Source organism: Streptomyces rishiriensis (assembly GCF_003112535.1).
GTDB lineage: Bacteria > Actinomycetota > Actinomycetes > Streptomycetales > Streptomycetaceae > Streptomyces > Streptomyces rishiriensis.
In genome coordinates this window covers 622770-736631 of the sequence record NZ_BEWA01000012.1, presented here as the reverse complement: position 1 = coordinate 736631, position 113862 = coordinate 622770, and the positions used below count along the sequence as shown (strand labels likewise).

The window sequence follows — 113862 nt, the reverse complement described above, 5'->3', positions numbered from 1 at the left end:
CCGCTCAAGATCCACAACCTCCGTCCCGCCCCGGGCGCCAAGACCGCGAAGACCCGTGTGGGTCGCGGTGAGGCGTCGAAGGGTAAGACGGCCGGTCGTGGTACCAAGGGCACGAAGGCCCGTTACCAGGTTCCGGAGCGCTTCGAGGGTGGGCAGATGCCCCTCCACATGCGTCTCCCGAAGCTCAAGGGCTTCCGGAACCCGTTCAAGACCGAGTTCCAGGTCGTGAACCTCGACAAGCTGGGCGCGCTGTACCCGGAGGGTGGCGAGGTCACCGTCGAGGGGCTCGTCGCCAAGGGCGCCGTTCGCAAGAACAGCCTCGTCAAGGTCCTCGGCCAGGGCGAGATCTCCGTGGCGCTGCAGGTGACGGTCGACGCCGTCTCCGGCTCCGCCAAGGAGAAGATCACCGCCGCCGGCGGTACCGTCACCGAGCTCATCTGAACATCTCAGGTGTCTCGATGACTTGAGCGATCCCGACCGGGGATACCCCACAAATGGGGTATCCCCGGTTGGTCGTTCCTAGGGCAGGTGTGTCGCGGGTATGGTGACCAGCACTGCCCACTTTTCACAAGGTTCTCCCAAGGGGGCACCTTGAGCGGCAGTCGACCGTTACTCATGTCGTTGCTGTAAGTCGTTGTTCTTATTGGCCCCTCAAGACCGTCACCCTTGACGCAGATGCGCGGGGGTCGCAGGAGGCACCGTGCTCACCGCGTTCGCCCGGGCGTTCAGGACGCCCGACCTGCGCAAGAAGCTCCTCTTCACGCTCGGGATCATCGTGATCTACCGGGTCGGGACGCACATCCCGATCCCCGGTGTCGACTACACGTCCGTTCAGCGGTGTGTGGACGAGGCGTCCGGCAACCAGGGCCTCTTCGGTCTGGTGAACATGTTCAGCGGCGGCGCGCTGCTGCAGATCACCATCTTCGCGCTGGGCATCATGCCGTACATCACGGCGAGCATCATCCTTCAGCTGCTCACCGTGGTCATCCCGCGCCTGGAAGCCCTGAAGAAGGAGGGCCAGGCCGGTACGGCGAAGATCACCCAGTACACCCGCTACCTGACCGTGGCGCTCGCGATCCTGCAGGGCACCGGTCTGGTGGCCACGGCTCGCAGCGGCGCCCTGTTCTCCGGTTGCTCGGTCGCGTCCAGCATCGTCCCGGACCAGGCGATCTTCACGACCATCACCATGGTCATCTGCATGACCGCCGGCACGGCCATGGTCATGTGGCTCGGTGAGCTCATCACCGACCGCGGCATCGGCAACGGCATGTCGATCCTGATGTTCATCTCGATCGCCGCGACGTTCCCCTCCGCGCTGTGGGCCATCAAGAAGCAGGGCACGCTGGCGGACGGCTGGATCGAGTTCGGCACCGTCATCCTGGTCGGCCTCGTCATGGTCGGTCTGGTGGTCTTCGTCGAGCAGGCCCAGCGCCGGATCCCCGTGCAGTACGCGAAGCGCATGATCGGCCGCCGGTCCTACGGCGGCACCTCGACGTACATCCCGCTGAAGGTGAACCAGGCCGGTGTGATCCCGGTCATCTTCGCCTCGTCGCTGCTCTACATCCCGGCTCTGGTCGCCCAGTTCTCCAGCGGACAGTCCAGCTGGAAGACCTGGATCGAGACCAACCTGACCAAGGGCGACCACCCGATCTACATCAGCATGTACTTCTTGCTGATCGTTTTCTTCGCGTTCTTCTACGTGGCGATCTCCTTCAACCCCGAGGAAGTCGCCGACAACATGAAGAAGTATGGTGGCTTCATCCCGGGCATCCGGGCTGGCCGACCGACCGCTGAGTACCTGTCGTACGTGCTCAACCGGATCACCTGGCCGGGTTCGCTGTATCTGGGTCTTATCGCTCTTGTACCGACGATGGCGTTGGTTGGCTTCGGGGCAAGCCAGAACTTCCCGTTCGGTGGCACCAGCATCCTGATCATCGTGGGTGTCGGTCTCGAAACGGTGAAGCAGATCGAGAGCCAGCTCCAGCAGCGCAATTACGAAGGGTTCCTCCGCTGATGCGTATCGTCCTCGTCGGGCCGCCGGGCGCCGGAAAGGGAACGCAGGCCACACGTCTGGCCGAGAAGCTCCGCGTTCCTCACATCTCCACGGGCGACCTGTTCCGCGCCAACATCAGCCGGCAGACGGAACTCGGGAAGCTCGCGAAGTCCTACATGGACGCCGGCAACCTCGTCCCCGACGAGGTCACCATCGCCATGGCCAAGGACCGCATGGAGCAGCCGGACGCCGAGCGAGGCTTCCTGCTGGACGGCTTCCCGCGCAACGTCTCGCAGGCCGAGGCGCTCGACGAGCTCCTCACCACCGAGGGCATCGAGCTGGACGCGGTACTGGACCTGGAGGCTCCGGAGGAGGAGGTCGTCAAGCGGATCGCCGGCCGGCGCATCTGCCGCAACGACTCCGCGCACGTCTTCCACGTCTCGTACAAGAAGCCGGCCAAGGACGGGGTCTGCGACCTCTGCGGCGGCGAGCTGTACCAGCGCGACGACGACTCCGAGGAAACCGTGCGCACGCGGCTCGAGGTCTACCACACGCAGACCGAGCCGATCATCGACTACTACAAGGCGCAGGGCCTGGTCGTGACCATCGAGGCCATGGGCCCCGTGGACGAGGTCACCGCCCGTGCGCTGGCGGCGCTGAAGCGCGAGGGCGACGACCAGTAGTCGTCGGCCCGGATACGGCCGTGGAGTCCTCCGGGACCCCACGGCCGTACTGTTGTGTACGTACGTGACCGACCTGAGTGACGGAGAGCGCAGGCCCCCCATGGTGCAGATCAAGAGCCCCGAGCAGATCGCCAAGATGCGGGCGGCGGGGTTGGTCGTCGCCGCCATCCACGCGGCGACGCGGGAAGCCGCGGTGCCGGGTGCGACGACGATGGACCTCGACCTCGTCGCCCGCAAGGTCCTCGCGGAGCACGGCGCGAAGTCGAACTTCCTGGGCTACGGCGGCTTCCCCGCGACGATCTGCACCTCGGTGAACGACGTGGTCGTCCACGGCATCCCCTCCGCCGAGGTCGTCCTCAAGGACGGCGACGTCATCTCGATCGACTGCGGCGCGATCGTGGACGGCTGGCACGGCGACGCGGCGTACACCGCCTTCGTCGGCTCCGGCCACGCCCCGGAGCTGGTCGAGCTCTCCCGGGTGACGGAGGAGTCGATGTGGGCCGGCATCGCGGCCATGAAGCTCGGCAACCGTCTGGTGGACGTCTCGCGGGCCATCGAGACGTACATCCGCCGTCAGCCGAAGCCGGGCGGCGGCCGTTACGGCATCATCGAGGACTACGGCGGTCACGGCATCGGCACCGAGATGCACATGGACCCGCACCTGCTGAACTACGTCGACCGCCGGCGGGGCAAGGGACCCAAGCTGGTGCCCGGCTTCTGCCTCGCCATCGAGCCGATGGTCTCCCTCGGCACTCCCCGGACCGAGGTCCTGGAGGACGAGTGGACGGTCATCACGACCGACGGGACCTGGTCGTCGCACTGGGAGCACTCGGTGGCGCTGACGGAGCAGGGGCCGCTGGTGCTCACGTCTCCCGACGGCGGCAGGGCGAAGCTGGCCGAGCACGGCATCGAGGCGGCACCGGACCCGCTGGCCTGAGACGCTTTCCGGGGGTTCGGCCGTGGGCTGGGGCTGAGGTTCGCTCCGGCGTGGGCCTGGGGAAGGTCCCGTCCCCGGGGGCTGCCGCCCCCGGACCCCCGCTTCGGCCCCGAACAGGGCCTCGTCCTCACACCCCCCAGAGGGGGCACCCCCGGACGGGCCGTGCAGGCGCGCCCCGTTCTCGGAGCTCGGGCCTCGGTCGTTCCGGGGCGGGCTGCGGCGGTGTCTCGGTTAAGGATCTCTCCCGTGGGGCAGACTTCTCGATTCGTGTTTCAGCTAGGGCTGGCGTAGACTGACTCGTCGGCTCTCGTGCACCCGCATGTCCGCATGCGCCCGTAAGGGAAAAGGCGGGGGAGCCGATCAAGGTAGTCGATTCGAAGGGCGAAGCGTGGCCAAGAAGCAAGGTGCCATCGAGATCGAGGGCACTGTCGTCGAGTCTCTGCCGAACGCCATGTTCAAGGTCGAGCTCCAGAACGGCCACCAGGTCCTGGCGCACATCAGCGGCAAGATGCGTATGCACTACATCCGTATCCTCCCTGACGACCGGGTCGTGGTGGAGCTGTCTCCGTACGACCTGACGCGTGGCCGGATCGTCTACCGGTACAAGTAGATCTTGCCCATACCTTCGCGCGCCCTCCCGGGCGTTCGGGGCTGTTGGCAACTGACCCGGAGAACCTCACCCAATGAAGGTCAAGCCGAGCGTCAAGAAGATCTGCGACAAGTGCAGGGTGATCCGCCGTCATGGTCGGGTCATGGTCATTTGCGAGAACCCGCGCCACAAGCAGCGCCAGGGCTGACCGCACACGGATCACACCCTCTGCACCGATATCGCAGAGACTTCGCGCGACGCGAGCTGAATTTGTTCATACGCAGGGCCCGGACGGGATGTCCCGTCCGATACCCCCGGTTCGGAGGCCGGGGACCCAGTCCGTACCAAATCTTCTGTCCGACAGAAGAGGCCGGCGGCTGGGGGTCGGTTCTGCGGAAGACCTCCGAGGATCAACTGGAGCCATTGAATGGCACGCGTTTCCGGTGTCGACATCCCGCGCGAAAAGCGTGTGGAGGTCGCCCTCACCTACGTGTTCGGCATCGGCCGGACCCTTTCCCAGGAGACGCTGGCTGCGACCGGCGTCGACCCGAACACCCGCGTTCGCGACCTCTCCGAGGAGCAGCTCGTCGCGATCCGCGAGTACGTGGACGCCAACATCAAGACCGAGGGTGACCTTCGTCGCGAGATCCAGGCCGACATCCGCCGCAAGGTGGAGATCGGTTGCTACCAGGGTCTCCGTCACCGTCGTGGTCTGCCGGTCCGCGGTCAGCGCACCAGCACGAACGCTCGTACCCGCAAGGGCCCGCGTCGCGCCATCGCCGGCAAGAAGAAGCCGGGCAAGAAGTAGTCCTCAGCGGACAACGCTTCATCAGCGGTCTTCGCTGTAGGACCGACCACCTCCCCGTAGGAGTTTGTAGATGCCCCCCAAGGGTCGTCAGGGCGCTGCCAAGAAGGTGCGCCGCAAGGAAAAGAAGAACGTCGCGCACGGCCAGGCGCACATCAAGAGCACGTTCAACAACACGATCGTGTCCATCACGGACCCGGCCGGAAACGTGATCTCGTGGGCCTCCGCCGGCCACGTCGGTTTCAAGGGCTCGCGCAAGTCCACGCCGTTCGCCGCGCAGATGGCCGCCGAGTCGGCTGCCCGTCGCGCGCAGGAGCACGGCATGCGCAAGGTCGACGTCTTCGTCAAGGGCCCGGGCGCCGGTCGTGAGACCGCCATCCGTTCCCTGCAGGCCACCGGCCTCGAGGTCGGCTCGATCCAGGACGTCACGCCGACCCCGCACAACGGCTGCCGTCCGCCCAAGCGTCGCCGCGTCTGATCTGACGTACGGCTGCTTGGACTGAGGATTTCGGGCGGTACGGGCCTTCGGGGCCGTATCGCCCGTACCCTTGCACGTACCACCGTCAGGCTCCGCCTGGTGCATCAGGGCATCAAATAGTGGGTGCCCCTGACTGAAGGATCTCCACATGCTGATCGCTCAGCGTCCCTCGTTGACCGAAGAGGTCGTCGACGAGTTCCGCTCCCGGTTCGTCATCGAGCCGCTGGAGCCGGGCTTCGGCTACACCCTCGGCAACTCCCTCCGCCGCACCCTCCTGTCGTCGATCCCCGGCGCTGCTGTCACCAGCATCCGCATCGACGGCGTCCTGCACGAGTTCACCACCGTGCCGGGCGTCAAGGAGGACGTCACCGACCTCATCCTCAACATCAAGCAGCTGGTCGTCTCCTCGGAGCACGACGAGCCTGTCGTGATGTACCTGCGCAAGCAGGGCCCGGGTCTGGTCACCGCCGCCGACATCGCGCCCCCGGCCGGTGTCGAGGTGCACAACCCCGACCTCGTCCTCGCCACGCTGAACGGCAAGGGCAAGCTGGAGATGGAGCTGACCGTCGAGCGCGGTCGCGGTTACGTCTCCGCCGTGCAGAACAAGCAGGTGGGCCAGGAGATCGGCCGGATTCCGGTCGACTCCATCTACTCGCCGGTTCTGAAGGTCACGTACAAGGTCGAGGCCACGCGTGTCGAGCAGCGCACCGACTTCGACAAGCTGATCGTCGACGTCGAGACCAAGCAGGCGATGCGTCCGCGTGACGCCATGGCCTCCGCCGGTAAGACGCTGGTCGAGCTGTTCGGTCTCGCCCGCGAGCTGAACATCGACGCCGAGGGCATCGACATGGGCCCGTCCCCCACGGACGCCGCCCTGGCCGCCGATCTGGCGCTGCCGATCGAGGAGCTGGAGCTCACCGTTCGGTCGTACAACTGCCTCAAGCGCGAGGGCATCCACTCCGTGGGTGAGCTCGTGGCGCGTTCCGAGGCCGACCTGCTCGACATCCGCAACTTCGGTGCGAAGTCGATCGACGAGGTCAAGGCGAAGCTGGCCGGCATGGGCCTGGCCCTCAAGGACAGCCCGCCCGGATTCGACCCGACCGCCGCCGCCGACGCCTTCGGCGCCGACGACGACGCGGACGCGGGCTTCGTGGAGACCGAGCAGTACTGATCGGTCCCGACCTCCGGGGTCCGTGCGAGCGGACCCCGGATCTCCGACAGGCGACCGCCTGCTCGGATACTGACTCCGGTACCTGATACGGCCGGGGCAGACACCTAGGAGAAACACCATGCCGAGGCCCACCAAGGGCGCCCGTCTGGGCGGCAGCGCTGCGCACGAGAAGCTCCTCCTCGCGAACCTCGCGAAGTCGCTCTTCGAGCACGGCCGCATCACCACCACCGAGGCGAAGGCGCGCAAGCTGCGCCCGTACGCCGAGCGTCTGATCACCAAGGGCAAGAAGGGCGACCTGCACAACCGTCGCCAGGTGCTCCAGGTGATCACGGACAAGAGCATCGTGCACACGCTCTTCACCGAGATCGGCCCGCGCTACGAGAACCGCCCCGGTGGCTACACCCGCATCACCAAGATCGGTAACCGTCGTGGCGACAACGCGCCCATGGCCGTCATCGAGCTGGTCGAGGCGCTGACGGTCGCGCAGGAGGCGACCGGCGAGGCCGAGGCCGCGACGAAGCGTGCGGTCAAGGAGACCGAGGAGGCCAAGGTCGAGGAGACCAAGGCCGACGAGGCTCCCGCCGAGGAGTCGAAGGACGCGTAAGCGTTCTGCCGGGGGCTGTGCGTTCGCGGCCGCGTGATCGCGGTGGCCTGTCGCGCAGCTCTCCGCGCCCCCTTGGGGCGATGGCGGGTCCGTTCCCTTTCCGGGGACGGGCCCGCTTTTGTGTCGCTGAGAGGATCCAGGAGTGAGTGACGAAGTACAGCCCGGGTTCGTCCGGGTGCGGCTGGACCTGTCCTACGACGGGTCCGGGTTCTCCGGGTGGGCCAAGCAGGCCGGCGGGCGGCGGACCGTGCAGGGGGAGATCGAGGACGCGCTGCGGACCGTCACCCGGTCCGGGGGGACGACGTACGAGCTGACCGTGGCCGGGCGGACCGACGCCGGGGTGCACGCGCGCGGACAGGTCGCCCATGTCGACCTGCCGGAGGAGGTATGGCGCGAGCACCACGGGAAGCTGCTGAAGCGGCTCGCCGGGCGGCTGCCGCGCGATGTGCGGGTGTGGGCGCTGCGGGAGGCCCCCCACGGCTTCAACGCGCGGTTCTCGGCGGTCTGGCGGCGGTACGCCTACCGGGTCACCGACAACCCCGGCGGGGTCGACCCGCTGCTGCGGGGCCATGTCCTGTGGCACGACTGGCCGCTCGACGTGGACGCCATGAACGAGGCCGCGCAGCGGCTCCTCGGGGAGCACGACTTCGCGGCGTACTGCAAGAAGCGGGAGGGGGCGACCACCATCCGCACGCTTCAGCAGCTGAGCCTGGTCAAGGGGGCCGACGGGATCATCACCGCCACCGTCCGCGCCGACGCCTTCTGCCACAACATGGTGCGCTCGTTGATCGGGGCGCTGCTGTTCGTGGGGGACGGGCACCGCGGGGCCGAGTGGCCCGGGAAGGTGCTCGCCGCGGGCGTACGGGACTCGGCCGTGCACGTGGTGCGGCCGCACGGGCTGACGCTGGAGGAGGTCGGCTACCCGGCCGACGAGCTGCTCGCCGCGCGCAGCAAGGAGGCGCGCAACAGGCGGACGCTGCCCGGGGCCGGGTGCTGCTGATCCCGCCCGCCAGGCGCGGGGCCCGGGGCGGTCAGCCGGCGGCGGCCGACGCCTGGGCCTCGCCGCGGCGGCGGATCTGCTGGAACGCGAACTTGGACAGATCGTCGCCGGCGGTGAAGACGGCCGTGTCCTTCGTCGTGACGTCCTTGCCGTTGGTGAAGCCGGTGAGCGTGAAGTAGGCGTACCGGCCGTAGGAATTGGTCGTGGAGCGGCAGATCGCGCCGTCGCAGAACGACTTGACGGCCCCGCCGGAGAGGGCCTTGACGATGCTCTTGTTGTCGGCGGCCTGGCTCTTGACCTTGAGGGCCTGGGCCTCGGTGTCGAAGACGGCCACCCCGACCGTGACCGCGATGCCGTCCTTGGTGTAGGTGACGCGCATGACGCGGGTGCAGCCGTTCGCCGTGAGGATCTTGGGCAGGGTTCCCGCGGCGCCCGTGGTGCAGGTGGTGCTGTCGGCCTTGGGGCCCTTCTTGTACACGGTCGAGCCCATGGTGAGCTGGGTGCCGGGAAAGAGCAGGTCAGGGCCGTTGGGGGCGGTGTCCTTGGCCTTGCTGGAGATGAACTCCTTGGGGTCCAGCGGGGGCGGTGCGCTGGTCGGCGCGAAGGACGGGGTGCCGGACGCGCTCGGCAGTCCGGCGGTCCCGGGCAGCGAGGACGTCGGCTTGTTCGCCTCGCCGCTGCCGTTCGCCGACACCACGGCCATGGCCACGGCGGTGCCGACGGCGATCGTGGCGAGCGCGCCGCCGCCTATGAGGAGCACCCGGCGGCGCTTGTTGCGCGTCTCGGACGCCTCGGCGAGCGCGGCCCAGTCCGGGGTCCGCCCGTCATCGCCGGTGGCCCACGGCTGCTGGGAGTTCGGTTTCCACGGATCCCACTGGGACTGAGGTCCCCCCTGCCCATAGCTCATGGGGCGCATCTTAGACGGGCGGCGGGGGGTGCTGTTCCGCTTCAACGGGCGGGAGGGACAGCGGCCTTCGGGTGGTGAGTGCGGGCAAAGGCGACATCTCCGGGTGGTTGGTGCGGCGTTCTCCCAGGCCGACGGGCGGGGTGTGGCGCGGGACACTCCGGGGGGAGGTTTCCGGTCGTCTTCCCGCGGCGAGGCTGACATGTTCACGTGCGTGGGTCGGCCCCGTTTTGACCCGACCCCCAGGGCACGGGTATTCTGCTTCTTCGTTGTGTATTGGCTTGCTCTTCTCACGGGACGGGCCCTTACACCGGTCCACCGGGCCGATGACCAGCGACCAGCACGCGGTTTGCGTCACCGCAGTGCGGTCAGGGCTGTCGTGATCGTCTTCGGTGACCTTGTCAGGACCAATTCACTGAAGAAGCGAAGGCTACGAACCGTGCGTACGTACAGCCCCAAGCCCGGCGATGTGACGCGCCAGTGGCACGTCATCGACGCTCAGGACATCGTCCTGGGCCGTCTCGCCACCACTGCCGCGTCCCTTCTGCGGGGCAAGCACAAGCCGATCTACGCGCCCCACGTCGACACCGGTGACTTCGTCATCATCATCAACGCCGACAAGGTGCACCTCTCCGGCAACAAGCGGACCCAGAAGATGGCCTACCGCCACTCCGGGTACCCGGGCGGTCTGCGCTCCGTGCGCTACGACGACCTCCTCGCGAACAACCCGGAGAAGGCCGTCGAGAAGGCCGTCAAGGGCATGCTCCCCAAGAACACGCTCGGCCGTCAGATGCTCTCGAAGCTGAAGGTCTACAAGGGTGACGTGCACCCGCACGCGGCGCAGCAGCCCGTGCCGTTCGAAATCACCCAGGTCGCGCAGTAAGTCCGGCCACACCACCCCAAGCTGAAGAGAATCTGAGGAGAACCGTGGCCGAGACCACTGCCGAGCAGCCGCTCGAAGAGACCGAGCTCGTCGACATCGACAGCTACACCACCGAGTCCGAGGTCCCCGTCGAGGGTGAGTACACCTCGGAGTCCCTGGCGTCCCGCTTCGGCGAGGCCCAGCCCGCGGCCGGCCTGGGCCGTCGCAAGAACGCCATCGCCCGCGTCCGGATCGTTCCGGGCTCCGGGAAGTGGAAGATCAACGGTCGCACCCTCGAGGACTACTTCCCGAACAAGGTGCACCAGCAGGAAGTCAACGAGCCCTTCAAGGTGCTCGAGCTCGACAACCGCTACGACGTCATCGCCCGTATCTCGGGTGGCGGCGTCTCCGGTCAGGCCGGTGCGCTCCGTCTCGGTGTCGCCCGCGCGCTGAACGAGGCCGACGTCGACAACAACCGCGGCGCCCTCAAGAAGGCCGGCTTCCTCACGCGTGACGACCGCGCGGTCGAGCGCAAGAAGGCCGGTCTCAAGAAGGCCCGCAAGGCCCCGCAGTACAGCAAGCGCTAAGCTTCGCTGCCTGCTCGTACGTATTCCGGGTCGGGCCGGGTTCCGGTCCGCCCGCACGTACTCCGAACGCCCCGGCGGCACGCCACAGTGTCGCCGGGGCGTTCGTTTTCTCGCAGCTGTGGGCGTATAACGGCACAAGGTGCTCAAAGGCTTGTGTGATCGGATGTTCAGGGCATCGAATGCCTGAATGCAGCGCCGGAGTGCGGTGCTGGGCGCGGCGCCCGAACGCGGCGCCGGGATGCGGGAGCCGCCGCGGACCGGTCGTGCCGCCCGACGCGCCCGCAAGGCTTTTGAAACTGACGCTTCCTCAGGAGGACAAGTGGGACGACTCTTCGGCACGGACGGCGTGCGCGGTGTCGCCAACGCGGATCTGACGGCGGAGCTGGCGCTCGGCCTCTCGGTCGCGGCCGCGCACGTGCTGGCCGAGGCGGGGACGTTCGAGGGCCACCGGCCGGTGGCCGTCGTCGGACGGGACCCGCGTGCGTCCGGGGAGTTCCTGGAGGCCGCCGTGGTGGCCGGCCTGGCGAGTGCGGGTGTGGACGTGCTGAAGGTCGGCGTGCTGCCGACGCCCGCCGTCGCGTATCTCACCGGCGTGCTCGGCGCCGACCTCGGCGTGATGCTCTCCGCCAGCCACAACGCCATGCCCGACAACGGCGTCAAGTTCTTCGCCCGCGGCGGCCACAAGCTCGCCGACGAGCTGGAGGACCGGATCGAGTCCGTCTACGAGGAGCACCGCACCGGCGCTCCCTGGGACCGGCCGACCGGCAGCGGTGTCGGACGCGTGCGCTCGTACAGCGAGGGCTTCGACCGCTACGTCGCCCACCTCATCGCCGTCCTGCCGAACCGCCTCGACGGGCTGAAGATCGTCCTGGACGAGGCGCACGGCGCCGCGGCGCGGGTGTCGCCCGAGGCGTTCACGCGGGCCGGCGCGGAGATCGTGACCATCGGGGCCGAGCCGGACGGGCTCAACATCAACGACGGGTGCGGCTCGACCCACCTGGACAAGCTCAAGGCCGCGGTCATCGAGCACGGGGCCGACCTCGGCATCGCGCACGACGGGGACGCGGACCGCTGCCTCGCCGTGGACCACACGGGCGACGAGATCGACGGCGACCAGATCCTCGCGGTCCTGGCCCTGTCCATGCGGGAGCGGGGCGTGCTGCGCTCGGACACCGTTGTCGCGACCGTCATGTCCAACCTCGGCTTCAAGCTCGCCATGGAGCGCGAGGGCATCCAGCTGGTGCAGGCCGCCGTCGGCGACCGGTACGTGCTGGAGGAGATGAAGCAGCACGGCTACGCGCTCGGCGGTGAGCAGTCCGGGCACGTGATCATCCTCGACCACGCGACGACCGGTGACGGCACGCTGACCGGGCTGATGCTGGCGGCTCGCGTCGTCCAGAGCGGCCGGTCGCTGCGGGAGCTGGCCTCCGTGATGGAGCGGCTGCCGCAGGTGCTGATCAATGTGCCGGACGTCGACCGGTCCCGGGTCGGGGACTCGGCCGAGCTGGCGACTGCCGTCGGCGAGGCGGAGCGGGAGCTCGGGTCCACCGGGCGGGTGCTGCTCCGGCCTTCCGGGACCGAGCCGTTGGTGCGGGTGATGGTGGAGGCGGCCGACATCGACCAGGCCCGCGCTGTCGCCGGGCGGCTGGCGGACGCGGTGAAGTCGGCGCTGGGTTAGCCGACTGCGGCCGGTACGGTCCGGTCGGGTCCGATCAGATCAGATCAGATCCGATCGGGTCCTACCCGGTCCGGGGCGGGGGCCCTGCGCGGTGTGCGGGCTGCGGCTGCGGCCTCGGCCTGCGGTGCCGGCGCGGCGGAGCCGCGGCTCCGCCGCGCCGGCGCGGCCCCTGGACTGAGCGGCTCGCGCTACCCGGCGTGCACCCGTTGCCGTTGCCTCGACCAGAACCACTTCTGGGCCAGCAGGGTCAGGGTGCCCGCCAGGACGATGCCCAGCAGGTTCAGCAGGAGCTGTTCCGTGGAGCCCCAGGTCTGGCGGGTGTCGCCGTAACTGAGGGCCACGGCTGCGTTCGCGGCCGCCGGGACCGTCGTCACCGAGATGGCCACGCCGACCAGGGCGCCGGACTTCGCCGACGTCAGGGAGAGGGTGCCGGCGACTCCCGCCAGCAGGGCGACGATGAAGGAGAAGGCGTCGGGGGCGTAGACGAAGCCGGTCTGGGGGCGGTCGCCGTCCAGCTGCTCCCTGCTGAACTGACCGATGGCGTCCATGAAGAGGCTGAAGCCGACGGTCACCGCCATCGCCGCGGCGAAGCCGACCAGCAGGGCGATCAGGGAGCGCAGGGCGAGGCGGGGCGCCCGCTGCACGATCGACGTGGAGATGCCGGCCAGCGGGCCGAACTCCGGGCCCACCGCCATCGCCCCCACGATGAGGACCGCGTTGTCGAGGACCACGCCGCAGGCCGCGATCATCGTGGCCAGGGTGATGAACATGAGGTAGGTGACGGAGAGCGTCGACTCCTCGTGGGTGGCGTCGGTCAGGTGCTCCCACAGCACCGCGTCCGCGCCCTCGCCCGGCGCCTCCTCCTCGGCCTTGTCGGCGCGCAGGGAGAGCGACAGGTCGATGTTCTCCACGGCGATCGACCCGGTCTTGTCCAGGCCCAACTCCTGGAGGCCGGTGAGGAGTTCGTCCCCCGCCTCGCGTGCCACGTCGCACAGGACGACGTCGCCTGCCGGGTTGCGGGCGGCTCCCGGCAGGACGACGAGGTGTGCGGTGCCGACGGTCTTCTCGATCAGCCGGACCGCGGACTCGGTGGTGTCCGACGGGGTGATCAGGCGCAGGTGAAGCATGGGGGCAGGGTAGCCGTCAGAGTTTGCGCAGGCTCAGGCGTCGTACCTTGTGGTCCTGGCCCTTGCGGACCACGAGGGTGGCGCGGCCCCGGGTCGGGGCGATGTTCTCGACCAGGTTGGGCTTGTTGATGGTGCGCCAGAGACCGCGGGCGTAGTCGACGGCCTCCTCCTCGGAGACCTGGGTGTACTTCCTGAAGTACGAGTCCGGGTTCTGGAAGGCGGTCCGGCGCAGTTTCCGGAACCGGTTGAGGTACCAGCGCTCGATGTCCTCGGCGCTCGCGTCGACGTACACGCTGAAGTCGAAGTAGTCGGCGAGACCGACCCGGGTGCGGCCGTCCTTGCCGGGGAGCGCGGGCTGCAGCACGTTCAGGCCCTCGACGATGAGGATGTCGGGGCGGCGGACGGTGAGCTTGCGGTCCGGCACGATGTCGTAGATCAGGTGGGAGTAGACGGGGGCCGTGACCTCGCCCTTGCCCGCCTTGATGTCGGCCACGAAGCGGGTCAGGGCGCGTCGGTCGTAGGACTCGGGGAAGCCCTTGCGGGACATCAGCCCGCGGGCTTCCAGCTCCCTGGTCGGGAGCAGGAAGCCGTCCGTGGTGACCAGCTCGACACGGGGGTGCTCGGGCCAGCGGGAGAGCAGCGCCTGCAGGAGGCGGGCGACCGTCGACTTGCCCACCGCCACGGAGCCCGCGACGCCTATCACGAACGGGGTGCCGGACTGCGAGCCCTGTTCGCCGAGGAAGGTGTTGAGCGCGCCGCGCAGACCGTCCGTCGCGCCGACGTAGAGGTTGAGCAGACGGGACAGCGGGAGGTAGATGTCACGCACCTCGTCGAGGTCGATGACGTCGCCCAGACCGCGCAGCTTCTCGACCTCCTCGGCCGTCAGCGGCAGCGGGGTCTTCTCGCGCAGCGCACTCCACTCGCTGCGGGTGAGGTCGACGTAGGGAGTCGCCTCCGGCCTGTGCCGGTGGGCGCTCCGGGGCATCGGGGAGACCGGGGAGATCACACTCCATTGTTAACGGAGTTTGAACGGGACGGCAGGTGGGTTCCGTCACGCTCTTCCCGATCCGGCCGCCCGCGGACCTGGAGGGGGGCAGGGGTAACGCCGGGGGTGGCGACGGTTTCTCTGTTCTCGGTCTTCGTTCGCCGTGGGAATTTCCGAAATCGGGCACGTGGAGCCTCTTTCGGGAGGGGGTTTCGCCGTACGCTGCCGATCATGTGCGGAATCGTGGGATACGTGGGGTCTCAGTCGGCGCTCGACGTCGTCATGGCCGGACTGAAGCGGCTGGAGTACCGGGGGTACGACTCGGCGGGCGTCGCCGTGCCGGCCGACGGAGGGCTCGCCGCGGCGAAGAAGGCGGGCAAACTCCTCAACCTGGAGAAGGAACTGACGGAACGGCCGTTGCCGGCCGGGACGACGGGCATCGGGCACACCCGGTGGGCCACGCACGGCGCGCCGACGGACGGCAACGCCCACCCTCATCTCGACAACGCCGGCCGCGTCGCCGTCGTGCATAACGGGATCATCGAGAACTTCGCCGTGCTGCGGGCCGAACTCGCCGAGCGCGGACACGAGTTGCTCTCCGAGACCGACACCGAGGTGGTGGCGCATCTGCTCGCCGAGGAGTTCTCGGTCACCGCCGACCTCGCGGAGGCCATGCGGCTGGTGTGCCGACGCCTGGAGGGAGCGTTCACGCTGGTCGCGGTGCACGCCGACGAGCCGGACGTGGTGGTCGGCGCGCGCCGCAACTCGCCGCTGGTGGTGGGCGTGGGCGAGGGCGAGGCGTTCCTCGCCTCGGACGTGTCCGCGTTCATCGCCCACACGCGCTCGGCGATCGAGCTGGGGCAGGACCAGGTCGTCGAGCTGCGCCGGGACGGTGTGACGGTCACCGGCTTCGACGGATCCGCGGCCGACGTGCGCTCGTACCACATCGACTGGGACGCCTCGGCCGCGGAGAAGGGCGGCTACGACTACTTCATGCTCAAGGAGATCGCCGAGCAGCCGAAGGCCGTCGCCGACACGCTGCTGGGCCGCATCGACGCCTCCGGCGCGCTGAGCCTCGACGAGGTGCGGATCCCGGCCGCCGAGCTGCGGGAGGTGGACAAGGTCGTCATCGTCGCCTGCGGCACGGCCTTCCACGCGGGGCTCATCGCCAAGTACGCCATCGAGCACTGGACGCGCATCCCGTGCGAGGTGGAGCTGGCGAGCGAGTTCCGCTACCGGGATCCCATCCTCGGCTCACGGTCGCTCGTCATCGCCGTCTCGCAGTCCGGCGAGACCATGGACACCCTGATGGCGCTGCGGCACGCCCGCGAGCAGGGCTCCAAGGTGCTCGCCATCTGCAACACCAACGGGTCGACGATCCCCCGCGAGTCGGACGCCGTGCTCTACACGCACGCCGGGCCGGAGGTGGCCGTCGCGTCCACCAAGGCGTTCCTGACCCAGCTGGTGGCCTGCTACCTGGTCGCCCTCTATCTGGCGCAGGTCCGCGGCGCCAAGTGGGGGGACGAGATCCGGGCCGTCGTGAAGGATCTCGCGCGGATGCCCGGCGAGGTCGAGCGGGTGCTGGAGACGATGGAGCCGGTGCGGGAGCTGGCGCGGTCGCTCGCCGGGAAGGACACGGTGCTGTTCCTCGGGCGGCACGTGGGCTATCCCGTCGCGCTGGAAGGGGCGCTGAAGCTGAAGGAGCTCGCCTACATGCACGCGGAGGGGTTCGCGGCGGGGGAGCTGAAGCACGGGCCCATCGCGCTCATCGAGGACGACCTGCCGGTCGTCGTGGTGGTGCCCTCGCCGCGCGGACGGTCCGTCCTGCACGACAAGATCGTGTCCAACATCCAGGAGATCCGGGCGCGCGGGGCGCGGACCATCGTGATCGCCGAGGAGGGCGACGAGGCGGTCGTGCCGTACGCCGACCATCTCGTGCGCGTCCCTGTCACGCCGGTGCTGCTGCAGCCGCTGGTCGCGACGGTGCCGTTGCAGGTGTTCGCGTGCGAGCTGGCGACAGCCCGGGGCAACGAGGTCGATCAGCCGCGGAACCTGGCGAAGTCCGTCACCGTGGAGTAGCCCGCCGGGGAGGGGCCTGTGGGGAGGGGCCCGTGGGGGAGTGGCCCGTGGGGGAGCGGCGGCCCGTCCGCCGGGCCGCTCCTGGATCGCCTCGGCCTTCCAGGAGCGGCCCCGGGGCGGGCGGGTCAGCTCCGCCTGCGCGTCAGCTCCGCCTGCGCGTCCTGCGTGCCGCGAACACCTTCCAGGTCGCGAAGACGAGCGGGAGCTCCATGATCCAGACGCCCGCGACCGCGTCCCACTCCGGGGCGGCGGCCGAGGCCTCGTCGGCCGTGATCACCGCGCAGAGCAGGCCCCAGACCACCGCGAGCAGGCCCACGAGCCACAGCGCGGCGGTCCAGCCCCAGGTGGAGCGGCCGCCGCCGGACGCCGGCGCGGAAGCCCGCTCGCGCGGCCGGGGGATGCGGTCGGGTTCGCGGGCCGGCATCGGCACCGTCGCCTGCCGGGGCACGGCCGCGTCGATCGCCGCGATGCGGTCCGGCGTCACGCCCCGGAAGAGGGTGGGCTCCACGTTCACCGAGAAGCCGTCGTGGCCGGTGAGGGCGCGGGAGCCGTCCGGCCGGGTGGTCATCGCCGCGCAGGCGTCGTAGCGGACGGTGATCGGGCCCCCCGGGGTCAGCAGGCTCACGCCCTCGTCGCCGACGACCAGGGTGACGTTCTCGTCCTCCAGGGACTGGTGGCGGGTGCCGGTGACCGTGGTCGTCGAGCGCTGTGGGGCGAGCGTCAGCCCCGCCCAGTCGACGCCCCGGCCGGGTACCTGCAGGAGCGCGTTCTCCCATGCCTCACCGGCCACCTCGCGCAGGTCCTGGGTGGTCACCGCGTTCAGCTCCGCCTTGTGCTGCTCGGGGCTGAGGACGGGGTGGCCGAGCAGCAGGCTCAGCGCGTACGAGGGCAGGGTGGCGGCGCCCAGGTCGGGGGCGTCGAACATCTTGAGGAGCTTGCCGCGGGCGGAGTCCAGCTCGGCCTGCTCGATGCGGCCCGCGCGCAGCCGGGCGAGGGTGTCGACGAAGCCGCCGACGACCGCGTCCTGCTTCTGCGGAAGGGCGTCGGCGTAGGCGGTGAGGGTGGCGAAGTCGGCGTCGCGCGGGCTGTAGTCGGCCTCCGCGGAGTAGGAGTAGCCGCCCTCCTGGCGCAGGTCCTGGAAGAGGGCCCGGCCGAGCACGTCGGCGAAGACGCTCGCCGCGGTGGAGCGGCGCAGCACCGAGGTGAGGACGACATGGCCGTCGCCGCCGCTGATGTACGCGGGGGTGGCGGGCAGGGCGCTGGTCGCGGCCGGCGCGGGGAAGCGGGAGCCGGCGGGGAGGGTGAGGTCCAGGCCGTCGGGGATGCGGTCGCTGGTGATCCACAGCACCGCGTTGTCCCTGGTGAAGCGGGTCTCGGCCCAGGAGCGGACCTGGTCGGGCGTCAGGCCCCAGGTGCCGAGCTCGCTGTAGCTGGACAGACCGTAGCTCTGGGCGCCGTAGCGCCACAGCGGCATCTGCTGCTGGGGACCGCCGCCGCGGCCGGCCGCCTCGGTGCGCAGGATCTCCTTCTCGGTCTCCAGCCGCTGCATCGGCAGGTCCCGCAGGCCCGCGCACACGCCGTTGAGGTACTCGACGACCTCGTCCTCGCGGCCGGTCACGAGGAAGAGGGTGTAGGCGTTCGCCGTCGCGCCGTTGTAGTGCAGGTCGGACAGGCCCAGGCGGTGCAGCGCGAGGTGCTCCACGAGGTGGGTGATGCCGGCGGTGGCCAGGGTCTCGTCGGCGCGGCCCACCCGGAAGAAGAGACCGGCGGTGATCTCCTTGCCGGAGGCGGGGGCGTAGAGGGCGGGAATGCCGTCGACGGCGGTGTGCGCGACCAGGCCGTCCAGGGCGGCGAGGCCCTCCGCAGCGGCGAGGCCGTCGGCGCCGTCGGCGCTGTGGACGGGGTCGTGCTTGTGCAGGTCCGTGGTCATCGGGCGCCTCCTCGGGTGTCCAGCGCGGCCTTGCGGCACTTGAGGAACGACGACGTCTTGTCGGGCAGGTAGTACCAGGGGGACTCCGACGCGCGGTCGCCGAGGAACGCGAAGTGCGGGGCCGCGTCGGCCCAGTGGTTGCCGAGCGAGAACGCGAACGCGAACGCGTTGTGCGCGCCGATCGAGTTCCAGTCGGGCCGGTGGGCGGGGTGCAGCACGGACACCTGGGCGGCGTGCCGCAGGTCGTCGCGGACCGACAGGCCCCGCATGTAGGCCGCGTCCTCGCCGCTGTCCAGGTCCAGCCAGCGCTCGATGTGCGCGAGAGCCACCAGGGCGCCGGAGTGCGAACCGTCGGGGGCGGCGGTCGCGCACTCGCGCGCGAAACCGTGCGCCGCCTCCCAGGAGCCGCCCCACTTCGGGCACAGCTGCTGCAGCAGCTGCGTCTGGGCGCGGAAGTGGTGCGGATGGTGGGCGGACAGCCGGTCGTAGCGGCGGCGCGCCTCGGCCTGCCCCAGCTGCAGACCGCGCGCGGTCATCAGCCGGGCGGTCCACGCGGGCGCGTGGCCGGGATGCTCGGCGCAGACCTCGATCAGTAGCTGCTCGGCCCGCCGCAGCCAGTCGTGGAACTGGGCGAACTGGTCCTGCGAGACGTTCTGGGCGCGGGCGCCGCTGCGGATGTCCCAGCCGATGTAGACGTACCGCTCGGCGAGCAGCGCGCGCGGCAGCGGCTCGCCGGGGTCCTCGGCGGCCGCCCGCTCCAGGAAGTTCTCGACGCCGGCGATGTCGGCGAGGAGGCTGGAGGCCGAGGCGAGCTCGTCGACCGAGCCCAGCCCCGCGAACCAGGCCCGCACGGCGGGCCAGTCCCCGGCCTGCGCCGCGGTGCGCATCGGGATCAGCTCGGGCGCGTTGTCGTACGGGTCGAAGGTCGGCCCCGGAGAACCCGGCGCTCTGCCGTTGGTCGTGCCGTCGGTGGTGCTGGTCATGCCCCCGCCCCCTGGCGTCGCTGTCCGCGGCGCGCGGGCTGGCCCCCCAGGGCGCGCGGCGGTGAAAGTCTGCTTCCGACTTGACGTGATCAAGTCGCCGCAGGCTAGCAGCAGACGGTGACAACGCGGCCTTAGGGTGCTCGGCATGAGCATCATCGGGGTCGGTATCGACGTGGCCGAGATCGAGCGGTTCGCGGCGTCGCTGGAACGGACGCCGGGGCTCGCCCGACGGCTGTTCCTGGACAGCGAGTTGCTGCTGCCCGGCGGGGGCCGCAGGGGGGTCGCCTCGCTGGCGGCGCGGTTCGCCGCGAAGGAGGCGCTCGCCAAGGCGCTGGGGGCTCCGCCCGGGCTGCTGTGGACGGACGCGGAGGTGTACGTCGAGGAGAGCGGGCGGCCGCGGCTGCGGGTGCGCGGGAGCGTCGCCGCCCGGGCGGCCGAACTGGGCGTCACGGGATGGCATGTGTCGTTGAGTCATGACGCGGGCGTCGCCTCGGCGGTGGTGGTGGCCGAGGGCTGAGCCGACGGCGTGCGACGGCGTGCGACGGCGTGCGACGGCGGCACGGGCGGGGGCAGACTCGACGTATGCGTACTGCCTACTGTGTCGAGACCGTCCGTCGTGCCGAACGGGAGCTGATGGCCCGGGTCCCGGAGGGGGCGCTGATGCAGCGGGCCGCCGCCGGGCTCGCCGCCGCCTGCGCGGACCTGCTGGGGCGGGTGTACGGGCGACGGGTCGTGCTGCTGGTCGGCAGCGGCGACAACGGGGGCGACGCCCTGTACGCCGGCGCTCGGCTCGCCCGGCGGGGCGCGGGCGTCGCGGCGGTGCTGCTGGCGCCGGAGCGCGCGCATGCCGGCGGGCTGGCCGCCCTGCTGCGCGCGGGTGGACGCACGGTCGCGCCCGGCGGGGCGCAGGAAGCCGTCCGGCGGGCGGACCTCGTGCTCGACGGGATCGTGGGGATCGGCGGCCGGGGCGGTCTGCGGCCGGAGGCGGCCGCGCTGGCCGCGCTCGCCGCCGGGGCCCGGGCCGCCGTCGTCGCCGTCGACCTGCCCAGCGGCGTCGACGCCGACACCGGCGAGGTGCCCGGCGGCGCGATCCGCGCCGACCTGACCGTCACGTTCGGCGCCCACAAGCCGGGGCTGCTCGTCGATCCCGCGCGCGAGTACGCCGGGTCGGTGCGGCTCGTCGACATCGGGCTCGGGGCCGAACTGCCCGACCGGCCCGAACTGGAGGCCCTGCAGCACGCGGACGTTGCCGCCCTGCTGCCGACGCCGGGCGGGGAGAGCGACAAGTACCGGCGGGGCGTCGTCGGGATCGCCGCCGGGTCCGACCGCTATCCGGGGGCCGCCGTGCTGGCCGTGGCGGGCGCGCTGCGCGGCGGGGCGGGGGCCGTGCGGTACGTCGGTCCGGCCGGGAACACGGTCCTCGCGCGGTTTCCCGAGACCCTGGTGTCCGACCGGGGGCCCGAGCAGGCCGGGCGGGTACAGGCCTGGGTCGTCGGGCCCGGGGCCGGGGACGACGCGGAGACGGTGGCGGAGGTGCTGGCCGCCGACGTGCCGGTGCTCGTCGACGCCGACGGGCTGCGGCTCGCGGACGCCGCCGCGGTGCGCGGCCGCACCGCGCCGACGCTGATGACCCCGCACGCCGGGGAGGCGGCCGCGCTGCTGGGGGTGACACGCGAGGAGGTGGAGCGGGCCCGGCTGGCCGCGGCGCGCGAGCTGGCGGCGCGCTACCGGGCGACCGTGCTGCTGAAGGGGTCGACGACGCTCGTCGCGGACGCGGGGGGCGAGGGCGTGGTGCGGGTGAACGCCACGGGGACGGCCTGGCTGGCCACCGCCGGCAGCGGGGACGTCCTGTCGGGGCTCGCGGGTTCGCTGCTCGCGGCCGGGCTGAGCGCGCTGGACGCCGGGAGCGTGGGCGCGTATCTGCACGGCCTGGCCGGTCGCTTCGCCGCCCACGGCGCGCCGGTGGGGGCCCACGACGTGGCCGAGGCGATCCGCGAGGCCTGGCGAGACGTGCGGGACCGGACCGTGCGGGACTGAGCCGTACGGGACTGAGCCGTACGGGACCGGGCCGTACGGGACCGGGCCGCGCGGGATCGTGGTGAGCGGACCGTTCGGGACCGGACCGGACCGGGCGGGACCGGGCGGGTTGAGCGACTCGGCCGCCCTGTACGCCCAGGGGGCGACCGCCCCGCCAGGCCTGGGCCCCGCCGGTCCGTACGCCTGGGCCCCGCCGGTGTGTACGCCCGGGGCGGCCGGTCCGTACGCCCGGGGCGGCCGCTCGTAAGGGTGACCTCGCCGCGCGCCGCTCCTGGTCCCCGGCGGGACCGCGTTTGTCTGATCGGATGATCAGAACACGAGTCGCCGCCGTCGTCCTGGCCGCCGTCTCCCTGCTGCCCCTGGCGAGCACCGCCCGGGCCGCCCCCGCTCCGCCCGACCCCGGGATCCGGCTCGTGCCCGGGGCGCCGCCGGGGGTGTCGGGGCCCTGGCTGATCGACACGCCCGACCAGGCGCTCCCGCCCACGGTGTACGAGCCGACCGCCGCCGAGGACGCCGTCGAGCCGCCGGACGCCGTGCCCGGCGCCTATGCGCTGGTCGAGTACGTGCCGCTGGCGGACCTCGTCTCCCGCACGGCCTGCACCACGCGGACCGGGCCGTATCAGCGGGCGGTCGAGCGATGGCTGAAGCGGCCGGCGGACGGCAAGCAGTCGGCCGCCGACTGCGAGGCGATCCGCGCCTTCCAGCGTGCGCAGGGGATCACCCCCGCGATCGGGTTCGCGGGGCCCGTCACCTGGGCGCGGATGCAGCTGGTCGCCGCGCGCGGCAACCCGAACGCGAAGAAGAAGTGCCCGGTGCGCTCGTACCGGGTCGCGTGCGTCGACCTCGACCGCCAGCTCACCTGGGTGCAGAAGGGGACGAAGGTCGTCTTCGGGCCCGTGTCGATGCGCAGCGGGCGGGCCGCCCATCCGACCCGCAAGGGCTGGCACACCATCTACTGGCGGCACAAGAACCATGTGTCCAGCCTGTACGGCACCCCCATGCCGTACGCCCAGTTCTTCGACGGCGGGGAGGCCTTCCACGCCGTCTACGGCACCATCCACACCACCGTCGGCTCGATGGGATGCGTCAACCTCACCCTGGGCGACGCCCGCACGTTGTGGGGCGTGCTGAAGAAGGGCGACCGGGTCTACGTGTGGGGGCGGCGGCCCGGTACCTGAGGGGTGGTCCGGGCGCTCTGAGACACTGGGCGCGATGAGTGAGACTGCCGCCCTGAACACCGCCCCGTCGCGCGCCCGCGCCGAGATCGACCTGGCCGCGCTGCGGGCCAATGTGCGCACCCTGCGCGCCACGGCGCAGGGTGCGGCGTTCATGGCCGTGGTGAAGGCCGACGGATACGGCCACGGCGCGCTGCCGTGCGCCCGCGCCGCCGTCGAGGCCGGCGCCACCTGGGTGGGCACCGCCACACCCGAGGAGGCGCTGGCGCTGCGCGCGGACGGCGCCCTGCCGGCCGACGTCCGGATCATGTGCTGGCTGTGGACGCCGGGCGGCCCCTGGCGGGAGGCGGTCGAAGCCGGACTCGACCTGTCCGTGAGCGGCCTGTGGGCGCTGCGCGAGGTCGAGCAGGCGGCCCGCGCCGCCGGCCGGCCGGCCCGGGTGCAGCTCAAGGCCGACACCGGCCTCGGACGCAACGGCTGCCAGCCTGCCGACTGGCCCGCGCTCGTGGCGCAGGCGCTGCGCGCCGAGCGCGAGGGGCTGCTGCGGATCACCGGCCTGTGGTCGCACTTCGCCTGCGCCGACGAGCCCGGGCACCCTTCCATCGCCGCCCAGCTCGCCCTCTTCCACGAGATGACGGCCCACGCCGAGAAGGAAGGCGCCCGGCCGGAGGTGCGGCACATCGCCAACTCCCCGGCCACGCTCACGCTCCCGGAGACCCACCTCGACCTCGTCCGCCCGGGCGTCGCGATGTACGGCCTCTCGCCCGCTCCCGAGCTGGGCTCCTCCGCCGACCTCGGGCTGCGCCCGGTCATGACCCTCGCGGCCCCGCTGGCCCTGGTGAAGCACGTCCCGGGCGGCCACGGCGTGAGCTACGGCCACCACTACCTGACCCCGGGGGAGACGACGCTCGGCCTGGTGCCCCTCGGGTACGCCGACGGCGTTCCGCGGCACGCCTCCGGGACCGGCCCGGTGCTGATCGGCGGCAAGTGGCGGACGGCCGCCGGACGCATCGCGATGGACCAGTTCGTCGTGGACCTCGGCGGCGATGAGCCCGGGCCCGGGGCGGAGGCGGTCCTCTTCGGCCCCGGCGACCGGGGCGAGCCCACGGCGCAGGACTGGGCGCAGGCGGCCGGAACCATCGGATACGAGATCGTCACGCGCATCGGAGTGCGGGTTCCCCGCGTCTATGTGAATGAATGACGCGTCCGGCGCCCGACTCAGGTGAATGCGCAACGAGACGGGTATCCGGCAGTCAGGTGACGGACATCGGCCGAAGAGGGAGCGGTACGTGAGCGAGAGCAGTGCGGAGGTGGTGGCGTCCGGCGCGGAGGCGGTGGCGAGCGTCGCCACGGCGGTCGTCGCCGCCTCCGCCACGGGGGCGGCCGGGGGCTGGCGCCGGACGACCGGCGTCGCGGGAGCCGCGATAGGCGTGATCGCCGCGGGCGCCGCGGCGGGCGTGGCCCTGGAGCGGATGACCGTGGGGCGCGGCATGCGGGCGAAGGCCCGGCTGGCCCTGGACTCGGCGGGGCCGTACGGCGGGCTCCGCGGCGCCCCGGGCAGGGCGAGCGCCGACGACGGCACCGAGCTCTACTACGAGGTCGACGAGGCCGAGCCGCAGGGCGGGCCGCCGAACCGGCGGCGCAGGCTGTTCGGACGCAAGGCGCCGCTCCCCGTCACCGTGGTCTTCAGTCACGGCTACTGCCTCAACCAGGATTCCTGGCACTACCAGCGGGCGGCCCTGCGGGGCGTCGTGCGGACCGTGTACTGGGACCAGCGCAGCCACGGGCGCTCCGAGCGGGGCCGGGCCCAGACCCGGGACGGCGTGCCGGTCACCATCGACCAGCTGGGGCGGGATCTGAAGGCCGTCCTCGACGCAGCCGTGCCGGAGGGGCCGATCGTGCTGGTCGGGCACTCGATGGGCGGGATGACGGTGATGGCCCTGGCCGCGCTGTACCCCGAGCTCATCCGCGACCGGGTGGTGGCCACGGCTTTCGTCGGCACCTCGTCCGGGCGGCTCGGCGAGGTCAACTTCGGGCTGCCGGTCGCGGGCGTGAACGCCGTGCGGCGGGTGCTGCCGGGCGTGCTGAAGGCCCTCGGGCAGCAGGCGGCCCTGGTGGAGAAGGGGCGGCGGGCGACCGCCGACCTGTTCGCCGGGATCATCAAGCGGTACTCGTTCGCCTCGCGGGACGTGGACCCGGCCGTGGCGAGGTTCGCCGAGCGGATGATCGAGGGCACGCCGATCGACGTGGTCGCCGAGTTCTATCCGGCGTTCACCGATCACGACAAGACCGAGGCGCTCGCCTGCTTCACGGACATACCGGTGCTGGTGCTGGCCGGTATCGGGGATCTGGTCACGCCGAGCGAGCACAGCGAGGCCATCGCCGACCTGCTGCCGGACGCGGAGCTGGTGCTCGTGCCGGACGCCGGGCACCTGGTGATGCTGGAACATCCGGAAGTGGTCACCGACCGGCTCGCCGACCTGCTCACCCGTGCCGGCGCCGTGCCCGCAGGAGCTACCGTGAACGGTTATGGAAGCACCAGCAGCACCGCACAGCCCGGCTGAGCCCGAGGCGGCGGAGAACCACGTGGACATCGTCGTCGGCTCCCCCGAGGCGATGGGGGACATGGGCCGTCGCCTGGCCGGGCTGTTGCGCGCCGGTGATCTCGTGATGCTCAGCGGAGAGCTCGGGGCAGGCAAGACGACGCTGACCCGCGGGCTCGGCGAGGGTCTCGGGGTCCGGGGCGCGGTCACCTCGCCGACCTTCGTGATCGCCCGTGTGCACCCCTCGCTGGCCGGCGGCCCCCCGCTCGTCCACGTCGACGCGTACCGCCTGGGCGGCGGGCTCGACGAGATGGAGGACCTCGACCTCGACGTCTCGCTGCCGGACTCGGTGATCGTCGTGGAGTGGGGCGAGGGCAAGGTCGAGGAGCTGACCGACGACCGGCTGCACATCCGCATCCACCGGGCCGTCGGCGACACCTCCGACGAGGTGCGCCATGTGACGGTGACGGGGCTCGGGCAGCGGTGGGCCACGGCGGACCTCGGCGTGCTGTCGGCCTGACGTCCCGGACGCGGCCGCCCGGAGCCCCGGGCGGCCCGCTCGTGAGTGTTCCGACAGGACGTCGGCAAGATGTTGCGCCCGGCGTGTTCTCCGTGGTCACATGGTATCAAGTTCGTGGTTAGGTCTACCTAACCACGCCCGCCCCCGAATCGCAGGAGGCGTTCATGCCGGTCCCCGAGCCCACGCCCCGACCCGCACGGCCGTCCCCGCTCGCCGGCGTGTCGATGCGCGACCTGCTGGCCTCCTGCGCGGCCGCGGAAGCCGTCTCGACGCCGCCGCGGCTGCCCGATCCGGCGACGGTCGCGAGCGCCCCGGCCAGGCGCCGCAGGGCCGCCTGACGCCTCCGCGGACGCGGCCCGGGATCACTCCTACGGGGGTCCCTCCCAGGGCCTGCCGACGCCCTGCGGCCCGGCCCGAACGGCAGTCCCTACGGCAGTCCCTAGGGGACCACGACGACCCCTCGTCCGATCGTCGCGAACGTCCACATCGCGGCGCCGTCCGCGACGGTCTCCCGGATGCCGCCCGTGCGCACCGTCGGGTCCGGCTCCGGCATCGAGCCGTCCAGCGCCGCGCTGAAGCCGATCGTCGCGTTCTGCACGGTGGTGAAGCGCACCACGTGCTCGATGGGGGTGCCGTCGGAGCCGGTGACGGCGCCCGAGCGCGAGGTGACGACATAGCTGCCCGGGGGCGGGTCCACGCTGCCGGGGGCGACCTTGAACGTACGCGTGACCACGTCGTTCGGCCCGACCAGCCAGACCCGGTCGCCGGTCAGGGAGTAGACGACCCGCTCGCCCGCGCCCGACCCGGCCGGCAGCGCGGTCGGATGCCGTGGGTCCCGGGGGGCCTTCTTCGCCGGGACCCCGCCGCGCTGCCCCCCGGCCAGGCCGGCGGGCGTGCCGGCCGAGGCCTGGAAGGCGAGGAACCCGACCGCCGCCAGGGCCGCCGCGGTGAGCCCGGCCACGAACGTCGAGCTGTTGCTTGGCATCGCCGACCGTCCCGTCTGTCCTGTACGTCACGTTTCGCGGCGACGTTAGCAGTGATCGGACGTTCAGCCGCCGCGGCCGTTTCCGGGGCACGGGAGCCGTAGGCTGTTTGCGTGCTCTTGCTCGCTCTGGATACCGCCACCCCCGCCGTCACCGTCGCGCTGCACGACGGCACGGACGTCGTCGCCTCCTCCGCCCAGGTGGACGCGCGCCGGCACGGTGAGCTGCTGCTGCCCGCCGTCGACCGGCTCCTGGCCGTGGCCGGGCTGCGGCTCGACGCCGTCACCGGGATCGTCGTCGGCGTCGGCCCCGGCCCCTACACCGGTCTGCGCGTCGGCCTGATGACCGCCGACACCTTCGGACTCGCGCTCGGCGTCCCCGTGTACGGCCTGTGCACGCTCGACGGGCTCGCGTACGCGTCCGACCTCGAAGGCCCCTTCGTCGTGGCGACCGACGCCCGCCGCAAGGAGGTCTACTGGGCCCGCTACGCCGACGTCCGCACGCGGCTCTCGGGCCCCGCCGTGGACCGGCCCGCAGACATCGCCGACGAGGTGGCCGGGCTGCCCGCCGTCGGCGCGGGCGCGCTGCTGTACCCGGACGCCTTCCCGAACGCGCACGAGCCCGAGCACGTCTCCGCCGCGGCGCTCGCGGGTCTCGCCGCCGAGAGGCTGGCCGCGGGCGAGGAGCTCCCGGCCCCGCGCCCGCTGTACCTGCGCCGGCCGGACGCCCAGGTGCCCAAGAACTACAAGGTGGTCACCCCCAAGTGACCGAGACCGTCAACCCGCCCGGGCAGCCCGTGCTGCGCGAGATGCGCTGGTGGGACATCGAGCCCGTGCTGGAACTGGAGAAGGACCTCTTCCCCGAGGACGCCTGGTCGCGGGGCATGTTCTGGTCCGACCTGGCCCACGCCCGCGGCCCCGAGGCGACCCGGCGGTACCTCGTCGCCGTCGACCGGCGCGAGGACGGCGACGGGAGCGCCGGCGAGCGGATCGTCGGGTACGCCGGTCTGGCCGCCGCCGGGGACCTCGCCGACGTCCAGACCATCGCCGTCGCCCGCGAGCACTGGGGCACCGGCCTCGGCGGCCGCCTGCTGACGGAACTGCTGCGCGCGGCGACCGCGTTCGAGTGCGCCGAGGTCATGCTGGAGTGCCGGATCGACAACATCCGCGCCCAGAAGCTCTACGAACGCTTCGGCTTCGAGGCCATCGGCTTCCGCCGCGGCTACTACCAGCCGGGGAACGTGGACGCCCTGGTGATGCGCCTGACCGACCCGACGACATCCGTAGCCGGAACGCAAGGAACCGAGACCCATGGCTGACGAACCCCTCGTACTGGGGATCGAGACCTCCTGCGACGAGACCGGCGTCGGCGTCGTGCGCGGCACGACCCTGCTGGCGGACGCGATCGCCTCCAGCGTCGACGAGCACGCCCGCTTCGGCGGGGTCGTGCCCGAGGTGGCCTCCCGGGCCCACCTGGAGGCGATGGTCCCGACCATCGACCGGGCGCTGAAGGAAGCGGGAGTGAGCCCGAGGGACCTCGACGGCATCGCGGTCACGGCCGGCCCCGGTCTCGCCGGCGCGCTGCTGGTCGGCGTCTCGGCGGCGAAGGCGTACGCCTACGCCCTCGGCAAGCCGCTCTACGGCGTGAACCACCTCGCCTCGCACATCTGCGTGGACCAGCTGGAGCACGGCGCGCTGCCCGAGCCGACCATGGCCCTGCTGGTGTCGGGCGGCCACTCCTCGCTGCTGCTGTCCGCCGACATCACCTCCGACGTCCGTCCGATGGGCGCGACCATCGACGACGCGGCGGGCGAGGCCTTCGACAAGATCGCCCGGGTGCTGAACCTGGGCTTCCCGGGCGGCCCGGTCATCGACCGCTACGCGCGCGAGGGCGATCCGTCGGCCATCGCGTTCCCGCGCGGCCTCACCGGCCCGCGCGACCCGGCGTACGACTTCTCCTTCTCCGGGCTGAAGACGTCGGTCGCCCGCTGGATCGAGGCGAAGCGGGCGGCGGGCGAGGAGGTGCCGGTGCGGGACGTGGCGGCCTCCTTCCAGGAGGCGGTCGTGGACGTCCTGACCCGCAAGGCCGTGCGGGCCTGCAAGGACGAGGGCGTCGACCACCTGATGATCGGCGGCGGCGTCGCCGCGAACACCCGGCTGCGGGCCCTGGCCCAGGAGCGCTGCGAGGCCGCCGGCATCCGGCTGCGCGTGCCGCGCCCCAAGCTGTGCACGGACAACGGCGCGATGGTGGCGGCGCTGGGCGCGGAGATGGTGGCCCGGGGTCGCGCCGCGTCGAGCTGGGACCTGTCGGCGGACTCCTCGCTGCCGGTGACCGAGCCGCATGTGCCGGGCAGCCCGCACGGTCATGGCCACGGCCACGACCATGTGCACGAGACCGCCAAGGACAACCTGTACTCGTGAGGATCGCGTCGTGAGCGTCGCACTGATGTGGGAAGCCCGGGCGGTCGCCGGGCGGGGCGAGGAACTGCTGGCGTGGGCGCGCGCGCAGGAGCTGGCGCCGCGGCCGCTGCGCCGGGAGACCTTCCGGGCCCCGCAGGACCGGGTGCTGGTGATCACCTGGTGGGACGCCGGGTACGACGCCGCCGGGCTTCCCGAACTGCCCGAGCCCGACGGTGAGTTGGTGACCCGGGCGGTGCACCGGTGGCGGTTCGAGCCGGTGGGGGCTGAGGGCTGAGGGCTGCGGGCTGCGGGTGCCACCCGGCGGCTGTGGACGCCGTCGGCCTGCCGTCGTAGCGGCCGGTCCGGCTCGGGCGGGTCTGGAGTTCGGCGACCTCGGGGCCGGTGTCGCCCGGGCGGAGGCCCGGGGGCGTGAACCCCGTGGGGCCGGGCCCGGCGGGCGCGGTGCCGGTCGCGCCGGTGGACGACGTCGGGGACGGCCCGGCGGAGCGGGAGGCAGGCCCCGAGTCCGGAGCGGAGGCCGGGGCGGAGGCGGACGGCCCGGCGGAGCGGGAGGGGCTCGGTGACGGCCGGCTCCGGGAGGCGCGGGCGGACGGCCGTCCGGCCGTCGTCCCGGTCTCGGACGTCTCACCGGGCACCGGCGCCGGACGCCCCCGGATCGCCCGCCCGGCAGCGCCCACGCGCGTCGCGCTCCCGGCCGGCCGTGGCCCTACGGCTGGGGCGACGACAGGGCCCACACCGAGGTGAGCAGGGTCGCCCCACACAGGGCGAGAGCCACGGTGCCGGTCGGTGAGCCGTCGGTCAGCGACAGGCCCGAGGCGGCGCCGACGGTCGTGCCGGCGAAAGCGGCCGACGCTCCGCGCCACCACGGCGGGGCGTCAGGCACGGCCGTGGTGGCCGGGAGGATGAACGCGTCCCGCAGGTCGGCGCGGGTCGCCTCGCGGTCGAAGACGACGAACGGGGGCCGGTGGTCGCGGGGGCGTTCATGGGGTTCCCGTCGTGCGCCTGGGGTGTCGGCAGATGTCGGCGGATTCTGACACGCCGGCACCCCGGGCCCGCACCTCAGGTGCGCTGGACCTCCACGTCGCAGTGCAGCCGCCGCTCGACGCCCACCTCGCGCACCGGTCCGGTCAGCCGCACCCGGGCCACCTCCCGCACGTCCGCGCTGGACGCGGCCAACCGCAGTTCCAGCGCACCGGGTTCGACGATCCGCCGGCCGTCGCGGTCGGTGAACGCCGACAGGTCGGCGTGGAAGCGGAACGCTACCCGCGCCGACTCGCCCGCCGCCAGCTCCAGCCGGCGGTAGCCGATCAGGCGGACGTCGGGACGGGTCACGCTCGCCACCGGGTCGTGCAGATACAGCTGCACGACCTCCGTGCCCGCCCGGTCGCCGGTGTTGCGCACGGTGAGGGCCACGTCGTACGAGCCGTCCGTCGGGATCTCCGCGTCGGGGCCGGTGAAGTCCTCCCAGGCGAACGTCGTGTACGTGCGCCCGTGGCCGAAGGCGTACAGCGGGGTCGGGTCCAGGCTGCTGACCTCGCCCGCCAGGCCCAGCGGAGGCTGGAGGTAGGTCCAGGGCTGGCCGCCCGGCACGCGCGGCACGCTCACCGGGAGGCGGCCCGAGGGGTTCACCCGGCCCGACAGCACTCCCGCCACCGCCGGACCGCCCTCCTCACCCGGGAAGAACGCCTGGACGACCGCCCCCAGCCGCCCGTGCCAGCGGCCCAGCGCGTAGGGGCGTCCGGTGAGCAGGACGAGGACGACCGGGACGCCCGTCGCCACCAGTCCGTCCAGCAGCTCGCCCTGGACGCCCGGCAGGCTGAGGTCGGCCACGTCGCAGCCCTCGCCGGAGGTGCCCCGGCCGAACAGGCCGGCCCGGTCGCCGAGGACGGCCACGCACACGTCCGCCTCCGCCGCCCGCGCGACGGCCTCCGCCGCCCGCGCGACGGCCTCCGCGAAGCCGGACGGGTCCGGGTCGGAGACCCCGCAGCCCTCCGTGAACGTGACCTTCGCGTCGGGGAGTTCGGCCCGCAGCGACTCCAGCAGGGTCGGGATCTCGATGCCCGTCTCGACGCCGGGGTGGTGCGGCAGGACGTGGGAGGGGAAGGAGTAGCAGCCGAGCATCGCCAGGGCGTCCGCGGCCCGCGGGCCGACCACCGCGATCCGGGCGTCGGGGGCGAGGGGGAGCAGTCCGTCGGGGTTGTCCAGCAGGACCACCGACTCCTCCGCCAGCCGGCGGGCAAGCACCCGGTTCGCCGCCGGGTCGAGGTCGACCGACTCGGAGGTCTCGGGCCGCCAGTCCTCGTCCAGTAGGCCCAGTTCGCACTTCTGGAGCAGCACGCGGCGGGCCGACCGGTCCACCAGCTCCTCCGGGATCTCGCCCGCGCGGACGGCCGCGACCAGCGACGCGCCGTAGTACTTCACCGTGGGCAGCTCGACGTCGACGCCGGCCCTCAGGGCGAGGCCGGCCGTCTCCGCGGGGGTGCCGGCCACCCGGTGCAGGGTCTGCAGGAAGGCGATGCCGAAGTAGTCGGCGACGACCGTGCCGGTGAAGCCCCACTCCTCCCGCAGCAGCCGGGTCAGCAGCTCGGGGTCGGCGGAGGCCGGGACGCCGTCGCGTTCGGTGTAGGCCGCCATCACCGAGCGGGCGCCGCCCTCGCGCAGCGCCATCTCGAACGGGGGCAGCGTCACGTCCGCGAACTCCCGGGTGCCCGCCCGCACCGGGGCCAGGTTGCGGGCCCCCGCCGAGGAGGCGTACCCGGCGAAGTGCTTGAGCGTGGCGACCAGGCCGGCCGATTCGAGCCCGCGCACATAGGCCGTGCCGACCGTGCCCACCAGATACGGGTCCTCGCCGATCGTCTCCTCGACCCGTCCCCAGCGCGGGTCGCGGACGACGTCCAGGACGGGGGCCAGACCCTGGTGGACGCCGACCGCGCGCAGGTCGCGGCCGATCGCCCGGCCCATCTCCTCCACCAGCGGCGGGTCGAAGGCGGCGCCCCAGGCCAGCGGCACCGGATAGGCGGTGGCCCGCCAGGCGGTGAAGCCGGCCAGGCACTCCTCGTGGGCGACCGCCGGGATGCCGAAGCGGCCCGCGTCGGCGATCTGCCGCTGGGCGAGGGCGAGGGCCCGGGCGCCGAGGCCCGGCTCCACGGGGGCGGTGCCGAAGGAACGGGTCAGCTGGCCGAGCCCGCGGGTGATCAGCTCGTCGTAGTCCTCGGCGGGATCGGCGCTCATGTCGTGCTGGTGGGGGGCGACTCCGTCGCCGTCCGTCGCGGCGCCCACCCACACGCCGTACAGCTGGGCGGTCTTCTCCTCCAGGGTCATCCGGGAGAGGAGGTCGTCGACGCGGGCGGCGGCGGGCAGGGCGGGGTCACGCCAGGGGGCGGTGGTCATGAAACTCCTGTCAGAGGTCGGTGAGCCACCAGAGGGCCAGCGAATCCGGGGATCCTGTACGAGCGAGTGTACGAATGTTTCGAGCTGTACTTCGAATGTTCCGGGAACCTATGGCGTCCTACCAGGTTCGTCAAGAGGTCGCGTGGCGATACGATCGCCGCCATGACACCCTCGGAGCCCGTGGAAACGCGGACAGAAGCGCGGCCGACGCAGACCGCGACCCTTGCGGAGATCGCCCGCGAGGCCGGCGTATCGGCACCGACTGTTTCGAAGGTCCTCAACGGACGGGCCGATGTCGCCCCCGGCACCCGCACCCGCGTCGAGGAGTTGCTGCGCGCCCACGGCTACCGGCGCCGCCGGGCCGAGGCGACCCGCTCGCCGCTGATCGACCTGGTCTTCCACGAACTGGAGAGCGCCTGGGCGATGGAGGTCATCCGGGGGGTGGAGAACGTGGCCCGGGACGCCGGGCTGAGCGTGGTGCTGAGCGAGAGCGCGGGACGGCTCACGCCCGGGCGGACCTGGGCCGACCAGGTCGCCGCCCGCCGCCCGCACGGCGTCGTGCTGGTGCTGTCCGGGCTGGACGAGTCCCAGCGGGCGCTGCTGACCAGCCGCTCCATCCCGTTCGTGGTGATGGACCCGGCCGGCGACCCGGGCGCCGACGTGCCGTCCATCGGGGCGACCAACTGGCAGGGCGGTCTCGCCGCCACCCGGCACCTGGTCGAGCTGGGGCACCGGCGGATCGGGGCGATCAGCGGGCCGCCGCAGATGATGTGCAGCCGGGCCCGGATCGACGGCTACCGGGCCGCTCTGGAGACGGCCGGCCTGCCGGTCGACCAGGCGCTGATCAAGACCGGCGACTTCCACCACGAGACCGGCTACCGACTCGGCCGCGAGCTCCTCGACCGCCCCGACCGGCCCACCGCCGTCTTCGCCGGCAACGACCTCCAGGCCCTCGGCTTCTACGAGGCCGCGCGCGAGCTCGGGCTGCGCATCCCGGAGGACGTCAGCGTGGTCGGCTTCGACGATCTTCCGGTGGCCCGTTGGGTGGGGCCGCCGCTGACGACCGTGCGGCAGCCGCTGACGGAGATGGCCGAGGCGGCCGCCCGGCTGGTCCTCGAACTGGCGCGGTCGACGTCGCAGGAGGCGCCGACCGCGACCCGGGTGGAGCTGGCGACCAGCCTGGTGGTGCGCACGAGCACCGGGGCGCCGCCGGCCGCGTAGTGCGGGCCCCGGCCGGGCCCGGCTTGAGCTGAGGCGAGAGCGGGGCGGGAGCGGGGGGCGGTGGAGAGGAGTGGCCGGAAGTTGACGTATTGACGGGTGTGGCACACACCTCCACACTCCTCCGAAGTCAATCGGTTGAACGACCGAAACTTTCGGAGGCACCCGCCATGAGATCCTCCAGAACATCCCGCCCGAAAACCCGGCTGACCGCGCTGATCGCCGGGGTCGCCGCCGCCGCGGCCCTGCTCGTCGCGGCCCCCGCGTCCCACGCGGCGGACGCCCCGCTGCGCGACCTCGGCGCAGCCAAGGGCAAGCTCGTCGGCACCGCGGTCACCGGCTCCAAGCTCACCGGGACCTACGGTGACGTCGCCGCGGCGCAGTTCTCCTCGCTGACCCCCGGCAACGCCATGAAGTGGGGCTCGGTGGAGCCGGCCCGGGGCGCCTTCAACTGGGCCGAGGCCGATCAGATCGTGGCCTTCGCGCAGGCCCACGACCAGCAGGTGCGCGGCCACACCCTGGTCTGGCACAACCAGAACCCGAACTGGCTCACCAGCGGCAACTGGACCCCCGCCCAGCTCGGCGACCTCCTGCAGAACCACATCGCCACCGAGGTCGGCCGGTACAAAGGCAGGATCGCCGCCTGGGACGTCGTCAACGAGGCCTTCAACGAGGACGGCACCTACCGCCCGACCCTCTGGTACAACGGCCTCGGCGCCGACTACATCGCCAACGCGCTGACCTGGGCGCGGGCCGCCGACCCGGCCGCGAAGCTCTACATCAACGATTACAACGTCGAGGGCGTCAACGCGAAGTCCACCGCCCTGTACAACCTGGTCAGGTCCCTGAAGCAGCGGGGAGTCCCCATCGACGGGGTCGGCCTCCAGGCCCACCTGGTCCTCGGGCAGGTCCCCGCGACCCTCCAGCAGAACATCCAGCGCTTCGCCGACCTCGGCGTCGACGTGGCGATCACCGAGCTGGACATCCGGATGCCGCTGCCCTCGGACAGCGCCAAGCTCGACCGGCAGAAGGCCGACTACAAGGCGGTCACCGCCGCCTGCGTCGCCGTCGCCCGCTGTGTGAACCTCACCGTCTGGGGCTTCACCGACTCCGACTCGTGGGTGGAGAGCACGTTCCCCGGGGAGGGCGCGGCGACGCCGTACGACGGCAACTACGCCCCCAAACCCGCCTACTACGGCATCGCCGAGGCGCTCGGCGGCACGACCACGCCGCCCCCGACCGGCGGGTGCAAGGCCGCGTACAGCGTGGGAAGCCAGTGGAACACCGAGTTCACCGGCACCGTGACGATCTCCTGCTCGGGCGCCTCGCTGTCGTCCTGGAAGGCGACCTGGACGTACGGCGCGGGCCAGCAGATCACCCAGGCCTGGAACGCCGGCTGCACCCAGTCGGGGCCGGCCGTGACCTGTGTGAACGCCTCGTACAACGGGACGGTTCCGGACGGCGGTTCGGTGAGCTTCGGGTTCAACGCCAACTGGAGCGGGAGCAACCCGGCGCCGACGGTGACGCTGGGCTGAACCGGGGCCGGTCCCGGGGGAACCTGAGATTCTCACGAGAAAACCGGCCCGCGGTCGGCTTCCTAACAGTCCGCTCATTATTCGGACGTACGTTCCTGCCCGTGACGCGACACGAGGAGCACGGCGCAAGCGGAGCGGGAGCGGGCCGGCGGTCGAGAGCGCTGAAGGCCGCCGGCCTCACCCTGGCCGCCGCCTTGGTGGCGGGGGCCGGGACGGCGGGCTGGATCTACTGGCGACTCGACGACAACATCAAGAGCGTCGACATCGACAACGCGCTCGGCGACGACCGCCCCGCCAAGGCGGTCACCGCCCCTGCCCCCTCCGCCTCCCCGCCGCCCACCGAGGCGACGAACATCCTGGTACTGGGCTCGGACTCGCGCAGCGGCAAGGAGAACCAGAGGCTCGGCGGTGGCGACAGCACCGGCGCGCGCTCCGACACGGCGATGGTCGTGCACGTCGACGCCGGACGTACGACGGCCACCGTCGCCAGCATCCCGCGCGACACCCTCGTCACCCGCCCCTCCTGCCCGCTGTCCGGCGGCGGCTCGACGTCCGTGGCGTACGGCGCGATGTTCAACACCGCATACTCGGTCGGCGGTCCCGTCTGCGCCGTCAAGACCGTCGAGTCGATCACCGGCGTCCGCATGGACCACTACGTCGAGGTCGACTTCTCGGGCTTCGCCAAGCTCGTCGACGCGCTGGGCGGGGTCACCGTCACCACCGACGAGGACATCGACGACGACGACAGCCATCTGCACCTCGAGGCGGGCGTCCACCATCTGAACGGCGCCCGCGCCCTCGCCCTGGCCCGCACCCGGCACGGCATAGGCGACGGCAGCGACCTCGGGCGCATAGGCCTGCAGCACAAGCTCGTGAAGGCCCTGCTGGAACAGATCGCCTCCACCGACCTCCTGACCAGCCCCGGCCGGCTCTACGAGGTCGCCGACGCGATCACCGGCAGTCTCACCACGGACACCGGTCTGGACTCCCTGAGCGAGCTGACGGAGCTCGGCCGGAGCCTGAAGGGGCTGCCGGCCGACCACGTCAGGACGGTCACCATGCCCGTGGTCGCGGCGCCCTCGGATCCCAACCGGGTGGTGGCCCGGGAGCCGGCGGCGGGCGCGCTGTGGAAGTCGCTGCGATGAAGCCGCACAGGAAGCCGGAGAAAGAGTCGCGGGGAAGTGTCGATCCGGCCCGCTCCCGTTCGACGCAGGGGTGAGAGGCCGGGAAGGACCCGGCCCATCGGACCGGAGGAGTCACCATGCCCCGTTACCTGTCGCTGGTGCGGATCGACGAGAACAGCGTGCCCGCGGAGGGCCCCAGCCCCGAGCTGATGCAGCGCATGGGGGAGCTGATCGAGGAGATCACCAAGGCCGGCGTGATGCTGGAGACCGCCGGGCTGACCCCGACCGAGCAGGGCGTCCGGGTGCACTACGAGGGCGGGAAGGTCTCCGTCACCGACGGGCCCTTCACGGAGACCAAGGAGGCCGTGGGCGGCTACGCGATCATGCAGTGCAAGGACCGGGACGAGGCCGTCGAGTGGACCAAGCGGTTCGTGAAGGTCCACGAGGACTTCTGGACGGTGAACTGCGAGGTGCGGGAGATCGCGGAGGGCTGAGCGGTCCTTGGTCCGGACGTCCGGGGGGTGTTCGATGGTGGGCTGTGGAACAACAGCCCGCCTCGAACCCCCCGACCGCCCCGGACCACCGGACGGCCCCGGACCACCGGACGGCCCCGGACCACCGGACGGCCCCGGACCACCGGACGGCCCCGGACCACCGGACCGCCCCGGATCCCCGTGCCGCCATCGAGACCGTCTTCCGCCTGGAGTACCCCCGCGTCATCGCGGCCGTCGCCCGTGTCGTGCGCGACGTCGGCATCGCGGAGGAACTGGCGCAGGACGCGCTGGTGGCCGCGCTGGAGCAGTGGCCGCGCGACGGCGTGCCGGACAACCCCGGGGCCTGGCTCACGGCGGCCGCCCGGCATCGCGCCGTCGACCTGGTCCGCCGCCGGGAGAACTACGCCCGCAAGCTGCAGGAGATGGGCCGCGACCTGCAGACCACGACCGCCCCGCCCGAGGAGCCCGCCGACGCCGACGACATCGACGACGACCTGCTCAGGCTCGTGTTCACCGCCTGCCACCCGGTGCTGTCCGCCGAGGCCCGCACCGCCCTCACGCTGCGCCTGCTCGGCGGTCTGAGCACGCCCGAGATCGCCCGCGCCTTCCTGGTCCCCGAACCGACGGTCGCCCAGCGCATCGTCCGCGCCAAGAAGACCCTGGCCACCAGGAACGTCGCCTTCGAGGTGCCGTACGGACCTGACCGCGAGGCCCGGCTGGGCTCCGTCCTGGACGTGATCTACCTGATCTTCAACGAGGGGTACGCGGCCACCGCCGGCGACGACTGGCTGCGCCCGGCGCTGTGCGAGGACGCGCTGCGGCTGGCCCGGCAGCTGGCGGCCCTCATGCCGAAGGAGCCCGAGGTCCACGCGCTGGCCGCGCTCCTCGAGTTCCAGGCGTCCCGCGCCCCCGCCCGCACGGCCCCCGACGGCTCGCCCGTCCTCCTGCGCGACCAGGACCGCCGCCGCTGGGACAGACGGCTCGTCGCCCGGGGCATCGCCGCCCTGGAACGGGCCGGCGCCACCTCCGCGGCCGGGGCCCCCGGCCCCTACGCCCTCCAGGCCGCCGTGGCCGCCTGCCACGCGCACGCCCCGGCCTACGAGGACACCGACTGGACGGCCATCGCCACCCTGTACGGCCTGCTGGCCGTGCGCGCGCCGTCCCCGGTCGTCGAGCTCAACCGAGCCGTGGCCGTGTCGATGGCCGAGGGACCGGGACCCGCGCTGGAGATCGTCGACGGCCTCGCCGCCGAGCCGTCCCTGCGCGACTACCACCTCCTGCCCAGCGTCCGCGGCGACCTGCTGCTGCGCCTGGACCGTCCGGCGGAGGCCAGGGCCGAGTTCGAGCGGGCGGCCGCCCTGACGGGCAACGAGCGGGAGCGGGAGCTGCTGCTGGCCCGCGCGGCGGACTGCCTCGGGTGAGACGGGCGCCACGGCCGTCCCCGACGGCGGACGGCGGCGGCCCCGACGGCCTCAACCGGCAGGGGGCGTGCCCGCGGGGGCGCCGAGGAGCATCGTCGGCGCCCCCGCGACCCGGGTCAGGAAGACGGTCGCCGAGTGCGGCCCCCGGTCCTTGGGGAGCGCCTTCCTGCGCAGCTCCTCCGGCTCCACCGCGGACCCCCGCTTCTTCACGGTCAGGATCCCCACCCCGCGTTCCCGCAGCAGGGCCTTCAACTTCTTGACGTTGAAGGGGAGCTGATCGGTGATCTCGTACGCGGTGGCGTACGGGGTGGAGCGCAGGGCGTCGGCGGTGACGTAGGCGATGGTCTCGTCGATCAGCCCGCCGTCGACCTCGCGGGCCACGTCGGCGACCAGATGGGCCCGGACCACCGCGCCGTCGGGCTCGTACAGGTACCGGCCGACCGGCCGCACGGGCGGGTCGGGCAGATCGCCGCCGAGCAGCGTCCGCGGTCCCGGCAGCAGGGTCGCCCGGACGGCGCCCGGCTCACCGGTCCCGAACCACAGCACCGCCTCCTTCACGTCCCCGCCGTCCGAGATCCACTCGGCCTCGGCCTCGGCCGGGATCGCCTCGTGCGGCACGCCGGGCGCGATCTTCAGGGCGGCGCGGGGCGCGGCGAGGGCGGCGCCCACCGCCCAGGACAGCGGCGGCGAGTAGGCCTCGGGGTCGAAGACGCGTCCGCGTCCGCCCCGGCGTGCCGGATCGACGAACACGGCGTCGTAGCCGCCGGTGTCCACCTCGGTGACGTCCGCCTCGCGCACCTCGATCAGTTCGCTCAGCCCCAGCGCCTCGGCGTTCGCGCGCGCCGCCTGTGCCGTGACCGGGTCCCGGTCCACGGCCAGCACCCGGATCCCGGCACGGGCGAGCGCGATCGCGTCGCCGCCGATCCCGCAGCACAGGTCGGCGACCGAGGCCACGCCGAGCGCCCGCATCCGCCCGGCCCGGTAGCCGGCGACGCTCGCCCGCGTCGACTGCTCCACGCCGTTCGGCGTGAAGAACATCCGGTCCGCGTCCTCGGCCCCGAACTTCACCGCCGCCCGCTGCCGCAGCCTGGCCTGGCCGATGGCCGCCGACACCAGGCCGGCCGGGTGGTCGCGGCGCAGCCGGGTGGCGACGGCGAGCTCGTCGGCGGGGGCGGTGCCGCGCACCGCGTCGAGGAGGGCGCGGCCCTCGGCAGTGAGCAGCGGAGCAAGGTCGTTCACCCCGCCATTGTCGGCCAGCCGCCCGCCTCGCCGGTCCGGGGGCCCTGTCGGCCGGACGCGGGGGCCGACGGCGGTCGGTGTGGGCCACTCGGTGGACGGTGGCTCTCCGGCGGCGGTGTCGGTCCGGGTTCGGGGGCGGCGGCTGCGAGGATCCGGCGCCATGGGACCTGTCGTACAAGATGATGACAACCGCGGTTGTTCTCAGGGGTCGCGCCGGTGCGGGCGTACGGGAAGCCGACGCGGCCGCGGGCGTACGGGAATCCGCGGCGCGCTCGTCGTCCTCGCGCTGGCCGCCCTCGCGTCGGGCTGCGCGGGGGGCGGCGGGGGCGCCGGCGGTGCGATCCGCCCCGCGCCGGGCCAGCAGCCCGGGAAGGCCGCGCCCCCGGAGGGGGCGCCCGCCCGCGCCCTGCACGCGTACGCCGGCCGGCTCCGCGCCGCCCAGCAGGCCCGGGTCGCCGCGGCGCGGCGCTGGGGCCTGAGGAGGGTCCCGCTGACGCCCCCGGCGCCGCCCGCGCACAAGCCGGAGATCACCACCCGCAAGGGCTTCGAGGTCGACGACCAGGAGGAGCTCGGCCTGCCGCCGGTCTTCACCACGGTCCCGACCGAGGACAGGGTCGTCTTCCTCACCATCGACGACGGCGCCGAGAAGGACCCGGCGTTCCTGCGCATGATGAGCGAGCTGAGGATCCCGTACACCGCCTTCCTCACCAACTACCTGATCAAGGACGACTACGGCTACTTCAAGAAGATGCGGGATCTGGGGGTGACCCTGAACAACCACACCCTCCACCACCCCTACCTGCCCGCCCTCTCCTACGCCCGTCAGAAGCGCGAGATCTGCGGCATGCAGGAGGTGATGCGGGAGCACTACGGCGAGCGCCCCGCCCTCTTCCGGCCGCCGTACGGCAACTACGACCAGGACACCCTGCGCGCCGCGAAGTCCTGCGGCGTGCGCTACGCCCCGCTGTGGGACGAGGAGGTCTTCGTGGACCACTGGGAGTACCGGGAGTCGGACCAGGACCTCCACCCGGGCGACATCGTCCTCACCCACTTCCGCGGCCGCGACGAGTGGAAGGGCACGATGCCCGACATGGTCCGCCGGTTCCTCGACAAGGTCACGGCGAAGGGCTACGCGGTGGCCCGGCTGGAGGACTACCTGTGAGGGCACGCGGACTGACCGCCGTCCTGCTGATCCTGGCGACCCTGACCGGCTGCGCCCAGTCCGTCGACCCGATCGAACGCCTGGGAAGGAAGGCCGCCGCACAAGGGCGCGAGCCCGCCCCGGCCCCGTACCGCCGCTGGGGCCTGGCGGCGCCGCTGGCTCCCGCGCCGGCCCACCCCGCCCGCGTCCTGCCGGGCAGTCCGCAGACGGCCCTCCCGCCGGTCCTCGACCATGTCCCGACCATCGACAAGGTCGTCTTCCTCACCTACGACGACGGCGCCGAACGCGACCCGCGCTTCGTCGACATGGTCCGCGAACTGCGCCTCCCGGTGAGCATGTTCCTCACCGACAGCGTGGTCGGCCCGGGGTACGCGCACTTCGCCCGGTTGCAGTCGGTCGGCGCCAGCATCCAGAACCACACCCTCGACCACCCGGTCCTGCGCGGTCTGCCCTACGCCGGGCAGCGCGCCGAGATCTGCGGCCAGCAGGACAAGCTCCGCGCCCGGTTCGGCCTGCGCCCCCGCCTCTTCCGTCCGCCCTACGGCGCCTACGACACCACGACCCGGCGCGCCGCCGCCGACTGCGGCATCGAGGCTCTCGTCCTGTGGCGCGCCGCGATGGGCCCCACCGGCCTCACCCGAGCCCACGGCGCCCACCGCCTCCACCCCGGCGACATCATCGCCGTCGCGCCGGACGAGACGACGGGACCGGTCCTGCGCGAACGCACGACCCGCCTGCTGCGCCAGGTGCAGGACCAGGGTCTGACGGTGGGCCGCCTGGAGGACTACCTGTAGGACGCCACGCCACGCCACGCCACGCCCCGCCCTCCGCGCCGCGCCCACCGCGTCCCACCCCCGCCCGCCGGGCGGCGAAGGCGCTCGCCGGACCGAAAACATGGCCGACGCGCCGCGGGCATTGGCACTCCGCTTGACCGAGTGCTAATCGCGGTCATAGTCTCAGGTCTGGCACTCACCACTGGAGAGTGCCAACACAGCGACGGGCAGGTCCGGCACCCGCGACGACGGATCCACCTGGTCGCCACCTCAGACAGTTAACCCCGTGAGATCTCCGAAGGGGGAGGTCGGATCGTGACGACCACCAGCTCCAAGGTTGCCATCAAGCCGCTCGAGGACCGCATCGTGGTCCAGCCGCTCGACGCCGAGCAGACCACCGCCTCTGGCCTGGTCATCCCGGACACCGCGAAGGAGAAGCCCCAGGAGGGCGCTGTCCTCGCGGTGGGCCCGGGTCGCTTCGAGAACGGCGAGCGCCTGCCGCTCGACGTCAAGGTCGGCGATGTCGTCCTGTACAGCAAGTACGGCGGCACCGAGGTGAAGTACAACGGCGAGGAGTACCTCGTCCTCTCGGCTCGCGACGTCCTCGCGATCATCGAGAAGTAATTCACCCAGTTTTGCAGTGAACTGCGCCCCTGGCCCCCGCTACTTTGTGAAGCCGGGCGCTGGGGGCGCAGTTCGTTTCTCCCACGCTTTCCGAGAGGGCTGAACCGCTCCCATGGCGAAGATCCTGAAGTTCGACGAGGACGCCCGTCGCGCCCTTGAGCGCGGCGTCAACAAGCTTGCCGACACCGTCAAGGTGACGATCGGCCCCAAGGGCCGCAACGTCGTCATCGACAAGAAGTTCGGCGCCCCGACCATCACCAACGACGGCGTCACCATCGCCCGTGAGGTGGAGCTCGAGGACCCGTACGAGAACCTCGGCGCCCAGCTGGTGAAGGAGGTGGCGACCAAGACCAACGACATCGCGGGCGACGGTACGACCACCGCCACCGTGCTCGCGCAGGCGCTCGTACGCGAGGGCCTCAAGAACGTCGCCGCCGGCGCCTCCCCGGCCGCCCTGAAGAAGGGCATCGACGCCGCCGTCAAGGCCATCTCCGACGATCTGCTGGCCACCGCCCGCCCGATCGACGAGAAGTCCGACATCGCCGCCGTCGCCGCGCTGTCCGCCCAGGACCAGCAGGTCGGCGAGCTCATCGCCGAGGCGATGGACAAGGTCGGCAAGGACGGTGTCATCACCGTCGAGGAGTCCAACACCTTCGGTCTGGAGCTGGACTTCACCGAGGGCATGGCCTTCGACAAGGGCTACCTGTCGCCGTACTTCGTGACGGACCAGGAGCGCATGGAGGCCGTCCTGGAGGACCCCTACATCCTCATCAACCAGGGCAAGATCTCCTCGATCGCCGACCTGCTGCCGCTGCTGGAGAAGGTCATCCAGACCAACTCCTCCAAGCCGCTGCTGATCATCGCCGAGGACCTGGAGGGCGAGGCGCTCTCCACCCTCGTCGTCAACAAGATCCGCGGCACCTTCAACGCGGTCGCGGTCAAGGCCCCGGGCTTCGGCGACCGCCGCAAGGCGATGCTGCAGGACATGGCCGTCCTCACCGGCGCCACCGTCATCTCCGAGGAGGTCGGCCTCAAGCTCGACCAGGTCGGCATCGACGTGCTCGGCTCCGCCCGCCGCGTCACCGTCACCAAGGACGACACCACCCTCGTCGACGGCGGCGGCAAGTCCGAGGACGTCGTGGGCCGCATCGCCCAGATCAAGGCCGAGATCGAGAACACCGACTCCGACTGGGACCGCGAGAAGCTCCAGGAGCGCCTCGCGAAGCTGGCCGGCGGCGTGTGCGTGATCAAGGTCGGCGCCGCCACCGAGGTGGAGCTGAAGGAGAAGAAGCACCGCCTGGAGGACGCCATCTCCGCGACCCGCGCCGCGGTCGAGGAGGGCATCGTCTCCGGTGGCGGTTCCGCGCTGGTCCACGCCGCCAAGGTGCTGGAAGGCGGCCTGGGCAAGACCGGCGACGAGGCCACCGGTGTCGCCGTCGTCCGCCGCGCCGTCGTCGAGCCGCTGCGCTGGATCGCCGAGAACGCGGGCCTCGAGGGCTACGTCATCACCGCCAAGGTGGCCGAGCTCGACAAGGGCCAGGGCTTCAACGCCGCCACCGGCGAGTACGGCGACCTGGTCAAGGCCGGCGTCATCGACCCGGTCAAGGTCACCCGCTCCGCCCTGGAGAACGCCGCCTCCATCGCCTCCCTCCTCCTGACGACCGAGACCCTGGTCGTCGAGAAGAAGGAAGAGGAGGAGCCGGCCGCCGGCGGCCACTCCCACGGCCACTCCCACTGACCCAGGTCGGTACCCACGGCAGTAACCGAGGCCCGGCGCCCTGCAGACAAGAGGCGCCGGGCCTCGGCGTGCGTCCGCCGCTCCCGCGGCCGCCGGCCCGCTATCCCTCCAGCGCGTCCAGCGCCCCGAGCTGGTCCATCAGGCCGAGCCGGTCGTACTGCCACCAGCCCTCGACGATCTTCCCGTCCTGCCGGCACCGGAAGACGGTCGTCCCGGTCATCGTGACGTCCCTGCCCGTGGCCGGGATCCCCATGAAGTCGCCCTTGTGGACGCCGCGCCAGGTCCAGCGGTTGCACACCCGGTCGCCCTCGGCGATCTGGTCCTCGACCACGAAGTCGTAGTCGAAGCCGCCGCGCCACGCCTCGACCTCCCGCCGCATCGCGTCCATCCCCATGGTGTCCTGCGGATTGGCCGGATCGTGGTCGTGGTACTCCTCGGCGATCAGCCCGTCGAGCGGCGGCAGCTCGCCCCGCGTGCAGATCGTGTCGAAGAACAGCCGTGCCGTCCGCGCGTACAGCTGCTCGTCCCGGACGACGTCGAGATCCGTGAACGTCGGCATCTCGTCGCACAGGGCGACCAGCTCCTGGAAGACCTTGCCGGTCTCCGGGAGGTTGGAGTTGCGCATCGCCTCCTCGTAGGAGGGGAACTCCACGATCTCGATGAAGTGCGAGTCGTCGGAGCGGTCCTTGGCGACGACCGCGTGGGTCGCGGTCCGCTTCCCCCGGGTCTGCTCGACCCATGTGTCCATCAGCCGGTCCATCTCGTCGAACCGGCTGGTCCTGCAGTCGATGAGCTGTACGAACGTCATGACGCCGCCTCCGGCCCCCTGGGTCCCGGTCCCGTCCCGTCCATTTTCCCACCGGAGCGCCCACGTCACCCGTCCACCGCCGCACCCGTCACTGCGGCCCGTACTTGCGGCCCGTCCTCGAGCTGATCCCGCCCAGCAGCGACCGGGGCGTCACCTTCACCAGACCCATCAGCGCCTTGTAGCGCGGGTCGGGGATCGACAGCGACTTCCCGCGCGCCAGGTCGTGCAGCGCCGCCGCGACCAGCTTGTCCGCGTCCAGCCACATCCAGCCGGGAATGTTGTCCGTGCCCATCCCGGCCCGCTCGTGGAACTCGGTGCGCACGAAGCCGGGGCAGAGCGCCATCAGCCGCACCCCGCTGCCCGCCAGGTCCTTCGCCGCGCCCTGCGTGAACTGCACGACCCACGCCTTGGACGCCCCGTAGGTCCCGCGCGGCACGAAGGCCGCCACGGACGCCACGTTGACGACCCCGCCGCGCCCGCGCTCGCGCATCGCCGCCGTCGCCGCGGACGTCAGCCGCAGCACCGCCTCGCAGTGCACCTTGAGCATCTTCAGCTCGTCGGCCATGGACACGTCGAGATAGCGGCCCTTGTTGCCGAACCCGGCGTTGTTGACCAGCAGGTCGACGGGGTGCTTGCGGTCCCCGAGGCGGGCGGCCACCGCCTCGATGCCCCCGTCGGTGGCGAGGTCGGCGGTCAGCACCTCCGCCTCGATGCCGTGCCGGTCGTGCAACTCGGTCGCCTGCTCGCGCAGCCGCTTGGTGTCCCGTGCGACGAGGACGAGGTCGTGCCCGTCCGCCGCCAGTCTGCGCGCGAACGCGGCGCCGATCCCCGCGGTCGAACCCGTAATAAGAGCCGTTGTCATGGCGCAAGGTTAGTGACCCGCGGTGCGTGGATCCGTCCTCTGCACGCGGCCTCCCGAACGTGAAGACCGCGTGAGCGACCGTTCCGTGAGTACGGCTCAGCCTCCGTGCTCCGCCACGTACTTCCGGGCCGCGGCGAGCGACTCCGGATGCAGCGCCTCCCCGGCCGCGAGCAGCCGGGGCAGCAGCTCCCGGTGCGTGGTGCCGGCCTGGAACTGCAGACGGGCCGTCACGTCGTGATCCGGCACGTGGACGATCTCCACCGCGTCCCCCGCGCGGACGTCGCCCGCAACGATCACCCGGAGGTACGCGCCCGTGGCCGCCTTCTGCGTGAACCGCTTCACCCACTGCTTCTCGCCCAGGTGCCCCTGGAAGGTGAGACACGGTATCCGCCCGCTGGTCACCTCCAGCACCACGTCGGAGCCGATCCGCCAGCGCTCGCCGATCCGCGCCCCCGAGACGTCGAGCCCCGCCGTGGTGAGGTTCTCGCCGAACGCGCCGTTGCCCAGCGTGCGCCCCAGCTCGCGCTCCCACGCGTCGAGGTCCTCGCGCGCGACGGCGTACACCGCCTGGTCGTCGCCGCCGTGATGGCGCAGCTCGCACACCGCGTCCCCGGCCAGCCCGCTCCCCCCGACGCCCTTCGGGCCGGGCGCCGAGACCCGGACGGGCCCGTCGACCGGCCGCTTGTCGATGCCGGTCAGCCCCTGCGGCTGACCGGTGTACGGAACGGCCTTGGGGCGGCCCAGATTGACAGACAGAAGCCTCATGGGGGCACGGTAGGCGACCCCTCATCAAAGTGTCGACGCATTATTCGCGCCGCCACCCAAGGATCCCTTATCCTCGACGGATGATCGAGGCCCGTCATCTCCGTGTGCTGCGCGCCGTGGCCGCCACCGGCTCCTTCTCGGCCGCCGGGCGGGAGCTGGGCTGCACCCAGCCCGCCGTCAGCCAGCAGATGAAGGCCCTGGAGTCGTCCGTCGGTACGCCCCTGCTGGTCCGCAGCGGCCGCGAGACGCGGCTGACCCAGGCGGGCGAGGCCCTCGTGCGGCACGCGGCCGGGATCCTGTCCGGACTGACGGCGGCCGAGGAGGAGGTCGCCGCCATCGCGGGGTTGCGCGCGGGCCGGGTCCGGCTGGTCTCCTTCCCCAGCGGCAGCTCCACCCTCGTGCCCACCGCCCTCGCCGCGCTGCGCGCCGCGCACCCCGGCACCCGGGTCTCCCTGGAGGAGGCCGAGCCGCCGCGCTCGGTCGAGCTGCTCCGGGAGGGGGACTGCGACATCGCCCTCGCCTTCCGCTACGAGCGCGGCACGGACGACGGCGCCGTGGCGCGTCCCGGCGAGGGCGAGTGGGACGACCTGGTCGTGCGCCCGCTGCTGACGGACCGGCTGGTCGCCCTCGTGCCCGAGCGGCACCGCCTCGCGCGCGTGGCGTCCGTCGCCATCGACGATCTCTCCGCCGAGCCGTGGATCGCCGGCTGCCCGCGCTGCCGTGGCCAGCTGGTGCAGGTGTGCGAGCGCGCGGGCTTCACCCCTCGCATCGACTTCGCGACCGACGACTATCCGGCGGTGGTCGGCCTGGTGGGCGCCGGTCTCGGCGTCGCCGTCCTGCCCGAGCTCGCCATCGAGTCGGTGCGGCCCCGGGGCGTGCGCGCGGTCGCGCTGGAACCGGCGGTGCGGCGGGAGATCGTCGCGCTCACCCTGCCGGACCTGGCCCAGGTGCCGGCGGTGACGGCGACGCTGGAGCAACTGGGACGCGCCGCGCGGCGCTGACGCCGCGGCACGGAAAAACGGAGGGCACGCGCGTGTGCCCTCCGATTCACCGGATTTCCCTCGGCCGGCGCTTTTCCGGCCGCTATCGCAGAAACGTTCCTTCAAGTGTTCGAGGCGGCGTCCCTCGCGCCGGACGACGCCGACACCAGGCGGTTGCGCGCCCGCCCCATGAGCTCCTCGCGCTCGTCCTCGGTCAACCCGCCCCACACCCCGTACGGCTCGCGAACCGCCAGGGCGTGCGCCGCGCACTGTGCGCGGACCGGGCACCTCATGCAGACCTCCTTGGCCGAGTTCTCTCGAGCGCTCCGAGCCGCCCCGCGCTCACCCTCCGGATGGAAGAAGAGCGAACTGTCCACTCCGCGGCAGGCAGCCAGGAGCTGCCAGTCCCACAGGTCCGCGTTCGGTCCGGGAAGGCGGGAGAAATCTGCCATTGCGTGACCCCTTGTAGCCGTTCTGAGCGGATACGGTGTCCACGACCGTACAACTACGATCTAAGGAGATGAAAATATGACTCATTGCGAATCTAGCCTCAGACACCAGTAAAAGGGAAGAAATAGGGCCGAATGGGGCACGGGTTGTGATGAAAGCTTGAGGGTCCGTGTGGCTGACTCCTCCGTGTCCGTCCCCTCACGTAGAGTGCCGAAGAATGCACGCGGCCCCGTAACTCTTTCGAGTGACCATCGTTGAGAGTGCGGTGGCGGTTGGAAACACCAAACGCTCGGGCAGGCGTCCGAGACGGTCGACCGCACAGGTGACGATTCGTAACAGCCTGGAGGCACAAGGTGACGCGCATCAGCTGCGGAGGGCGGCCATGACTTCCGTCCTCGTCTGCGACGACTCCCCGCTCGCCCGAGAGGCGCTACGCCGGGCGGTCGCGACCGTGCCCGGCGTCGAGCGCGTGACGACGGCGGCCAACGGCGAGGAAGTCCTCCGCCGCTGGGGCGCCGACCGCTCGGACCTGATTCTGATGGACGTGCGCATGCCCGGACTGGGCGGCGTCGAGACCGTACGGCGACTGCTGTCCGCCGACCCCGGGGCGCGCATCATCATGCTGACCGTCGCCGAGGACCTCGACGGCGTCGCCCTCGCGGTCGCGGCCGGCGCCCGCGGCTATCTGCACAAGGACGCCTCGCGTGCTGAACTGCGCGCGACCGTCACCCAGGCGCTCGCCGACCCCACCTGGCGGCTCGCCCCGCGCCGGCTGCGCTCGGCCGAGATGGGCGCGGCCCCCACGCTCACCGCGCGGGAGATCCAGGTCCTCGAAGGCATGAGCCACGGCCGCTCCAACGCGGAGATCGGCCGTGAGCTGTTCCTCTCCGAGGACACCGTCAAGACCCACGCCCGACGGCTGTTCAAGAAGCTCGGCGCCTCGGACCGCGCGCACGCGGTGGCGCTCGGCTTCCGGTGGGGACTCGTCCGCTAGCGCCGTCCCCGCCGCCCGCCCGGCCCGCGGCCCCGGACCGTTCCGGGGCGGGACGGGTCTGGGGCGTCCGGCGGATCGCACCGGTTCCGGGTGACATCGGTCATTCATCGAGGAGAGCGGGCTCATGGGCGAACCTCCCTGCTCAGAGGCGGTCCGGGGGCCGGCCGAGAGCTCCCGGCGCCGCACGGCGGGCGGGAGCGGCACGGCATCCCGGCGGGCGCCCGCTGCTTGTTTCGCCGCGGATGCCGCATCCTTGAGGTGTGGAGTTCCTCGGGGACGAGTCGGTCGAGCGGAAGGGGAGGGCGCAGGGGATGAGTGCCGGCGCACCTGCTCATAACGCTTCGGTGCACAACGACGGGCACGGTGCCGCGGCCGGTCCGGCCGCAGTGCACCATGGACCGATGCGCGATGACGAGGCGGTCACTGCCGTGGGGACGATCGGGGCACTCGTCCATCGCGCGGTGGACGGCGACGAGCAGGCCACCCACGACCTGCTGGCCCACGTCCATCCGCTGGCCCTGCGCTACTGCCGCACCCGGCTGTCCCGGCTGCCCGGCGACGCCCGCCACTTCGTGGAGGACCTCGCCCAGGAGGTCTGCGTCGCGGTCCTGCTCGCCCTGCCCCGCTACCGGGACACCGGCAGGCCCTTCGAGGCCTTCGTCTTCGCCATCGCCGCCCACAAGGTCGCCGACCTGCAGCGGGCCGCGATGCGCCATCCGGGCTCGACGGCGGTCCCGTCCGACGAGATGCCCGAACGGCCGGACGACTCGCTCGGCCCCGAAGAGCGCGCCCTGCTCAGCAGCGACGCCGAGTGGGCGAAGAAGCTCATGGCCAACCTGCCCGAGAACCAGCGCGAACTGCTCCTGCTGCGTATCGCGGTGGGGCTCACCGCCGAGGAGACCGGCCAGATGTTGGGAATGTCACCCGGAGCGGTCCGCGTGGCCCAGCACCGGGCGCTCAGCAGACTGCGGGCGCTCGCCGAGCAGTGACGAATCCCGGTGGCCGCGCCTTCGCTGAACAGCCCGGTCACCGTTTCCGTACGAACATACGAAGACCGCACTGGCCCGCGACCGTGGAATTCGGGCGGTGCGCTTCCCGTTAGCATGGACATCCGCACCGATCAAGGCCATTTGGGGAAGGTGTCATGACTGCCAACGTCGACGGAGTGCCCGGAAAATTCGCGACCCTCGGGCTGACCTACGACGACGTGCTGCTGCTGCCGGGTGCATCCGAGGTGCTCCCCAACGCGGTCGACACCTCGTCCCGCATCTCCCGCAATGTGCGGGTCAACATCCCGCTGCTCTCGGCGGCGATGGACAAGGTGACCGAGTCCCGCATGGCGATCGCGATGGCCCGCCAGGGCGGCGTCGGCGTGCTGCACCGCAACCTCTCCATCGAGGACCAGGTCAACCAGGTCGACCTGGTGAAGCGCTCCGAGTCCGGCATGGTCACCGACCCGATCACGGTGCACCCGGACGCGACGCTGGGCGAGGCCGACGCCCTGTGCGCCAAGTTCCGCATCAGCGGTGTGCCGGTCACCGACGGCGGCGGCAAGCTGCTCGGCATCGTCACCAACCGCGACATGGCCTTCGAGACCGACCGTTCGCGCCAGGTGCGCGAGGTCATGACCCCGATGCCGCTGGTCACCGGCAAGGTGGGCATCTCCGGCGTCGAGGCCATGGAGCTGCTGCGCAGGCACAAGATCGAGAAGCTTCCCCTGGTCGACGAGGCGGGCGCCCTCAAGGGCCTCATCACGGTCAAGGACTTCGTCAAGGCCGAGAAGTACCCCCGGGCCGCCAAGGACGCCGAGGGCCGGCTGCTCGTCGGCGCGGCGGTCGGCGCCAGCCCCGAGGCGCTGGAGCGCGCCCAGGCCCTCGCCGAGGCCGGCGTGGACTTCCTGGTCGTCGACACCTCGCACGGTCACAACAGCAACGCCCTCAGCTGGATGTCGAAGATCAAGTCGAGCGTGCGCGTCGACGTGATCGGCGGCAACGTCGCCACCCGTGACGGCGCCCAGGCCCTGATCGACGCCGGCGTCGACGGCATCAAGGTCGGCGTCGGGCCGGGCTCGATCTGCACCACCCGCGTGGTCGCCGGCATCGGCGTCCCGCAGGTCACCGCCATCTACGAGGCGTCCCTCGCCGCCCGGCCGGCGGGCATCCCGCTGATCGGCGACGGCGGCCTGCAGTACTCCGGCGACATCGGCAAGGCGCTCGCCGCCGGCGCCGACACGGTGATGCTGGGCAGCCTCCTCGCGGGCTGCGAGGAGTCGCCGGGCGAGCTGCAGTTCATCAACGGCAAGCAGTTCAAGTCCTACCGCGGCATGGGCTCGCTGGGCGCCATGCAGTCCCGCGGCCAGGCCAAGTCGTACTCCAAGGACCGCTACTTCCAGGCGGAGGTCGCGGCCGACGACAAGCTCGTGCCCGAGGGCATCGAGGGCCAGGTGCCCTACCGCGGCCCGCTCGGCAACGTCCTGCACCAGCTCGTCGGCGGTCTGCGCCAGACCATGGGCTACGTGGGCGCCGCCACCATCGAGGAGATGGAGAGCAAGGGCCGCTTCGTGCGGATCACCTCCGCGGGCCTCAAGGAGAGCCACCCGCACGACATCCAGATGACGGTCGAGGCGCCGAACTACAGCAGCAAGTAGGCGTTCCGCGCGCGTGGGACACCGCGACGAGGGCGGTCCCGGGGCATCCGGGGCCGCCCTCGTCGTACCCGTCGGCGATACTGGAAGACGCCGAACGCATCAGGGAAAGGCCACAAACGTGACTGAGATCGAGATCGGGCGCGGCAAGCGCGGCCGCCGGGCGTACGCCTTCGACGACATCGCCGTCGTCCCCAGCCGCCGTACGCGGGACCCGAAGGAGGTCTCGATCGCCTGGCAGATCGACGCCTACCGCTTCGAGCTGCCTTTCCTGGCGGCTCCCATGGACTCGGTCGTCTCCCCGGCCACCGCGATCCGCATCGGCGAGCTGGGCGGCCTGGGCGTACTGAACCTCGAAGGTCTGTGGACCCGGCACGAGGACCCGCAGTCGCTGCTCGACGAGATCGTGAGCCTGCCCGTCGAGGCGGCCACCCGCCGGCTCCAGGAGATCTACGCCGCTCCCATCAAGGAGGAGCTGATCGGGCAGCGCATCAAGGAGGTGCGCGACTCGGGCGTGGTCACCGCCGCCGCGCTCTCCCCGCAGCGCACGGCCCAGTTCTCCAAGGCCGTCGTCGACGCGGGCGTGGACATCTTCGTCATCCGCGGCACGACCGTCTCGGCGGAGCACGTCTCCGGCTCGCACGAGCCGCTGAACCTGAAGCAGTTCATCTACGAGCTCGACGTCCCGGTGATCGTCGGCGGCTGCGCCACCTACACCGCGGCCCTGCACCTGATGCGCACGGGCGCGGCGGGCGTCCTGGTCGGCTTCGGCGGCGGCGCGGCGCACACCACGCGCAACGTGCTGGGCATCCAGGTGCCGATGGCGACGGCGGTCGCCGACGTGGCCGCGGCCCGCCGCGACTACATGGACGAGTCCGGCGGCCGCTACGTGCACGTGATCGCGGACGGCGGCGTCGGCTGGTCCGGCGACCTGCCCAAGGCGATCGCCTGCGGCGCCGACTCGGTGATGATGGGCTCCCCGCTGGCCCGCGCGACCGACGCGCCGGGGCGCGGCCACCACTGGGGCATGGAGGCCGTCAACGAGGAGCTGCCGCGCGGCAAGAAGGTCGACCTCGGCACGGTCGGCACCATCGAGGAGGTCCTCGCGGGCCCCTCGCACACGCCCGACGGCTCGATGAACTTCTTCGGCGCCCTGCGCCGCGCCATGGCCACCACCGGCTACAGCGAGCTCAAGGAGTTCCAGCGCGTCGAGGTCACGGTGGCGGACTCGGTGCACCGCCGCTGACCCCGGCGACCCGCAGGACCTCGACAGGGGCCGGCTCCTCACACGGGTGAGGGGCCGGCCCCTGTCGATCTCGCGTTCACAACCGGTGCGCCGCTCCCGTGGGAGTCGCTCCCCGTGTGTCCAGCAGCAGCTGCGCCTTCACCGACAGGCCCTGCAGGTCGTAGGTGCGGTGCTGCTGGAGGAGGATCGTGAGGTCGGCGTCGGCGGCGGCTTCGTAGAGGGAGTCGGCGCGGGGGACGGGGCGGTCCAGGACGCTCCAGGACGGGACGTACGGGTCGTTGTAGCTGACGGCCGCGCCGAGCTCCATGAGGCGGATCGCGATCTCGCGCGCCGGGGTGTTCTGCTGGTCGGCGAGGTCGGGCTTGTAGGTGACCCCGAGCAGCAGCACGCGTGCGCCCCGGGCCGACTTGCCGTGCTCGTTGAGGAGGGCGGCGGCGCGCTGGACGACGTAGCGGGGCATGCGGCTGTTGACCTGCTGGGCGAGTTCGACCATGCGCAGGGGGCTGCCGGGGTGGCCGGTGCGGTCCAGGGGGACGGAGTGGCCGCCGACGCCGGGGCCGGGACGGAAGGCCTCGAAGCCGAAGGGCTTGGTCTCGGCGCAGCGGACGACGTCCCACAGGTCGACGCCCAGGTCGTGGCAGAGGACGGCCATCTCGTTGACGAGGGCGATGTTGACGTGCCGGAAGTTGGTCTCCAGGAGCTGGACCGTCTCGGCTTCGCGCAGGCCCCGCGCGCGTACCACCTTGTCGGTCAGCCGGCTGTAGAAGGCGGCGGCGGACTCGGTGCAGGCGGGGGTGAGCCCGCCGATGACTTTCGGGGTGTTCGCCGGGGTGAAGGCGCGGCTGCCGGGGTCGACGCGACTGGGGGAGTAGGCGAGGTGGAAGTCGCGGCCCGCGCGCAGGCCCGACGTCTCCTCCAGCAGGGGCCGCAGGAAGTCCTCCGTCGCCCCGGGGTGCACGGGGGACTCCAGGATCACGGTGGTGTGGGGGCGCAGGTGTCCGGCGAGGGTGCGGGCGGCCGCCTCGACCTGGCTCAGGTCGAGGCCGCCGTCCGCGTCGCGCGGGGTCGGGGCGCAGATGACGGCGGTCCGCACCCGCCCCAGTTCGGCCGGGTTGGTGGCGGGCCGGAAACCCCCCGAGAGCATCCGGCGCAGTTCGGCGGGGCTGAGGGAGCCGGCCTCGGGGCCGGTGCGGTAGCCGACGGTGGGGATGCCGGCGGCGACGGCGGCCTGGGCCAGGGGCAGGCCGAGCGGGCCGAGTCCGATGACGGCGAGATCTGCGGGCATGGCGTATGCCGTCCTTCCCAGTAACCGAGGTGGGACAGGTGCGCAAGCCCGGTGGACAGGATGGGCGAGCGCAATGTCAGACTAGGAGTAAATATGACCGTTATGCGGGATTGATCGAGTGTGTTGGTCAGCCTGTGTCGCCCGGCCGCACCGGCCTCACCACGACCTGCGGCGGCCCTCGTGCTCCTGCCGCTCCTGTCCCTCCTGCCGCCCTCGCCGCGGCCTGCGTGGCTTCACCGGACGCGGGCGGACAGCGGGCGGACAGCGGTGTGAGCAGCGGTGTTCCCGGGCGGGCCGGTTCCGGTCCGGGGCGGGTCGTCCACAGGCGGGGAGCCTGTGGTGGCTGATGTCGGGCATCAAGGTCAGAATTTGGGCATGAGGGATAGGAACCGGGTCTCGCCCTGACAGGGTGCGGCCGGCGCGACCGACAGCGGGAGGCAGCGGTGAGGACAGCGACACTGGGGCCGGCACAACGAGCAGAGTCACTGGCGGCCATGGCCGAGCGCGAGCTGGACGTGCTGGTGGTGGGCAGCGGCGTGGTCGGCGCGGGCACCGCCCTGGACGCCGTGACACGCGGCCTGTCCACGGGACTGGTCGAGGCGCGCGACTGGGCGTCGGGCACGTCGAGCAGGTCGAGCAAGCTGATCCACGGCGGGCTGCGCTATCTGGAGATGCTGGACTTCGCCCTCGTGCGCGAGGCGCTCAAGGAGCGCGGCCTGCTGCTGGAGCGGCTCGCCCCGCACCTCGTGAAGCCGGTGCCCTTCCTGTACCCGCTCCAGCACAAGGGCTGGGAGCGGATATACGCGGGGTCGGGCGTCGCGCTCTACGACGCGATGTCCATGGCCCGCGGGCACGGCAGGGGCCTGCCGACGCACCGTCATCTGAGCCGCCGCCACGCCCTGCGCGTCGCTCCCGCCTTGAAGAAGGACGCGCTGGTCGGCGCGCTGCAGTACTACGACGCCCAGATGGACGACGCCCGCTTCGTCGCCACCCTGGTGCGCACCGCGGTGTCCTACGGGGCCAAGGCGGCCAACCGCGCGCGCGTGACCGGGTTCCTGCGCGAGGGCGAACGGGTCGTCGGCGCGCGGGTCCAGGACGTCGAGGCGGGCGGGGAGTACGAGGTCCGCGCCCGGCAGATCGTCAACGCCACCGGCGTGTGGACCGACGACACCCAGGCGATGGTCGGGGAACGCGGCCAGTTCCACGTCCGCGCCTCCAAGGGCATCCATCTCGTCGTCCCCCGGGACCGCATCAGCTCCTCCACGGGGCTCATCCTGCGCACCGAGAAGTCGGTGCTGTTCGTGATCCCCTGGGGCCGGCACTGGATCGTCGGCACGACGGACACCGACTGGGATCTCGACAAGGCCCACCCGGCCGCCTCCAGTGCCGATATCGACTACCTCCTGGAGCACGTGAACTCGGTGCTGTCGGTGCCTCTGACCAGGGACGACGTCGAAGGCGTGTATGCGGGTCTCCGGCCGCTGCTGGCCGGCGAGTCGGACGCCACCAGCAAGCTGTCCCGTGAGCACACCGTCGCGCACCCGGTGCCGGGGCTGGTGGTCGTGGCGGGCGGCAAGTACACGACGTACCGGGTGATGGCGAAGGACGCCGTCGACGAGGCGGTCCGCGGACTCGACCAGCGGGTGGCCGACTGCGTCACGGAGGACGTGCCGCTGCTGGGCGCGGAGGGTTACCGGGCGCTGTGGAACGCGCGGGCGCGGATCGCGGCGCGGACGGGCCTGCACGTGGTGCGGGTCGAGCATCTGCTCAACCGGTTCGGCGCGATGGCGGAGGAGGTGCTCGACCTCATCGCCGAGGATCCGTCGCTGGGCGAGCCGCTCCAGTTCGCCGACGACTATCTGCGCGCCGAGATCGTCTACGCCGCCTCGCACGAGGGCGCGCGGCACCTGGACGACGTGCTGACGCGCCGTACGCGCATCTCCATCGAGACGTTCGACCGGGGCACCCGCAGCGCCCGGGAGGCCGCCGAACTGATGGCGCCGGTCCTCGGCTGGGACGAGGAACGCGTCGAGCGCGAGGTCGGGCACTACGAGAAGCGGGTCGAGGCCGAGCGCGAGTCCCAGCGCCAGCCCGACGACCTGACGGCGGACGCGGCCAGGCTGGGAGCCCCGGACATCGTGCCGCTCTGACCCTTTCCCGCCGCCGGGCCGCCCCTCGGCTGTCCTCCGGTCTCCATGGCGTTCCGGTCTCGGACCGTCCTCGGATCCGGTCTCGGACTGTCTTCGGATTTCCCCCGGAGCGTTTCACTCGAACGGGTGTAGCGGGTCGGGATATCCGTTCGAGGCCGGTGCGTTGTACGGGGTGCGAGGACAGAACTCGGCGGCGGGCAGGGCCGGTTCGAGGCCGGGTGCTGCGATCGCCGTCGGGCCCGCCCGGATCGTGAGGACACCCGGGCGCCCGGCACGGCAGCGCACGGCGTCACGGATTCTCCTTCCTCGTCACGTCCTTCGGGTGGAGCGTGGTGCACCTTCTGGCCGGAATGCGTCACCTGCGGGGTGCGGCCGGGAGGCGATGAGGGGCACCCTGGGCGTCGGGCACTTGTCGGGTGAGGGACAATGGAGGCTCTGTCAGGGCGGGTTGCATGAGGGGACGCATGTCGGAGGCGGAGCGGGCGGGAACACCCCGTCAGGACAAGAGCGCACGTCTCCTCGCCGGGCGGTACCGGCTGGGAGACGTACTCGGCCGCGGCGGCATGGGGACGGTGTGGCGCGCCGAGGACGAGACCCTCGGACGCACGGTCGCCGTCAAGGAGCTGCGGTTCCCGGGGAACATCGACGAGGACGAGAAGCGCCGGCTGATCACGCGGACGTTGCGCGAGGCCAAGGCCATCGCGCGGATCCGCAACAACAGCGCGGTGACGGTCTTCGACGTGGTCGAGGAGGACGACCGGCCGTGGATCGTGATGGAGCTCGTCGAGGGCAAGTCGCTCGCCGAGGTCATCCGCGAGGACGGCGTGCTGAAGCCGAAGCGGGCGGCGGAGGTCGGCCTGGCGATCCTCGACGTGCTGCGGTCGGCACACCGTGAGGGCATCCTGCACCGGGACGTGAAGCCGTCGAACGTGCTGATCGCCGAGGACGGCCGGGTGGTGCTCACCGACTTCGGCATCGCCCAGGTGGAGGGGGACCCGTCGATCACCTCCACCGGCATGCTCGTCGGGGCGCCCTCGTACATCTCCCCGGAGCGAGCCCGCGGGCACAAGCCGGGACCGGCGGCCGACCTGTGGTCGCTCGGCGGTCTGCTGTACGCGTCGGTCGAGGGTTCACCGCCGTACGACAAGGGCTCCGCGATCGCCACGCTCACCGCGGTGATGACCGAGCAGTTGGAGGAGCCGAAGAACGCGGGCCCGCTGAGGGACGTCATCTACGGCCTGCTCACCAAGGATCCCGCGCGCAGGCTCGACGACGCCGGTGCGCGGGCGATGCTCAACGCCGTGCTCCACGCGCCCGATCCCGGGCACGCCGAGCCGGCAGACGCGACGAAGGTCGTGCCGCTGCCCCCGCAGCCCGATGAGCCGGCGGGCAAGGGGAGTTCGGCGGGCGCCGAGGCGGGCGAGAAGCTGCGCGGGGCGTTCCGGTCCGTGCGCAAGGCCGCCGTCGCGGCGGGCGCGGCCACCTCGGCGGCCGCCTCCCGCGCCAAGCCGACCGGCGGGGCCGGCGCTTCCGGTCCGGTGAGCGCGGGCGAGGCCCAGCGGGCAGGCGCGGTCCGGGATTCCGGGGCCGCCGCTTCGGCCGCCGCCCCGCCCAGGGCGGCCTCGGCGCCGACGGCCGGGCCGACGACCGGGCCGGCGTCCGGAGCGCAGGCGGGATCCGCGGCGTCGTCCGCGTCCGTGCCGGCGGCCCGCTCCGGGAACGGGGCGAGCACGGTCTCCGCCTCGCGGTCCGGTGCGGGTTCCGCTGTGGGTTCCGGTGCGGGAGCGCAGGGCGGGGGCGCAGGGCGGAGTTCGGGGTGGCCCGTCATGACGCCTCCGGACCTGCCGCCGCGCCCCGTGCCCAGGGCGCCGCTGACCGACGTGGTGCCCAGGCGGACGCTGGTGATCATCGCCGCGGTGGTGCTGCTCGCGGTGCTCGGCACCGTGCTGGCCCTCACGCTCGGCGGTGACGACGACACGGCGGGCGGAGCCAAGGGCGGCGGTGGGACGGTCGCCGGCGGAAGCCCGAGCGCCGGCACCAAGGAGGACGAGAGCGGCGGGACCCGCACGGGGTCGCAGTCCGCCGACCCGTCCGGTTCCTCCTCAGGTGGCGCCTCGGTGGCCGGAGGCGCCGGGGCCGGCGTCACCGGCGACGGTGACGGCAAGCCGGCGGCGACGCACACGGGCGCTCAGGGCTACTCGATCGGGCTGCCCGCGGGGTGGAAGTTCAAGACCTCGTCCGACGCGGGCGACCGTTTCACCGGCCCCGACGGGCAGAAGCTGCTCATCGCCTGGACGAACACGCCCAAGGGCGACCCCGTCGCCGACTGGAAGAACCAGGAGCGCTACATGCTCCGCTCGCAGTACCGCAAGATCCGAATAGCGCAGGTGAACTACCGCGGCTGGAACACGGCGGACTGGGAGTTCACCTACACGGAGGGCGGAACGGCGTACCGCACCGTCGACCGCGGGTTCGTCGTGAACGACGGGCTCGGGTACGCGTTGATGTACACCGCGAAGTCCGCCGCCTGGGACACCGTTCTGCGGGAGACCACGTGGAAGACGCTCTCGGAGACCTTCACGCCGAAGAAGTAGCCGACGCCGGGCGGCCGGGTTCGGGGTGAGATCCTGCATCCCCTCTTTGCGGGTTGCCTCCGGCACGTATCGTGAAGGCTTGCGGACCGTACGCATCCAGCTAACAGGCCGGATTCGGCTGTAACGGCACGCAGGACGAACGGAATTGACCGACCGGGCGGCCGGGGGAGGCAACGTGGACGACTATGCGGGTCGGGTACTCGTCGACCGCTACCGCCTGCCGTTGCCGCCCTCGGACGAGTACGAACTGACCGAGTCCCGCGCCTTCGACACCTACAGCGGGCAGGAAGTCCTGGTCCGCCAGGTGCCGTTGCCGGAGGTCGTCGAGGCCGAGGTGCTCGACGCGGAGGGCCTGCCCGAGGGGTTCACGGCACGCGAGCGCGGGGCACGGCGGCCCGCCGGCCGGGGCGCGGGCAGCGGCGCGGGGACCAGACGGCCCACCGACCCCGTCGTGCGGCGGGCGATGGAGGCGGCTCAGGCGACGGCGAGCATCCCCGACCATCCGCGGCTCGACCAGGTCTTCGACGTCTTCGCCGAGGGCGGCTCGCTGTGGATAGTGAGTGAACTGGTGGCCGCGCGGCCGCTGTCGGCGCTGCTCGCCGAGAAGCCGCTGACGCCCTACCGGGCCGCAGAGGTCGCCGCCGACGTGCTCATGGCGCTGCGGGTGCTGCACGCCCATGGCTGGGTGCACCGCAACATCACCGCCCGCACGGTCCTCGTCTGCGACGACGGGCGGGTCATGCTGACCGGCCTCGCGGTCGGCGCGGCGGAAGAGGCGCTGTGCGGGTACGACCCGGTGCCGCCCGCGGACCCGGCGCCCGAGCCCGGCGGGAGCGTCGTCGGCGGGGGAGCCGGTGGGACCGGCGGCCCCGGCGGGGGTGTGGGGCCCGGGGTTTCCGCACCCCGACCGCAGCAGGGCGGACCGGGCGGGTCCGGCGTCGGTGGGCTCGATGCCGGGGCGGTGGATCCCGAGGCTGCCCGGCGGGCTGCGATAGAGGCGCGGGCCACGGGCGCGTTCCCGGTGGCGGCGGGTGAGCCGTCCACCGGCGGCGGGGCGTCCGGGGCCGTGGTGCGCAGGGAGCCCACGGAGACGGGCGGGGACATCCGTGCCGCGCGGGCCGGCGCGATCGCCGCGTACCGCGCCGGGGCCCGGGCGGCGGCGCGGGTGCAGGAGGCCCAGGAAGCGGAGCAGAACGGACGCGCGGCGCTGCCCGGCGCCCGCACCCCGGCCGACGGCGGACAAGGAGCCGCGGGAGGCACCCCGACCGGCCGGATCGCCGACCCCTACGGGGTCCAGGGCGCGCCCGGTCCCACACCGCACGCCCCCGCACCGCACGCCCCCTACGCCCCAGGTTTTCCCCAGCAGGGCGCGGCCCCGACGTCGCACGCCTCGCTCACGCCCGTCCCCGGCACGCCGGTCCCCGTGCCCGGCCAGGGACCGGGACGCGGCCAAGGCCGGCACCCGGACCATATGCAAGACCGGCACCCGGGCCAAGGCCAGAACGCAGGCCAAGTCCAAGGCCAGAACTCAGGCCATGTCCCAGGCCAAGGCAGAGGCCGGACGGGGGCGGGCGAGGAGCGGGCGGGGGTCCGTTGGGACGAGCTCGCGGCCGGGGCGTCCGGCTCAGGCCCCCGGCGCGGACCCGGCACCGCGCTCGCCGCCGAGCGGGCGAGGCAGGCGAGGATGGCCGTCGTCGGACCGGTCACCGAGCGATGGGCGCCGGAGCAGGCCGGTCCGGTGCACGAGAACTGGCAGCTGGCCGCCCCGATCGGTCCCGCCACCGACCTGTGGGCGCTGGGCGCGCTGCTCTTCCGGGCCGTGCAGGGGCATGCGCCGTACCCGGAGGAGTCGACGGCCGAGCTGGTGCAGATGGTGTGCGCCGAACCGCCCGCCTTCGCCGAGGAGTGCGGGCCGCTCAGGCCGGTCGTGGAGTCGCTGCTGCGCCAGGACCCCACCGAGCGCCTCGGCTTCGAGGAGCTGCGGGGCTGGCTGCGCTCGCTGGTGCGGTCCGCGCCGGAGCCGGAGGCGGGGGCGCATGTCGTCGCCGCGCCGCCCGTGGACCCCCGACGGCTGCCCATCGTGCGGCGCAAGGGCGAGCTGGTGCGCCGGCGGCGCGCCGGGCTGCCCGCGACGCACGGACGGCACAAGCGGGGCCGGGAGACGGAGGGCTCGCCCCGCAGTCTGGGCCGGACGCTGCTCGTGCTGATCCTGCTGGTGCTGGCCGCGGCCGTCGCGTACGCCGTGCTGTTCATGCCCAAGGCCGGCGAGAACGGCGCGGCCGGCGCGGACCCCCGGCGCACGGGGGCCGCCGGTGCGACGTCCGGCCAGGCGCCCGACGCGAGCAGCGAACCACGTCCCGACCAGACCTCGCCGGGCGCCTCCGCCTCCTCGTCGGCGCAGGCCACCCAGACGCAGACCGGCGGGTCCGGCGGGGGCGTCGCCGACGGGTTCACCCTGCGCAAGGACGACGCCGGCTTCCAGGTCGCCGTGGCCGACGGCTGGGGTCGCGCGCCGAAGAACGGACGCGGCCAGGTCGTCTACTCGCACGGGAACTTCGAGCTGATCGTCGTCCCGGGACGCGACAGCACGTCGTCCGGCGGCAGTGACCCGATGGTCTACCAGCGGGAGAAGGAGAGCGAGCTCCAGCCCTACCGGGATTCCAGCTGGGCGACGGCCTCCGGGCTGCGCACGACGACCGTGGGAACCCGGACCATGGCCGAGGGCCAGTTCACCTGGACCGGCGCGGGCGGGCGCGAGCTGTACGTCCGCAACCTGGCCATCCTCATCGCCGGGCGGTACCACATCGTTCAGGTGCGGGGGCCGGAGGCCGAACGGGACGAGGTTTCCCGGCTGTTCGATCAGGCGTCGGCCACCTACCAGTACACCGGCTGACGAGTGCCCGGACCCTGGCGTTCGCTTCGGGGTTGCCTCGCGGGGCGGGAAGCGACAACCGTCACAGTGCTGTCTCCGTGGCACCCCCCTGGTTCCGCGCGGGCGGCCCGGTCTTTACGCTGGCCCTGTCAAGAGCATTGCGGGGCAACGTGAATCAGATGCAGGGCCAGCTCCTCGCGGGGCGCTACCGGCTCGCCGACGCCATAGGGAGCGGCGGCATGGGCCGCGTGTGGCGTGCCCACGACGAGCTGCTGCACCGGGCGGTCGCCATCAAGGAGCTGACGGCCGCTCTGTACGTCGCGGAGGGCGACCGGGCGGTCCTGCTGGCGCGGACCCGGGCGGAGGCCCGGGCGGCCGCGCGGATCAACCACTCCGCCGTGGTCACCGTTCATGACGTGCTCGAACACGACGGCCGTCCGTGGATCGTGATGGAGCTGGTCGAGGGCCGCTCGCTGGCCGACGCCGTCAAGGAGGACGGGCGCGTCGAGCCCACGGAGGCCGCGCGGATCGGCCTGTGGGTGCTGCGCGCCCTGCGGGCCGCGCACTCAGCCGGCGTGCTGCACCGCGACGTCAAGCCGGGCAACGTGCTCCTCTCCGAGGACGGCCGCGTCCTCCTCACCGACTTCGGCATCGCCCAGATCGAGGGCGACACGACCATCACGCGCACCGGAGAGGTCGTCGGCTCCGTCGACTACCTGGCCCCCGAGCGGGTGCGCGGCCACGACCCCGGCCCGTCCTCCGACCTGTGGGCGCTGGGCGCGACGCTGTACACGGCGGTGGAGGGGCGGTCGCCGTTCCGCCGCACTTCGCCGCTGACCACGCTGCAGGCCGTCGTCGAGGAGGAGGCCGCCGACCCTCGCCACGCCGGACCGCTGGGCCCCGTCATCACCGCCCTGCTGCGCAAGGACCCGGCGGCGCGCCCCGACACGGCCGAGGCCGAGCAGCTTCTGACCGAGGCCTCCGAAGGACGGCGCCCCGACGCGGCGCAGGCCTATGTGCCGACGCAGTTCGGCGGGCCGGACCGGGCCACGGGAGGCCATCACGTCGGGTCCCCGTCCGCGGCGCACCCGACGTCCCACGCCACGCCCCCCACCTCGTACGTGCCGTCGCCGCCCCGGACGCCGACGTCCGGTCACCCCCTGACCCACCCGACGACCCACCCGACCGCCGTGGGCCCCGAGCACCCCGGCCAGGGCCCGTCGGGGCCGAACACGCCGCCCGTGCCCTTCACGGCGTCCGCCGCGGACGGCCGGCAGCCCCGCCGCCGTCGACGGCTGCGCACGACGGCGCTCGTGGTCGTCGTCGCCGCGCTGGTCGGCGGGGGCACGGCGATCGTGCTGCAGAAGTGGGACCCGGGCCGGGGGCGGACCACCGGGTCCGGGCCGTCGTCCCCCTCGCCGAGCCCGACGTCCACCGGCTCCCCCGCCGGGCCGGGCACGGCGCCCGACGACTGGGAGAAGATCGACGACCCGCTGGGCTTCGGGCTCGCCCTGCCCAAGGGCTGGCAGCGGGAGGTGTACCAGGACGACGGCGATCTCCGGCAGATCGACTACACCCCTGACGGCGGCGAGCACTTCGTGCGCATCGCCCTGGACAAGTCCCCCGACTTCAGCGACCCCTACGCCCACCAGATCGACCTGGAACAGCAGCTCAAGCGGCTCGTCGACTACGAACGGGTCACCCTGGAGAAGAACCTCTACCGCGACCGCGACGGCTCCGAATGGGAGTACACGTGGACCGCGCTGGCCAAGGACACGAAGTTCCCCGGGCCGCGCCGCGCGATCGAGGAGACCTACGTCGCCCGCGACGGCTCCGAGTACGCCGTCTACATGTCCTCGCCCGCGAAGGACTGGGCGGCGACGGCCAAGCAGTTCACGTCCGTACTGCGGAGCTGGCGCGAGCCGGGTTCGTAGCGTCCGCGGGGCGGGGCCCGGCAGTTGGCCGGACCGCGCCCCGGAGGCGCGGCCTCCGGTGGGGCATGATGGGCCCCATGGGGACCGAGGGGGGCGGGGACGCCGCACGGGTCATCGCGGGCCGTTACCGGCTCGAGGCGAGACTCGGGCGTGGCGGCATGGGGGTCGTGTGGCGGGCCACGGACCAGCTGCTGGGACGGCGTGTCGCCGTGAAGGAGCTGATCCAGGACGACACGCTCTCCGCGGAGGAGGCGCGCGGCCGCCGCGACCGCACCCTGCGCGAGGCTCGAGCGGTCGCCCAGCTCAGCCATCCGCACATCATCGTCGTGCACGACGTCGTCGAGGACGGCGAACGCCCGTACATCGTCATGGAGTTGATCGACGGCGGCTCCCTCGCCGACCGGATCGCCGCCGAGGGCCCGCTCGCGCCGAAAGAGGCGGCCCGGATCGCCGTCGCCCTGCTCGGCGCGCTGCGCGCCGCGCACACGGCCGGGGTCCTGCACCGGGACATCAAGCCCGCGAACGTCCTGCTGGAACGCGACAGCGACCGCGTCGTCCTCACCGACTTCGGGATCGCGCAGATCGCGGGCGCGACCACGCTCACCGAGACCGGCTCGTTCGTCGGTTCGCCCGAGTACACCGCACCCGAGCGGATGTCCGGGTCGCGCACCGGCGCGGAGTCCGACCTGTGGTCGCTGGGCGCGCTGCTGTGCACGGCGCTGAGCGGCGAATCCCCGTTCCGCCGCGACTCGTTGGGCGGCATCCTGCACGCCGTCGTGTTCGCCGAGATCCGCACGCCCCCGCAGGCCGCCCCCCTGCTGCCCGTCGTGCGGGGGCTGCTGGAGCGCGATCCGGAGAGACGGCTGGGCGCGGCGGAGGCGGAGCGGCTGCTGCGCGCCTTTCTGGACACCGGGCGCACGCCGCCGCCGGTGTCGTCCGGCTACACCCCGACCCAGGCGGATGTGCCCCTCCCGGACGCCTCCGCCGCCGCCCGGGAGCGCTCGACACGCGGCGTGCTGGTGGCCGCGCTGCTGGTCGCCGCCATGGCCGGGGCCGGCGTGTCGGCTGCGGCGCTGCTGCTGAAGGGGGACGGCGACCGGGAACGCCCGCCCACGAGTCCGGCGCCGGGGGCGTCGGCGAGCGCCACTCCGGGCCGGCCGCGCACCAGCGGCGCGCCGAGCCCCGCGGCGAGTCCCAGCGCCACTCCGACGGCGGTCCACGGGACGTCCGCCGCCTCGCTGCCGGCCGCGTCCCGCCCGGTGAACGGGACGCCGTCCGCCCCGTCCGGCTACCGCGTGGCCGACGACCCGGCCGGGTTCGCGCTCGCCGTGCCGGAGGACTTCACGCGCGTGCCGCAGGGCGAGCGGGTGTTCTTCATGTCGCCCGGGCAGGTCTTCCGTCTCGGCGTCAAGGTGTCCGAAGCGGCGCCGGAGGGCCCGCTCGCCGTGATGGAGCGGGCGGCCGCCAAGGGCTCGGACACCAACCCGGGCTACCACGACGGCCAGGTCACCGAGACGACCCGCGGCGGACGGCCCGCCGCCCTCTGGCAGTTCACCTGGGACGGCTTCAGCGCGGCGGAGGGCCCCCGGCACACCTACGACCTGTGCTGGCAGCAGGGCGGACGGCAGTACGACGTGTGGGTGTCGGCGCCGGTCGGGAAGGTGCGCGAGGCGCGGGAGTACTTCGACGTCGCGGTCGACACGTTCGTGACACGGTAGTTGCCCTTCACCGGTGGATACCGGCCTGCCTGGCGCGATATGGATGGACCATGAGCCACAACGGGGGCGTCGGCCGCGAGTCCGATGAGACGACGAGTTTTGTGCTGCAACCGCCGAACCCACAGGCGGCCGTGCCCGCGCAGGCCGAGCCGGAGCCGGAGCCGGGGGTCGGACGGCTCGTCGCCGGGCGCTACCGGCTGCTGGCGAAGCTCGGGCACGGCGGCATGGGCACGGTGTGGCGCGCCAAGGACGAGACGGTGGACCGCGAGGTCGCCGTCAAGGAACCTCGCGTTCCCGACCATCTTCCGGAACGCGAACGCGCCAACGCGTTCGAGCGGATGCGTCGCGAGGCGCGGGCCGCGGCCCGGCTGGACCATCCGGCCGTGGTCGGCGTGCACGACGTCGCGGTCGTGGACGGACGGCCGTGGATCGTGATGGAGCTGGTGCGCGGGCGCTCGCTGGGCGACGTCCTCCAGGAGGGCACGCTCAGCGCGCGCGAGGCGGCCCGCGTCGGCCTGGAGGTGCTCGGCGCGCTGGAGGCCGCGCACGCGGCGGGCGTCCTGCACCGGGACGTCAAGCCGGACAACATCCTCCTCGGCCGCCACGACCGGATCGTCCTCACCGACTTCGGCATCGCCCAGATCGAGGGCGACACCCGGCTGACCGACACCGGCGGCATCGTCGGCTCGCCCGAGTACATCGCCCCCGAGCGGGTGCTGGGGCAGCGTCCGGGCCCGGCCGCCGACCTGTGGTCCCTGGGCGTGGTGCTGTACGCGGCGACCGAGGGCGTCTCGCCGTTCCGCCGCAGCAACACCCCGGCCACCCTCCAGTCGGTCCTGCACGCGGTCCCCGCGCCGCCCGCCGCCGCGCAGGGGCCGCTGGCCGAGGCCGTCGACGGGCTGCTGGAGAAGGACCCGGCGCGCCGTCCGGCGGCCGCCCGGGTGCGGGCCCTGCTGGAGGCAGCCGCGAACCCGCCCGCACCGCAGCCCGCCCAGGCCGTCGCGCACGCCGGGAGCCCCCCTGCCCGGCGCCGGTTCGGCCGCACGGGGTGGTGGACCGGGCTGGGGGCCGCCGTCGTGGCCGGGGCGGCGGCGGCGTACCTGGTGGTCGCCGACCCGTTCGCCGGGCCGCTGCCGGACGGGTGGAAGACGAAGCACGAGAAGGAGGTCACCGCGACGCTCGCGGTGCCCGGCAGCTACGTGCGCGGCGAACCCGCCAAGGAGGCCCCGGCGGACGAGCACTGGGTGAGCTGGACCGACCCGAGCGGCGCGATCTCGGTCGTCCTGCAGGTCGAGCGCAGGGCGGAGGACAAAGGCCACGCGATCAAGGACTCCGCGGCGGCCGAGATGTACGCCGACGACGGCGACTTCAAGGTGTCCGGCGACTACCTGGTCAACATGCCGAAGGGGCCGCGGACCAGCACGGACGGCGACGCGACCTTCCACGGCCGCAAGGCCGCCGGGAACACGGTCGTGTACACCACCGACGACAGCCAGCACCCGGCCCCGCGCGAGCTGAGGATCCTGTACTACAAGTCCAGCGGTGGCGACATGTACAAGCTCATGGTCGGCTACCCCGGCAAGGGCGACTTCACCTCGCGCGGCCGCGAGGTGGCCCGCACGGCGATCGACAACCTGGAGATCGACCGACTCTAGCCCGACCCGCCGTGGACTGACCTGCCGTGGATCCGCCGTGGATCCGCCGTGGATCCGCCGTGGATCCGCCGCGGAACCGACCTCGAACCGCCGTCGCTTCGACGGGAGTTGACCGGCGATCGTGGTAGTCATGGAGGCATGAGCAACGACGGGGACCCCGGAGACGCCGAAGGCCGGATACCGGACGGCCGCTACCGGCTGCTCGATCGCATCGGATCCGGCGCTTCCGGCACCGTGTGGCGGGGCCGGGACGAGCTGACGGGACGTGAAGTCGCCGTCAAAAAGCCCTGGTTGCCGGGACGGCCGGAGGAAGAGCCCTACCGCCGTGCGGCCCACCGCCTCCAGCGGGAGGCCCGTGCCGCCGCCCGTGTCGACCACCCCTGTGCCGTCACCATCCACGACGTGGTGATGGCGGAGGGGGCGGACGTCGAGGGCGGGCTCCCCTGGATCGTCATGGAGTTCATCCACGGCGAGTCCCTGCGCGAGACGCTGCGGCGCGGCCCGCTCGACCCCGCCGAGGCGGCCCGGGTCGGCCTCGCCGTCCTGGGCGCGCTGCGCGCCGCGCACGTCGTCGGCATCGTCCACGGGGACCTGAAGCCGACCAACGTGCTGCTCGGGCACCCCCCGCTCCCGGCTCCGCCCGGGCGGGGCGCCCACGGCCGTGTCGTCGTCACCGACTTCGGCATCGCGCACGTCCTGGGTGAGGAGGCCAGGACCGCGACCGGCGACGGCGTCGGAGCCCCGGACTTCATCGCTCCTGAGCGGATGTCCGGACGCGGTGCGGGCCCCGCCTCCGACCTGTGGTCCCTCGGCGTCCTGCTGTACGCGGCCGTCGAGGGCCGGTCCCCGTTCCACGGGACGGCCCCGCGGTCCACGCCCGCCGCGGTCTTCGCCGCGGACCCGCCCGAGCCGGCCCGCGCCGGCCCGCTCGCCCCCCTCCTCCAGGGCCTCCTGCACCGCGACCCGGAACGCCGGCCGACCCCGCAGGACACCGCGACCGCCCTGGAAGCGGCCCGTGCCGCCCTGGACGAGGGCCGCGCCGCCGGCCGGGACACTGCCCGCGCCGGCCTGGACCGCAGGGCGGCGCCGCCCTGCCCGGTGGACTCCCGGTAACCGCCGGGGACCGTCCCGCCCGGCCGCCCGAAGATCGCCGGCGGCGGAAACCGGGCGGTGAGCGCCGGACCCAACGCCCTGATCAGCAGGTTTGTTGCCAGTGAACGCTGGCGTCGTGTGTGCGGCCGGTGAATCCCTATTACCGGCGGGTACCCAAAGTCCCCCGCACGTCATACCCTGCGCCTCATGACGGACTCGCAGGCCCCGGAAAAGGCACCGGCAAAGACCGGCACGAATCCCCTCGCCCCCACCCCCACCGGCGTCCGCACGGCCGCCGACGTGGTGACCCCGGAGCTGGTCGCCCAGCTCACCAAGGGCGTGACCGGCTCCGGCCGGACGGCCAACCACACGCCGTTCACCGGCGAGAAGCTCGCCGACCTGCCCGAGTCCACCCCGGAGGACGTCCTCAAGGCCTACGAGGCGGCCCGCGCCGCCCAGGCGGTGTGGGCGAAGACGCCGGTCCGGGAACGCGCCGCCGTCCTGCTCCGCTTCCACGACCTGGTGCTGGAGCGCCAGGCCGAGGTGCTCGACCTCATCCAGCTGGAGACGGGCAAGGCGCGCCTGCACGCCCACGAGGAGGTGCAGGCCGTCGCCGTGGCCGCCCGCCACTACGGCCGCAAGGCCCCCGCGTATCTGCGCCCCAAGCGGCACGCCGGCGCCATGCCGACCCTCACGAAGGTCACCGAGCTGCGCCACCCGCGCGGGGTCGTGGGCCAGATCGCCCCGTGGAACTACCCGCTGGAGCTGTCGGTGGGCGACGCGCTGCCGGCGTTCGTCGCGGGCAACGCCGTCGTGATGAAGCCCGACACGGAGACCTGCCTGACCGCCCTGTGGGCCCGTGACCTGCTCATCGAGGCCGGTCTGCCCGCCGACGTCTTCCAGGTCGTCCTGGGCGAGGGTCCCGTCGTCGGCCCCGAGGTCGTCCGGCACGCCGACTACGTCTCCTTCACCGGCTCCACCCGCACCGGCCGCGAGGTCGCCCAGGGCGCCGCCGCCCGGCTCGTCGGCGTCTCCCTCGAACTCGGCGGCAAGAACGCCATGCTGGTCCTGGAGGACGCCGACGTGGAGAAGGCCGCGGCCGGCGCCGTTCGCGCCTGCTTTTCATCGGCCGGCCAACTCTGCATCTCCATCGAGCGGTTGTACGTCCACGAGTCGATCGCGGACGCCTTCGTGGAGCGCTTCGCCGCCCGCACCCGGGCCATGCGCCTCGGCACCTCCCTGGCCTACGGCGCCGACATGGGCTCCCTGGTCGGCGAACGCCAGCTGGAGACGGTGACCCGGCACGTCGAGGAGGCCGTCGCGAAGGGCGCGAAGGTCGTCGCCGGCGGCGTCGCCCGCCCGGACGTCGGCCCGTTCTTCTTCGAGCCGACCATCCTCGACGGCGTCACCGAGCCCATGGCCGTCTGCACCGAGGAGACCTTCGGCCCGGTCGTCTCGATCTACCGCTTCACGACCGACGACGAGGCGATCGAGCTGGCCAACTCCACGCCGTACGGCCTGAACTCGTCGGTGTGGACGAAGGACGGCCGCCGCGGCCGGGAGGTCGCCTCCCGGGTGCGCGCCGGCACGGTCAACGTCAACGAGGGCTACGCCTCGGCCTACGGCAGCGTCCAGTCCCCGATGGGCGGCATGAAGGACTCCGGGCTCGGCCGCCGTCACGGCTCCGAGGGCATCCTCAAGTACACCGAGGCCCAGACGGTGGCCGAGCAGCGCCTGCTGCCGATGGCGCCGGCCCTCGGCATGGACGACGAGAAGTACGCCCGGTTCATGAGCACCAGCCTGAAGGTGATGAAGACGCTCCGGCTGCGCTGAACCCCACCCGTTCCCGACGAGGAGAGCACGTGTCCCAGGACGCCTACGACTACGACGTCATCGTCGTCGGATCCGGCTTCGGCGGTTCCGTGACCGCCCTGCGCCTGACGGAGAAGGGCTACAGCGTGGGCGTCCTGGAGGCGGGCCGCCGCTTCACCCGGGAGTCGCTCCCCAGGAACTCCTGGGACCTGAAGAACTACCTCTGGGCCCCCGCCCTCGGCATGTACGGCATCCAGCGCATCCATCTGCTGGGCAACGTCATGGTCCTGGCCGGCGCGGGCGTGGGCGGCGGCTCCCTCAACTACGCCAACACCCTCTACGTCCCGCCGAAGCCCTTCTTCGACGACCCCCAGTGGCGTGACATCACCGACTGGCAGGCGGAGCTGACGCCGTACTACGACCAGGCGCGCCGCATGCTGGGCGTACGGCTCAACCCCACGACGACCCCCTCCGACGTGCACCTGAAGGCGGCCGCGGAACGGATGGGCGTCGGCGACACCTTCCACCTGGCGCCGGTCGGGGTGTTCTTCGGCGACGGCGAGGACGCCGACGGCACGGCGAAGGCCCGGCCGGGGGAGCAGGTCGCCGACCCCTACTTCGGGGGCGCGGGCCCGGCCCGCAGGGCCTGCGTGGAGTGCGGTGAGTGCATGACCGGCTGCCGCCACGGGGCCAAGAACACCCTCAACGAGAACTACCTGCATCTCGCCGAGAAGGCGGGCGCGGTCGTCCACCCCCTGACGACGGTCATGTCCGTCACGGACGACTCCCAGGGCGGCTTCGCGATCGCCACCCTGCCCACCGACGCGCGTCGCAAGGGCAGGGCGCACGGCAGGGTCTTCAAGGCGCGCCGGGTCGTCCTGGCGGCCGGCACCTACGGCACGCAGACCCTGCTGCACCGGATGAAGGCAGGCGGCCAACTCCCCTATCTGTCGGACCGGCTGGGCCATCTGACCCGCACCAACTCCGAGGCCCTGGTCGGCGCCCAGACCGACGACCGCCGCTACCGCAGGGCGACCGGCGCCCCCAGGGTCGACTTCACGCGCGGCGTCGCCATCACCTCGTCCATCCATCCGGACGAGAACACCCACATCGAGCCGGTGCGCTACGGCCGGGGCTCCAACTCCATGGGCAGTCTGTCGATCCTGCAGGTGCCGTACGCGGAGGGCTCGTCGAGGGTCGCCGGCTGGTTGGCGAACGCCGCCCGCCACCCGCTCCTCGTGCTGCGCTCGCTCTCCAACCGCCGTTGGTCGGAGCGCACCATCATCGGTCTGGTGATGCAGTCGCTGGACAACTCGCTGACGACGTACCTCAAGCCGGCGGGCGTGGGCAAGGGTCTGCTGACCGCGCGTCAGGGGCACGGCGCTCCCAACCCCAAGCAGATCAGGGCCGCTTCGCAGGCCGCCTCCGTGATCGCCGCCGACATCAACGGCTTCGCGGGCTCCAACGTGGGCGAACTGATGGGCACCCCGCTCACCGCGCACTTCCTCGGCGGCTGCCCGATCGGCGACTCCCGCGAGAGCGGCGTCATCGACCCCTACCACCGCCTCTACGGCCACCCCGGCATCTCGGTCGTCGACGGCGCAGCGGTCTCGGCGAACCTCGGGGTGAACCCGTCGCTCACCATCACCGCCCAGGCCGAGCGGGCCATGTCGTACTGGCCGAACAAGGGCGAGACGGACCCGCGTCCGGCGCAGGGGGCGGCGTACGAGCGGCTGAAGCCGGTCGAGCCGGTCAGCCCTGCGGTGCCCGCGGAGGCGTTCGGCGCGCTGCGGTTGCCGTTCCTGGGGATGCCGGCGGTTCCGCCCAAGCAGTAGACCGCGTGCGAACGCGTGCACCGGACGAGGTCGCACGCGGTCGTACGAGGTCGCATGCGGTCGCACGCCGTCCCATGCGGTCGCGCGAGGTCGTACGAGGTCCGGACACGGCGAAGGGACCTGCGCCCCCCTCCGAGCGCAGGTCCCTTCGCTGGTCCTCGTGGCGTGTTACGCGTGCGCGCCGGCCTTGCGGCGACGGGCGGCGAACACCGCTCCCGCACCGGCGACGACGGCGACGCCGCCGACCAGCCCGATCATCGGCAGCGCCGAGTCCGAACCGGTGGACGCGAGGCTGCCGGTGATCGGCTTGGCGCCGCCCTGGGCCTTGACGCCGCCGTCGGCGGGCTTGTCGCCGTTCGGCTTGGCGTCGCCCGCGCCGTCGGCGTGGCCGCCGGCGGCGACGATCTGGACGTCGTAGCCGTCACCGTTGCCGTAGCAGGCGGAGCCCTTGCCGGCGTAGATGGCCTCGCTCAGCGCGAAAGACGCGCCCGCCGGCGCCGACGCCTTGACCTTCACCCGCAGGTCGAGGGAGTCAGAGGAGTTCGCCTCCAGGGTGTCCAGCAGTCCCACGAAGGAACCCGTGACGACCTGCTTGCCGTGCTCGTCCTCGTAGGAGTCCTGGTAGCCGCTGGTCCACTTGCCGTCCTCCTTGACCTGGATGACGGCGAGACCCTCGGACAGCAGGGTGTCGGTCTCGTCGCCGTACTCCATGAACGCGTCGATGTACACGTTCTTCAGGTCCTGGTCGGAGTCGTTGTCGACGACGAACTCGAAGTCGTGCCAGCCCGAACCGGCGACGATCTTGCTCGGCAGGCCCTTGATCTCAGCCGTGAGCTTCTCGTCCAGGTCGAAGGACTTGCAGTCCGTGTACGGGTCGAACGCGCCGTCGCTCTCGCTCGCCGACGGGCTCGCGGTGGACGTCCCCGAGGCGGACGCGGACGACGACGGGGAGCCGGTCGGGCTGCCGGTCGGCGTGCCGGACGCCTGCAGGGCGCCCGAATCGGTCGAGGAGGAGGCCGAGCCGGCGCCGGTGGGCGTACCGGAGGCGCTCTGGCCGTCCGACTCCGACGGGCTGGACGTGGCGCTCTGCGTCGCGGACGCGGTCGCGGAGGACGTCTCGTCGCCCTCCGCGAAGGCGGCGGGCGCGGACAGCAGGGCCAACGGGGCGACGACGGCGGTCGCGGCCAGGGCGACCATCGTGCGGCGAAGCTTCATGAAGACCTCGGCGGATCTGGGGTGGAGGCCTTCCGCAATGGGGGTCGGGAGTGGGCCTGTTTTCGCTGGGTGTGACCTGCGACGGCTGTGAACGGTTGTGCTGACTCACAGGATCTTTATGTGGCGCGCATCACACCTGCTCCCGGCTCGGTGCGAGAAGCCCCCCCCGGGCATGACGAAGGGCCCCGCGGGACGGATCCGCAGGGCCCTTCTTTATCGTCAGCACCGGCGTCAGGGCAGCGCCGGTGCCTGGGAGCGGCGCCGGGGGGTTGCGCCGCTGGTCTGGAACGAAGAAGGAGGGCGACGCACGTGGGGTTGTCGCCCGAAGGGGGACTTGAGGTCGTTCGGGTGCTTTCTACGCATCGTGCTGGATGAGCGCGGCCCCCGCAACCGTTTGACCCAGCCCTTGTGCATTTTTGCATTTTCCGCCGGTCGGTCCCGGGCGTCCCCGAGACCGACCGTTCTCTTGGTGACCGGGCTGCTGTCCCCTGCCGTCCGGTCACTTTCGGAGCGAGGTCCCACGACGCACGTCACGATCCGTACGTCTCATCGCCCCAGCGAGCCACGCGTGGTTCTTCCGGACCCGCCCCTGGCTGGAGCGGACACGGGGACCAACGACGCCGCCGGGGCCGCGGTCACGCGCCGTACGGGTGAGACGGCGGCCGAACTGACGCCCGACGTCACACGCGACCCCGGCACAGTTCGAGGAGCGTCATCGCCAGAGCCGTGCCGGGCCGTCCCAGCGCGTCCCGGTAGTGGCCGAGGACCTCCAGCTCGCGGGAGAGGTTCACCCGCCGGCCGCCGGAGGTGATCCGCGCCTCCTGGATGACGGCCGAGACGGCCATCCGTTCCTGGATCAGACCGATGATCCGGTCGTCGAGCGCGTCGATGCGCTCACGGGCGCCGGTGATCACGTCGGCGGCCTCGGAGGTACGGGCGCCGGTCACGTCGATGGCGGTCATGGGGGCTCCTTGTACGGGTTCGGGCCGCCCCGGAGCGACAGGACCCGGGAGAAACGACAGGCGCCCCGGGCCTTGTCGGCCCGGGGCGCCTGGAAAGTCGCTTGTCAGCAGCTCAAGCAACACGACCATGGCAGCCGGCGGGCCGGGTGCCATAGGTAAAGACGAACGTCGTGTGCGCGAGCATGCGGCCCAGTATGCAGGGGCGCCGGGCGCGGTCCAAGCCGGTTCGCATCCTGAGACGCGAGGGCGGCTGCGGAGGCGGATGCCGGGGCGGCCGCGGAGGCGGATGCCGGGGCGGCCGCGGAGCCGGGACGGCCTCGCGTCCGCTCTCGGTAGAATTGGCCAGCACAGAGACCACGCCCGAACCGCCGGAAGGCCCCCGTGTCCACAGCGACTCCCGCTGCCGCCGCCCCCGACACCGTCCTGGTCGTCGACTTCGGCGCGCAGTACGCCCAGCTCATCGCCCGTCGAGTCCGCGAGGCGCGGGTCTACAGCGAGATCGTGCCGAGCACCATGCCCGTTCAGGAGATGCTCGCCAAGAACCCGGCGGCGATCGTCCTCTCCGGCGGCCCCTCGTCCGTCTACGAGGAGGGCGCCCCCCGCCTCGACCGCGCGATCTTCGAAGCCGGCGTTCCCGTCTTCGGCATGTGCTACGGCTTCCAGCTGATGGCGCAGACCCTCGGCGGCACGGTCGACAACACCGGCGCCCGTGAGTACGGCCGCACCGACCTGCACGTCTCCCGCGTCTCCTCCACCCTCTTCGAGGGCACCCCCGCCGAGCAGGCCGTATGGATGTCGCACGGCGACGCCTGCTCCGCCGCCCCCGAGGGCTTCGTCGTCAGCGCCTCCACGGACGTCGTCCCGGTCGCCGCCTTCGAGAACGACGAGAAGAAGCTGTACGGCGTCCAGTACCACCCCGAGGTCATGCACTCCACGCACGGCCAGCAGGTCCTGGAGCACTTCCTGTACCGGGGCGCGGGCCTCACGCCCGACTGGACCACCGGCAACGTCATCGAGGAGCAGGTCGCGGCCATCCGCGAGCAGGTCGGCGACAAGCGCGCCATCTGCGGCCTGTCCGGCGGCGTCGACTCGGCGGTCGCCGCGGCCCTCGTCCAGAAGGCCATCGGTTCCCAGCTGACCTGCGTGTACGTCGACCACGGCCTGATGCGCAAGGGCGAGACCGAGCAGGTCGAGAAGGACTTCGTGGCCGCGACCGGCGTCCAGCTGAAGGTCGTGGACGCAGAGGAACGCTTCCTCACCGCGCTCAAGGGCGTCTCGGACCCCGAGGAGAAGCGGAAGATCATCGGGCGCGAGTTCATCCGCGTCTTCGAGCAGGCCCAGGCGGAGATCATCGCGGACGACGGCCCCGAGGTCGCCTTCCTGGTCCAGGGCACGCTCTACCCGGACGTCGTCGAGTCCGGCGGCGGCACCGGCACGGCGAACATCAAGTCGCACCACAACGTCGGCGGCCTGCCCGAGGACCTCGAGTTCCAGCTGATCGAGCCGCTGCGCAAACTGTTCAAGGACGAGGTCCGCATGGTCGGCCAGGAGCTCGGCCTGCCGGAGGAGATCGTCCAGCGCCAGCCGTTCCCGGGCCCCGGCCTCGGCATCCGCATCGTCGGCGAGGTCACCAAGGAGCGCCTGGACCTGCTGCGCGACGCCGACGCCATCGCCCGCGAGGAGCTGACGGCCGCCGGTCTCGACCGGGAGATCTGGCAGTGCCCGGTGGTGCTGCTCGCGGACGTCCGCAGCGTCGGCGTCCAGGGCGACGGCCGCACCTACGGCCACCCCATCGTGCTGCGCCCCGTCTCGTCCGAGGACGCCATGACCGCCGACTGGTCGCGGCTGCCGTACGACGTCCTGGCGAAGATCTCCACCCGGATCACCAACGAGGTCCGTGACGTCAACCGTGTCGTCGTCGACGTGACCTCGAAGCCGCCGGGCACCATCGAGTGGGAGTGAGCCGCACCAGGGCCCGGTGAGGGGCCCTGGGACCGGGTTCAGGTCCGCCTGAGAGTGCGCACCGGCGCTCCTGGCCGCCAGACCTGGGCGACCAGATACGTGTCGTCCTCGACGTAGGTCCGTACGACCTCCGTCAGCTCGGTGCGGAAGAGGTGGAACGGCTGCGGCGGTTCCACCTCTTTCACGTACGCGGCCTTCGCCTCGCCGTCCGCCACCTCGATCGCCCGCCCCGCGATCCGTACGTCGCCCCCGCCCATCCCGGTGCCCTCGCCGGGGTTGGCCTGGAGACAGAAGCGGGGGTCCCGGCGCAGGTCGAGGGCCTTGAGCGAGCCCGGCATCATGCCGAGCCACAGCTCACCGGCGAGGAAACGGACCTCGACGCCGGACGTGCGCGGGGAGCCGTCCTTGCGCAGGGTCGCCAGGACGTGATGGGTGAACGCGCCGAAGCGGTCCTCGGCGGTCTTCGCGAACTCGGGCTCCGCCTCGGTGAAGACGGACCAGTTCTCGGGGGCGCTGCTCGGTGTCATACGGCGAGTGTGCCCCTGATACCGGACACCTTCTGTCGGTGTTTCCCGGCGCCCGCGCGCCGTCAGAATCCCTGCGGCGCGCCGTACGGCGTTCCCTGCGCCGGGCTCTGCGCCGGGCCCTGGGGTGCGCCGTACGGCGTTCCCTGCAGCGGGCCCTGGGGTGTGCCGTACGGCGTTCCGAAGGGTGCCGGGGCCGGTCGCACGTACCGCTCCACCCCCGCACCGTCCCGCACCGGAGTGCAGCCCGCCGCAGTGAGCTGCCGGGCCAGCTTCGCGCGGCGCATCGTGTTCACCCGCAGAGCGCCCAGCACGAACGCCGGCATCAGCACGGCGAGCGGGAGCAGCACCGCGTACACGCCGGTCAGCGCGGCCATCAGCAGGAACAGCACCCCCGAACCCCACCCGATGAACTGCAGCTGCTTGCGGTTGGCGGCCGCTGCGAAGGCGTCGTGGCGGATGAGCGCGGTGATCAGTTCGACGTCCGCCTGCGCCTCGGGGACCGGTGTGAGCGAGCCCAGGTACATGCCCGGCACGGGGCGGCCGGGGCCCGGGTCGGGGAAGGCGGCCGAGTTCGCCGCGGCCCGCTGCCGCGCCGACGGGTCGGGATCGCGGACCAGCCGGACGTGGAGGATCCGGTGCTTGCCGACGAGACGCACGCTCTCGTACCGGAATCCGTAGCACTCGGCTATGTAGGCCAGCGCGCCGAACGTCTGGAACTCCGCGAAGGGATGGACCAGCTCGATGGCGTTGCGCGTCGCGATCTGACGCATGAGGGCGGTGATGTGGCGGCCAGCGATGCTCAAGACGTGCTCCGAAGGTGACGGAAATCGTCATCTTTGCATAACGGCTCTGCCCTTTTGCGCTGACCGACGGTAACTTCCGCGTCGTAAAGCAACCCAGTGCTGGAGGACCGATGCACGGGCCCACGCCGCCTGCCCCGCTGCCCACCGACCGGCTGCAGTTCGCGATGCCGCCGATGCACGAGTCGGTGGAGGACGAGCGCCGGCACCGAAAGGAGCGGCTGGCCGGCGCGGTACGGATCTTCGGACGCCTCGGCTTCGAGGACGGCGTCTCGGGGCACATCACCGCCCGCGACCCCGAATACAGCGACTGCTTCTGGGTCAATCCGTTCGGCATGTCCTTCAAGCACGTCACCGTCAGCGACCTGGTGCTGGCCAACGCCGACGGCCAGGTGATCGAGGGCCGCTACCACGTCAACCAGGCCGCCTTCACCGTGCACGCCCAGGTGCACGCCGCGCGCCCCGACGTCGTCGCCGTGGCCCACTGCCACTCCGTCCACGGCCGCGCCCTCGCCGCACTCGGCGAGCTGCTCGACCCCCTCACCCAGGAGAGCTGCGCGTTCTACGAGGACCATGCCCTCTACGACGCCTACACCGGCGTGGCCGTCGACGCGGAGGAGGGGCGGCGCATCGCGGCCGCGCTCGGCTCGCGCAAGGCGCTGGTGCTGCGCAACCACGGGCTGCTGACCGTCGGGGACTCCGTCGACGCGGCCGCCTGGTGGTTCGTCTCCATGGAACGCTCCAGCCAGGTCCAGCTGACCGCGCGGGCGGCGGGCAGGCCCGTGCTGATCGACCACCGGGCGGCGGTCGCGACCCGGGAGCAGCTCGGCGGCGACCTGGTCGCGTGGATCAACTACCAGCCGTTGTGGCAGGACGTCAGCCGCAGCGAACCGGACCTGCTGAGCTGACCGAGCTGCATGAGCTGTATGAGATGGGTGCGCCGCGCGAGCTGTATGAGATGGGTGCGCCGCGCGAGCTGTGTGAACTGTGTGAGCTGCCCATGGTTCACCGCTCACTCAGAAGCCGCGCAGCACGACGGCCTTCGTCCTCGCGAACTCCTCGTCGGTCAGCACCCCGTCCCGGTGCAGCTCGCCCAACTCGCGCAGCCGGCGCAGCAGCACGTCGTGGTGGTCGGCCGGGTTCCGGGCGGTCGGATTAGGGTCGGCCGGATTCGGGCCGGCCGGGTTCGGGGCGGATGCCGTGTGCCGCCGTCCCCGGCCCGCGACGCGGTCCGCGCGCTCCGGTTCGTCCCCGGGCTCGGGGTCGGCGCGGGCCGAGGGGTGCGGGAGACGTGCGGTGACGGCCGTCGCCACCAGCGCCGTCAGCAGGTCGCGGCTCACATTGCCCCACAGGTCCAGGGCGTACGGGTCCTTCTCGGCAGGCAGCTTCGAGAACACCGTCTCGCGGGTCACGAAGCGCAGGAAGCCGTCGTCCAGCCCAGAGTTGGGCAGCCACTCGACCCGCACCAGGTCGCCGACGTCGAGCACGCGGGGTCCGGTCGCCCGCTTCACCCGGTCCGAGGTGTCCGCCCAGTCGATCCGCACCTGGACGCCGTCGAAGGAGACGGTGCCGTCGGAGGACCGCACCGACACCGGCACCGGCGGACCCGGCAGGAGATACGCCGTGGTCGGCGCGTCCGTGATCCGGTCCAGCAGCAGCGCGTGCCGGATCTCCTCGGCGAGGTACTCGGCGATTCCCGAGCGGTCCGTGTCCACCGTGAGCCGATAGGGGTCGGCCGCGTCCGGCAGCCGGCCGCCGGTCGCCTGCAGCAGCGGGTCGGCCCCCTCGCGCAACCGCATCCGCAACCGCCCACGCCGGCGTTCGGGCTCGTAGACGATCCCGGCGACCGCCTCCAGCGGCACGGCGATCTCCCCGTACGTCTGCCGGAACAGCGGCACGGAGCGATGCAGTCCCGGTGTGATCCTCACCGTCGTGCCGTCGAAGGCCCAGGTCCCGTGACGCTGGATGATCTCGGCCATGGGGAAATTCTCGCAGCCGGGTCAACACGGCCTGCCCGGCTTCACCCGCCCTGACCAGACCTGCCGGACACACAGGGTGTGTCGTAGGGCACAATTCGCGGACATCGCAGGGGAGTTGTTCACAGGGTGGCGACCGGGACCTTCAGAGGGCTTTCCGGGGCCGCCATCCGATCGGGTCGTGGGGAAGGCAGGGCGTCGGACGTGGCGGTGCAGGAGGCGAGACAGGGCGCGGGCCCGGGCCCGGGTGCGGGCCCGCACGAAGGCGGTTGCACCTGCGAGGACTGTCCCCTCGGGGCACGCGAGGGACACCGGCGCGCGGTCGCCGCGTTCCTGCTGAGGCGGGACGAGTTCGCCGCGGGACAGGGCCTGCCGGCCGCCGTCGCCCACTCGGTGTCGGCGTCCCGCCAGTGGGTCTCCGAGGAGCTCACGCAGTCCGCGGAACTGGTCGCGCAACGCGGCCGCGCCGAGGGCGAGGCCTGGCTCGGCCGCCTGTGGCGGCGCACCGCGACCACCGTGTGGGCGGCGGTCGTCACGCTGCTGCTGGTGCAGTCCCTGACCGCCGTCGGCGCGGGCTGGACGGCCGCCCGCACGGCCGGACTCCTCGCCGCACTCGTCGTCGCCGGCGCGCTGACCGTCGCCTCCTGGTTCCACCGGGCGCGCGGCGGGGCGCTGGCGCCCGTGATCGGCGAGGACAACCGGCTCTCCACCTCCCGCGCGGTCGCCGCCGCCTGGGTGCTGTTCGTGGCCTACGCGGTGCTGGTCCTGGTGGGCCGGCTCGCCGCCGCCTCCGGCCACGCCGAACGCGACGCGCTGATCGCCGGGCTCGACCTCGCACGCGGCGCGGGCACGGTGACCGTCCTCGCCGTGGTCTGCGGGATCGCCGTGCTGGTGCGCCGTGTGGTCGGCCTGCGCGTCCTCGGACAGCGGCTGCAGAAGGTCCGCGCCCACCGCCCCCGGGCGGCCGACCTGCTCACCGACGACGCCGGCCGCGGCGCGTTCGCCGACATCCAGTACGCCGTGATCGGCGCCGTCGCCCTCGCCTTCGCCGCGGTGCGCCTGGCCCGCCGCCCCGACCAGCTGCCCGACCTGCCCTGGGGCCTGGCGGTCGTCGTTCTCGTCTCGGCCGCGACCTACCTGGCCGGCAAGTACGCCGAGGGCGGCCGACCCGTCATCCTCTCCGTCGTCCGCTCCCGCGAGGCCGGCGACCTCGACGCCCCGATCCGCACCGGCGACGACATCGAGATCCGCGGCGCCGGATTCGTCCCGCCCGGCGCCCAGACCGCCGACCGACTCTCCCGCATGGTCGTCCGCATCGGCCCGGTCCATGTGCACGTCCCGCTGGTCCCCGTCACGGGCGGCTTCAGCAACCCCGGCGACGACGTCCTCACCGTGCCCGTGCCGGCGGACGTGGAGCCCGGGCGGGTGGAGGTCCAGGTCGTCACCGCGGCCGGAGTGGAGACCAACCGGTACGCGATCGACGTCACCGACTGACCTCACCGACCGACCTCAGCCACCGACGTCACCGACCGACCTCAGCCACCGACCTCAGCCACCGACGTCACCGGCCGACGTCACCGGCCGACGTCACCGGCCGACGTCACCGGCCGACGTCACCGGCCGACGTCACCGGCCGACGTCACCGGCCGACGTCACCGACCGACGTCACCGGCCGACGTCACCGGCCGGCCCCGCCGCCTCCCGGCCCGGGGTCGGGGCCGGGGCCGGTGAACCGGTGTCCTGCGGAGCCCGTGCACACCTTTGAGTGCACCCCGCCATGCCGTACGTATGGTCTGTCGAGGGTCCCACCACTCCGGGCGAGAGGCGGCTACGGGCGATGACTCACAGTGCGCGGACGGACACCTATCCTCCCTATCTCGACGGGGGCGGCCACAGTCGGCGGGACACCGCCGCCCGTTACGCCCTCCTCCCTCTGAGGATCTTCCTCGGCGTGACCTTCGTCTACGCCGGCCTCGACAAGCTCACCGACCCCGCCTTCCTGAAGGCGAGCGGCGCCGGCTCGATCGGCGAGACCATGCGCGCCGTCCGTGACTCCTCCGCCATCCCGGCCATGGTCGATCTGGCCCTCAAGAGCCCGGTCGGCTTCGGCTACGCCATGGCCTTCGGCGAACTCTCCGTCGGCATAGGCGTCCTGCTCGGCGTCCTCACCCGGCTCGCCGCACTGGGCGGCACGCTGATCTCGCTCAGCCTGTGGCTGACGGTGAGCTGGGCCTCGGACCCGTACTACCTGGGCAACGACCTCCCATATTTGATGGCCTGGCTGCCTTTCGTCCTCGCGGGCGCCCCCGTCCTCTCCCTCGACGCCGCCTGGCGTTCCCGGCGACGCCAACGACGAGCGGGCGGCCTCGGCTAGAGGCCTGAGCCGCACGCCCGGACCGGAGGCCTGGGCTGCCAGGCGACGCGGCTCGGGCCGGTCACGGCGGCGAGGTGTCGCGGTGCGGGCCGGTCACAGCGGCGTTGTGGCGTCGGTTCCGGTGGGAGCGGCCCGGCCGGACCGGCCTCGCCGTCTGCGGACGCCCCCGGCCACCGCGCCCGTCACGCCCGCCAGACAGAGGCCGGCCATGACGACCGGGATCATCACGAACCACTGCGCCTCCCACAACCCGCCCGCGTCGCCCGCGAAGATGACGCCCGCGAGGACGAAGGCGGCGCCGGCGACCAGCCGACCGGGCCGGAACTCATGACGCAGCACGGGCCACCTCCGCCTGTCCCACTCCGACCCGAAGGTCCAGATCGATGGTCCCCGCCTCCGGCCGTCCCGAGGCCGGCCGCAAGGTGACCTCCTTGTGCTTGCGCGGCTCCACGTCCACGTCCTTCTCGTCGTCGCCCGGCAACTGGACGTCGCCCAGCCCCACGTCGATCCTCGCCTTCACCGTCACGTCCGGCGGCACGATCACCCGCAGCCGGCCGGCTCCCACCTCGGCGTCCGTGCTGACCGTCTGCCCCTTGGCCAGGTCCAGCCGGGACAGGTCCAAAGTGCCGTCGCCCGTGCCCAGGTCGTAGTCCGTCCGCAGCTCCGCCACCGTCGTGGGCCGCCAGGTCGTGTCGGTCCAGTGCGTGCCGATGTTCCTCGGCAGTACGGCCGTGCCGGCCAGCAGGCACGCCGTGACGATGGCCAGGAACATCGATCCCGCGCCCGTACGCCCCAGGAACGAGCTGACCGCGATGCCCGCGCCGAGCACGATGAGCGCCGCCGCAAGGCCGGCCTGCAGACTGGTGCCGAGCGGGTGCCCGTGCCAGTTGAGCCTGGAGACCAGGCCGCCCGCGAGCAGCGCGAGCAGGAACAGCCAGCCGCCGATCCACCGCGGGCCCGACGGCCGGACGTACGGCTCGCGCGAGGTGCGTATGTCCTCACGGCGGCGGTGGCCGGTGAGCTGGACGTCGACGTCCGCCATGAAGTCCCGGCCGCGGGGGACGGAAGGGCCCCACAGGTAGCCGGTGCCCCCGTCGTGGGTGCCGTCCTTGACTATGGGGTCGCGCCACCACGACGGGTAGGCGGCGGGCACGGGCGGCGCCTGCGCCTCCGGCGGGGCGTCGGCCACGGCCTGCGCGGCCAGCGGGTCGGGGTCGGAGGAATCCCGGTGCCGCGACCAGTACCCGGCGCCCGCGAGGAGCAGCGAGACGACCACGGCGAACGTGAGCACGCTGCCGTTGCTCAGCATCGACAGGAACACCCCGCAGCCGACCAGCGCGAACAGCACGGCCGCGAGGGCCTGGCCGTCGACCCGGCCGGTCAGGAGCTTGCGCACCTCGTTCTGCCCGTCGTCGGCGTAGGGAACGAAGAGCCAGGCGAAACCGTAGAAGATGAGACCGATGCCGCCGGTCGCCGAGAGCACGGCGAGCGTGATCCGGAAGATCACCGGGTCCATGTCGCACTGCCGCCCGAGGCCCGCGCACACCCCCGCGAGCATCTTGTGCTCGCGGTCCCGCCGGAACTTCGACAGGAGTCCGGGAGCCGTCGGAGCGCCTGCTCCCCGTCCGCCGTCCCCGCCGGTGTCACCGTCCCCGCCGGTGTCACCGTCCCCGTCGGCGGTCGCCGCAGCGGCAGCCGCCGTCGCGGCAGCCGCCGTCGCGGCAGCCGCCGCTGCCTCTGCCGCTGTCAGGCCGTCTGCATCGCGGCCTCCCTGCTTTCTCTGCGTCCCCTGCGTTCCCCGCGTCCCCTGCTCTGCGGGCTCTCCTTGCTCTCCGTGCTTCTCGTGCGCGCGAGGCGGGTCACCGGCGGCGCCCGAGGCGCCGGAGGACGGGGCGGCCGCGTCGGGCGCGGCGCCCCCGTCGGGCACGGCGTCCGCGGCGTGCTGGTGATCTGTCATGACTCCATGGTGGCGGGCGGACCGCCCTCGTGGCAGCCGGAACAACCCTGGTCGGACCCTGATATCGGCCCTGATCCGCGGCCGGGGACGCGTTCGACGGGCGGGCGCTCCGAAGATCAGGGACGTCTCGGGGGAGAACCCTGATGCCCGGGCCCGCGGCCCGTGTGACCATCGTTGGCATGCCGGAAGCCGCAGCAGCGCCACTCGTCGAACCGCGGCCGCCGCGCAAGCTCTACCGCAGCAGCGACGGACGCTGGCTGGGTGGCGTGGCGCGGGGGCTCGCCGGGCATCTCGGCCTGCCCGTCGTATGGGTGCGGCTCGTCTTCGCGGGCCTGTTCATGGCGGACGGCCTCGGCGCCCTGCTCTACGCGGCCTTCTGGTTCTTCGTGCCGCTCGGCGTCGGAGGCGTCGGAGACCAGAAGCCGCCCGCGCTCGTCGTCACCGAGACCGCGCCCGACGGCCGCCGCAGACTCGTCGCCCGCAAACCCGACAAGGGGCAGATCGTCGCCCTGCTCCTCATGGTCGTGGTCGCCACGGTCTTCGTGACCAACGTGAATCTGGGCAGCGGCGCCAAGGCCTACCTCGTCCCCGCCGTGCTCGTCGGCGCGGGCGTCGCCCTGGTCTGGCGGCAGGCGGACAACGCGCGCCGGGCCCGCTGGGTCGAGGTCGGCCGCAAGCGCCGCACTCTCACGCTCCTGCGCGCGGGGGCCGGCGTCCTGCTGGTCACGGCAGGCGTCTCCGGCACCTTCGTCCTGCAGGGCTCCGCGACCCACCTCGGCTCCGTTCTGCAGGCGGCCCTCGCCGTGATCGTCGGCATCACGCTCCTCGCCGGCCCCTACCTGGTCCGTATGACCCAGGACCTCTCCGAGGAGCGGCTGATGCGCATCCGCGCCCAGGAGCGGGCGGAGGTCGCCGCCCACGTCCACGACTCGGTGCTGCACACCCTGACCCTGATCCAGCGCAACGCGGAGAACGTCGGCGAGGTGCGCCGTCTCGCCCGCGCCCAGGAGCGCGACCTGCGCACCTGGCTCTACAAACCCGAGGGGACCGGCAAGGACGAGGCCGACGAGCCGACCACGGTCGCCGACGCGGTGCGCCGCAGCGCCGCCGAGGTGGAGGACAAGCACGGTGTGCCCATCGAGGTCGTGGTGGTCGGCGACTGCGCGCTCGACGAACGGGTCGGGGCACAGATGCAGGCCGCGCGCGAGGCGATGGTGAACGCGGCCAAGTACGGTGGCGACGGCGGCGCCGTGCAGGTCTATGCCGAAGTCGAGGGCAGGACGGTCTTCGTGTCCGTCCGCGATCGCGGCCCGGGCTTCGACCTCGACTCGATACCCGCCGACCGTATGGGCGTCAGAGAATCGATCATCGGCCGGATGGAGCGTCACGGCGGCACCGCGCGGCTGCGGGCGGTCCCGGACGGCGGCACCGAGATCGAGCTGGAGATGGAGAGGGCGGAGAAGACGTCATGAGCGACCCGACGGACACGACGGACGCGAACGGCACGACCGACGCGAACGGCACGAACGGCGCCGCGGAAGCGGGGGAGGCCGGAGGGCCGGCGCAGACCCCCGGCGACGGGGCGGGCGGACGCCGGGTGCGTGTGGTCCTCGTCGACGACCACCGCATGTTCCGCACGGGCGTGCAGGCCGAGATCGGCCAGACCGAGCAGACCGGCGTCGAAGTCGTCGGCGAGGCGGCGGACGTCGACCAGGCGGTCACGGTCATCACCGCGACGCGACCCGAGGTGGTCCTCCTCGACGTCCACCTGCCGGGCGGCGGCGGCGTCGAGGTACTGCGCCGCTGCGCCCCGCTGATGGCCGACGCCGAGCGGCCCGTACGCTTCCTGGCCCTGTCCGTGTCGGACGCGGCGGAGGACGTGATCGGGGTGATCCGCGGCGGCGCGCGGGGCTATGTCACCAAGACGATCACGGGGGCCGACCTGGTGAACTCGATCTTCCGGGTGCAGGAGGGCGACGCGGTCTTCTCGCCGCGCCTGGCCGGGTTCGTCCTCGACGCCTTCGCCTCCACCGACGCCCCGCCGGTCGACGAGGACCTCGATCGTCTCACCCAGCGCGAGCGCGAGGTGCTGCGGCTCATCGCCCGCGGCTACGCCTACAAGGAGATCGCCAAACAGCTCTTCATCTCCGTCAAGACGGTCGAGTCGCACGTCTCGGCGGTGCTGCGCAAGCTCCAGCTGTCCAACCGTCACGAGCTGACCCGCTGGGCCACGGCGCGAAGGCTGGTGTGACCCGGACATAGATGGAACCCCCCGGAGACCCCAGGTTGTCGAGTGCGGGCCTGACCCGTGGGGTGAGAAGGGCATCATGCGCCGGTTCGTCACGGCTGTCCGTCCGGACGGTTTGCGCGTCACGGTCACCGCGTACAACAGCAACGGGCGGCTGACCGCGCCGACCCGGGCCACTCCGCCCCTCACGCTGAAGCAACTGAGGGCGATCGCCGGCGGGGACGTCTGGGACAAGCTGTAGGAGCCCCGTTCCGCCCGCCGGTTCCTCACACCACCCGCGTGGCCCCCGCGAACGGCATCTCGTCGATCGGGGCCACGCGGACCGGGGCCGACGGGTTCGGGGCGTGGATCATCTGGCCGTTGCCGATGTAGAGGCCGACGTGGGAGATGCCCGAGTAGAAGAACACCAGGTCGCCCGGGCGGAGTTCGGAGCGCGAGACGCGTTGTCCCGCTCCGATCTGGGCGTATGTGGTGCGGGGCAGGGAGACCCCGGCGGAGCGGTAGGAGGCGAGGACGAGCCCCGAGCAGTCGAAGGCGTTCGGGCCGGTCGCGCCCCACACGTACGGGCTGCCGAGCTTGGAGTAGGCGTAGGCGACGGCCGCCGCCGCACGGGAGTTGGGAGCCTCGGCGCCGGCGGACCCGGGCGGCGGCAGGTGGGCGCGTCCGCTCGTCGAGGTACGGGAGGCGCGGGAGGCGCCGTCGGCGGTGCCGCCGTCCGCCTCGCCGATCCGGGCCCGCTCGGGCGCCGTCAGCCGGGACAACAGCTTGCGGGCGGCGTCCAGTTTGGCGGTGATCGCCGTCTTCTGGGTCCGCAGCTCCTCCCGACGGGCCTTGAGCGAGGTCAGTTCGACGCGCGCGGCACCGCGCAGCTGCTCGATCTCGCGCAGCTGTTCGCGGACCCGGGCGACGGCGGCGGACTGGCGGTCGCCGGCCCGCTCGGCGAAGGCGGCGCCGTCGAGGTAGCGGTCGGGGTCGTCGGAGAGCGCCAGTTGCACGGCGGGGTCGAGCCCGCTGCTGCGGTACTGCGCCGCGGCCATCGAACCCAGCGCATCGCGCGCCGTGTTGAGCTTCTGCTCCTTGCGCGCCGCCTCGTCCCGCATCGTCGCCAGCCGCTGTTCGGCCGCGGTCGCCTTCTCCTGCGCGCCGTTGTACTTCTCGGTGGCTTCCTCGGCCTCCTGGTACAGCTTGGCCACCTTCGCCTTGACCTCGGCCGGGGACAGGTTCGGCTCGGCCTGTCCGGTCCCGTCGAAGGCCGTCGCCGTCGCGACGCCCGCGAGAGCGAGTGTGAACGCGGTACGGGCCGTATGGCCGCCGAGCGAGCGCTGTCGGGGCTTGCGGTGCGCTGCCACTGGGACTGCACGTCCTTTCGTACGACCGCCTCGGTCGAACCGCAGGGCCGTCGGGGGAGCGGACGGACGGCCCCGCAGTGCTCGACGTGCCCGGCGACGCCCCGCACGGGGGAGCGGGACGCCGCCGGGCCTCTCGGCGGTGGTGGCCGACTGCCGCCCCTGGCCCGGGCGGCGGTGGGGAGCCGGTCACCTGGGGGAGGACGCTAGGCCCGAAGGTGTCGGTCGGGTAACGCGATGTGCGGAAGTGACGCGAGCGGACTGCCGGCTGACCGTATGTGGCCGACTCTTCGAACCCGGCGCGCCCGCTTCGCACGGCGCGCTGACCGAAGCGGTGATTCGGTGGGCGTGCCCTGGTGGAGGAGTGCTATGGCGCATATATGCATGACGTGGTCGGGGCGGACGGGCTGGCCGCGGCGGTTGCGGCAGCCGTGGTGGTTGCGGCGGTTGAGTCGGCGGGTCGGCCGGAGCAGCGGAGGTGGGTGGGAACGGGCGGGGGTGGGTGGGTGCGCGGCCGTCGCGGAGGGGGCGGTGATCCGGGCCCGGGTGAGGGGCGGTGTAGGGCCTGGGCCGTGCGCTGATTAGCATCCGCTTCATGGACGTACTCATCCATCTCTTCGTCGGCCTGCACATCATCGGCATCGCCGCGCTCCTGGGCGGGTTCCTCACGCAGATGAAGGCGATGGGCCAGGACGCCGCCCGCTTCGTCCCCGCGATGCTGCACGGCGCGGCCACGATGCTGGTGACCGGTGCGATCCTGGTCGGCCTCAACCAGGCCGACGACCAGCCCGTCGACAACATCAAGATCGGCGTGAAGCTCGCCCTGCTGATCGTGATCCTCGGCCTCGTCTATGTGAAGCGGGACGACGAGCGGGTGGAGAAGCCCCTCTTCGGCCTGGTCGGACTGCTGACCGTGGCGAACGTCTTCATCGCGGTGCTCTGGACCTGACCCCCCGGCCGGCGTGGGCCACGGCCGCCGCGGCGACGGTCAGCCATGCCGCCACCGCGACCCACAGCAGGACCTCGCCCGGCCCCGTGAGCCACGGGACGTCCGCGGCGTCGGCCACGGACAGGGCCGCCGCCGCCGTCATGCCCATCGGGAAGGCCGTCGACCAGCGGCGCCCGTCGTAGCGCGGCCGCGGCCGGCGCACCTCGGCGGCCAGCAGGACGACGTACCAGGCCAGGTCGAGCGCGAGCAGCGCCACGGTCAGCGAGCGCAGGACGCCCGCGTCGTCGTCGTTCCACAGGTGCTGACCGCCGGCGTCGGCCGTGAGGAGTTCCGCTCCCGCGAGCGCCGAGACGGCGAGCGCGCCGCCGGCGACCCACTGGTCCCCGGCGCCCTCGGTCACCTGGCGCAGGTCGAACAGGGGCAGGGCGGCGCAGTAGAGCACGAGCCCGAGCCCGAACAGCACGAGCGCGGTGTGCGCGAGCCAGGCCGCCCCCTGGGCCCGAGCGAGGGCCGCGCCGAGCACGGCGAGGCCCTGGGTGGCCACGCAGCACAGGAACACCGAGCCGGGCATGCCCCGCCGCCAGCGCCGTACGACGATCACGAGCAGCACGGGCCACAGCACCGCCGCCAGAGCCAGCAGCGCCTCGGCCGCGGTCTGCCGGCCGAGGGACGAGAGGCGGGCGCCGAGCACCGTCGTCGCGGCCACGGCGGTCGGCGCGCCCGGCGTCCTCGCCTCGGCCAGCCACCGTTCGCGCTCCAGCACCAGCCGGGCGGCGAAGTCCGCCGCCAGCACCGCCCAGGCGGCGGCCGTCATCGCCAGGGTGACGCGGGACACCGCCTCGTAGCCCGTCAGATGCAGGCCGACCGAAACGATCCCGGTGGCCATCACTGCGGCCCCGGCCGCCGGCTGCCGCCGCGCCCACCGCTCGCGCAGCGGGGTGCGGCCGCGGGACACGGGACGGGGTGGGGGGAGAGCGCGGGACCCGGACATGCGCCGATGCTAGGGAGCCCGTCCCGCGGCACGGGTGGGGCACGCGCGCGGGGAGCCGGAAAAACGCGCGCATGCCCGGCGGGGACGTCGGGTCGCGCCCCCGCGCGGGATCTCAGGCCGGGCGGACCACGCTGTGGATGCCGGACCCGCCGTCGTAGTAGATCGACTCCTCGCGGACGTACGCGCCCGGTTTCGGGGCGTGGATCATCATGCCATTGCCGACGTAGAGGCCGACGTGGCTGACGTCGTCGTAGAAGAAGACCAGGTCACCGGGGCGGGCGTCGGCGAGGGAGACCGTGGCGCCGGCGTTCGCCTGGTCGTACGTGGTGCGCGGGAGCGTGACGCCGGCGGCCTGCCAGGCGGCCCGGGTGAGCCCCGAGCAGTCGTAGGAGCCGGGGCCCATGGCTCCCCAGACGTACGGCTTGCCGATCTGCGCGCGGGCGAAGGCGAGCGCCTTCTCGGCCTTGGCGTCGTACGACGGGTCGGCGGGCGAGACCGGGGCGGGGACGGAGGCCGGGGCGGGGACGGAGGGTGCGGGGGACGACGATCCGCTCCCCGCGGCCGACGGGACGCCGCCGCTCTCCTGCCGCGCCGCGGCCTGCGCGGACTGTGCGGCCGCCTGCCGCCGGGCGAGCTCGGCCGCCTTGCGCGCGGCTTCCTCCTGCCGCTGCTTCTCGATCGCCGCCAGACGCGCCTTCTCCTGGGCCGTCAGCCGGGACAGCAGCTCGCGCGCGTCGGCGAGCTTCTTCTGGACGGTGGCCTTCGCGGTCCTGAGGTCGCTCTGCGTGTCGGTGAGCGCCGTGAGGCTCTCGGCGGCCTCCTGGCGCTTCTTCATCGTCGCCGACTGCTCGGCGACGTAGTCGTCGACCGCGCCCTTCTGGCGGTCGGTGACCCGGCTCATCAGCTGGTTCTGGTCGAAGTAGTCCTGCGGGGTGTCCGCGAGCAGGAATGTCGCCGTGTCGGGCGCGGAGGCGCCGGTGCGGTACTGGGCCGCCGCGTGGGAACCCAGCTCCTCACGCGCCTCGTTGAGCTTCTGGGTGCGCTGGGCGACGTCGTCGAGGAGGGAGTCGGCGCGCCTGCGCTGCTTGGTCGTCTTCTCCTTGGCGGCGTTGTACTTCTCGGTCGCCGACTCCGCCTGGCGGTAGAGGTCGCCGACCTTCTTCTCGACCTCCTCCAGGCTCGGCGTGCCGTCGCCCGACGGAGCGGCGTTCGCCGTCTGGGAGAGCAGAGCCACGGACGTCAGGGCGGCGGTGGCGAAGGCGGGGGTGCGTATGCCTGCCACGCGCGCGCCCGCGGAGCGCGGCTTGCGGTGCTGCGACGCCAAGGGGGACGACTCCTTCCAGTGCTCCGCTTACCGGGTCGGCGGTGGGGTCCCTCCCGGGCCGTCCAGGCTCTGGGGAGGGTTCGGGCGGTGCAGACCGGAAGGGCTGCCCGACGGCCTGCTTCCCCGCGGAGAGCCGGGCCGATTCACCCCTGGACTTCGGTGGGTCCCCGGTTCCGGACTGCGCGAGCGGGCGCGCCGGACTGGGCGGAGGCCGCGCGGCCCGGCGTCGTTCGCCGGTGGGGGTCCTGCGGCCTGTCGGCACGGTAGCCAACCGGTGTGGTCCGTGTGAAGGATGATGGGTGATATGCCCGATACATTTTCGTGACCTTGTGCCGGGCCGGCGCGCTTCGGGCGCCGCGGTCGACGGATCGTGACGACGCTCTCCCGGAGGGTGAATGCGGCAGATTCCGGGGACGGCAGCCGGTTGTCAGTGGTGCCCCCTAGACTCGTAGAGCGATGAGCAGCCTCTTTGACGACAGCTTCCTGGCGGACCTCCAGGGCCCCCGCGCCCCCGAGGAGGAGCCCCCGCCGCCGCCCGAGAACGATCACGGACCGGAGTCGGTTCCGGACGATCTGTTCGGCGGGAAGTTCGACCTGCCCCCGGACCGGGACGCCCACTACCGCGACGGCGCCCCCCGCCCGGTCCTGGACGCGGCGGCGCTCCTGGAGGGCCTGAACGACAACCAGCGCGCGGCCGTCACGCACGCCGGCGCCCCGCTGCTGATCGTGGCCGGCGCCGGCTCCGGCAAGACGCGCGTGCTCACCCACCGCATCGCCCACCTCCTCGCCGAGCGGCACGTGCACCCGGGGCAGATCCTCGCGATCACCTTCACCAACAAGGCCGCGGGCGAGATGAAGGAGCGCGTCGAAGCGCTCGTCGGCCCGCGCGCGAACGCGATGTGGGTGATGACCTTCCACAGCTCGTGCGTGCGCATCCTGCGCCGTGAGAGCAAGCGGCTCGGCTTCACGTCGTCGTTCTCGATCTACGACGCCGCCGACTCCAAGCGCCTGATGGCCCTGGTCTGCCGCGACCTGGACCTCGACCCCAAGCGCTACCCGCCCAAGTCCTTCAGCGCCAAGATCAGCAACCTGAAGAACGAGCTGATCGACGAGGAGGACTTCGCCGCGCAGGCCACCGACGGTTTCGAGAAGACCCTCGCGCAGGCCTACGCCATGTACCAGTCGCGGCTGCGCGAGGCGAACGCCCTCGACTTCGACGACCTGATCATGACGACGGTCAACCTGCTGCGCGCCTTCCCGGACGTCGCCGAGCACTACCGCCGCCGGTTCCGGCACGTCCTGGTCGACGAGTACCAGGACACCAACCACGCCCAGTACGCCCTGGTGCGCGAGCTGGTCGGCACCTCCGAGCACCCCGTGGACGTCCCGCCGAGCGAGTACGACGTCCCGCCCGCCGAGCTGTGCGTCGTCGGTGACGCCGACCAGTCGATCTACGCCTTCCGGGGTGCGACGATCCGCAACATCCTCCAGTTCGAGGAGGACTACCCGAACGCCACGACGATCCTGCTGGAGCAGAACTACCGCTCCACGCAGACGATCCTGTCCGCCGCCAACGCGGTCATCGAGCGCAACGAGTCCCGCCGTCCCAAGAACCTGTGGACCAACGCGGGCGCGGGCGCGCGCATCACCGGCTATGTCGCCGACACCGAGCACGACGAGGCGCAGTTCGTCGCCGACGAGATAGACCGTCTGACGGACGCGGGCGACGCGAAGGCGGGCGACGTCGCCGTCTTCTACCGCACCAACGCACAGTCCCGTGTCTTCGAAGAGATCTTCATCCGCGTCGGCCTGCCCTACAAGGTCGTCGGCGGCGTCCGCTTCTACGAGCGCAAGGAGGTCCGGGACGTCCTGGCCTACCTGCGCGTGCTGGCCAACCCGGAGGACTCGGTGCCGCTGCGCCGGATCCTCAACGTGCCCAAGCGGGGCATCGGCGACCGCGCCGAGGCGATGATCGACGCCCTCTCCCAGCGGGAGAAGATCAGCTTCCCGCAGGCCCTCAAACGCGTCGACGAGGCGTACGGCATGGCCTCGCGGTCGACGAACGCCGTGAAGCGGTTCAACGCGCTCATGGAGGAGCTGCGCACGATCGTCGAGTCGGGCGCCGGTCCGGCGACGGTCCTGGAGGCGGTGCTCGAACGCACCGGCTACCTCGCCGAGTTGCAGGCCTCCACCGACCCGCAGGACGAGACCCGGATCGAGAACCTCCAGGAACTCGCCGCGGTGGCCCTGGAGTTCGAGCAGGAGACCGAGGAGGCGGAGGGCGAGGCCGCCGCGCCGGCCGGGCTCTCCGACTTCCTGGAGCGGGTCGCCCTGGTCGCCGACTCCGACCAGATCCCCGACGAGGAGGAGGACGGCTCGGGAGTCATCACGCTGATGACCCTGCACACCGCCAAGGGCCTGGAGTTCCCGGTCGTCTTCCTGACCGGCATGGAGGACGGCGTCTTCCCGCACATGCGCGCCCTCGGTCAGACCAAGGAGCTGGAGGAGGAACGCCGGCTCGCCTACGTCGGCATCACGCGCGCGCGGGAGCGGCTGTACCTCACCCGGTCCTCGCTGCGCAGCGCCTGGGGACAGCCCTCGTACAACCCGCCCTCCCGGTTCCTGGAGGAGATCCCGCCGACGCACGTGGACTGGAAGCGGACGGGGGCCACCGCGCCCGTCTCCTCCGGACCGGTGTCCGGGGTGGCGGCCTCGCTGTCCTCGTCCCGCTCGCGGTCCTCGGCGGCCGGCGCGTCCGGCTTCGCGACCCGCCGGTCCGCGGGAGAGAAGCCGGTGGTCTCGCTGGCCGTCGGCGACCGGGTCACGCACGACCAGTTCGGACTGGGCACGGTCGTCGGCGTCAAGGGCACGGGCGCGAACGCGGAGGCCACGGTCGACTTCGGCGACGTCAAACCGAAGCGGCTGCTGCTGCGGTACGCGCCGGTGGAGAAGCTCTAGTGTCCCGGTCCGGAGATCCTGTCGCAGTAGCGGCAGATGCGGTCGATGATCTGGTCTGCGGTCTTGGTCCACTTGAAAGGCCTGGCCTGCTCGTTCCAGGTCTTGATCCAGTCCTCCAGGGCGGTCTCCAGCTCGTCGAGTGAGCAGAACACGCCGCGTTCGAGGCAGCGCCGCTGGAGTTGGGGTGCCAGTAAGAACTGTGTCACCAGCCGCAAACGGCGAGGGTCAGTGATGTTCAGGGCGTCGTGGCAGTGGTCTTGGCCCCGTAGTCCTAGCTCGGGCACCAGGAAACAAGTAACCCGCCGGTAGCTTTCAGGGCTTTACCGTGACGGTCTTCTTCGGCTGGCGGGGGACGGTCTTGGTCTTGTCGAGGTGCCCGTACACCGTCGACCGGGGGACGCCGAACATGTCGGCGATCTGCTGGACGGTCTTCTCCCGCTCGTCGTAGAGCCGTTGGGCAAGCGCGGCCTGGTCCGCTGTGAGCTTCGGCCGACGCCCGCCGACCCGCCCCCGGGCCCGCGCGGAGGCGAGCCCGTCGTTCGTGTTCGCCACGATCAGCTCCCGCTGGAGCTCAGCGAGTACGGACAGCATCCCGAACATCGCCCGGCCCTCCATGGTGGCGGTGTCGATGCCCTGCTCGATGACGTGCAGCCCGATACTCCGCTCGCGCAGCTCGGCGCCGAGGGTCACCAGGTGCAGCACCGAGCGGGAGAGCCGGTCGAGCCGGGTCACCTTCAACGTGTCGCCCGGGCGCAGCAGCTGCATGACGAGGTCCAGCTTCGGGCGGGACGCTTTCGCGCCGCTGGCGACATCGACGTGGATGTTGTCGCGGTCGACGCCATGGCGGAGTAGTGCGTCGATCTGATGATCGGGGTTCTGGTCGGCCGTCGATGTGCGGCAGTAGCCAATGAGCATCGTCGGAAACTACCCGAAGGATCGTTCTCCGACGTTGATTTCCGACGCGAGTTGCCGACACTGCCCACCTGTAGGTTCGTGATCGCCAACCCGAGTGTCGGCAGACGTTCGTTTCCCGACACTTGCAGCGCGGCGCTTCGGCAGGTGGCAGCCAACGCTAGGCATCGTCGCAACCTAGAGCATCGGGTGCTGTCCGCGTGTTCCTCGCGGACAGCAGCCCAGCACTTTTGTTTCGAGCTCCGGTTCTATTCGGTGCGTAGGGCGGTGGCAGTGCGGGTCCGGGCGGCCCATCCCGCGGGCAGGAGGGCACCCAGGACGGCGATGAGCAGACCGCCGAGTCCGAGCAGGACCAGTTCGGTCGGGTGATAGACGTCGATAACCGAGGCGGGCATGTTGATTCCTGCGCTGTGGCCCATGGCGGGCACGATCGTCGCCTGCAGGGCCGCCCCGACGGGAACGCCGGTGGCGCCGCCGGTCAGGCCGATCACCACGACGGACGCGATGACCATGGTGACGGCCTGTCGAGGTGTCATGCCCAGCGCCTTGTGGACGCCGAGGTCGTGGACGCGTTCGCGGGTGTCGAGCACGACCGCGTTCAGCACGCCCAGCCCGGCGGTGGCGACGAGCATCAGTGTGAGGATGGCGGTCAGCGCGTCCAAGGCGAGGATCACATCGCTGTTGCCCTGGAACTGGTCGCTTTGGGCGCTGACGCCCAAAGGCCGTAGCGCGGTGTCGAGTTTGTGGATGTAGCCGCGCACCTCCGTGCCGGGCTTGACGGCGATGGAGTAGGTGTCAGGGTGCAGGTTCGGCTCCGCGGCGGCGAGCGTCCCGGCGTCGGTGAGGACCTCCATGGTCTGAGTGTGGGGGTCGAAGACCTCGCCGACGATACGGACCGGGACCGCCTTGCCGTAGTCCTCCAGCGTGACGGTGTCCCCGACGCGGGTGCCCGTGGCGGTCAGGAACGTGGTGGGCACGACTGCCTGGCCGGGACCGTGGAACCAGCTTCCCGAGATCATCCGGTAGCCGGCCCAGGAGGCGTTTCCGGTGAAGGCGAAGACGGTGGTGGAACCGGTCACGCCCGCGACGCTCACCTCTGTCTCGGCGGTGCCGTAGTAGGCCCGGGTCCCGGTCTGCGCGTTGACCGCCGCAGTGATGGCGGCGGGATCGGCTGAGGTCGGCGTCCGCGGTCCCCGGTTGCGAGCGACGCGTCCATGCCCGGACTGCGGGGCGAACGTGGGGACGATGACATCGGCGTTGTCGTGGTTCTTCGCGGCCTGCACCTGGGCCAAAGAAGCGCCTACACCGATGGCGAATGTGGCGGCGGTGGCGCCAAACACGATCGCTGCGACCATCGCGGCGGTGCGTGCGGGGCGGGCGAAGGGGTGGGCGAGGCCGAGGCTGACCGGCCGGGGCAGCGGGAGCCGTGCTGCCAGCCGGGCTGCCCGCTGGCCGCGGCCGGGGCGCGGGGTGCGCCCGACGGCGAGCGCATCGACGGTGCGCAACCGGCCCGCCCGAAGGGCGGCCGCCCAGGCGGTCACGGCCGTCAGGCCGAGTGCTCCGGCGATCACCGCGACATCGACCTGGGGGGCAACGCCCGAGGTGTTCGTGCCGTAGAGCTGGTTGGTCGTGGAGAGCACCGGGATGGCGAGGGCGTTGCCTGCGACGACCCCGATCACGGTGCCGACCGCCGCGGGGACCAGGGCCTGGCCCATGTAGGCCCGTACGACCTGGGCCGGGGTGAATCCGATGGCCTTGAGGATGCCGATCCGTCGCGTACTGACACCGACCGCGCCGGCGACGACGTTGCCGACGATGAGTACCGACATGACCACGCCCAGGACGCCGAACGCGATGAGGAACGGTATGAACAGTGCGGTGTTGCGGTCGGTGCCCAGTTTGACGTTGAGCCAGGACTGCGCCCCGGTCAGCGCCCCTGCGGGGACCGCCGCGGATATCGCGGCGCGGTCGGCAGCGATCTGCGCGGTGGTGCCGGCCGCGGCGAAGCGGTACAGCATCTGGTATCGGCGTGGCGCGCCGGGTGCTGTCAGTGCGGTGATCTCGGACGGTGTCACCCAGCCGTCGGCGGTGCTGCTGACCGACCGGGCGACGCCGACCACGGTGAGCGTCGGGCTGCCGGGAAGGCCGAGAACCCGGAGGGTCGAGCCCAGGGGGATGCCGGCGGACACGATCTCGCCGGGGCCGGTCACCCACCTGCCCGCGGTCAGCGTGACGTCGTCGACGGGTCCGCCGGGACCGGCGCGACCGACGACCGTCATCGGCGGCAGGTCCACGCCGGGCGGCAGGGCGGTGCCGGCGCCGCTGTGCGCGCTGATCGTCGCAGTCGGGAACGGCCCCGACGCGGCGGCGACGCCGGCCACGTGCGCGGTTGCCGACAACTGGGCGGTCGTGGTCCTGCCCGCGTCGAACTGCGCGGTCAGATGCGCTCCGTGCTGCCCGGCGAAGGCGTGGTCGAACGGAGCGGCGGAGGCCACGAGCAGCGACCCGCCCAGCACGGACGCGGTCACCGCCATCATGGCGGCCAACCCGGTCACCACCGTCTGGACCCGGCGGCGGCCCACGCCCGCACGCACCACCTTCCCCAGCGTGCTCATCGGTCCGCCCCCACGTGCGAGTCGGCGGCGATCCGGCCGTCGACGAGCTGGATCGTGCGCGTCGCGCAGGACTGCGCCAATGCCACATCGTGGGTGACCAGGACGATGGTCTGGCCGTCGGCGTGCAGGTCGCCCAGCAGGTCCTTGACGTCCTCACCGGAGGCGGTGTCCAGCGCGCCGGTCGGCTCGTCGGCCAGCAGTAGCGCCGGACGGTTCATCAGAGCCCTGGCCACCGCGACCCGCTGCCGCTCACCGCCGGACAGCCGGCCCGGGTAGGCATGGGCGTGGCGGTCGATGCCGAGCGCTTCGAGCAGTTCCGCCGCGCGTCGGCGCGCCTCGCCGCGCGCCAGGCCGGCCAGTTGCGCCGGCAGCACCACGTTGTCGACGACGGTCAGGTCGTCGAGGAGGTTGAAGAACTGGAAGACCATCCCGATGCTGGCCCGTCGGTAGCGTGCCGAGGCGGCCTCGCCGAGCTCGTCGACCCGTACACCGGCCACGGTGACGGTCCCCGCGCTCGGCCGGTCAAGCCCGGCGAGCAGGTTGAGCAGGGTGGACTTGCCGCTACCGGAGGGCCCGAGGACCGCGACCGCCTCACCGGGCGCAACGGTGAGCGACACCTCGGCGAGCGCGGGCGGATCGTCGTCGTATCGGCGGCTCACATCGCGCAGTTCGATCAACGGTGTGGTCATGGTCGTCTCCCTGAATGGCCCTGAATGGCCTGGTCGACGCTAGGTGCGCCGCCGGGCACGGTGCGTCCGCCGCAGGAGGCATTCCCGGTACCGCTCCGGGACGAGGCTGACCGCTGTCATCCCTGCGATGTAGTCCACGGATGTATCCCGCCTGATCACCAGGTGGATGCCGCAAGGCCGCGGCGGCGGCGAGAATGAGCGGATGGTGAACGTGCCGATCACGGACCGACTGCGCGAACTGGCCGGGCAGATGGCGCGCCCGACCGGTCAGCTGCCACGGCCCACCCCGCGCAGCCGGGCATTCGACGTAGCGTTGGCGCTGATCCTCGCCGCCGACGGCATCCGCTACGTCACGATCATGAACAACGGGGCCGGGCCGGTTGACTGGACCGGCGCGGTGCTCCTCGTGCCGCTCGTCTCGGCGCCCCTGGCGCTGCGCCGCCGGTTTCCGCTGGCAGTGCTGTGGACCGTGACGGCCGCGACTCCGCTGATCATGCGCGACTCGGGGGACATCGCCTTCTACGCCGGCGTCGTCTGCCTCGTCGCCGTCTACAGCGCTGCGGCCTACTGCTCCCACCCGGTGCCGACGCTGGTGAGCCTGCCGGTGGCGGCCGTGGTACTGGTGGTCCTGTTCACCAACGCGAAGCTGCCCCAATTCCGGAACGGTGTCGTCGCGGTCCTGGTCCTGATCCCGGTGTTCGCAGCGGCCTACGAGGTCCGCATGTGGCGGCGCAGGGTCGACGCGGGACGCGCACGGCTGTCCACGCTGGAGCGCGAACAGGTCGAGGCGCTGAGCCGGGCGGTCGAGCTGGAACGCGCCCGCATCGCCCGCGAGTTGCACGACGTGGTGACGCACAACGTCAGCGTGATGGTCATCCAGGCTGGCGCCGCCCGCAAGATCATGGACGCCGACCCCGACCAGGCCCGCGAGGCGCTGCTCGCGGTCGAGACCGGCGGCCGGGCAGCGATGAGCGAGCTGCGCCAGGTCATGGGGCTGCTCATGACGGACGCCGAAGGACCGGACGGGGACCCGTCGGCGGATCTCGCCCCGCAGCCGGGCCTCAACCGCCTGGAGACCTTGGTCGCAGGGGTGCGGCAGTCCGGAATGGCGGTCGAGTTGACCGTGACGGGGCAGCCGCGCCCTGTCCCGCCCGGTGTCGAACTCGCTGCCTACCGGGTCGTGCAGGAGGCGCTGACGAACACCGTCAAGCACGCCAGTGGCGCGTCCGCGGAAGTGATCGTCGAATACGCCGCCGACCAACTGCGCGTGGAGGTCGCTGACACCGGTGGCCGCCCGAGCGCCTCCGCGTCCACCGGCAACGGGCGCGGACTGGTCGGCCTGCGCGAGCGCCTCGCCGTCTACGGTGGGACCCTGCACACCGGCCCCAGATCCCGCGGCGGCTTCCGCGTCACCGCACTGGTACCCCTGGAGACATCATGACTGAGCCGCTGCGCGTGGTGGTCGCTGACGACCAGGCGCTGGTGCGTACCGGCTTCAAGATGATCCTGGCGTCCGAGGGCATCAAGGTGGTCGGAGAGGCCAACAACGGCGTTGAGGCCGTCGACGCGGTCCGGCGCACCCTGCCCGACGTGGTTCTGATGGATATCCGCATGCCGGAGATGGACGGCCTGGAGGCCACCCGGCGCATTCTCACCGGCTCCAGCGGCGAGGGTGCCGATGGCCCGCGCGTGATCATCCTGACCACCTTCGACCTCGACCGTTTCGTCTACGCCGCCCTGTCCGCAGGGGCCAGCGGCTTCCTCCTCAAGGACGTCAGCCCCGAACACCTCACCGCCGCCGTCCGCATGGTGCGCACCGGCGACGCGCTGCTGGCCCCCGCCATCACCCGCCGCCTGGTCGAGCGGTTCGCCCGCCGCGACTCCGCCACCGCGGCGATCCACCGAGACCTGGCCGCGCTGACCCCGCGCGAACTCGAAGTCATGCGCCTACTGGCCCAGGGGCTGAGCAACGCCGAGCTTGCCGCCCGCCTCCGCCTCTCCCAGGCGACCGTCAAGACCCACGTCGCCCGCATCCTCGCCAAGCTCGGACTCCGCGATCGCGCCCAGGTGGTCGTCGTCGCCTATGAAACGGGCCTGGTCAGCGTCGGCGGAACCGAGGCCGCTTCGCGGCCCGCCGGTCAGCAGCGCGTGTGACCAGCCACTTCACGGCGTCCGAATACCCTCAGGGCAGGGGCAACATGCCCTGACGATCCTCAACCGGCTCTCTGCCGTCCGTCTCTTCCGCAGCACGGGGTCCGGGCACCGTGGTCGCAGCAAGGCTCAGGCGGACGGCCATGTCGAGGTTCACCTCGCCGTACGGGCGCACATGGGACCAGAACAGCGGGGTCAGGCCGCGCCGGTCGGCCGGGGTGAGGAGGTCGGCCCACTCCGGTTCGCCGAGGATGTCCTGGAGCATCCGGGTGTTCACGTAGACCAGGGCCGATTGCAGAATCCGCAGGCACAGCACGAACATCTCCTGCTCGTCGCGCCGGTTCGAGGCGATCTCCCCGCCCTTGCCGTAGGCGATCACGGAGTTCGCGCCGTTGGAGGACTCCATCACGTTCAGGCCCTCCTCGATCTCCCGCTGGAGGTCCCGAAGCCGCAGGTACCGGGCCACGAAGATGGTCTTCTGCGCGCGGCCGACCTCCAGCATCGCCGCGTAGGTGGGGTGGGATGCGTTGCGGGTGAAGCGCCGCAGGATCGCCTCGGTGGACGCGGTACGGGTCCGGATCGCGGTGGCGTACTTGATCATCTGGTCGTACTGCTGGGCGATGAGCTCCCAGCGGATCGGGCGGGTCAGCGCCGGAGCCAGCTGCGGGTAGGCGTCCGGTTCGCCGGCCACCGGCCGGTACAGCTTCACCTTGTTGATCCGCTTGATACGCGGCAGCAGGTCGAAGTTCAGCAGCCGCGTGATTCCGAACCCGATTTCCGACTGGCCGTGCGAGTCCGTGTAGTTGGCCTCGACGTCCATGGTGGTGCCGTGCCGCATCGCGCCCTCGATCATCGCGGCGACCTCGGAGGCGGTGCAGTTGATCAGCTGGGAGTGGATGGCCAGGGACTTCTTCTCCACGTGCCAGTAGATGAGCACCCCACGGCCGCCGTAGCGCGAGTGCCACTCCGTGAAGAGGTTCTGGTCGTACGCACGCACGTGGGTGGAGTCGGAGGCGACCGCGGTCGAGCCCTGGCCCCACAGCTCGGTGCTGCGGGCGGAGAAGGTGGCGTTCGCGATCTGGATGGCGATGGCGCGAGCGGCCTCCGCCGACAGGTAGCGGCGGCGTACGTACCGCAGTTCGTCCTCGGTGTGGCCGTGGCCGCCGGACGCCACGGCCTTGATCCCGGTGTTCGTGCCGTACGCGTAGATGACCAGCAGCAGGCGTTCGGCCAGCACTTCCGGCGAGAGGCTGCCGCCGCCGGAGACGGAGGTGACCGCGTCCAGGCATCCGGTCCGCAGCACCGCTTCCTTCAGCATGTCGACGAGCGGCACGATGCCCCAACGCCTCTGTACCTCGGCCTTGATCCTGCGCAGGTTGCGCGGCTCGGGCTGGGCCTCGGCCGCCGTCAGCCGGATCGCGCCGGACTTGCGCTCGGCGATGTCCAGCCAGGACAGCTTCGGCATCTTGTCGTTGAGCAGGGTCAGTTCGGCCGTCATCTGCTCGCGCAGCTCGTCGACGAACACCGCGGCGTCCAGCGGCTTGCGCAGCTCCCGGTAGTTCTCCGCCCGCCTGGCCTCGAAGTCCTGCGGCAGGTCCTCGTCCGGGTTGCGCCACTTGTCGGCGCCGACCACCCAGATCTCCTTGCACTTGAGCTGATCGCGCAGGGCCTGGAAGGCAACGACCTCGTAGACCATGCGCACCACCCGGCGCCGGCCCCGCTTGTCGGTGCGGTGCACGACCTCCGCCCAGTCCCCGCCCATCGCCTTGTGGACCGGCACCGTCTCGCCCAGCGGGTAGTACGTCGTGTTCCCCGCGTTCGCGTACCGCGCCACCAGCGCCAACGCCTCGATCACGGGCCGGTGGGCATGGTTGGAGGAACGGAACTCCAGCACGTCCAGCAGCTTGATCAGCCCGCGCCGGTAGTGGTTGGTGTACGACGCCTTCAGCGTCGTCTGCACCGTCCGCCGGTAGACCGGCCCCCGGGTCTTGAACTCGTGCACCAGCTCCCGCAGCGTCGCCTCGCCCCCGGACACCGCCGGGAACACGACCTGGCGGACCGTCCCCTCCGGGGCGCCGAGCGAAGCCCCGGCGAGCCTGAAGAGAATGTTCTCCTTGCCCGACACCTTCTTGAACGCGTTGATCAGCTGCTCGGTGACCTTCTTCTCCGCCCGCGCCCCGATCCGGTGCACGGTAGAGATCAGCAGCTCCACCAGCGTGTCCGTGATCTCCCGCTCCCGCTCGTGCAGCAGCGCGGCCAGCAAGGTCACCCGCAGCGGTACCGGGTGCGTCCGCAGGTGGGAAGGCGACTCGACCGCGGCCCGCGCCTGCCAGCCAGCCACGACCTTCGGCGCGACGTCGATGAACAGATCCTGTGGCAGGCCGATCGCCCGCACCGCCAGGAGCTTGTCGATCTCGGTGAGCATCGTCTCCAGGCTCACGTTGCCCGGCGCTTCCTTGACCTTCGCCAGCACCGGCGGTGCGTCCTCACCCTCCGCGCCGCCGCCCGCGGTTCCGTCGTCGTCCTGGTCGGCGCCGGCCGCCAGAGCCACGATCCGCTCGATGCTCTCCGCGGTCAGCCGAGAGGAGATCAGGGCCGTCAGCGACTCCTCGGCCGCCCGCAGAGCAGCCGCCACGATCCGGTCGCACCGGCCCGGCGTGGGCGGCTCAATGCTCTCTGTGCGACAGCGCGCCAGCAGTTCCACCCGGACCTGCTCGGGCCTGCGTTCCTTGTGCGCGACGCGCTCGGCCAGATACGCCGTCAGCTTCTCCGCGTCCGCCACGCTGCACTCACGGAAGCCGAGGTGGCCCCGGACCTGCGCCCGGTGGTACTCGACCGTGCGGCCCGTCCAGTCGTAGGACTCCAGCTCCGAGGCGGGAACCTGCACCTGCCGGGCGACGAACTCCACGGCCTCACCGGGCAGCTCTGCCCGGTTCCGGGGAAACCGGCCGTACTGCGTATAGAACTTCAGCAACACGGCGAAGCCCAGTCGCGTCGCACCGCGCTTGCCGGACACAAGTCCCTGCTCGTCGTTCAGCAGCGTCCAGTGCTCGACCAGCTCATCCAGGTCCAACGGGGTACGGGCCACGATCGTCGATCGTCCTCGCGGGGCTTCACACACCGCAGCCGTACGGCGCCGGACTCACCCACACGGGTGACGCCCGCGCAAGATCACCGCCGTTTGCGGCTGGTGACACGGTTCTTACTGGCACCCCGAGTTCGGCGAACCACCGCTCGACCTGGTTGAAGGTTTCCGTGCGCCAGGGCTGCAGCCCGAAGGCCCGCCAGATCCGCAGCACGCTCGTCGGTGAGATCCCCACCCGCCGGGCCAATTCCCGCTTCGACCAGTGGGTGGCGCCGTCGGGCGCCTCTTCCAGCGTGCGCACCGCCACCTCTTCCATCTGGGCGTCGGTGATGGTGCGGGGCACGCCGGGACGCGGCTCGTCGGACAGGCCGTCGAGACGGCGTTGCAGGAATGTGGTCCGCCACCGGCTCACGGTCCCGCGATCGGTGTCCAGCCGCGCGGCCACCGCGGTGTTGTTCAGCCCGTCCGCGCAGGCCAGCACGATCCGTGCCCGCTTGGCCAGACCCTGCGCGGTGGTCCGCCGTTTGGCCCACCCCTGCAACACCAGCCGCTCGTCCTCGGACAACACCAGCGGTTGCAGCCTGCTGTCCCCCATTCCTCCAGCAGACCGCAGCCACCAGCCGCTGTCACCGCCCGAGCCGAAATCTGAAACGAACCGCGACTCACGTGGTGAGACGTGAACTCAAGACCAGATCACTAGCGGACGAGCAGCAGCGCGTGCAACGACGCGCCCCCGCCTGGACGGTGGGGGCGCGGTGGCGTGGTGGGGCGGTGGGTGGGGCCGGGAGCGCGAAGGGCGCGGTTACGGGCAGGCGCTCACGTCGGGTTGAGTCCGTGGCTGCGCAGCCACGGCAGCGGGTCGATCGCGGAGCCGCCGGCCGGCCGGACCTCGAAGTGCAGGTGCGGGCCGGTGGAGTTGCCCGAGTTCCCGGAGTACGCGATGGGATCGCCGGCTTTGACGCTCGTGCCGGAGGGCACCCGGTAGCTGGAGAGGTGGCAGTACCAGGTCTCCGTGCCGTCCTTCGCGGTGAGGATCAGCATGTTGCCGTAGGCGCTGTTCCACTGCGTCCGTACGGTGCCGTCGGTCGCCGCCATCACGGTGGTGCCGTAGGACACCGGGAAGTCGATGCCGGTGTGCTGGGACATCCAGTTGATGCCGGCCTGGCCGAAGTAGGCGCTGAGGCCGTGCTGCGCGACCGGGAGGGCGTACTTGGGGCGCAGCCGCTCCTTGCGGGCCGCCTCGGCGGCGGCCTTCTTCTGCTCGGCCTCCTGCTGCGCCTTGAGGTCGATACGTTCCTGCGTGCGGCTGGCCCGGTCGGCGAAGTCGTCGGCCCCGGCGCTGAGGGTCTCCAGCTGGCTGTCCAGCTTGTTGTTGGCGGCGGACGGCTTCACGGGCTGCGCGTCCGCGGCGGAGGCCGTGGTCTCCTTGCCCTCGCCGCCGGTCAGCGAGCCGACCGAGGCCGCGGCGATCCCGGCGACGCCCATCACGCAGACCGAGGGCACGGCAACCGTCAGCAGCGCGGAGCGCTTGGCGGGCATCCGGCGGCGGGAGCGGGTCGCGTTGCGGGCGGCCGCACGGCCGAGGGGTGCGGGGGCCGTCTCCTCCTGGTCGTCGAGGAGGGCGGGGGCGTCGTCGGGCAGTTCGCCGTCGTCGCCGGGCTCGCCGTGCGCGACCTGTTCGAAGGTGGCGGTGGCCTGCTGGTCGAACGGGACCTCTGCGGGTTGCTGTTCGTAGGCGTCTGCGGCTCCGTCGGCACTGGTGTTCTCACCGGTGTTCTCGCCGCCGTCGGAGTTCCATTGCGTGGCGTCGTACGCGCCGGTGTCGAATACCTGCGTGCCCCATTCCCATTGCTGGGTCCGGTCGGCGGGGTTCGCGGACTGGTCGGGCTGCAGCCAGGCGCTCGCGTCCCACTGGCCGCTGACGTCCGGCGCCGTCGCCTGCTGGGGCACGGCGGACAGGTGCTGGTGCTCGCCGGACCAGGCGGTCGCGTCATAGACGCCGGTGTCGTAGGCGGCGTGGTGCTGGGCGGCGTAACCGTCGTAGTTCAGCGTCTGGTGACTGCCCGTGTCCATGGCCTGGTGGGTGCCCGCGTGCCACCGCGTGCCGTCGTATGCGCCGGTGGCGGGGGCCGTGCCGTCGCCCGGAAGCTCACCGAAGAGGGGGTCGGCCGCGAGATGGCCGCCGGAATGCGTCCCGGCCTCGAAGGCGCCGGTCTCGTAGCCGTGGAACGTGGTGAAGCCGTCGTACTGGGCTTCCTGGGTGCCGTGCGACGCGTAGGGCGCCGAAGCGGCGTCGGAAGCCGGTGCCGGGGTGGTCATGACTCCCGACGGGTGACGGTCGTTCACCAACTTCTCTTTCGCCGACGACAGGGGCTGCCAGAGCAGTGCGGCGACTGTACCCGGCAGTACGCGGGCACGACAATCTTCTGCAGGTTTCGCGCCCGAAGGAAAAGGGCATTCGGCCGTGTTTCGGGGGCGAGGGGCGCGAGTTTGGCCCTAGGTTCGAATAGCGTTCGATGATGCAGGGGTGCCGGGGGAGCGTCGTTGTGGCGCTGGAGGCGCACCCGGGGGGCGGGTGAGCGCTTTCGGGACGCCGTCAGGCCACCGTGAGGCCGCCGCTCCGGGGGGCGGTTCCGGCGACGTCGGCCGGGGTCCCCGCGCGTTCGGTGTCCAGGGCCTGCCGGATGCCGGTCGCGACGGCGGGGTGGACGGGCAGCGCGAGGTGGCCGATGCCGGTCACCCGGACGTTCTGGGCCAGCAGGTCCGGATGGTCGACGCAGGCCGACTCCAGCGGGTCCATCAGATGGTCGAGATCGCTCCAGAAGCTGACGAAGTGCGTACGGCAGCCCGGCGCGGGCCGGGCCAGTTCCTCGATCAGCTCCGAGCCGGGGCGCATCTGGCGCACGATCGGGTGCGCGTTCGCCAGCGGCGCCACCCGGGTCCCGGAGTGCGGGGTGCCCAGCGTCACCAGCGTCCGCACCCGGGCGTCGCCCGCGAGCCGCTGTACGTAGTAGCGGGCTATCAGACCGCCCAGGCTGTGCCCGACCACGTCGACCTGCTGACTGCCGGTGCGCTCGCAGATCTCCTCTATGTGCCGGCCGAGGAGCTCGGCCGCGGTCCGTATGTCGCACGTCAGGGGCGAGTAGTTCAGCGACTCCACCCGGTGCCTGCCGTGCTGGGCCAGGCTGCGGCGCAGCAGGACGAACACGGAACGGTTGTCGATGAAGCCGTGCAGCAGCACCACCGGGGGCGCGGCCTGCGCGGGCAGGCGCGTCGGCTCTCCGGCGGACGCCGGTCCGGGGAGGTCGGGACGGACCGGGCAGCGGCGCTCCTGTGCGATCCCGGAGGGGTACAGGAGCAGATGCCCGGCGAGGATCGCGAGGTCCAGGGCGGTCGCCTTGAGGAGGGCCACGGAGAAACCGGCCAGCCTGCTCGGCAGGCTCGGGAGATTCGGCAGACCCGGAAGGCTGGGGAAGCTCGGGAAGGCCGGGAAGACGGGAAGGCCGGGAAGGTTCGGCATGTCCGGCAGCAGACGCTGACACAACGGAAGAATGGGCTGCAAGGCCCGGGTGACCTTCATGGCCGACCTCCTGTCGGCACGCTGAGGACTTCTCTGTCCCCCGTGTGCCCTCGTGGAAGTCGCGGTCGAGGAGGTCGATCGGGCACGACAGGGTGTGTGACGAGTGAGGCCTGCGGCGTGGGGGGTGTACGGCTCTCATGACACCCGGTCGCACCGATCGACGTGACGGGATCCCTGCCGGTACTGGCGATGAGGCTCCCGCTGTCGTGCCTTACCTGCCCTACATGACCATCGTGCCTGCCGATCCGCCGTACCGCCACGCGGCGCTGTCCGCGGCGCTCGGCGGTACCGCGACCTCGACGCGGCTCCCGGTGCGACTGCTCCCCCGTGGGCTGGGGGGAGCGGTGCGCGGTGAACGTGTCCCTCCCGTGTGATTTCCCCCTCGGCCCGCATCGCGAAACTGCCGGTTGGGGGATGTCGGCGATAACGTGCGTTCACTTCCCGGGCCGTCTGGCACGCGGTGTGCGGGCGGTGGACGATGGACGCAGTCGCTTCATGGAGGCAGTGATGGGTGTGGCAGGCGGTCCGATCCGCGTGGTGGTGGCCAAGCCGGGGCTCGACGGCCACGACCGCGGGGCCAAGGTGATCGCGCGCGCGTTGCGCGACGCCGGCATGGAGGTCATCTACACCGGGCTGCACCAGACGCCCGAGCAGGTGGTCGGCACCGCGATCCAGGAGGACGCGGACGCGATCGGTCTGTCCATACTGTCCGGGGCGCACAACACGCTCTTCGCCGCGGTGATCGAGCTGCTGAAGGAGCGCGAGGCCGAGGACATCGTGGTCTTCGGCGGCGGGATCATCCCGGAGGCGGACATCGCGCCGCTGAAGGAGAAGGGGGTCGCGGAGATCTTCACTCCGGGGACGACCACCGCGTCCATCGTCGAGTGGGTACGGGCCAACGTGCGCCAGCCCGCGGGAGCCTGACAGGGGCCACGGCTGCGGGGGCTCCGCGACGGCCTTCGGGCTCCGTGACCGCATCCGCGCTCCGTGACCGCATTCGGGTTCCTGATCCTGGCTTCCTCTCCGGGCCGAAGGGCGGGGCCTTGGGCCGAAGGGCGGCGCCTTCTACTGAGCGCCGCACGGCGCGGAGGCACGGATCTCCAGTTCCGCCGTCATCGCCGCTCTCAGCCGTAGCGTCCTGCACAGGCGTTGGAAGGCTTCCGCCCAGTAGCCGCCCGCGCCGGGGGAGGCGTCTTCCGGTTCGTCCGGCACGGCCAGGAGGGCGTCGAGCCGGGCCGCCTCCGAAGGGTCGAGACAGCGTTCGGCGAGGCCCATCACACCGCTGAAACTCCAGGGGTAACTGCCCGCGTCCCGCGCGATGTTGAGCGCGTCCACCACGGCTCCGCCGAGCGGCGCGGCCCACGGCACGGCACAGATCCCGAGGAGCTGGAACGCCTCCGACAGGCCGTGCGCCGCGATGAATCCGGCGACCCATTCGGCCCGTTCGGCCGCCCCCAGGGTTCCCAGCAGTTTCGCCCGTTCGGCGAGCGAGACCGCGCCCGGCCCGCCCGCTCCGGGCGCCGACGGCGGCCCGAGCAGCGCCCGCGCCCAGTCCGCGTCCCGCTGTCGCACCGCGGCCCGGCACCAGGCCGCGTGCAGCTCGCCCAGCCAGTCGTCGGCCACCGGCAACGCGACGATCTGCTCCGGTGTCCGGCCGCCCAGCCGTGCCGGCCAACCGGCGAGCGGGGCCGCCTCCACCAGCTGGCCGAGCCACCAGGACCGTTCGCCCCGGCCGGACGGCGGCTTGGGCGACACCCCGTCCCGTTCCATGGCGGCGTCGCACTCGTGGGGCGCCTCCACCAGGAGCGTGGGCGTGTCCAGGGTGTGGTCGACGGCCACGCAGGCGCCGGCCCGGACCGCCATCCGCGCGGCGAGCGCCGACTGCGGCAGCGCCGACAGCAACTCCGCCGCCGTGGCCCGCACATTGCGGCTCCGATCGGCCAGCGCCTGCTCCAGGAACGGCTCGTCCCGCGGGCCGAGGCCGGTGCGCAGCGAGTCGAGGAACATCAGCCGGTCCTCGGCGCGTTCCGTCGGCCAGGTGGCCTTGAGCAGTTCGCGCGCCGCGTCCGGGTCACGGGAGCGGATCGCCGCGAGGAGCGAGACGCGCTCGGCGAACAGGCCCTCCTGCCACAGCTGTTCGACGCGCAGGGTCTCCTCCGGGCCCGGCAGCGCCATGCCGCTCCCGGGGCTCGCGCGCAGGGCGAACCGCCAGTCCGGGTTGAGCCGGGCCAGCCACAACGCGCGCGGGCCCGCGAACCGCAGAGCCGCCGGACGCAGGTCCGTCCGCGCGCGTGCCGCGTCGAGCAGCGCGGGGAGGGATTCGGGAGGCGCGGCGAACCCCCGGTCGTTCACCGACGCCAGCCACTGGGGCAGCAGTTCTATGAGGTCCGGGGAGGTCCCCCTTCGGCCGCCCTGCGCGGTGCCGGGGCGGTCGGCCAGGAGCAGGGCGAGCCTGCGGGCCGCGGCGGCGGGCAGTGGGGGACGCGGGTCCTCGGGGGCCGGTCGCGGGCGCGGCGCCGCGGGGCCGGGACGCAGGCCGGCCCGTCGGCGGACGGTCTCCGCGGCCGCGGCGTCCAGCAGGGCCGACGGCGCGCTCCGGCCGGGGGGCGTGCCCGGGGGCGTACGGCGGTCGGTGCCCAGGAGGGCCGCGGTGACCAGGTCCTCCCAGGTCGGCGACCGGGGGAGGGACGAGCCGGCGTTCATGAGGCTCCCTTCTGTTGCCGTGAGCGCTGCTGTCGCCGTGATGGTGGTCGTGGCCGTGATGGTGATGGTGGCCTTGGCCGTCGCCGTGGTCGGTGTCGTCGGTGCGGTCGTGTCGGGGCGTTTCAGCACAGGCGCACCGCGCTTCCGGGGCCCGTCGGCCAGGCCGTCAGAGGGGTGAAGCCGCGGTGGCCGCACTCGCCGAAGACCTTGACGGGGGCGCCGCCCGAGAGGGCGACGAGGCGCCACAGGCCGGGGCGGGAGAGCACGGCGGGAGTGAGGGGCAGTGCCGTGTCGCCGACGGCGTCGGCCAGTTGCCAGGAGTCGCCGTCCGGGACCGGTATGACGTCGTCCAGCGTCACCGGCACGGACTCCCGCCACGGGTCCTCCCGCAGGGCCTCGCCGTACCGGGCGGTCGCCTCGGCCGTAGTGATGCCCGGGGGCCGGGCGCCGGAGGGCGCGGGCGGTGCGAACTGCTCGCCGAGGGACGCACGCGGGCCGCCCGCCCCCGGGTGGGCGGACAGCTCGGCGTCCAGGACGAGACCCACGGGCAGGGTGAGTTCGGGGGCGCGGCCCGCGGCGCCGTAGGACAGGAGGAGCGCCGTGCGGCCCGAGCCGGCGCCGTACAGCCAGATGCGGCGGGTCGTCAGTTTCGGGTCGGTCCTGTCGTACTGGGCGAGGACCAGCCAGTCGTCCCGGACGGGCGGCCCTTGCGGGGACGAGGGCAGACCGACGCGGGTGCGGACCGTCGCCGCCAGGGCCTCCGGCAGCCGCTCGCGGTGCAGCCAGCCCTGGTCCAGGAGATGGAGCAGCGCGCACTCCTCCAGCAGCCGCACCGGCCAGCCCGGCCCGGAGGCCGGAACGGCCCCCAACTCCCTTGTCCGCGAGGCGAGCCCGGGGGCCTGCGCGTCGACCATGCGGGCGGCCGTCTCCTCCCACAGCCCGTACCCCGCCTGCTCGGCCGTGGCCAGGCCCGACCGCAGCAGATCGGCGAGGCGCTCCTCCAGGTCCGTGGCCCCCGCGGTGATCCGCTCGGCGCGGCGCTCCGCTCGGCGGCGCGCCCCCTCCGGGTCGGCGGGGCCGGGCACGGAACCCGCCGGGTCCGCCTCGCGTTTCTCCTGTGCGCGCCTGCGGCCGGCGAGCCACTGCTCGGCCCAGTCCGGCGCCTGTCCGGCGGGCACCGATCCCTCCCCGGCCGACCAGAGCAGCAGCAGCCCGAGCGCGTGCTTGCACGGAAACTTACGGCTCGGGCAACTGCACTTGTACGCCGGGCCGGCGGCGCCGGAGCCGCCCACGACGTCGACGACCGTCCGGTACGGCGCGCTGCCGCTGCCCTTGCACAGCCCCCACACCGCCCCCTCCTGCGACGTGCCCGTCCCGGACCACGGCCCGGCCGCGCCGAGTTTGCTCCCCGCTTTGCGTGACGCGGAGTCAGGCGCCAGTGCCAGCACCTGGTCCACGCTCCAGCGCACCCCCTGCTGAGTCATGTCATCGAAGGTAGATCCCCCCACTGACAATCGGTCCGCCGCGCCTCCGGCGAAAGCGGCTGCGAGCGCGTTTTCCCAGGTCAGATCGCATTGTCAGTGGCGTGGTGCACGGTGGACACCAGATCCGAACCGGCCGAGCTGGAGGGGGCCTCAGCCATGTCTGTGTCCGTAGATCCGACGTCCGAGAAACCGAGCGGCACCGAGCCTGCGGAGGCATTGCGCCCGCACGCGGAGGACGCCTTCGCCGCCGAACTCGCCGCGCTCGCAGCCCAGGACGACCGGCCGCGTCCGGCCCGCTGGAAGATGTCGCCGTGGGCCGTGGCCACCTATCTCCTCGGCGGCGTCCTGCCGGACGGCACGGCGATCTCGCCGAAGTACGTGGGCCCGCGCCGCATCGTCGAGGTGGCCGTGACCACCCTCGCCACCGACCGGGCGCTGCTGCTGCTCGGGGTCCCGGGCACCGCCAAGACCTGGGTCTCCGAACACCTGGCCGCGGCGGTCAGCGGCGACTCGACGCTGCTGGTGCAGGGCACCGCGGGCACGCCGGAGGAGGCCATCCGCTACGGCTGGAACTACGCACAGCTGCTCGCGCACGGGCCGAGCCGGGACGCGCTGGTGCCCAGCCCCGTCATGCGGGCCATGGCGGAGGGTGCCACGGTCCGGGTGGAGGAGCTGACCCGGATCCCGGCCGACGTACAGGACACGCTGATCACCGTCCTCTCCGAGAAGACGCTGCCGATACCGGAGCTCGGGCAGGAGGTGCAGGCCGTCCGCGGGTTCAACCTCATCGCCACGGCCAACGACCGCGACCGCGGGGTCAACGAGCTGTCCAGCGCGCTGCGCCGGCGCTTCAACACGGTGGTGCTCCCGCTGCCCGAGAGCGTGGAGGCGGAGGTCGACATCGTCGCGCGGCGCGTCGACCAACTCGGCCGCTCCCTCGACCTGCCGCCCGCCCCGGACGGCTTCGAGGAGATCCGCCGGGTGGTGACGGTCTTCCGGGAGCTGCGTGACGGCGTCACCTCCGACGGCCGCACGAAGGTGAAGTCGCCGAGCGGCACGCTGTCCACCGCCGAGGCCATCTCGGTCGTCACCGGCGGCCTCGCGCTGGCCGCCCACTTCGGCGACGGCGTGCTGCGGTCGGCGGACGTCGCTGCGGGCATCCTCGGGGCCGTCGTCCGCGATCCGGCCGCCGACCGGGTCGTCTGGCAGGAGTACCTGGAGGCGGTCGTGCGGGAGCGCGCAGGCTGGACCGACTTCTACCGAGCCTGCCGGGAGGTGAGCGCGTGAACAGCGATGCGACGACCTGGGCGGGGACCCGTGAGGAGGGGAGGGCGGCTGTGAGCGACGACACGAAGTGGCCGCGCCGGTGAGCGCGGAAGAGGCGGCGGCCTCCGAGGGCGGCGGCCCGGACCCGGCCGCCGCCGGGCGACCGCTGCTGCTCGGGGTGCGTCATCACGGGCCGGGATCGGCGCGCGCGGTACGGGCGGCCCTGGAGGCCGCCCGGCCCCGCACCGTGCTGATCGAGGGGCCGCCGGAGGCGGACGTGCTGATCCCGCTGGCGGCGGACGGGGACATGCGGCCGCCGGTCGCTCTCCTCGCCCACGCCGTCGACGAACCGGGCCGGTCGTCGTTCTGGCCGATGGCCGAGTTCTCCCCGGAGTGGGTCGCACTGCGCTGGGCCCTGGAACACGGGGTGCCCGCCCGCTTCATCGACCTCCCGGCCACGCACACGCTGGCGTGGCAGAGGCACGAAGAGCCAGAGGAGGCAGAAGAAGAGGCAGAAGAGGCAGAGGGGAGCGGCGAGGCAGAGGGGAGGCCGGAGAGCGCGGAGGCCGAGGGGGGCTGCGCGGTCCGGACGCCGGGGCTCGGGGACGGCCCGGCCCCGGACCGAGGAAGGACGGTTGAACGCGGGGAAGGGGGAGCCGGCGCCGGTGGGGGGTCCGGCGTCGGGCAGGGGTCCGGCCGTGCGGAGGCTTCGGCGGACGGGCCGGGAGACGCCGACGGGAGCGGGGCCGACGACGAGGGCCGTGGGAGCGGGGGCGTCGACGGGGGCCGTGGGAGCGGGGGCGTCGACGGGGGCCGGGACGGGCTGCGGAGGGACCCGCTGGGGACGCTCGCCGAGGTCGCCGGGTACGACGATCCCGAGCGCTGGTGGGAGGACGTCGTCGAGCACCGGGCCACCGGGACGAAGGACCCGTTCGCGCCGTTCGCCGCGCTCGAGGAGGCGATGGGGGCCCTGCGCGAGACGTACGACCGCGACGCGGCGACGCCCGAGGACGGACGGGACCTCGTGCGGGAGGCGTACATGCGCATCCAACTGAGGTCGGCACAAAGAGAGTTCGGGGCGGACGGCGTGGCCGTGGTGTGCGGGGCGTGGCATGTGCCCGCCCTGCGCCGGAAGGTCGCCCTCGCGGCCGACCGGGCGCTCCTCAAGGGCCTGCCGAAGGTCAGGGCCGACCTTACCTGGGTGCCCTGGACCCACCGCAGGCTGGCGCGGGCCGGCGGGTACGGCGCGGGGATCGACGCGCCCGGCTGGTACGCCCATCTGTTCGCGTCGCGGGACCGGCCGGTCGAGCGCTGGCTGACGAGGGTGGCGGTCCTGCTGCGCGAGGAGGACCGGATCGTGTCCTCGGCGCACGTCATCGAGGCGGTCCGGCTCGCCGAGACGCTGGCCGCGCTGCGCGGGCGGCCGCTGCCCGGTCTGAGCGAGACCACCGACGCCGTGCGCGCGGTGCTGTGCGAGGGCTCGGACGTCCCGCTGGCCCTGGTGCGCGACCGGCTCGTCGTGGGGGACGTGCTGGGCGAGGTGCCGGCGGGCGCGCCCGCGGTGCCGTTGCAGCGCGACCTCGACCGCCTGCAGCGCCGGCTGCGGCTCAGACCGGAGGCGGCGGAGCGGGAGCTGGCGCTCGATCTGCGCAAGGAGAACGACGCCGAGCGCAGCAGGCTGCTGCACCGGCTGCGGCTGCTGGGCGTCGAGTGGGGCGAGCCGGCCGCCTCGCACGGCAGCACGGGGACGTTCCGGGAGACCTGGCGGCTGCGGTGGGAACCGGAGCTGGCCGTGCGGGTCGCCGAGGCCGGGGTGTGGGGGACGACCGTGCTCGCCGCGGCGACCGCCAAGGCGGAGACGGACGCCGCAGCCGCGGGCGGGCTCGCCCAGGTGACCGAGCTCGCCGAGCGCTGCCTCCTGGCCGCGCTGCCGGACGCGCTGCCGACGGTGATGCGCGTCCTCGCCGACCGGGCGGCCCTCGACACGGACGTCGGCCACCTCGCGCAGGCCCTGCCCGCGCTGGCCCGTTCCCTGCGCTACGGCGACGTGCGCGGCACCGACACCGGCGCGCTGGCGGAGGTGGCGGCCGGCCTCGCGGAACGGATCTTCGTCGGCCTCCCGCCGGCCTGCGTCTCGCTGGACGCGGACGCGGCGGACCGGATGCGCCGTCATGTGGACGCGGTGCACGGGGCCGTGGGGATGCTGGACGAGCACGTGGACCTTCCGGCCCGCTGGCGTGCCGTGCTGCGGGTGCTGTCCCGGCGGGACAGCGTGCCCGGCGTCGTGCGGGGCCGCGCGGT

General features: G+C 72.4%; 97 protein-coding genes (2 of these 97 running past the window's edge). 63 read left to right on the top strand and 34 right to left on the bottom strand.

From position 1 onward, the window contains the following. The 11 genes from rplO to truA all read left to right on the top strand — a co-directional run. Positions 1–441: the 3' portion of a 50S ribosomal protein L15 gene (gene rplO, locus Sri02f_RS22630; RefSeq protein ID WP_069770396.1), read on the top strand. The gene continues 15 nt to the left of window position 1, outside the view; only the last 441 of its 456 coding nucleotides appear in the window; its start codon lies off the left edge, out of view; the stop codon is at positions 439–441. A gap of 259 nt (positions 442–700) precedes the next feature. After that, the gene (secY, locus tag Sri02f_RS22625) at positions 701–2014 is read left to right on the top strand and encodes a preprotein translocase subunit SecY (protein ID WP_109003113.1); all 1314 of its coding nucleotides are present in this window, start codon (positions 701–703) and stop codon (positions 2012–2014) included. Continuing rightward, positions 2014–2676, top strand: coding sequence for an adenylate kinase (locus Sri02f_RS22620; protein ID WP_109003112.1), 663 nt, complete (start codon positions 2014–2016; stop codon positions 2674–2676). Before secY ends, Sri02f_RS22620 begins: the two co-directional genes overlap by 1 nt. 100 nt (positions 2677–2776) lie before the next feature. Next, positions 2777–3613 carry a type I methionyl aminopeptidase gene (gene map / locus Sri02f_RS22615; RefSeq protein WP_109003111.1) on the top strand — a complete coding sequence of 279 codons (837 nt, stop codon included), beginning with the start codon at positions 2777–2779 and terminating at the stop codon, positions 3611–3613. A gap of 388 nt (positions 3614–4001) precedes the next feature. Continuing rightward, positions 4002–4223 (top strand): translation initiation factor IF-1, encoded by a 222-nt coding sequence (gene infA, locus Sri02f_RS22610; RefSeq protein ID WP_003948620.1) that lies wholly within the window; start codon positions 4002–4004, stop codon positions 4221–4223. A gap of 73 nt (positions 4224–4296) precedes the next feature. Further along, on the top strand, positions 4297–4410 hold the full coding sequence (gene rpmJ, locus Sri02f_RS22605) for a 50S ribosomal protein L36 (RefSeq protein WP_003998809.1): 114 nt from the start codon (positions 4297–4299) through the stop codon (positions 4408–4410). Positions 4411–4629: 219 nt separating this feature from the next. Next, on the top strand, positions 4630–5010 hold the full coding sequence (gene rpsM / locus Sri02f_RS22600) for a 30S ribosomal protein S13 (protein ID WP_020132619.1): 381 nt from the start codon (positions 4630–4632) through the stop codon (positions 5008–5010). Positions 5011–5080: 70 nt separating this feature from the next. Beyond that, positions 5081–5485 (top strand): 30S ribosomal protein S11, encoded by a 405-nt coding sequence (gene rpsK / locus Sri02f_RS22595; RefSeq protein ID WP_010354218.1) that lies wholly within the window; start codon positions 5081–5083, stop codon positions 5483–5485. A gap of 148 nt (positions 5486–5633) precedes the next feature. Further along, positions 5634–6656 carry a DNA-directed RNA polymerase subunit alpha gene (locus Sri02f_RS22590; protein WP_003966937.1) on the top strand — a complete coding sequence of 341 codons (1023 nt, stop codon included), beginning with the start codon at positions 5634–5636 and terminating at the stop codon, positions 6654–6656. Between the two features lie 118 nt (positions 6657–6774). Next, entirely contained in the window at positions 6775–7260 is a 486-nt protein-coding gene (gene rplQ, locus Sri02f_RS22585) for a 50S ribosomal protein L17 (protein WP_109003110.1), read from the top strand. 142 nt (positions 7261–7402) lie between these two features. After that, the gene (gene truA, locus Sri02f_RS22580; protein WP_109003109.1) at positions 7403–8260 is read left to right on the top strand and encodes a tRNA pseudouridine(38-40) synthase TruA; all 858 of its coding nucleotides are present in this window, start codon (positions 7403–7405) and stop codon (positions 8258–8260) included. A 31-nt stretch (positions 8261–8291) separates the two neighbouring features. On the opposite strand, the gene Sri02f_RS22575 is transcribed toward truA, so the two are convergent. Beyond that, positions 8292–9167 (bottom strand): hypothetical protein, encoded by an 876-nt coding sequence (locus tag Sri02f_RS22575; protein ID WP_109003108.1) that lies wholly within the window; start codon positions 9165–9167, stop codon positions 8292–8294. A gap of 436 nt (positions 9168–9603) precedes the next feature. Between Sri02f_RS22575 and rplM the strand changes: the two genes are divergently transcribed. From rplM to glmM, 3 genes are all read left to right on the top strand, one after another. Next, positions 9604–10047: a 50S ribosomal protein L13 gene (gene rplM, locus Sri02f_RS22570; RefSeq protein ID WP_020132189.1), complete on the top strand. Its 444-nt coding sequence runs from the start codon at positions 9604–9606 to the stop codon at positions 10045–10047. A gap of 44 nt (positions 10048–10091) precedes the next feature. Continuing rightward, positions 10092–10613: a 30S ribosomal protein S9 gene (rpsI, locus tag Sri02f_RS22565; protein WP_069770389.1), complete on the top strand. Its 522-nt coding sequence runs from the start codon at positions 10092–10094 to the stop codon at positions 10611–10613. Positions 10614–10932: 319 nt separating this feature from the next. Beyond that, positions 10933–12291 carry a phosphoglucosamine mutase gene (glmM, locus tag Sri02f_RS22560; RefSeq protein ID WP_109003107.1) on the top strand — a complete coding sequence of 453 codons (1359 nt, stop codon included), beginning with the start codon at positions 10933–10935 and terminating at the stop codon, positions 12289–12291. Positions 12292–12479: 188 nt separating this feature from the next. On the opposite strand, the gene Sri02f_RS22555 is transcribed toward glmM, so the two are convergent. Further along, positions 12480–13418 (bottom strand): DUF389 domain-containing protein, encoded by a 939-nt coding sequence (locus Sri02f_RS22555; RefSeq protein WP_109003106.1) that lies wholly within the window; start codon positions 13416–13418, stop codon positions 12480–12482. A gap of 16 nt (positions 13419–13434) precedes the next feature. After that, the gene (coaA, locus tag Sri02f_RS22550) at positions 13435–14403 is read right to left on the bottom strand and encodes a type I pantothenate kinase (RefSeq protein ID WP_167467601.1); all 969 of its coding nucleotides are present in this window, start codon (positions 14401–14403) and stop codon (positions 13435–13437) included. A gap of 231 nt (positions 14404–14634) precedes the next feature. Here coaA and glmS point away from each other — a divergent pair, with 231 nt between their 5' ends. Next, on the top strand, positions 14635–16482 hold the full coding sequence (gene glmS, locus Sri02f_RS22545; protein WP_109003104.1) for a glutamine--fructose-6-phosphate transaminase (isomerizing): 1848 nt from the start codon (positions 14635–14637) through the stop codon (positions 16480–16482). Between the two features lie 142 nt (positions 16483–16624). Here glmS and Sri02f_RS22540 read toward each other — a convergent pair whose 3' ends face one another. Next, complete coding sequence (locus Sri02f_RS22540) at positions 16625–18412, bottom strand: M16 family metallopeptidase (RefSeq protein ID WP_109003103.1); 1788 nt, start codon at positions 18410–18412, stop codon at positions 16625–16627. Then, positions 18409–19395, bottom strand: a complete 987-nt coding sequence (locus Sri02f_RS22535) for a hypothetical protein (RefSeq protein WP_109003102.1) — start codon at positions 19393–19395, stop codon at positions 18409–18411. The genes Sri02f_RS22540 and Sri02f_RS22535 overlap by 4 nt, the downstream gene beginning before the upstream one ends. Before the next feature lie 145 nt (positions 19396–19540). On the opposite strand from Sri02f_RS22535, the gene Sri02f_RS22530 reads away from it, so the two are divergent. The 7 genes from Sri02f_RS22530 to Sri02f_RS41775 all read left to right on the top strand — a co-directional run bounded on the left by Sri02f_RS22530 (position 19541) and on the right by Sri02f_RS41775 (position 26008). Further along, positions 19541–19912, top strand: a complete 372-nt coding sequence (locus Sri02f_RS22530; protein ID WP_109003101.1) for a holo-ACP synthase — start codon at positions 19541–19543, stop codon at positions 19910–19912. Positions 19913–19977: 65 nt separating this feature from the next. Then, positions 19978–21432 carry an NAD(P)H-hydrate dehydratase gene (locus Sri02f_RS22525; RefSeq protein WP_109003100.1) on the top strand — a complete coding sequence of 485 codons (1455 nt, stop codon included), beginning with the start codon at positions 19978–19980 and terminating at the stop codon, positions 21430–21432. 305 nt (positions 21433–21737) lie between these two features. Next, on the top strand, positions 21738–22610 hold the full coding sequence (locus tag Sri02f_RS22520; protein ID WP_109003099.1) for a L,D-transpeptidase family protein: 873 nt from the start codon (positions 21738–21740) through the stop codon (positions 22608–22610). 34 nt (positions 22611–22644) lie between these two features. Further along, positions 22645–23808 (top strand): alanine racemase, encoded by a 1164-nt coding sequence (gene alr / locus Sri02f_RS22515; protein WP_109003098.1) that lies wholly within the window; start codon positions 22645–22647, stop codon positions 23806–23808. An 88-nt stretch (positions 23809–23896) separates the two neighbouring features. Next, positions 23897–25171, top strand: coding sequence for an alpha/beta fold hydrolase (locus tag Sri02f_RS22510; protein WP_109003097.1), 1275 nt, complete (start codon positions 23897–23899; stop codon positions 25169–25171). Further along, the gene (gene tsaE / locus Sri02f_RS22505; RefSeq protein WP_109003096.1) at positions 25137–25670 is read left to right on the top strand and encodes a tRNA (adenosine(37)-N6)-threonylcarbamoyltransferase complex ATPase subunit type 1 TsaE; all 534 of its coding nucleotides are present in this window, start codon (positions 25137–25139) and stop codon (positions 25668–25670) included. The genes Sri02f_RS22510 and tsaE overlap by 35 nt, the downstream gene beginning before the upstream one ends. A gap of 164 nt (positions 25671–25834) precedes the next feature. Continuing rightward, complete coding sequence (locus Sri02f_RS41775) at positions 25835–26008, top strand: hypothetical protein (RefSeq protein WP_167467591.1); 174 nt, start codon at positions 25835–25837, stop codon at positions 26006–26008. A 101-nt stretch (positions 26009–26109) separates the two neighbouring features. Here Sri02f_RS41775 and Sri02f_RS22500 read toward each other — a convergent pair whose 3' ends face one another. Further along, positions 26110–26655 (bottom strand): hypothetical protein, encoded by a 546-nt coding sequence (locus tag Sri02f_RS22500; RefSeq protein ID WP_109003095.1) that lies wholly within the window; start codon positions 26653–26655, stop codon positions 26110–26112. Between the two features lie 111 nt (positions 26656–26766). Between Sri02f_RS22500 and tsaB the strand changes: the two genes are divergently transcribed. The 4 genes from tsaB to Sri02f_RS22480 are packed head-to-tail and all read left to right on the top strand — an operon-like array spanning position 26767 to position 29347. Then, on the top strand, positions 26767–27420 hold the full coding sequence (gene tsaB / locus Sri02f_RS22495; RefSeq protein WP_109003094.1) for a tRNA (adenosine(37)-N6)-threonylcarbamoyltransferase complex dimerization subunit type 1 TsaB: 654 nt from the start codon (positions 26767–26769) through the stop codon (positions 27418–27420). A 41-nt stretch (positions 27421–27461) separates the two neighbouring features. Further along, positions 27462–27971, top strand: a complete 510-nt coding sequence (rimI, locus tag Sri02f_RS22490) for a ribosomal protein S18-alanine N-acetyltransferase (protein ID WP_109003221.1) — start codon at positions 27462–27464, stop codon at positions 27969–27971. Continuing rightward, a complete protein-coding gene (gene tsaD, locus Sri02f_RS22485; RefSeq protein WP_109003093.1) occupies positions 27964–29073 on the top strand; it encodes a tRNA (adenosine(37)-N6)-threonylcarbamoyltransferase complex transferase subunit TsaD in 1110 nt (369 codons plus the stop codon). The genes rimI and tsaD overlap by 8 nt, the downstream gene beginning before the upstream one ends. 10 nt (positions 29074–29083) lie before the next feature. After that, entirely contained in the window at positions 29084–29347 is a 264-nt protein-coding gene (locus Sri02f_RS22480; protein ID WP_109003092.1) for a hypothetical protein, read from the top strand. Positions 29348–29779: 432 nt separating this feature from the next. Here the strand turns inward: Sri02f_RS22480 and Sri02f_RS22470 are convergent, their stop codons facing one another. Then, positions 29780–30118 (bottom strand): hypothetical protein, encoded by a 339-nt coding sequence (locus tag Sri02f_RS22470; protein WP_109003091.1) that lies wholly within the window; start codon positions 30116–30118, stop codon positions 29780–29782. A 14-nt stretch (positions 30119–30132) separates the two neighbouring features. Continuing rightward, positions 30133–32463: a beta-xylosidase/alpha-l-arabinosidase gene (locus tag Sri02f_RS22465; protein ID WP_109003090.1), complete on the bottom strand. Its 2331-nt coding sequence runs from the start codon at positions 32461–32463 to the stop codon at positions 30133–30135. Positions 32464–32625: 162 nt separating this feature from the next. On the opposite strand from Sri02f_RS22465, the gene Sri02f_RS22460 reads away from it, so the two are divergent. The 5 genes from Sri02f_RS22460 to Sri02f_RS22440 all read left to right on the top strand — a co-directional run bounded on the left by Sri02f_RS22460 (position 32626) and on the right by Sri02f_RS22440 (position 38255). After that, positions 32626–33684: a LacI family DNA-binding transcriptional regulator gene (locus Sri02f_RS22460; RefSeq protein ID WP_109003089.1), complete on the top strand. Its 1059-nt coding sequence runs from the start codon at positions 32626–32628 to the stop codon at positions 33682–33684. Positions 33685–33851: 167 nt separating this feature from the next. Further along, positions 33852–35216, top strand: a complete 1365-nt coding sequence (locus Sri02f_RS22455; RefSeq protein WP_109003088.1) for a glycoside hydrolase family 10 protein — start codon at positions 33852–33854, stop codon at positions 35214–35216. A gap of 101 nt (positions 35217–35317) precedes the next feature. Further along, a complete protein-coding gene (locus Sri02f_RS22450) occupies positions 35318–36361 on the top strand; it encodes an LCP family protein (protein ID WP_109003087.1) in 1044 nt (347 codons plus the stop codon). 116 nt (positions 36362–36477) lie between these two features. Next, positions 36478–36834: a YciI family protein gene (locus tag Sri02f_RS22445; protein WP_109003086.1), complete on the top strand. Its 357-nt coding sequence runs from the start codon at positions 36478–36480 to the stop codon at positions 36832–36834. A 188-nt stretch (positions 36835–37022) separates the two neighbouring features. Beyond that, positions 37023–38255 carry an RNA polymerase sigma factor gene (locus Sri02f_RS22440; RefSeq protein WP_245970745.1) on the top strand — a complete coding sequence of 411 codons (1233 nt, stop codon included), beginning with the start codon at positions 37023–37025 and terminating at the stop codon, positions 38253–38255. 51 nt (positions 38256–38306) lie between these two features. Here the strand turns inward: Sri02f_RS22440 and Sri02f_RS22435 are convergent, their stop codons facing one another. Beyond that, positions 38307–39494, bottom strand: a complete 1188-nt coding sequence (locus Sri02f_RS22435) for a class I SAM-dependent methyltransferase (protein ID WP_109003084.1) — start codon at positions 39492–39494, stop codon at positions 38307–38309. A gap of 160 nt (positions 39495–39654) precedes the next feature. On the opposite strand from Sri02f_RS22435, the gene Sri02f_RS22430 reads away from it, so the two are divergent. From Sri02f_RS22430 to groL, 4 genes are all read left to right on the top strand, one after another. Then, on the top strand, positions 39655–40656 hold the full coding sequence (locus Sri02f_RS22430) for a polysaccharide deacetylase family protein (RefSeq protein ID WP_109003083.1): 1002 nt from the start codon (positions 39655–39657) through the stop codon (positions 40654–40656). Next, the gene (locus Sri02f_RS22425) at positions 40653–41450 is read left to right on the top strand and encodes a polysaccharide deacetylase family protein (RefSeq protein WP_109003082.1); all 798 of its coding nucleotides are present in this window, start codon (positions 40653–40655) and stop codon (positions 41448–41450) included. The genes Sri02f_RS22430 and Sri02f_RS22425 overlap by 4 nt, the downstream gene beginning before the upstream one ends. 294 nt (positions 41451–41744) lie before the next feature. Continuing rightward, entirely contained in the window at positions 41745–42053 is a 309-nt protein-coding gene (gene groES / locus Sri02f_RS22420; protein ID WP_020132158.1) for a co-chaperone GroES, read from the top strand. Between the two features lie 112 nt (positions 42054–42165). Continuing rightward, a complete protein-coding gene (gene groL / locus Sri02f_RS22415; RefSeq protein WP_109003081.1) occupies positions 42166–43791 on the top strand; it encodes a chaperonin GroEL in 1626 nt (541 codons plus the stop codon). A 100-nt stretch (positions 43792–43891) separates the two neighbouring features. On the opposite strand, the gene Sri02f_RS22410 is transcribed toward groL, so the two are convergent. The 3 genes from Sri02f_RS22410 to Sri02f_RS22400 form a co-directional block, all read right to left on the bottom strand. Further along, positions 43892–44599: an ester cyclase gene (locus Sri02f_RS22410; protein ID WP_109003080.1), complete on the bottom strand. Its 708-nt coding sequence runs from the start codon at positions 44597–44599 to the stop codon at positions 43892–43894. An 88-nt stretch (positions 44600–44687) separates the two neighbouring features. Continuing rightward, entirely contained in the window at positions 44688–45461 is a 774-nt protein-coding gene (locus Sri02f_RS22405) for an SDR family NAD(P)-dependent oxidoreductase (protein ID WP_109003079.1), read from the bottom strand. 96 nt (positions 45462–45557) lie between these two features. After that, complete coding sequence (locus tag Sri02f_RS22400; RefSeq protein ID WP_109003078.1) at positions 45558–46226, bottom strand: MOSC domain-containing protein; 669 nt, start codon at positions 46224–46226, stop codon at positions 45558–45560. An 80-nt stretch (positions 46227–46306) separates the two neighbouring features. Here Sri02f_RS22400 and Sri02f_RS22395 point away from each other — a divergent pair, with 80 nt between their 5' ends. Beyond that, positions 46307–47227, top strand: a complete 921-nt coding sequence (locus Sri02f_RS22395) for a LysR family transcriptional regulator (protein ID WP_109003077.1) — start codon at positions 46307–46309, stop codon at positions 47225–47227. 101 nt (positions 47228–47328) lie between these two features. Here the strand turns inward: Sri02f_RS22395 and Sri02f_RS22390 are convergent, their stop codons facing one another. After that, positions 47329–47658: a WhiB family transcriptional regulator gene (locus tag Sri02f_RS22390; RefSeq protein ID WP_109003076.1), complete on the bottom strand. Its 330-nt coding sequence runs from the start codon at positions 47656–47658 to the stop codon at positions 47329–47331. Between the two features lie 380 nt (positions 47659–48038). Between Sri02f_RS22390 and Sri02f_RS22385 the strand changes: the two genes are divergently transcribed. The 4 genes from Sri02f_RS22385 (at position 48039) to Sri02f_RS22370 (ending at position 52540) form a co-directional block, all read left to right on the top strand. Continuing rightward, positions 48039–48650 (top strand): response regulator transcription factor, encoded by a 612-nt coding sequence (locus Sri02f_RS22385; protein WP_003948568.1) that lies wholly within the window; start codon positions 48039–48041, stop codon positions 48648–48650. Between the two features lie 401 nt (positions 48651–49051). Beyond that, the gene (locus Sri02f_RS22380) at positions 49052–49639 is read left to right on the top strand and encodes a sigma-70 family RNA polymerase sigma factor (protein WP_057584634.1); all 588 of its coding nucleotides are present in this window, start codon (positions 49052–49054) and stop codon (positions 49637–49639) included. A 155-nt stretch (positions 49640–49794) separates the two neighbouring features. Next, positions 49795–51297: an IMP dehydrogenase gene (gene guaB, locus Sri02f_RS22375; protein WP_109003075.1), complete on the top strand. Its 1503-nt coding sequence runs from the start codon at positions 49795–49797 to the stop codon at positions 51295–51297. A 118-nt stretch (positions 51298–51415) separates the two neighbouring features. Further along, positions 51416–52540 carry a GuaB3 family IMP dehydrogenase-related protein gene (locus tag Sri02f_RS22370; protein ID WP_109003074.1) on the top strand — a complete coding sequence of 375 codons (1125 nt, stop codon included), beginning with the start codon at positions 51416–51418 and terminating at the stop codon, positions 52538–52540. Between the two features lie 76 nt (positions 52541–52616). On the opposite strand, the gene Sri02f_RS22365 is transcribed toward Sri02f_RS22370, so the two are convergent. Further along, the gene (locus Sri02f_RS22365; RefSeq protein WP_109003073.1) at positions 52617–53825 is read right to left on the bottom strand and encodes a nucleotide sugar dehydrogenase; all 1209 of its coding nucleotides are present in this window, start codon (positions 53823–53825) and stop codon (positions 52617–52619) included. Positions 53826–54268: 443 nt separating this feature from the next. Between Sri02f_RS22365 and Sri02f_RS22360 the strand changes: the two genes are divergently transcribed. The 9 genes from Sri02f_RS22360 to Sri02f_RS22315 all read left to right on the top strand — a co-directional run bounded on the left by Sri02f_RS22360 (position 54269) and on the right by Sri02f_RS22315 (position 71487). Beyond that, complete coding sequence (locus Sri02f_RS22360; protein ID WP_109003072.1) at positions 54269–55975, top strand: glycerol-3-phosphate dehydrogenase/oxidase; 1707 nt, start codon at positions 54269–54271, stop codon at positions 55973–55975. 464 nt (positions 55976–56439) lie between these two features. Further along, complete coding sequence (locus Sri02f_RS22350; RefSeq protein ID WP_109003071.1) at positions 56440–58569, top strand: serine/threonine-protein kinase; 2130 nt, start codon at positions 56440–56442, stop codon at positions 58567–58569. A gap of 175 nt (positions 58570–58744) precedes the next feature. Then, complete coding sequence (locus Sri02f_RS22345) at positions 58745–61462, top strand: serine/threonine kinase C-terminal domain-containing protein (RefSeq protein WP_109003220.1); 2718 nt, start codon at positions 58745–58747, stop codon at positions 61460–61462. A 158-nt stretch (positions 61463–61620) separates the two neighbouring features. Further along, positions 61621–63375, top strand: coding sequence for a serine/threonine-protein kinase (locus Sri02f_RS22340; protein WP_109003070.1), 1755 nt, complete (start codon positions 61621–61623; stop codon positions 63373–63375). A 77-nt stretch (positions 63376–63452) separates the two neighbouring features. Then, complete coding sequence (locus Sri02f_RS22335) at positions 63453–65093, top strand: serine/threonine-protein kinase (RefSeq protein ID WP_109003069.1); 1641 nt, start codon at positions 63453–63455, stop codon at positions 65091–65093. Positions 65094–65143: 50 nt separating this feature from the next. Then, positions 65144–66748: a serine/threonine-protein kinase gene (locus Sri02f_RS22330; protein ID WP_109003068.1), complete on the top strand. Its 1605-nt coding sequence runs from the start codon at positions 65144–65146 to the stop codon at positions 66746–66748. A 138-nt stretch (positions 66749–66886) separates the two neighbouring features. Beyond that, positions 66887–67861 carry a serine/threonine-protein kinase gene (locus Sri02f_RS22325; RefSeq protein ID WP_109003067.1) on the top strand — a complete coding sequence of 325 codons (975 nt, stop codon included), beginning with the start codon at positions 66887–66889 and terminating at the stop codon, positions 67859–67861. Between the two features lie 186 nt (positions 67862–68047). Next, positions 68048–69673: a succinic semialdehyde dehydrogenase gene (locus tag Sri02f_RS22320; protein WP_109003066.1), complete on the top strand. Its 1626-nt coding sequence runs from the start codon at positions 68048–68050 to the stop codon at positions 69671–69673. Between the two features lie 29 nt (positions 69674–69702). Continuing rightward, positions 69703–71487 (top strand): GMC oxidoreductase, encoded by a 1785-nt coding sequence (locus Sri02f_RS22315; RefSeq protein WP_109003065.1) that lies wholly within the window; start codon positions 69703–69705, stop codon positions 71485–71487. Positions 71488–71655: 168 nt separating this feature from the next. Here Sri02f_RS22315 and Sri02f_RS22310 read toward each other — a convergent pair whose 3' ends face one another. Together Sri02f_RS22310 and Sri02f_RS22305 are read right to left on the bottom strand one after the other, a co-directional pair. Further along, positions 71656–72702 carry an LPXTG cell wall anchor domain-containing protein gene (locus Sri02f_RS22310; RefSeq protein WP_109003064.1) on the bottom strand — a complete coding sequence of 349 codons (1047 nt, stop codon included), beginning with the start codon at positions 72700–72702 and terminating at the stop codon, positions 71656–71658. 680 nt (positions 72703–73382) lie between these two features. Next, complete coding sequence (locus Sri02f_RS22305) at positions 73383–73664, bottom strand: chorismate mutase (protein ID WP_069773964.1); 282 nt, start codon at positions 73662–73664, stop codon at positions 73383–73385. Positions 73665–74045: 381 nt separating this feature from the next. Here Sri02f_RS22305 and guaA point away from each other — a divergent pair, with 381 nt between their 5' ends. Continuing rightward, positions 74046–75626, top strand: a complete 1581-nt coding sequence (gene guaA, locus Sri02f_RS22300; RefSeq protein ID WP_109003063.1) for a glutamine-hydrolyzing GMP synthase — start codon at positions 74046–74048, stop codon at positions 75624–75626. A 38-nt stretch (positions 75627–75664) separates the two neighbouring features. Here guaA and Sri02f_RS22295 read toward each other — a convergent pair whose 3' ends face one another. Together Sri02f_RS22295 and Sri02f_RS22290 are read right to left on the bottom strand one after the other, a co-directional pair. Beyond that, the gene (locus Sri02f_RS22295) at positions 75665–76153 is read right to left on the bottom strand and encodes a pyridoxamine 5'-phosphate oxidase family protein (RefSeq protein WP_109003062.1); all 489 of its coding nucleotides are present in this window, start codon (positions 76151–76153) and stop codon (positions 75665–75667) included. A gap of 62 nt (positions 76154–76215) precedes the next feature. Then, on the bottom strand, positions 76216–76956 hold the full coding sequence (locus Sri02f_RS22290) for a hypothetical protein (RefSeq protein WP_245970726.1): 741 nt from the start codon (positions 76954–76956) through the stop codon (positions 76216–76218). 110 nt (positions 76957–77066) lie between these two features. Here Sri02f_RS22290 and Sri02f_RS22285 point away from each other — a divergent pair, with 110 nt between their 5' ends. Next, the gene (locus tag Sri02f_RS22285; protein WP_109003061.1) at positions 77067–77861 is read left to right on the top strand and encodes a class II aldolase/adducin family protein; all 795 of its coding nucleotides are present in this window, start codon (positions 77067–77069) and stop codon (positions 77859–77861) included. A gap of 108 nt (positions 77862–77969) precedes the next feature. On the opposite strand, the gene Sri02f_RS22280 is transcribed toward Sri02f_RS22285, so the two are convergent. Continuing rightward, positions 77970–78932: a DUF4429 domain-containing protein gene (locus Sri02f_RS22280; protein WP_109003060.1), complete on the bottom strand. Its 963-nt coding sequence runs from the start codon at positions 78930–78932 to the stop codon at positions 77970–77972. 201 nt (positions 78933–79133) lie between these two features. Here Sri02f_RS22280 and Sri02f_RS22275 point away from each other — a divergent pair, with 201 nt between their 5' ends. Both Sri02f_RS22275 and Sri02f_RS22270 read left to right on the top strand, forming a co-directional pair. Continuing rightward, positions 79134–80423, top strand: coding sequence for a hypothetical protein (locus Sri02f_RS22275; protein ID WP_109003059.1), 1290 nt, complete (start codon positions 79134–79136; stop codon positions 80421–80423). Positions 80424–80766: 343 nt separating this feature from the next. Further along, positions 80767–81303 (top strand): DoxX family protein, encoded by a 537-nt coding sequence (locus Sri02f_RS22270; protein WP_109003058.1) that lies wholly within the window; start codon positions 80767–80769, stop codon positions 81301–81303. A gap of 93 nt (positions 81304–81396) precedes the next feature. On the opposite strand, the gene Sri02f_RS22265 is transcribed toward Sri02f_RS22270, so the two are convergent. Next, complete coding sequence (locus Sri02f_RS22265; protein WP_109003057.1) at positions 81397–81642, bottom strand: hypothetical protein; 246 nt, start codon at positions 81640–81642, stop codon at positions 81397–81399. Continuing rightward, positions 81629–83260: a PspC domain-containing protein gene (locus Sri02f_RS22260; protein WP_245970725.1), complete on the bottom strand. Its 1632-nt coding sequence runs from the start codon at positions 83258–83260 to the stop codon at positions 81629–81631. The genes Sri02f_RS22265 and Sri02f_RS22260 overlap by 14 nt, the downstream gene beginning before the upstream one ends. A 143-nt stretch (positions 83261–83403) precedes the next feature. Here Sri02f_RS22260 and Sri02f_RS22255 point away from each other — a divergent pair, with 143 nt between their 5' ends. The 3 genes from Sri02f_RS22255 (at position 83404) to Sri02f_RS41320 (ending at position 85749) form a co-directional block, all read left to right on the top strand. After that, entirely contained in the window at positions 83404–84732 is a 1329-nt protein-coding gene (locus Sri02f_RS22255; RefSeq protein ID WP_174855683.1) for an ATP-binding protein, read from the top strand. Continuing rightward, complete coding sequence (locus Sri02f_RS22250; RefSeq protein ID WP_109003056.1) at positions 84729–85511, top strand: LuxR C-terminal-related transcriptional regulator; 783 nt, start codon at positions 84729–84731, stop codon at positions 85509–85511. The genes Sri02f_RS22255 and Sri02f_RS22250 overlap by 4 nt, the downstream gene beginning before the upstream one ends. A 76-nt stretch (positions 85512–85587) precedes the next feature. Continuing rightward, a complete protein-coding gene (locus Sri02f_RS41320; RefSeq protein ID WP_159106763.1) occupies positions 85588–85749 on the top strand; it encodes a hypothetical protein in 162 nt (53 codons plus the stop codon). Between the two features lie 25 nt (positions 85750–85774). On the opposite strand, the gene Sri02f_RS22245 is transcribed toward Sri02f_RS41320, so the two are convergent. Next, positions 85775–86857 carry a C40 family peptidase gene (locus Sri02f_RS22245; protein ID WP_109003055.1) on the bottom strand — a complete coding sequence of 361 codons (1083 nt, stop codon included), beginning with the start codon at positions 86855–86857 and terminating at the stop codon, positions 85775–85777. Between the two features lie 592 nt (positions 86858–87449). Here Sri02f_RS22245 and Sri02f_RS22240 point away from each other — a divergent pair. Then, the gene (locus tag Sri02f_RS22240; RefSeq protein WP_109003054.1) at positions 87450–87803 is read left to right on the top strand and encodes a hypothetical protein; all 354 of its coding nucleotides are present in this window, start codon (positions 87450–87452) and stop codon (positions 87801–87803) included. On the opposite strand, the gene Sri02f_RS22235 is transcribed toward Sri02f_RS22240, so the two are convergent. Both Sri02f_RS22235 and Sri02f_RS22230 read right to left on the bottom strand, forming a co-directional pair. After that, positions 87781–88794 (bottom strand): tellurite resistance/C4-dicarboxylate transporter family protein, encoded by a 1014-nt coding sequence (locus tag Sri02f_RS22235; protein ID WP_109003053.1) that lies wholly within the window; start codon positions 88792–88794, stop codon positions 87781–87783. The two genes, Sri02f_RS22240 and Sri02f_RS22235, sit on opposite strands and share 23 nt — an antisense overlap. 112 nt (positions 88795–88906) lie before the next feature. Continuing rightward, entirely contained in the window at positions 88907–90118 is a 1212-nt protein-coding gene (locus Sri02f_RS22230; protein ID WP_109003052.1) for a C40 family peptidase, read from the bottom strand. A 456-nt stretch (positions 90119–90574) separates the two neighbouring features. Between Sri02f_RS22230 and pcrA the strand changes: the two genes are divergently transcribed. Next, on the top strand, positions 90575–93076 hold the full coding sequence (gene pcrA, locus Sri02f_RS22225; protein ID WP_109003051.1) for a DNA helicase PcrA: 2502 nt from the start codon (positions 90575–90577) through the stop codon (positions 93074–93076). Here the strand turns inward: pcrA and Sri02f_RS22220 are convergent. The 4 genes from Sri02f_RS22220 to Sri02f_RS22205 all read right to left on the bottom strand — a co-directional run bounded on the left by Sri02f_RS22220 (position 93073) and on the right by Sri02f_RS22205 (position 97292). Next, a complete protein-coding gene (locus Sri02f_RS22220) occupies positions 93073–93291 on the bottom strand; it encodes a hypothetical protein (protein WP_245970724.1) in 219 nt (72 codons plus the stop codon). The two genes, pcrA and Sri02f_RS22220, sit on opposite strands and share 4 nt — an antisense overlap. A gap of 97 nt (positions 93292–93388) precedes the next feature. Beyond that, positions 93389–93991 (bottom strand): recombinase family protein, encoded by a 603-nt coding sequence (locus Sri02f_RS22215; RefSeq protein ID WP_109003050.1) that lies wholly within the window; start codon positions 93989–93991, stop codon positions 93389–93391. Between the two features lie 245 nt (positions 93992–94236). Beyond that, a complete protein-coding gene (locus Sri02f_RS22210; RefSeq protein WP_109003049.1) occupies positions 94237–96603 on the bottom strand; it encodes an ABC transporter permease in 2367 nt (788 codons plus the stop codon). Continuing rightward, entirely contained in the window at positions 96600–97292 is a 693-nt protein-coding gene (locus Sri02f_RS22205; RefSeq protein ID WP_109003048.1) for an ABC transporter ATP-binding protein, read from the bottom strand. The genes Sri02f_RS22210 and Sri02f_RS22205 overlap by 4 nt, the downstream gene beginning before the upstream one ends. A gap of 202 nt (positions 97293–97494) precedes the next feature. Here Sri02f_RS22205 and Sri02f_RS22195 point away from each other — a divergent pair, with 202 nt between their 5' ends. Next, on the top strand, positions 97495–98733 hold the full coding sequence (locus tag Sri02f_RS22195) for a sensor histidine kinase (RefSeq protein ID WP_109003046.1): 1239 nt from the start codon (positions 97495–97497) through the stop codon (positions 98731–98733). Further along, positions 98730–99446, top strand: coding sequence for a response regulator (locus Sri02f_RS22190; protein WP_109003045.1), 717 nt, complete (start codon positions 98730–98732; stop codon positions 99444–99446). Before Sri02f_RS22195 ends, Sri02f_RS22190 begins: the two co-directional genes overlap by 4 nt. 28 nt (positions 99447–99474) lie before the next feature. Here the strand turns inward: Sri02f_RS22190 and Sri02f_RS22185 are convergent, their stop codons facing one another. From Sri02f_RS22185 to Sri02f_RS22170, 4 genes are all read right to left on the bottom strand, one after another. After that, positions 99475–102531, bottom strand: a complete 3057-nt coding sequence (locus tag Sri02f_RS22185) for a Tn3 family transposase (protein WP_218029889.1) — start codon at positions 102529–102531, stop codon at positions 99475–99477. Positions 102532–102556: 25 nt separating this feature from the next. After that, positions 102557–103123: a helix-turn-helix domain-containing protein gene (locus Sri02f_RS22180; protein ID WP_245970723.1), complete on the bottom strand. Its 567-nt coding sequence runs from the start codon at positions 103121–103123 to the stop codon at positions 102557–102559. Positions 103124–103344: 221 nt separating this feature from the next. Further along, positions 103345–104847 (bottom strand): M23 family metallopeptidase, encoded by a 1503-nt coding sequence (locus Sri02f_RS22175; protein WP_245970722.1) that lies wholly within the window; start codon positions 104845–104847, stop codon positions 103345–103347. A gap of 277 nt (positions 104848–105124) precedes the next feature. Continuing rightward, positions 105125–106108 carry an esterase/lipase family protein gene (locus Sri02f_RS22170; RefSeq protein WP_109003043.1) on the bottom strand — a complete coding sequence of 328 codons (984 nt, stop codon included), beginning with the start codon at positions 106106–106108 and terminating at the stop codon, positions 105125–105127. A 507-nt stretch (positions 106109–106615) separates the two neighbouring features. Here Sri02f_RS22170 and icmB point away from each other — a divergent pair. Then, entirely contained in the window at positions 106616–107032 is a 417-nt protein-coding gene (gene icmB / locus Sri02f_RS22165) for a coenzyme B12-dependent isobutyryl CoA mutase small subunit (RefSeq protein ID WP_109003042.1), read from the top strand. A gap of 141 nt (positions 107033–107173) precedes the next feature. Here the strand turns inward: icmB and Sri02f_RS22160 are convergent, their stop codons facing one another. Both Sri02f_RS22160 and Sri02f_RS22155 read right to left on the bottom strand, forming a co-directional pair. Then, a complete protein-coding gene (locus Sri02f_RS22160; RefSeq protein WP_109003217.1) occupies positions 107174–108811 on the bottom strand; it encodes a DUF5691 domain-containing protein in 1638 nt (545 codons plus the stop codon). Between the two features lie 122 nt (positions 108812–108933). After that, positions 108934–110295: an SWIM zinc finger family protein gene (locus tag Sri02f_RS22155; RefSeq protein ID WP_109003041.1), complete on the bottom strand. Its 1362-nt coding sequence runs from the start codon at positions 110293–110295 to the stop codon at positions 108934–108936. Between the two features lie 156 nt (positions 110296–110451). Between Sri02f_RS22155 and Sri02f_RS22150 the strand changes: the two genes are divergently transcribed. Then, positions 110452–111582 carry an ATP-binding protein gene (locus Sri02f_RS22150; protein ID WP_109003040.1) on the top strand — a complete coding sequence of 377 codons (1131 nt, stop codon included), beginning with the start codon at positions 110452–110454 and terminating at the stop codon, positions 111580–111582. Positions 111583–111727: 145 nt separating this feature from the next. Beyond that, positions 111728–113862, top strand: the 5' portion of a protein-coding gene (locus Sri02f_RS22140; protein ID WP_373865117.1) for a DUF5682 family protein. The gene runs 658 nt beyond the window's last position; 2135 of the gene's 2793 nt are visible here — the first part of the coding sequence; its start codon is at positions 111728–111730; its stop codon lies off the right edge, out of view.

What these genes read in the sequence shown, in the direction of transcription:
- Sri02f_RS22620 (WP_109003112.1), top strand. Translation starts at nt 2,014, where the DNA reads ATGCGTATCGTCCTCGTCGGGCCGCCGGGCGCCGGAAAGGGAACGCAG.
- map (WP_109003111.1), top strand. Translation starts at nt 2,777, where the DNA reads ATGGTGCAGATCAAGAGCCCCGAGCAGATCGCCAAGATGCGGGCGGCG.
- rpmJ (WP_003998809.1), top strand. Translation starts at nt 4,297, where the DNA reads ATGAAGGTCAAGCCGAGCGTCAAGAAGATCTGCGACAAGTGCAGGGTG.
- rpsM (WP_020132619.1), top strand. Translation starts at nt 4,630, where the DNA reads ATGGCACGCGTTTCCGGTGTCGACATCCCGCGCGAAAAGCGTGTGGAG.
- rpsK (WP_010354218.1), top strand. Translation starts at nt 5,081, where the DNA reads ATGCCCCCCAAGGGTCGTCAGGGCGCTGCCAAGAAGGTGCGCCGCAAG.
- Sri02f_RS22590 (WP_003966937.1), top strand. Translation starts at nt 5,634, where the DNA reads ATGCTGATCGCTCAGCGTCCCTCGTTGACCGAAGAGGTCGTCGACGAG.
- rplQ (WP_109003110.1), top strand. Translation starts at nt 6,775, where the DNA reads ATGCCGAGGCCCACCAAGGGCGCCCGTCTGGGCGGCAGCGCTGCGCAC.
- Sri02f_RS22575 (WP_109003108.1), bottom strand. Translation starts at nt 9,167, where the DNA reads ATGAGCTATGGGCAGGGGGGACCTCAGTCCCAGTGGGATCCGTGGAAA.
- Sri02f_RS22555 (WP_109003106.1), bottom strand. Translation starts at nt 13,418, where the DNA reads ATGCTTCACCTGCGCCTGATCACCCCGTCGGACACCACCGAGTCCGCG.
- coaA (WP_167467601.1), bottom strand. Translation starts at nt 14,403, where the DNA reads ATGCCCCGGAGCGCCCACCGGCACAGGCCGGAGGCGACTCCCTACGTC.
- glmS (WP_109003104.1), top strand. Translation starts at nt 14,635, where the DNA reads ATGTGCGGAATCGTGGGATACGTGGGGTCTCAGTCGGCGCTCGACGTC.
- Sri02f_RS22540 (WP_109003103.1), bottom strand. Translation starts at nt 18,412, where the DNA reads ATGACCACGGACCTGCACAAGCACGACCCCGTCCACAGCGCCGACGGC.
- Sri02f_RS22535 (WP_109003102.1), bottom strand. Translation starts at nt 19,395, where the DNA reads ATGACCAGCACCACCGACGGCACGACCAACGGCAGAGCGCCGGGTTCT.
- Sri02f_RS22530 (WP_109003101.1), top strand. Translation starts at nt 19,541, where the DNA reads ATGAGCATCATCGGGGTCGGTATCGACGTGGCCGAGATCGAGCGGTTC.
- Sri02f_RS22525 (WP_109003100.1), top strand. Translation starts at nt 19,978, where the DNA reads ATGCGTACTGCCTACTGTGTCGAGACCGTCCGTCGTGCCGAACGGGAG.
- Sri02f_RS22520 (WP_109003099.1), top strand. Translation starts at nt 21,738, where the DNA reads ATGATCAGAACACGAGTCGCCGCCGTCGTCCTGGCCGCCGTCTCCCTG.
- alr (WP_109003098.1), top strand. Translation starts at nt 22,645, where the DNA reads ATGAGTGAGACTGCCGCCCTGAACACCGCCCCGTCGCGCGCCCGCGCC.
- tsaE (WP_109003096.1), top strand. Translation starts at nt 25,137, where the DNA reads ATGGAAGCACCAGCAGCACCGCACAGCCCGGCTGAGCCCGAGGCGGCG.
- Sri02f_RS41775 (WP_167467591.1), top strand. Translation starts at nt 25,835, where the DNA reads ATGCCGGTCCCCGAGCCCACGCCCCGACCCGCACGGCCGTCCCCGCTC.
- Sri02f_RS22500 (WP_109003095.1), bottom strand. Translation starts at nt 26,655, where the DNA reads ATGCCAAGCAACAGCTCGACGTTCGTGGCCGGGCTCACCGCGGCGGCC.
- rimI (WP_109003221.1), top strand. Translation starts at nt 27,462, where the DNA reads ATGCGCTGGTGGGACATCGAGCCCGTGCTGGAACTGGAGAAGGACCTC.
- tsaD (WP_109003093.1), top strand. Translation starts at nt 27,964, where the DNA reads ATGGCTGACGAACCCCTCGTACTGGGGATCGAGACCTCCTGCGACGAG.
- Sri02f_RS22465 (WP_109003090.1), bottom strand. Translation starts at nt 32,463, where the DNA reads ATGACCACCGCCCCCTGGCGTGACCCCGCCCTGCCCGCCGCCGCCCGC.
- Sri02f_RS22460 (WP_109003089.1), top strand. Translation starts at nt 32,626, where the DNA reads ATGACACCCTCGGAGCCCGTGGAAACGCGGACAGAAGCGCGGCCGACG.
- Sri02f_RS22455 (WP_109003088.1), top strand. Translation starts at nt 33,852, where the DNA reads ATGAGATCCTCCAGAACATCCCGCCCGAAAACCCGGCTGACCGCGCTG.
- Sri02f_RS22445 (WP_109003086.1), top strand. Translation starts at nt 36,478, where the DNA reads ATGCCCCGTTACCTGTCGCTGGTGCGGATCGACGAGAACAGCGTGCCC.
- Sri02f_RS22430 (WP_109003083.1), top strand. Translation starts at nt 39,655, where the DNA reads ATGGGACCTGTCGTACAAGATGATGACAACCGCGGTTGTTCTCAGGGG.
- groL (WP_109003081.1), top strand. Translation starts at nt 42,166, where the DNA reads ATGGCGAAGATCCTGAAGTTCGACGAGGACGCCCGTCGCGCCCTTGAG.
- Sri02f_RS22410 (WP_109003080.1), bottom strand. Translation starts at nt 44,599, where the DNA reads ATGACGTTCGTACAGCTCATCGACTGCAGGACCAGCCGGTTCGACGAG.
- Sri02f_RS22405 (WP_109003079.1), bottom strand. Translation starts at nt 45,461, where the DNA reads ATGACAACGGCTCTTATTACGGGTTCGACCGCGGGGATCGGCGCCGCG.
- Sri02f_RS22400 (WP_109003078.1), bottom strand. Translation starts at nt 46,226, where the DNA reads ATGAGGCTTCTGTCTGTCAATCTGGGCCGCCCCAAGGCCGTTCCGTAC.
- Sri02f_RS22395 (WP_109003077.1), top strand. Translation starts at nt 46,307, where the DNA reads ATGATCGAGGCCCGTCATCTCCGTGTGCTGCGCGCCGTGGCCGCCACC.
- Sri02f_RS22390 (WP_109003076.1), bottom strand. Translation starts at nt 47,658, where the DNA reads ATGGCAGATTTCTCCCGCCTTCCCGGACCGAACGCGGACCTGTGGGAC.
- Sri02f_RS22385 (WP_003948568.1), top strand. Translation starts at nt 48,039, where the DNA reads ATGACTTCCGTCCTCGTCTGCGACGACTCCCCGCTCGCCCGAGAGGCG.
- Sri02f_RS22380 (WP_057584634.1), top strand. Translation starts at nt 49,052, where the DNA reads ATGCGCGATGACGAGGCGGTCACTGCCGTGGGGACGATCGGGGCACTC.
- guaB (WP_109003075.1), top strand. Translation starts at nt 49,795, where the DNA reads ATGACTGCCAACGTCGACGGAGTGCCCGGAAAATTCGCGACCCTCGGG.
- Sri02f_RS22365 (WP_109003073.1), bottom strand. Translation starts at nt 53,825, where the DNA reads ATGCCCGCAGATCTCGCCGTCATCGGACTCGGCCCGCTCGGCCTGCCC.
- Sri02f_RS22350 (WP_109003071.1), top strand. Translation starts at nt 56,440, where the DNA reads ATGTCGGAGGCGGAGCGGGCGGGAACACCCCGTCAGGACAAGAGCGCA.
- Sri02f_RS22340 (WP_109003070.1), top strand. Translation starts at nt 61,621, where the DNA reads ATGCAGGGCCAGCTCCTCGCGGGGCGCTACCGGCTCGCCGACGCCATA.
- Sri02f_RS22335 (WP_109003069.1), top strand. Translation starts at nt 63,453, where the DNA reads ATGGGGACCGAGGGGGGCGGGGACGCCGCACGGGTCATCGCGGGCCGT.
- Sri02f_RS22330 (WP_109003068.1), top strand. Translation starts at nt 65,144, where the DNA reads ATGAGCCACAACGGGGGCGTCGGCCGCGAGTCCGATGAGACGACGAGT.
- Sri02f_RS22325 (WP_109003067.1), top strand. Translation starts at nt 66,887, where the DNA reads ATGAGCAACGACGGGGACCCCGGAGACGCCGAAGGCCGGATACCGGAC.
- Sri02f_RS22320 (WP_109003066.1), top strand. Translation starts at nt 68,048, where the DNA reads ATGACGGACTCGCAGGCCCCGGAAAAGGCACCGGCAAAGACCGGCACG.
- Sri02f_RS22310 (WP_109003064.1), bottom strand. Translation starts at nt 72,702, where the DNA reads ATGAAGCTTCGCCGCACGATGGTCGCCCTGGCCGCGACCGCCGTCGTC.
- Sri02f_RS22305 (WP_069773964.1), bottom strand. Translation starts at nt 73,664, where the DNA reads ATGACCGCCATCGACGTGACCGGCGCCCGTACCTCCGAGGCCGCCGAC.
- Sri02f_RS22295 (WP_109003062.1), bottom strand. Translation starts at nt 76,153, where the DNA reads ATGACACCGAGCAGCGCCCCCGAGAACTGGTCCGTCTTCACCGAGGCG.
- Sri02f_RS22285 (WP_109003061.1), top strand. Translation starts at nt 77,067, where the DNA reads ATGCACGGGCCCACGCCGCCTGCCCCGCTGCCCACCGACCGGCTGCAG.
- Sri02f_RS22280 (WP_109003060.1), bottom strand. Translation starts at nt 78,932, where the DNA reads ATGGCCGAGATCATCCAGCGTCACGGGACCTGGGCCTTCGACGGCACG.
- Sri02f_RS22270 (WP_109003058.1), top strand. Translation starts at nt 80,767, where the DNA reads ATGACTCACAGTGCGCGGACGGACACCTATCCTCCCTATCTCGACGGG.
- Sri02f_RS22260 (WP_245970725.1), bottom strand. Translation starts at nt 83,260, where the DNA reads ATGACAGATCACCAGCACGCCGCGGACGCCGTGCCCGACGGGGGCGCC.
- Sri02f_RS22255 (WP_174855683.1), top strand. Translation starts at nt 83,404, where the DNA reads ATGCCCGGGCCCGCGGCCCGTGTGACCATCGTTGGCATGCCGGAAGCC.
- Sri02f_RS22250 (WP_109003056.1), top strand. Translation starts at nt 84,729, where the DNA reads ATGAGCGACCCGACGGACACGACGGACGCGAACGGCACGACCGACGCG.
- Sri02f_RS41320 (WP_159106763.1), top strand. Translation starts at nt 85,588, where the DNA reads ATGCGCCGGTTCGTCACGGCTGTCCGTCCGGACGGTTTGCGCGTCACG.
- Sri02f_RS22240 (WP_109003054.1), top strand. Translation starts at nt 87,450, where the DNA reads ATGGACGTACTCATCCATCTCTTCGTCGGCCTGCACATCATCGGCATC.
- Sri02f_RS22235 (WP_109003053.1), bottom strand. Translation starts at nt 88,794, where the DNA reads ATGTCCGGGTCCCGCGCTCTCCCCCCACCCCGTCCCGTGTCCCGCGGC.
- pcrA (WP_109003051.1), top strand. Translation starts at nt 90,575, where the DNA reads ATGAGCAGCCTCTTTGACGACAGCTTCCTGGCGGACCTCCAGGGCCCC.
- Sri02f_RS22215 (WP_109003050.1), bottom strand. Translation starts at nt 93,991, where the DNA reads ATGCTCATTGGCTACTGCCGCACATCGACGGCCGACCAGAACCCCGAT.
- Sri02f_RS22210 (WP_109003049.1), bottom strand. Translation starts at nt 96,603, where the DNA reads ATGAGCACGCTGGGGAAGGTGGTGCGTGCGGGCGTGGGCCGCCGCCGG.
- Sri02f_RS22205 (WP_109003048.1), bottom strand. Translation starts at nt 97,292, where the DNA reads ATGACCACACCGTTGATCGAACTGCGCGATGTGAGCCGCCGATACGAC.
- Sri02f_RS22195 (WP_109003046.1), top strand. Translation starts at nt 97,495, where the DNA reads ATGGTGAACGTGCCGATCACGGACCGACTGCGCGAACTGGCCGGGCAG.
- Sri02f_RS22190 (WP_109003045.1), top strand. Translation starts at nt 98,730, where the DNA reads ATGACTGAGCCGCTGCGCGTGGTGGTCGCTGACGACCAGGCGCTGGTG.
- Sri02f_RS22180 (WP_245970723.1), bottom strand. Translation starts at nt 103,123, where the DNA reads ATGGGGGACAGCAGGCTGCAACCGCTGGTGTTGTCCGAGGACGAGCGG.
- Sri02f_RS22175 (WP_245970722.1), bottom strand. Translation starts at nt 104,847, where the DNA reads ATGACCACCCCGGCACCGGCTTCCGACGCCGCTTCGGCGCCCTACGCG.
- Sri02f_RS22170 (WP_109003043.1), bottom strand. Translation starts at nt 106,108, where the DNA reads ATGAAGGTCACCCGGGCCTTGCAGCCCATTCTTCCGTTGTGTCAGCGT.
- icmB (WP_109003042.1), top strand. Translation starts at nt 106,616, where the DNA reads ATGGGTGTGGCAGGCGGTCCGATCCGCGTGGTGGTGGCCAAGCCGGGG.
- Sri02f_RS22160 (WP_109003217.1), bottom strand. Translation starts at nt 108,811, where the DNA reads ATGAACGCCGGCTCGTCCCTCCCCCGGTCGCCGACCTGGGAGGACCTG.
- Sri02f_RS22155 (WP_109003041.1), bottom strand. Translation starts at nt 110,295, where the DNA reads ATGACTCAGCAGGGGGTGCGCTGGAGCGTGGACCAGGTGCTGGCACTG.
- Sri02f_RS22150 (WP_109003040.1), top strand. Translation starts at nt 110,452, where the DNA reads ATGTCTGTGTCCGTAGATCCGACGTCCGAGAAACCGAGCGGCACCGAG.